This window comes from Kitasatospora cinereorecta, from assembly GCF_024172095.1.
GTDB classification, from domain to species: Bacteria; Actinomycetota; Actinomycetes; order Streptomycetales; family Streptomycetaceae; genus Kitasatospora; species Kitasatospora cinereorecta.
Genome location: NZ_JAMZDX010000004.1, coordinates 333,914 through 445,450 on the forward strand (window position 1 = coordinate 333,914; position 111,537 = coordinate 445,450).

Annotated in this window: 107 protein-coding genes, 1 pseudogene and 3 riboswitches (2 of these 111 only partly in view); of the genes and pseudogenes, 55 read left to right on the forward strand and 53 right to left on the reverse strand. The window is 74.3% G+C overall.

Annotated features, from left to right (window positions below):
• Positions 1–277 carry the start of a TIGR03617 family F420-dependent LLM class oxidoreductase gene (locus tag FHR36_RS21655; RefSeq protein WP_253799820.1) on the reverse strand. It extends 773 nt beyond the left edge of the window, so 277 of the gene's 1,050 nt are visible here — the first part of the coding sequence; its start codon is at positions 275–277; the stop codon falls past the left edge of the window.
• Between the two features lie 106 nt (positions 278–383).
• The gene (hemC, locus tag FHR36_RS21660; protein ID WP_253799821.1) at positions 384–1,316 is read right to left on the reverse strand and encodes a hydroxymethylbilane synthase; all 933 of its coding nucleotides are present in this window, start codon (positions 1,314–1,316) and stop codon (positions 384–386) included.
• Positions 1,317–1,415: 99 nt separating this feature from the next.
• Here hemC and FHR36_RS21665 point away from each other — a divergent pair, with 99 nt between their 5' ends.
• Both FHR36_RS21665 and FHR36_RS21670 read left to right on the forward strand, forming a co-directional pair.
• Positions 1,416–2,630 (forward strand): cytochrome P450 family protein, encoded by a 1,215-nt coding sequence (locus tag FHR36_RS21665; RefSeq protein WP_253799822.1) that lies wholly within the window; start codon positions 1,416–1,418, stop codon positions 2,628–2,630.
• Positions 2,631–2,690: 60 nt separating this feature from the next.
• Positions 2,691–3,128, forward strand: a complete 438-nt coding sequence (locus FHR36_RS21670; RefSeq protein ID WP_253799823.1) for a DUF4259 domain-containing protein — start codon at positions 2,691–2,693, stop codon at positions 3,126–3,128.
• Positions 3,129–3,158: 30 nt separating this feature from the next.
• On the opposite strand, the gene FHR36_RS21675 is transcribed toward FHR36_RS21670, so the two are convergent.
• Positions 3,159–3,950, reverse strand: coding sequence for an alpha/beta fold hydrolase (locus FHR36_RS21675; RefSeq protein WP_253799824.1), 792 nt, complete (start codon positions 3,948–3,950; stop codon positions 3,159–3,161).
• Between the two features lie 197 nt (positions 3,951–4,147).
• On the opposite strand from FHR36_RS21675, the gene FHR36_RS21680 reads away from it, so the two are divergent.
• Entirely contained in the window at positions 4,148–4,786 is a 639-nt protein-coding gene (locus FHR36_RS21680) for an SRPBCC domain-containing protein (RefSeq protein ID WP_253799825.1), read from the forward strand.
• A 105-nt stretch (positions 4,787–4,891) separates the two neighbouring features.
• Here the strand turns inward: FHR36_RS21680 and FHR36_RS21685 are convergent, their stop codons facing one another.
• The 4 genes from FHR36_RS21685 to FHR36_RS21700 form a co-directional block, all read right to left on the reverse strand.
• A complete protein-coding gene (locus FHR36_RS21685; protein WP_253799826.1) occupies positions 4,892–6,067 on the reverse strand; it encodes a copper resistance D family protein in 1,176 nt (391 codons plus the stop codon).
• 68 nt (positions 6,068–6,135) lie between these two features.
• Positions 6,136–6,642: a cupin domain-containing protein gene (locus FHR36_RS21690; protein ID WP_253799827.1), complete on the reverse strand. Its 507-nt coding sequence runs from the start codon at positions 6,640–6,642 to the stop codon at positions 6,136–6,138.
• A 95-nt stretch (positions 6,643–6,737) separates the two neighbouring features.
• Entirely contained in the window at positions 6,738–7,856 is a 1,119-nt protein-coding gene (locus FHR36_RS21695) for an aminopeptidase P family protein (RefSeq protein WP_253799828.1), read from the reverse strand.
• A 61-nt stretch (positions 7,857–7,917) separates the two neighbouring features.
• On the reverse strand, positions 7,918–8,232 hold the full coding sequence (locus FHR36_RS21700; RefSeq protein WP_253799829.1) for a hypothetical protein: 315 nt from the start codon (positions 8,230–8,232) through the stop codon (positions 7,918–7,920).
• Between the two features lie 222 nt (positions 8,233–8,454).
• Between FHR36_RS21700 and FHR36_RS21705 the strand changes: the two genes are divergently transcribed.
• The 3 genes from FHR36_RS21705 (at position 8,455) to FHR36_RS21715 (ending at position 14,021) form a co-directional block, all read left to right on the forward strand.
• Positions 8,455–10,176, forward strand: a complete 1,722-nt coding sequence (locus FHR36_RS21705; protein ID WP_253799830.1) for a SulP family inorganic anion transporter — start codon at positions 8,455–8,457, stop codon at positions 10,174–10,176.
• Positions 10,177–10,284: 108 nt separating this feature from the next.
• Positions 10,285–11,226, forward strand: coding sequence for a polyphosphate kinase 2 family protein (locus tag FHR36_RS21710; protein ID WP_253799831.1), 942 nt, complete (start codon positions 10,285–10,287; stop codon positions 11,224–11,226).
• A gap of 77 nt (positions 11,227–11,303) precedes the next feature.
• Positions 11,304–14,021: a cation-translocating P-type ATPase gene (locus FHR36_RS21715; protein WP_253799832.1), complete on the forward strand. Its 2,718-nt coding sequence runs from the start codon at positions 11,304–11,306 to the stop codon at positions 14,019–14,021.
• 31 nt (positions 14,022–14,052) lie between these two features.
• On the opposite strand, the gene FHR36_RS21720 is transcribed toward FHR36_RS21715, so the two are convergent.
• Entirely contained in the window at positions 14,053–15,675 is a 1,623-nt protein-coding gene (locus tag FHR36_RS21720) for an ATP-binding SpoIIE family protein phosphatase (protein ID WP_253799833.1), read from the reverse strand.
• A 219-nt stretch (positions 15,676–15,894) separates the two neighbouring features.
• Between FHR36_RS21720 and FHR36_RS21725 the strand changes: the two genes are divergently transcribed.
• The gene (locus FHR36_RS21725) at positions 15,895–17,235 is read left to right on the forward strand and encodes an NAD(P)/FAD-dependent oxidoreductase (RefSeq protein WP_253799834.1); all 1,341 of its coding nucleotides are present in this window, start codon (positions 15,895–15,897) and stop codon (positions 17,233–17,235) included.
• 28 nt (positions 17,236–17,263) lie between these two features.
• On the opposite strand, the gene FHR36_RS21730 is transcribed toward FHR36_RS21725, so the two are convergent.
• The gene (locus tag FHR36_RS21730; protein ID WP_253799835.1) at positions 17,264–18,013 is read right to left on the reverse strand and encodes a GntR family transcriptional regulator; all 750 of its coding nucleotides are present in this window, start codon (positions 18,011–18,013) and stop codon (positions 17,264–17,266) included.
• Between the two features lie 80 nt (positions 18,014–18,093).
• On the reverse strand, positions 18,094–18,600 hold the full coding sequence (locus FHR36_RS21735; RefSeq protein ID WP_253799836.1) for a hypothetical protein: 507 nt from the start codon (positions 18,598–18,600) through the stop codon (positions 18,094–18,096).
• Between the two features lie 213 nt (positions 18,601–18,813).
• On the opposite strand from FHR36_RS21735, the gene FHR36_RS21740 reads away from it, so the two are divergent.
• The 3 genes from FHR36_RS21740 (at position 18,814) to FHR36_RS21750 (ending at position 22,391) form a co-directional block, all read left to right on the forward strand.
• Entirely contained in the window at positions 18,814–20,358 is a 1,545-nt protein-coding gene (locus FHR36_RS21740; RefSeq protein ID WP_253799837.1) for a beta-N-acetylhexosaminidase, read from the forward strand.
• 126 nt (positions 20,359–20,484) lie between these two features.
• Positions 20,485–21,936: a cellulose binding domain-containing protein gene (locus tag FHR36_RS21745; RefSeq protein ID WP_253799838.1), complete on the forward strand. Its 1,452-nt coding sequence runs from the start codon at positions 20,485–20,487 to the stop codon at positions 21,934–21,936.
• 152 nt (positions 21,937–22,088) lie between these two features.
• Positions 22,089–22,391: a hypothetical protein gene (locus FHR36_RS21750; protein ID WP_253799839.1), complete on the forward strand. Its 303-nt coding sequence runs from the start codon at positions 22,089–22,091 to the stop codon at positions 22,389–22,391.
• Between the two features lie 116 nt (positions 22,392–22,507).
• On the opposite strand, the gene FHR36_RS21755 is transcribed toward FHR36_RS21750, so the two are convergent.
• Together FHR36_RS21755 and FHR36_RS21760 are read right to left on the reverse strand one after the other, a co-directional pair.
• The gene (locus FHR36_RS21755; RefSeq protein ID WP_253799840.1) at positions 22,508–22,822 is read right to left on the reverse strand and encodes a hypothetical protein; all 315 of its coding nucleotides are present in this window, start codon (positions 22,820–22,822) and stop codon (positions 22,508–22,510) included.
• Between the two features lie 419 nt (positions 22,823–23,241).
• Positions 23,242–23,478 carry a hypothetical protein gene (locus tag FHR36_RS21760; protein WP_253799841.1) on the reverse strand — a complete coding sequence of 79 codons (237 nt, stop codon included), beginning with the start codon at positions 23,476–23,478 and terminating at the stop codon, positions 23,242–23,244.
• Here FHR36_RS21760 and FHR36_RS21765 point away from each other — a divergent pair.
• Positions 23,468–23,932: a hypothetical protein gene (locus tag FHR36_RS21765; RefSeq protein ID WP_253799842.1), complete on the forward strand. Its 465-nt coding sequence runs from the start codon at positions 23,468–23,470 to the stop codon at positions 23,930–23,932. The two genes, FHR36_RS21760 and FHR36_RS21765, sit on opposite strands and share 11 nt — an antisense overlap.
• A gap of 35 nt (positions 23,933–23,967) precedes the next feature.
• Here the strand turns inward: FHR36_RS21765 and FHR36_RS21770 are convergent, their stop codons facing one another.
• Entirely contained in the window at positions 23,968–25,026 is a 1,059-nt protein-coding gene (locus tag FHR36_RS21770) for a hypothetical protein (RefSeq protein WP_253799843.1), read from the reverse strand.
• 109 nt (positions 25,027–25,135) lie between these two features.
• Complete coding sequence (locus tag FHR36_RS21775) at positions 25,136–26,521, reverse strand: S41 family peptidase (RefSeq protein WP_253799844.1); 1,386 nt, start codon at positions 26,519–26,521, stop codon at positions 25,136–25,138.
• A 473-nt stretch (positions 26,522–26,994) separates the two neighbouring features.
• Here FHR36_RS21775 and FHR36_RS21780 point away from each other — a divergent pair, with 473 nt between their 5' ends.
• On the forward strand, positions 26,995–27,693 hold the full coding sequence (locus FHR36_RS21780) for a thiaminase II/PqqC family protein (protein WP_253799845.1): 699 nt from the start codon (positions 26,995–26,997) through the stop codon (positions 27,691–27,693).
• 21 nt (positions 27,694–27,714) lie between these two features.
• Here FHR36_RS21780 and FHR36_RS21785 read toward each other — a convergent pair whose 3' ends face one another.
• Positions 27,715–28,605: an oxygenase MpaB family protein gene (locus FHR36_RS21785; RefSeq protein ID WP_253799846.1), complete on the reverse strand. Its 891-nt coding sequence runs from the start codon at positions 28,603–28,605 to the stop codon at positions 27,715–27,717.
• A 122-nt stretch (positions 28,606–28,727) separates the two neighbouring features.
• Positions 28,728–29,339 carry a TIGR03086 family metal-binding protein gene (locus tag FHR36_RS21790; protein ID WP_253799847.1) on the reverse strand — a complete coding sequence of 204 codons (612 nt, stop codon included), beginning with the start codon at positions 29,337–29,339 and terminating at the stop codon, positions 28,728–28,730.
• 281 nt (positions 29,340–29,620) lie between these two features.
• Between FHR36_RS21790 and FHR36_RS21795 the strand changes: the two genes are divergently transcribed.
• Positions 29,621–29,992 carry a DoxX family protein gene (locus FHR36_RS21795; protein WP_253799848.1) on the forward strand — a complete coding sequence of 124 codons (372 nt, stop codon included), beginning with the start codon at positions 29,621–29,623 and terminating at the stop codon, positions 29,990–29,992.
• Between the two features lie 243 nt (positions 29,993–30,235).
• On the opposite strand, the gene FHR36_RS21800 is transcribed toward FHR36_RS21795, so the two are convergent.
• Positions 30,236–32,185 carry a serine/threonine-protein kinase gene (locus FHR36_RS21800; RefSeq protein WP_253799849.1) on the reverse strand — a complete coding sequence of 650 codons (1,950 nt, stop codon included), beginning with the start codon at positions 32,183–32,185 and terminating at the stop codon, positions 30,236–30,238.
• Positions 32,186–32,282: 97 nt separating this feature from the next.
• Positions 32,283–33,758, reverse strand: coding sequence for an MFS transporter (locus FHR36_RS21805; protein WP_253799850.1), 1,476 nt, complete (start codon positions 33,756–33,758; stop codon positions 32,283–32,285).
• Between the two features lie 157 nt (positions 33,759–33,915).
• Here FHR36_RS21805 and FHR36_RS21810 point away from each other — a divergent pair, with 157 nt between their 5' ends.
• Both FHR36_RS21810 and FHR36_RS21815 read left to right on the forward strand, forming a co-directional pair.
• Entirely contained in the window at positions 33,916–34,635 is a 720-nt protein-coding gene (locus tag FHR36_RS21810) for a TetR/AcrR family transcriptional regulator (protein ID WP_253799851.1), read from the forward strand.
• Positions 34,636–34,777: 142 nt separating this feature from the next.
• Entirely contained in the window at positions 34,778–36,061 is a 1,284-nt protein-coding gene (locus tag FHR36_RS21815) for a carbohydrate-binding protein (RefSeq protein WP_253799852.1), read from the forward strand.
• 105 nt (positions 36,062–36,166) lie between these two features.
• Here FHR36_RS21815 and FHR36_RS21820 read toward each other — a convergent pair whose 3' ends face one another.
• Together FHR36_RS21820 and FHR36_RS21825 are read right to left on the reverse strand one after the other, a co-directional pair.
• Positions 36,167–37,537 carry a glycosyl hydrolase family 28-related protein gene (locus tag FHR36_RS21820; RefSeq protein ID WP_301330518.1) on the reverse strand — a complete coding sequence of 457 codons (1,371 nt, stop codon included), beginning with the start codon at positions 37,535–37,537 and terminating at the stop codon, positions 36,167–36,169.
• A 108-nt stretch (positions 37,538–37,645) separates the two neighbouring features.
• A pseudogene (locus FHR36_RS21825) lies at positions 37,646–37,795 on the reverse strand (mycothiol transferase); the annotation flags it as partial.
• A gap of 30 nt (positions 37,796–37,825) precedes the next feature.
• A riboswitch (ZMP/ZTP riboswitch) is annotated at positions 37,826–37,920 on the forward strand.
• 37 nt (positions 37,921–37,957) lie between these two features.
• Here FHR36_RS21825 and FHR36_RS21830 point away from each other — a divergent pair.
• A complete protein-coding gene (locus FHR36_RS21830) occupies positions 37,958–39,484 on the forward strand; it encodes a glycine hydroxymethyltransferase (protein WP_301330519.1) in 1,527 nt (508 codons plus the stop codon).
• Between the two features lie 48 nt (positions 39,485–39,532).
• Here the strand turns inward: FHR36_RS21830 and FHR36_RS39990 are convergent, their stop codons facing one another.
• Positions 39,533–40,987, reverse strand: coding sequence for an endonuclease/exonuclease/phosphatase family protein (locus FHR36_RS39990; protein ID WP_308199617.1), 1,455 nt, complete (start codon positions 40,985–40,987; stop codon positions 39,533–39,535).
• A 286-nt stretch (positions 40,988–41,273) separates the two neighbouring features.
• Positions 41,274–41,437, forward strand: a riboswitch (cyclic di-AMP (ydaO/yuaA leader).
• Positions 41,438–41,442: 5 nt separating this feature from the next.
• On the opposite strand from FHR36_RS39990, the gene FHR36_RS21845 reads away from it, so the two are divergent.
• Complete coding sequence (locus FHR36_RS21845; protein WP_253799854.1) at positions 41,443–42,636, forward strand: transglycosylase family protein; 1,194 nt, start codon at positions 41,443–41,445, stop codon at positions 42,634–42,636.
• Positions 42,637–42,703: 67 nt separating this feature from the next.
• Here the strand turns inward: FHR36_RS21845 and FHR36_RS21850 are convergent, their stop codons facing one another.
• Positions 42,704–43,597 (reverse strand): AurF N-oxygenase family protein, encoded by an 894-nt coding sequence (locus tag FHR36_RS21850; RefSeq protein WP_253799855.1) that lies wholly within the window; start codon positions 43,595–43,597, stop codon positions 42,704–42,706.
• Between the two features lie 109 nt (positions 43,598–43,706).
• Positions 43,707–44,639: a pseudouridine synthase gene (locus FHR36_RS21855; protein ID WP_253799856.1), complete on the reverse strand. Its 933-nt coding sequence runs from the start codon at positions 44,637–44,639 to the stop codon at positions 43,707–43,709.
• A 279-nt stretch (positions 44,640–44,918) separates the two neighbouring features.
• Between FHR36_RS21855 and FHR36_RS21860 the strand changes: the two genes are divergently transcribed.
• Entirely contained in the window at positions 44,919–48,707 is a 3,789-nt protein-coding gene (locus tag FHR36_RS21860; RefSeq protein ID WP_253799857.1) for a SpoIIE family protein phosphatase, read from the forward strand.
• Between the two features lie 137 nt (positions 48,708–48,844).
• On the forward strand, positions 48,845–49,150 hold the full coding sequence (locus tag FHR36_RS21865) for a hypothetical protein (RefSeq protein WP_253799858.1): 306 nt from the start codon (positions 48,845–48,847) through the stop codon (positions 49,148–49,150).
• A 103-nt stretch (positions 49,151–49,253) separates the two neighbouring features.
• On the opposite strand, the gene FHR36_RS21870 is transcribed toward FHR36_RS21865, so the two are convergent.
• The 5 genes from FHR36_RS21870 to FHR36_RS21890 are packed head-to-tail and all read right to left on the reverse strand — an operon-like array spanning position 49,254 to position 55,066.
• On the reverse strand, positions 49,254–50,030 hold the full coding sequence (locus tag FHR36_RS21870) for a 3-oxoacyl-ACP reductase (RefSeq protein WP_253799859.1): 777 nt from the start codon (positions 50,028–50,030) through the stop codon (positions 49,254–49,256).
• Positions 50,027–51,394 carry an aldehyde dehydrogenase family protein gene (locus FHR36_RS21875; protein ID WP_253799860.1) on the reverse strand — a complete coding sequence of 456 codons (1,368 nt, stop codon included), beginning with the start codon at positions 51,392–51,394 and terminating at the stop codon, positions 50,027–50,029. The genes FHR36_RS21870 and FHR36_RS21875 overlap by 4 nt, the downstream gene beginning before the upstream one ends.
• A complete protein-coding gene (locus FHR36_RS21880) occupies positions 51,391–52,125 on the reverse strand; it encodes a gamma-glutamyl-gamma-aminobutyrate hydrolase family protein (protein WP_253799861.1) in 735 nt (244 codons plus the stop codon). The genes FHR36_RS21875 and FHR36_RS21880 overlap by 4 nt, the downstream gene beginning before the upstream one ends.
• Positions 52,122–53,480 (reverse strand): glutamine synthetase family protein, encoded by a 1,359-nt coding sequence (locus tag FHR36_RS21885; RefSeq protein WP_253799862.1) that lies wholly within the window; start codon positions 53,478–53,480, stop codon positions 52,122–52,124. Before FHR36_RS21885 ends, FHR36_RS21880 begins: the two co-directional genes overlap by 4 nt.
• On the reverse strand, positions 53,477–55,066 hold the full coding sequence (locus tag FHR36_RS21890; protein ID WP_380232463.1) for an amino acid permease: 1,590 nt from the start codon (positions 55,064–55,066) through the stop codon (positions 53,477–53,479). The genes FHR36_RS21885 and FHR36_RS21890 overlap by 4 nt, the downstream gene beginning before the upstream one ends.
• A gap of 167 nt (positions 55,067–55,233) precedes the next feature.
• Between FHR36_RS21890 and FHR36_RS21895 the strand changes: the two genes are divergently transcribed.
• The 5 genes from FHR36_RS21895 (at position 55,234) to FHR36_RS21915 (ending at position 58,602) form a co-directional block, all read left to right on the forward strand.
• Positions 55,234–55,974, forward strand: a complete 741-nt coding sequence (locus FHR36_RS21895; RefSeq protein ID WP_253799864.1) for a FadR/GntR family transcriptional regulator — start codon at positions 55,234–55,236, stop codon at positions 55,972–55,974.
• 118 nt (positions 55,975–56,092) lie between these two features.
• Complete coding sequence (locus FHR36_RS21900; protein ID WP_253799865.1) at positions 56,093–56,974, forward strand: GNAT family N-acetyltransferase; 882 nt, start codon at positions 56,093–56,095, stop codon at positions 56,972–56,974.
• A gap of 28 nt (positions 56,975–57,002) precedes the next feature.
• A complete protein-coding gene (locus tag FHR36_RS21905) occupies positions 57,003–57,437 on the forward strand; it encodes a hypothetical protein (RefSeq protein ID WP_253799866.1) in 435 nt (144 codons plus the stop codon).
• Between the two features lie 301 nt (positions 57,438–57,738).
• Positions 57,739–58,116 (forward strand): hypothetical protein, encoded by a 378-nt coding sequence (locus tag FHR36_RS21910; RefSeq protein WP_253799867.1) that lies wholly within the window; start codon positions 57,739–57,741, stop codon positions 58,114–58,116.
• Between the two features lie 63 nt (positions 58,117–58,179).
• On the forward strand, positions 58,180–58,602 hold the full coding sequence (locus FHR36_RS21915; protein WP_253799868.1) for a hypothetical protein: 423 nt from the start codon (positions 58,180–58,182) through the stop codon (positions 58,600–58,602).
• A 27-nt stretch (positions 58,603–58,629) separates the two neighbouring features.
• Here FHR36_RS21915 and FHR36_RS21920 read toward each other — a convergent pair whose 3' ends face one another.
• The gene (locus tag FHR36_RS21920) at positions 58,630–59,997 is read right to left on the reverse strand and encodes an acyltransferase family protein (protein ID WP_253799869.1); all 1,368 of its coding nucleotides are present in this window, start codon (positions 59,995–59,997) and stop codon (positions 58,630–58,632) included.
• Between the two features lie 249 nt (positions 59,998–60,246).
• Here FHR36_RS21920 and FHR36_RS21925 point away from each other — a divergent pair, with 249 nt between their 5' ends.
• Both FHR36_RS21925 and FHR36_RS21930 read left to right on the forward strand, forming a co-directional pair.
• Complete coding sequence (locus tag FHR36_RS21925; RefSeq protein ID WP_253799870.1) at positions 60,247–60,438, forward strand: hypothetical protein; 192 nt, start codon at positions 60,247–60,249, stop codon at positions 60,436–60,438.
• Between the two features lie 44 nt (positions 60,439–60,482).
• A complete protein-coding gene (locus FHR36_RS21930) occupies positions 60,483–61,202 on the forward strand; it encodes a maleylpyruvate isomerase family mycothiol-dependent enzyme (RefSeq protein ID WP_253799871.1) in 720 nt (239 codons plus the stop codon).
• A gap of 28 nt (positions 61,203–61,230) precedes the next feature.
• Here the strand turns inward: FHR36_RS21930 and FHR36_RS21935 are convergent, their stop codons facing one another.
• From FHR36_RS21935 to FHR36_RS21945, 3 genes are all read right to left on the reverse strand, one after another.
• Positions 61,231–61,797 (reverse strand): CYTH domain-containing protein, encoded by a 567-nt coding sequence (locus FHR36_RS21935; RefSeq protein WP_253799872.1) that lies wholly within the window; start codon positions 61,795–61,797, stop codon positions 61,231–61,233.
• A complete protein-coding gene (locus FHR36_RS21940; protein ID WP_253799873.1) occupies positions 61,794–62,231 on the reverse strand; it encodes a GNAT family N-acetyltransferase in 438 nt (145 codons plus the stop codon). The genes FHR36_RS21935 and FHR36_RS21940 overlap by 4 nt, the downstream gene beginning before the upstream one ends.
• Positions 62,232–62,334: 103 nt before the next feature.
• Positions 62,335–63,393 carry a DUF6777 domain-containing protein gene (locus FHR36_RS21945; protein ID WP_253799874.1) on the reverse strand — a complete coding sequence of 353 codons (1,059 nt, stop codon included), beginning with the start codon at positions 63,391–63,393 and terminating at the stop codon, positions 62,335–62,337.
• 1,167 nt (positions 63,394–64,560) lie between these two features.
• On the opposite strand from FHR36_RS21945, the gene FHR36_RS21950 reads away from it, so the two are divergent.
• A complete protein-coding gene (locus FHR36_RS21950) occupies positions 64,561–65,823 on the forward strand; it encodes a streptophobe family protein (RefSeq protein ID WP_253799875.1) in 1,263 nt (420 codons plus the stop codon).
• A gap of 133 nt (positions 65,824–65,956) precedes the next feature.
• On the forward strand, positions 65,957–66,577 hold the full coding sequence (locus FHR36_RS39995) for a restriction endonuclease (RefSeq protein WP_253799876.1): 621 nt from the start codon (positions 65,957–65,959) through the stop codon (positions 66,575–66,577).
• A 14-nt stretch (positions 66,578–66,591) separates the two neighbouring features.
• Here the strand turns inward: FHR36_RS39995 and FHR36_RS21960 are convergent, their stop codons facing one another.
• The 4 genes from FHR36_RS21960 to FHR36_RS21975 form a co-directional block, all read right to left on the reverse strand.
• Positions 66,592–67,659, reverse strand: coding sequence for a beta-ketoacyl-[acyl-carrier-protein] synthase family protein (locus FHR36_RS21960; protein ID WP_253799877.1), 1,068 nt, complete (start codon positions 67,657–67,659; stop codon positions 66,592–66,594).
• 160 nt (positions 67,660–67,819) lie between these two features.
• A complete protein-coding gene (locus tag FHR36_RS21965; protein WP_253799878.1) occupies positions 67,820–68,899 on the reverse strand; it encodes a serine/threonine-protein kinase in 1,080 nt (359 codons plus the stop codon).
• Positions 68,896–69,393, reverse strand: coding sequence for a hypothetical protein (locus tag FHR36_RS21970; RefSeq protein ID WP_253799879.1), 498 nt, complete (start codon positions 69,391–69,393; stop codon positions 68,896–68,898). The genes FHR36_RS21965 and FHR36_RS21970 overlap by 4 nt, the downstream gene beginning before the upstream one ends.
• A gap of 17 nt (positions 69,394–69,410) precedes the next feature.
• Positions 69,411–71,756, reverse strand: coding sequence for an FHA domain-containing protein (locus tag FHR36_RS21975; RefSeq protein ID WP_253799880.1), 2,346 nt, complete (start codon positions 71,754–71,756; stop codon positions 69,411–69,413).
• A gap of 120 nt (positions 71,757–71,876) precedes the next feature.
• Here FHR36_RS21975 and FHR36_RS21980 point away from each other — a divergent pair, with 120 nt between their 5' ends.
• The 3 genes from FHR36_RS21980 (at position 71,877) to FHR36_RS21990 (ending at position 74,343) form a co-directional block, all read left to right on the forward strand.
• Positions 71,877–72,170 carry a hypothetical protein gene (locus FHR36_RS21980; RefSeq protein WP_253799881.1) on the forward strand — a complete coding sequence of 98 codons (294 nt, stop codon included), beginning with the start codon at positions 71,877–71,879 and terminating at the stop codon, positions 72,168–72,170.
• Complete coding sequence (locus tag FHR36_RS21985) at positions 72,145–73,536, forward strand: outer membrane protein assembly factor BamB family protein (RefSeq protein ID WP_253799882.1); 1,392 nt, start codon at positions 72,145–72,147, stop codon at positions 73,534–73,536. The genes FHR36_RS21980 and FHR36_RS21985 overlap by 26 nt, the downstream gene beginning before the upstream one ends.
• A 72-nt stretch (positions 73,537–73,608) precedes the next feature.
• On the forward strand, positions 73,609–74,343 hold the full coding sequence (locus FHR36_RS21990; RefSeq protein WP_253799883.1) for a CHAP domain-containing protein: 735 nt from the start codon (positions 73,609–73,611) through the stop codon (positions 74,341–74,343).
• 29 nt (positions 74,344–74,372) lie between these two features.
• Here FHR36_RS21990 and FHR36_RS21995 read toward each other — a convergent pair whose 3' ends face one another.
• Positions 74,373–75,467, reverse strand: coding sequence for a DUF5937 family protein (locus FHR36_RS21995; protein ID WP_253799884.1), 1,095 nt, complete (start codon positions 75,465–75,467; stop codon positions 74,373–74,375).
• A 101-nt stretch (positions 75,468–75,568) separates the two neighbouring features.
• On the opposite strand from FHR36_RS21995, the gene FHR36_RS22000 reads away from it, so the two are divergent.
• The 3 genes from FHR36_RS22000 (at position 75,569) to FHR36_RS22010 (ending at position 77,875) form a co-directional block, all read left to right on the forward strand.
• On the forward strand, positions 75,569–76,813 hold the full coding sequence (locus tag FHR36_RS22000; protein ID WP_253799885.1) for an MFS transporter: 1,245 nt from the start codon (positions 75,569–75,571) through the stop codon (positions 76,811–76,813).
• 82 nt (positions 76,814–76,895) lie between these two features.
• Entirely contained in the window at positions 76,896–77,435 is a 540-nt protein-coding gene (locus tag FHR36_RS22005; RefSeq protein WP_253799886.1) for a DUF6882 domain-containing protein, read from the forward strand.
• Complete coding sequence (locus FHR36_RS22010; protein ID WP_253799887.1) at positions 77,435–77,875, forward strand: DUF5958 family protein; 441 nt, start codon at positions 77,435–77,437, stop codon at positions 77,873–77,875. Before FHR36_RS22005 ends, FHR36_RS22010 begins: the two co-directional genes overlap by 1 nt.
• A gap of 79 nt (positions 77,876–77,954) precedes the next feature.
• Here the strand turns inward: FHR36_RS22010 and FHR36_RS22015 are convergent, their stop codons facing one another.
• From FHR36_RS22015 to FHR36_RS22035, 5 genes are all read right to left on the reverse strand, one after another.
• A complete protein-coding gene (locus FHR36_RS22015; RefSeq protein ID WP_253799888.1) occupies positions 77,955–79,349 on the reverse strand; it encodes a hypothetical protein in 1,395 nt (464 codons plus the stop codon).
• Between the two features lie 19 nt (positions 79,350–79,368).
• Positions 79,369–81,165 (reverse strand): serine/threonine-protein kinase, encoded by a 1,797-nt coding sequence (locus FHR36_RS22020; RefSeq protein WP_253799889.1) that lies wholly within the window; start codon positions 81,163–81,165, stop codon positions 79,369–79,371.
• A 194-nt stretch (positions 81,166–81,359) separates the two neighbouring features.
• Positions 81,360–81,647: a dsRBD fold-containing protein gene (locus FHR36_RS22025; RefSeq protein WP_253799890.1), complete on the reverse strand. Its 288-nt coding sequence runs from the start codon at positions 81,645–81,647 to the stop codon at positions 81,360–81,362.
• Positions 81,644–81,811: a hypothetical protein gene (locus FHR36_RS22030; protein WP_253799891.1), complete on the reverse strand. Its 168-nt coding sequence runs from the start codon at positions 81,809–81,811 to the stop codon at positions 81,644–81,646. Before FHR36_RS22030 ends, FHR36_RS22025 begins: the two co-directional genes overlap by 4 nt.
• A 203-nt stretch (positions 81,812–82,014) precedes the next feature.
• Complete coding sequence (locus tag FHR36_RS22035; RefSeq protein WP_253799892.1) at positions 82,015–82,548, reverse strand: HD domain-containing protein; 534 nt, start codon at positions 82,546–82,548, stop codon at positions 82,015–82,017.
• Between the two features lie 111 nt (positions 82,549–82,659).
• Between FHR36_RS22035 and FHR36_RS22040 the strand changes: the two genes are divergently transcribed.
• Complete coding sequence (locus tag FHR36_RS22040; protein ID WP_253799893.1) at positions 82,660–83,295, forward strand: nucleoside/nucleotide kinase family protein; 636 nt, start codon at positions 82,660–82,662, stop codon at positions 83,293–83,295.
• A gap of 10 nt (positions 83,296–83,305) precedes the next feature.
• On the opposite strand, the gene FHR36_RS22045 is transcribed toward FHR36_RS22040, so the two are convergent.
• Complete coding sequence (locus tag FHR36_RS22045; protein ID WP_253799894.1) at positions 83,306–84,094, reverse strand: DNA-formamidopyrimidine glycosylase family protein; 789 nt, start codon at positions 84,092–84,094, stop codon at positions 83,306–83,308.
• 100 nt (positions 84,095–84,194) lie between these two features.
• On the opposite strand from FHR36_RS22045, the gene FHR36_RS22050 reads away from it, so the two are divergent.
• Positions 84,195–84,962: an alpha/beta fold hydrolase gene (locus FHR36_RS22050; protein WP_253799895.1), complete on the forward strand. Its 768-nt coding sequence runs from the start codon at positions 84,195–84,197 to the stop codon at positions 84,960–84,962.
• Between the two features lie 15 nt (positions 84,963–84,977).
• Positions 84,978–85,065: riboswitch (ZMP/ZTP riboswitch) on the forward strand.
• Between the two features lie 21 nt (positions 85,066–85,086).
• On the forward strand, positions 85,087–85,953 hold the full coding sequence (locus FHR36_RS22055; RefSeq protein ID WP_253799896.1) for a bifunctional 5,10-methylenetetrahydrofolate dehydrogenase/5,10-methenyltetrahydrofolate cyclohydrolase: 867 nt from the start codon (positions 85,087–85,089) through the stop codon (positions 85,951–85,953).
• Positions 85,954–85,978: 25 nt separating this feature from the next.
• Here FHR36_RS22055 and FHR36_RS22060 read toward each other — a convergent pair whose 3' ends face one another.
• Positions 85,979–86,680 carry a DUF6193 family natural product biosynthesis protein gene (locus tag FHR36_RS22060; protein ID WP_253799897.1) on the reverse strand — a complete coding sequence of 234 codons (702 nt, stop codon included), beginning with the start codon at positions 86,678–86,680 and terminating at the stop codon, positions 85,979–85,981.
• 288 nt (positions 86,681–86,968) lie between these two features.
• Between FHR36_RS22060 and FHR36_RS22065 the strand changes: the two genes are divergently transcribed.
• The 7 genes from FHR36_RS22065 to FHR36_RS22095 all read left to right on the forward strand — a co-directional run bounded on the left by FHR36_RS22065 (position 86,969) and on the right by FHR36_RS22095 (position 92,864).
• Positions 86,969–87,133, forward strand: coding sequence for a hypothetical protein (locus FHR36_RS22065; RefSeq protein WP_253799898.1), 165 nt, complete (start codon positions 86,969–86,971; stop codon positions 87,131–87,133).
• Between the two features lie 69 nt (positions 87,134–87,202).
• The gene (locus FHR36_RS22070) at positions 87,203–87,643 is read left to right on the forward strand and encodes a VOC family protein (protein WP_253799899.1); all 441 of its coding nucleotides are present in this window, start codon (positions 87,203–87,205) and stop codon (positions 87,641–87,643) included.
• Positions 87,644–87,855: 212 nt separating this feature from the next.
• Positions 87,856–89,757: a M6 family metalloprotease domain-containing protein gene (locus tag FHR36_RS22075; RefSeq protein WP_253799900.1), complete on the forward strand. Its 1,902-nt coding sequence runs from the start codon at positions 87,856–87,858 to the stop codon at positions 89,755–89,757.
• Positions 89,754–90,734: a hypothetical protein gene (locus FHR36_RS22080; RefSeq protein ID WP_253799901.1), complete on the forward strand. Its 981-nt coding sequence runs from the start codon at positions 89,754–89,756 to the stop codon at positions 90,732–90,734. Before FHR36_RS22075 ends, FHR36_RS22080 begins: the two co-directional genes overlap by 4 nt.
• Complete coding sequence (locus FHR36_RS40000) at positions 90,731–91,657, forward strand: ATP-grasp domain-containing protein (protein WP_253799902.1); 927 nt, start codon at positions 90,731–90,733, stop codon at positions 91,655–91,657. The genes FHR36_RS22080 and FHR36_RS40000 overlap by 4 nt, the downstream gene beginning before the upstream one ends.
• 3 nt (positions 91,658–91,660) lie before the next feature.
• The gene (locus FHR36_RS22090; RefSeq protein ID WP_253799903.1) at positions 91,661–91,963 is read left to right on the forward strand and encodes a hypothetical protein; all 303 of its coding nucleotides are present in this window, start codon (positions 91,661–91,663) and stop codon (positions 91,961–91,963) included.
• 76 nt (positions 91,964–92,039) lie between these two features.
• Positions 92,040–92,864 (forward strand): GNAT family N-acetyltransferase, encoded by an 825-nt coding sequence (locus FHR36_RS22095; RefSeq protein ID WP_308199618.1) that lies wholly within the window; start codon positions 92,040–92,042, stop codon positions 92,862–92,864.
• Positions 92,865–92,900: 36 nt separating this feature from the next.
• Here the strand turns inward: FHR36_RS22095 and ligD are convergent, their stop codons facing one another.
• Complete coding sequence (gene ligD / locus FHR36_RS22100) at positions 92,901–93,794, reverse strand: non-homologous end-joining DNA ligase (RefSeq protein ID WP_253799904.1); 894 nt, start codon at positions 93,792–93,794, stop codon at positions 92,901–92,903.
• Positions 93,795–93,826: 32 nt separating this feature from the next.
• Between ligD and ku the strand changes: the two genes are divergently transcribed.
• Positions 93,827–94,789 carry a non-homologous end joining protein Ku gene (ku, locus tag FHR36_RS22105; RefSeq protein ID WP_253799905.1) on the forward strand — a complete coding sequence of 321 codons (963 nt, stop codon included), beginning with the start codon at positions 93,827–93,829 and terminating at the stop codon, positions 94,787–94,789.
• A gap of 169 nt (positions 94,790–94,958) precedes the next feature.
• Positions 94,959–95,270, forward strand: coding sequence for a hypothetical protein (locus FHR36_RS22110; RefSeq protein WP_253799906.1), 312 nt, complete (start codon positions 94,959–94,961; stop codon positions 95,268–95,270).
• 12 nt (positions 95,271–95,282) lie between these two features.
• Here FHR36_RS22110 and FHR36_RS22115 read toward each other — a convergent pair whose 3' ends face one another.
• The gene (locus FHR36_RS22115) at positions 95,283–96,131 is read right to left on the reverse strand and encodes an S-methyl-5'-thioadenosine phosphorylase (protein WP_253799907.1); all 849 of its coding nucleotides are present in this window, start codon (positions 96,129–96,131) and stop codon (positions 95,283–95,285) included.
• Between the two features lie 173 nt (positions 96,132–96,304).
• On the opposite strand from FHR36_RS22115, the gene FHR36_RS22120 reads away from it, so the two are divergent.
• From FHR36_RS22120 to FHR36_RS22135, 4 genes are all read left to right on the forward strand, one after another.
• Entirely contained in the window at positions 96,305–97,042 is a 738-nt protein-coding gene (locus FHR36_RS22120; RefSeq protein WP_253799908.1) for an alpha/beta fold hydrolase, read from the forward strand.
• 127 nt (positions 97,043–97,169) lie between these two features.
• Entirely contained in the window at positions 97,170–97,763 is a 594-nt protein-coding gene (locus FHR36_RS39455) for a hypothetical protein (RefSeq protein ID WP_301330521.1), read from the forward strand.
• A 183-nt stretch (positions 97,764–97,946) separates the two neighbouring features.
• Positions 97,947–98,507 (forward strand): sigma-70 family RNA polymerase sigma factor, encoded by a 561-nt coding sequence (locus FHR36_RS22130; RefSeq protein ID WP_253799909.1) that lies wholly within the window; start codon positions 97,947–97,949, stop codon positions 98,505–98,507.
• Positions 98,504–99,229 carry an anti-sigma factor family protein gene (locus FHR36_RS22135; protein ID WP_253799910.1) on the forward strand — a complete coding sequence of 242 codons (726 nt, stop codon included), beginning with the start codon at positions 98,504–98,506 and terminating at the stop codon, positions 99,227–99,229. Before FHR36_RS22130 ends, FHR36_RS22135 begins: the two co-directional genes overlap by 4 nt.
• Before the next feature lie 48 nt (positions 99,230–99,277).
• On the opposite strand, the gene FHR36_RS22140 is transcribed toward FHR36_RS22135, so the two are convergent.
• Both FHR36_RS22140 and FHR36_RS22145 read right to left on the reverse strand, forming a co-directional pair.
• Positions 99,278–99,946 (reverse strand): hypothetical protein, encoded by a 669-nt coding sequence (locus tag FHR36_RS22140; protein WP_253799911.1) that lies wholly within the window; start codon positions 99,944–99,946, stop codon positions 99,278–99,280.
• 103 nt (positions 99,947–100,049) lie between these two features.
• The gene (locus tag FHR36_RS22145) at positions 100,050–101,042 is read right to left on the reverse strand and encodes a GlxA family transcriptional regulator (protein ID WP_253799912.1); all 993 of its coding nucleotides are present in this window, start codon (positions 101,040–101,042) and stop codon (positions 100,050–100,052) included.
• Positions 101,043–101,178: 136 nt separating this feature from the next.
• Between FHR36_RS22145 and FHR36_RS22150 the strand changes: the two genes are divergently transcribed.
• On the forward strand, positions 101,179–101,757 hold the full coding sequence (locus FHR36_RS22150; RefSeq protein ID WP_253799913.1) for an isochorismatase family protein: 579 nt from the start codon (positions 101,179–101,181) through the stop codon (positions 101,755–101,757).
• 7 nt (positions 101,758–101,764) lie between these two features.
• Here the strand turns inward: FHR36_RS22150 and FHR36_RS22155 are convergent, their stop codons facing one another.
• A complete protein-coding gene (locus FHR36_RS22155) occupies positions 101,765–103,447 on the reverse strand; it encodes a PLP-dependent aminotransferase family protein (RefSeq protein ID WP_253799914.1) in 1,683 nt (560 codons plus the stop codon).
• A 153-nt stretch (positions 103,448–103,600) separates the two neighbouring features.
• On the opposite strand from FHR36_RS22155, the gene FHR36_RS22160 reads away from it, so the two are divergent.
• Complete coding sequence (locus FHR36_RS22160; protein WP_253799915.1) at positions 103,601–104,092, forward strand: Lrp/AsnC family transcriptional regulator; 492 nt, start codon at positions 103,601–103,603, stop codon at positions 104,090–104,092.
• Between the two features lie 30 nt (positions 104,093–104,122).
• Here FHR36_RS22160 and FHR36_RS22165 read toward each other — a convergent pair whose 3' ends face one another.
• A complete protein-coding gene (locus tag FHR36_RS22165; protein ID WP_253799916.1) occupies positions 104,123–104,881 on the reverse strand; it encodes a hypothetical protein in 759 nt (252 codons plus the stop codon).
• Positions 104,882–105,076: 195 nt separating this feature from the next.
• Here FHR36_RS22165 and FHR36_RS22170 point away from each other — a divergent pair, with 195 nt between their 5' ends.
• A complete protein-coding gene (locus FHR36_RS22170; RefSeq protein WP_253799917.1) occupies positions 105,077–106,876 on the forward strand; it encodes an alkaline phosphatase family protein in 1,800 nt (599 codons plus the stop codon).
• Positions 106,877–106,937: 61 nt separating this feature from the next.
• Here the strand turns inward: FHR36_RS22170 and FHR36_RS22175 are convergent, their stop codons facing one another.
• Positions 106,938–107,864, reverse strand: coding sequence for a hypothetical protein (locus tag FHR36_RS22175; RefSeq protein ID WP_253799918.1), 927 nt, complete (start codon positions 107,862–107,864; stop codon positions 106,938–106,940).
• 103 nt (positions 107,865–107,967) lie between these two features.
• Positions 107,968–108,387: a hypothetical protein gene (locus FHR36_RS22180; protein WP_253799919.1), complete on the reverse strand. Its 420-nt coding sequence runs from the start codon at positions 108,385–108,387 to the stop codon at positions 107,968–107,970.
• A gap of 379 nt (positions 108,388–108,766) precedes the next feature.
• Here FHR36_RS22180 and FHR36_RS22185 point away from each other — a divergent pair, with 379 nt between their 5' ends.
• The gene (locus FHR36_RS22185) at positions 108,767–110,014 is read left to right on the forward strand and encodes an alpha/beta hydrolase family protein (RefSeq protein WP_253799920.1); all 1,248 of its coding nucleotides are present in this window, start codon (positions 108,767–108,769) and stop codon (positions 110,012–110,014) included.
• Positions 110,015–110,070: 56 nt separating this feature from the next.
• On the opposite strand, the gene FHR36_RS22190 is transcribed toward FHR36_RS22185, so the two are convergent.
• Positions 110,071–110,538, reverse strand: a complete 468-nt coding sequence (locus FHR36_RS22190; RefSeq protein WP_253799921.1) for an ATP-binding protein — start codon at positions 110,536–110,538, stop codon at positions 110,071–110,073.
• Between the two features lie 526 nt (positions 110,539–111,064).
• On the opposite strand from FHR36_RS22190, the gene FHR36_RS22195 reads away from it, so the two are divergent.
• A protein-coding gene (locus tag FHR36_RS22195; RefSeq protein WP_253799922.1) for a ricin-type beta-trefoil lectin domain protein crosses the window boundary here: on the forward strand, positions 111,065–111,537 show its 5' end (the start). 1,891 nt of this gene lie beyond the right edge of the window; the window shows 473 of its 2,364 coding nt (coding positions 1–473); it begins with the start codon at positions 111,065–111,067; the stop codon falls past the right edge of the window.

Sequence of the window (111,537 nt, forward strand, 5' to 3'; positions counted from 1 at the left end):
CGACGGCCCGGCCGCCGGACACCTCGTGGACGCCCCACGCCTGGTAGGCCAGCGTCATCGGGGTCCGGGCGAACGCCACCGCGACGCCGGTCGCCAGTTCGATCCGGCTGGTCCGGTCGGCGGCGCGGGCCAGTTGGATGAACGGGTCGTGCGCCGTCTCGGCCACCACCAGCCGGTCCAGTCCGGCCCGCTCGGCCTGCTCGGCGGCCGCCAGGACCCCGGCCGGGTCCCCGGGCACCGACACGTCGTACCGCAGCGCATCGTCCTGACGGTCCACCGGTTCGTACCTCCCGCTACCCGCGGGCCCCGTCGCCCGCGGGTAGCGACCCTACCGCCCGGCCCGACGTGCACCGACAGCCGATCCGGGCGGTCCGACGGCGACGTCAGTGCGGGATGCCGGAGATCAGCTCCGCCGCGCCCTGCCGCTTGAGGGCCAGTGCGCAGGAGGTGCCGAGGTCCTCGGGGCTGAGCGAGCCGGCCCACTCGTGGGCGTCCATGATCCGCTTGCCGTCCGGGGAGAACACCCGTCCGCGCAGCGACAGCCGGCCGTCCCGCTCGGCCTTGGCGTACCCGGCGATCGGGGCGTTGCAGTGGCCCTGGAGGACGTGCAGGAACATCCGCTCGGCGGCGGCCTCCCGCCACGTCCCGGGGTGGCCGAGGCCGGAGACCGCGTCGATGGTGGCGGTGTCGTCCTCACGGCACTGCAGGGCGAGGATGCCGGCGCCGATCGGCGGGCACATCGCCTCCACGCTCAGCACCTCGGCGATCCGGTCCTGTTGGCCGATCCGCTCCAGGCCGGAGACGGCGAGCAGCAGGGCGTCCACCTCGCCCGCGTCGAGCTTGGCGAGCCGGCTGTTGGCGTTGCCGCGGATCGGTACGCACTCCAGCTCCGGGTGCGAGGCGGCGAGTTGGGCGATCCGGCGGACCGAGGAGGTGCCGATCCTGGTCCCGGCCGGGAGCAGGTCGAGCGTGAGTCCACCCGGGTGGACGAGCGCGTCGCGGATGTCGTCGCGCTCCAGGTACGCGGCGAAGACCGTGCCGGCGGGCAGCGGCCGGTCGGCGGGGACGTCCTTCAGGCAGTGCACGGCCAGGTCGGCCTCCCCGGCGAGCAGCGCGGCGTCGACCTCCTTGGTGAACGCGCCCTTCCCGCCGAGCGCCGCCAGGTCCCCCATCCACCGGTCGCCCGAGGTGGTCACGGGCACCACCTCGGTGCGGATTCCGGGATGGAGCGCCGCAAGTTCGACGCGGACGCGCTCCACCTGGGCGAGCGCCATCGGGGAGGAGCGGGAGACGATGCGAATCAGCTCAGCAGCCATGCCTGATGATAGACCGTCAGACACCCTCTCCCGGCCACGCCGTGCACGCGTCACGCCCGCCGTCCGGCCGTCTCCGGCGCCCTGGCAGACTGTCGCCCCGTGCCGATCACAGGTCCCCCGCCCTCCCTCCCGCCGGAACCGGTCCGCCTGGACGAGGCGTTCCTCGACGACCCGCACGCCGCGTACGCGGGCCTCCACCGGCGGGGCGGCGCGGTGCACCGGGCCGTGGCGCCGGACGAGTGCCCGGTCTGGCTGGTGACCGGCTACCGGGCGGTCCACGCCGCCGCGGCGGACGGCCGGTTGGCGCTCGACAAGCGGCATGCCCGGAGCCGCGGCACGGCCGGCGACTCGCTCCCGCCCGAGTTGGACGCGCACCTGCTCAACTCCGACGGTGCCGACCACGCCCGGCTGCGCCGCCTGACGGCCGCCGCGCTCGGCCCGCGCCGGATCGCGGGGCTCCGCCCCCGCCTCCGGGCGACCGTCGACGGTCTCCTCGACCCGATCGCGGCCCGGGGTTCGGGCGATCTGGTCGGTGAGTTCGCCGACCCGCTCGCGATCGCCGTGATCTGCGACCTGCTCGGTGTCCCGGAGGCCGACCGGGTCGACTTCCGGTCCTGGACGGACACCCTGCTCTCCCCGGATCCGGGTGCCCCGGCCCGCTCCCGGGAGGCGATGCGCGCGATGCTCGGCTTCCTCGCCGATCTGACGGCCCGCAAGCGCCGCACCCCGGCCGACGACCTCCTCTCCGACCTGATCGCGGCCGCGGGTGACGGCCGGCTGGCCGAGCACGAGCTGCTCGCGATGCTGTTCCTGCTGCTCTTCGCGGGCTACCACAACACGGCTGCCCTGGTGTCGAGTACGGTCCTGGCCCTGCTCGCCCACCCGCACCACCTCGCCGCCGTCCGCACCGGCCGCCTGGACCTGGCGGACGTCACCGAGGAGGTCCTGCGGTGGGACTCCCCGGCGGTGCTGGCGGTTCGCCGCTTCCCCACCAAGGACATGCGGCTGGCGGACCGGGGCCTCGGTGCGGGTGACCGGGTCTGGCTGTCCTGGGCCGCCGCCAACCGGGACCCGTCGGTCTTCCCCGACCCGGACGTCTTCGATCCCACCCGGGCCGGCCCCCGGCACCTGGCATTCGGTCGCGGTCCGCACCACTGCGTGGGCGCGGCGCTGGCCCGTCTCGAGAACGAGGTCGCGGTCGAGGCGCTGCTCCACCGCTTCCCGCGGCTCGCCCTGGCGGCGGAGCCGGGGGCGCTCGGCCGGCGGCGGTCGCTGCGCAGCGGCGCGCTGACGGCGCTGCCCGTCACCGTCTGACGCCTCGCGTTGTCAGTGGCCGGTGCGAGGATCCTCGAACACGTGGACGAGGAGGGTCTGATGGGTACGTGGGACACCGGGCCGTTCGACAATGACACGGCGGCCGACTTCGCCTTCACCTTCGACGAGTCGGCGCCGGAGGACCGTGAAGGCCTGGTCCGGGCGACGCTGAGCCGGGCCGCCCGGGCCCGGGGCGAGATCGAGGCCTCGGACGGCGAGGAGGCGGTGGCCGCGGCCGCACTGGTCGCCTCCCAGTGTCCGGGTGGTGAACCGGTCACCTCCAGCTTCGGCCCGGACAAGGTGCTGCCCGTCTTCCCGCCGGAGCTGCGGGCGATCGCGGTGGACGCCCTCGACCGGATTCTCGCCGAGGAGTCCGAGCTGGCCGAGTTGTGGGACGAGAGCGGCGACGGCCCGCGCTGGCGCCGCGGTGTCACCCGGCTCCGCGCGGTCCTCGCCCCTGTCCCGCCGCCGCAGCCAGACGTGCTCCTCGACCGGTAGCCGCCGGCTAGTGCCGCGTCAGGCACTAGCTCACCTCTCCGACCGCGCCGCCTCGACGATCACCTCGGCGACGGCGGCCGGCTGGTCGACCAGGACGGCGTGCCCGGCGTCGGGGACGGCGACCAGACGGACGCGCGGGCAGGCTTCGATGATCCGCCGCTCGTTCGGCTGGAAGCCGATCTCGTCGTGGTCGCCGCGCACCACCCAGGCCGGGACGCCGGCGTCGCACAGCCGCCCGGCCAGCGCCGGGTGCCGGTCGAGGTAGCGGTAGTACTCGTGGACGATGCGGCGGCCGGCCGCCGAGGAGTTGGCGGCGAGGTCGGCGGCGAGCGCGTCGGCCCGGGCGGGCGGGAGGTCCTTCTTCATGCTGCGCGGCATCACCTTGAGCAGGCCGGCCCAGGCGGCGGCGCCGAGGCCCGGCACCTGTCCGATCCGGTCCATCGCCCCCAGGAAGGACGGTTCGTCGGCCCGCGAGAAGGTGGGCGAGAGCAGCACCACCGGTCCGATGAACAGGCCCGAGGCCGCCATCTCCAACGCCACGTTGGCGCCCAGGCTGTGACCGACGAGCACATCGCACCGCCGCTCCGCCGCGAAGTCGGCCAGCATCCGGGCGTACGCGCCGAGCGTCACGTCGGCGGGGGCCTCGGTTCCACCGAAGCCGGGCAGGGTGACCGCCACGGTGGCGATACCGGCCCGGACCAGCGCGGGTTCGGCCATCACGTCCTCGTACCACACGGCGCTGCACAGGCCGCCGGGCAGCAGCAGCGCGCGGTGTTCGGCGTCGGCCGGCCCGGCCTCCCGGACGTCCCAGCTCGTGGTCATACCGGCAAGTCTGCGGGCAACGGCCGCCCCGGTGGCGGACCGTGCCCCATCGGGACCAGCGCACGCGTGTCGGATTGCGGCCGGGCCGCGGCGGCGGCACATAGTGGGACGCGGCACCGGCGGGCGCCGCACGCCGGCCCGCCCTCGCACGCCGCTCCGTCCCTGCGTGGACGGACGGCCCCGACGGGAGCGCAGCGATGGACACCACCGAGGAGATCGCGGCGATCCACCGCGAGGTCGGCACCCGGGAGGTCGGCGGCGAGCGGGCCCGGCGGGTGCTGCTGCGCCGCGCGTACGACGCCCCGGCCGAGCGGGTGTGGGCGGCCGTCACCGACCCCGAGCGGATCGGCCGGTGGTTCCTGCCGGTCGGCGGCGACCTCCGCCAGGGCGGGCACTACCAGTTGGAGGGCAACGCGGGCGGCGGGATCCTGCGCTGCGAGGCGCCGTCGCTGCTGCGGATCGGCTGGGTGATGGGTGACGCCGCGGCTTTCAGCGAGGTGGAGCTGCGGCTGACCCGGCAGGGCGCGGAGCGGACGGTCTTCGAACTGGACCACGTGGCGGTGGTACCGCCCGCGATGTGGGAGCAGTACGGTCCGGGCGCGGTCGGGGTCGGCTGGGACCTCACGCTGCTCGGCCTGGGGCTGTTCCTGGCCGGCCGGCCGGTCGCCCCGGCGGAGGCGGCGGCGTGGCAGGACACCGACGAGGCCCGCGACTTCATCACCCGCAGCAGCGCGGCGTGGGGTGCGGCGCACCTCGCCGCGGGCGCCGGGCCGGAGGCGGCGGCCGCCTCGGTCGCCGCCACCACCGCCTTCTACGCGCCGCCCCGCCCCGCGTGACCGTCCCCTCCGCAACCGGTCCCGGCCCCGCGACGACCGTCCTACGGAGACAGGCGCGTGGACCCTGCCGGGTTCGGCGGGGTCCACTCCTGGGGAACGGGGAGATCAGGCCGCCGGTACGGCCGCGCCGCGCCGCCGCCCGATCGCGTCGGAGGCCTTGGCGGTGAAGTACAGCGAGACGGCGAGCGCGAGGACGAGCGCCGCGCCGGCGGCGAACACACCCGCGGAGGACTCGGCCTGCGGGCTGCCGCCCTCCGTCCGGGCGGAGCCGCTGAGGAGCGGCAGGACGCCGAGCACGGCCAGTCCGAGGACGACCTCGCCCCAGACCACCGCCGGGAAGTGCCGCAGGGTCAGGTGTCGCAGCGTCGCCTCCTGGTCGGTGCGGCGCGCTTCGGCGATCCGCGGCATCAGCCAGAACTGGTTGAAGCCGCCGGCGGTGACCAGGCCGGCCACCAGGGCGACCTTGACCAGCAGGAACAGGCCGTAGCCGGTGGTCCAGAGCTGGTCGACGGCGCCGACGTGCTTCCAGCTCATCCACAGGCCGGAGAGGGTCACCGCGCCGACGCAGACCATGGCGACCAGGCTGAACCGCCGCCACAGGTCGGCCCAGAGCGCGCCAGCGCCGTCGCCGAGGCGGCCGCGGGTGGCGGCGAGGGCGACCAGGACGGCGAGGCCGCCGAGCCAGACCGTGCCGGCCACGATGTGGACCTGGTCGAGGGCCAGGTCGAGCACCTTCTCGGCGTTCTTGGGCGCGGTGGCGGGGACGGCGGCGATCAGGGTCACGGCGACCGAGAGCGGGAGGGCGGTGAGGGCGAGGGCGTCGAGCCGGCGGCGGGCCGCGGGCAGGAACAGGGCTATCAGCACCGCCGCGGTCAGGACCAGGACGGCGTTCTGCACCAGGTAGACGGTGCCCTGGGCGATCCAGGCACCCTTGGCGGCGGGCGCCCGGAGGTAGTCCCAGAGCCGGCCGGGGGCAAGGGCGTCCGCGAAGGGCATGCCCTTGCCGGCCCGGGCCAGTCTGGCGGCGAGCTGGAAGTAGCCGGCGACCAGCAGGACCACGCCGGCCCAGGCGAGGTAGCTTGCCGTGCGGCGCCGCAGCACCGCGGTGTCGTCGGCCTGGTCGTGGGAGGCGCGCAGCGTGGGGCGGACGGCCGTCGCATAGGTGACGGTGGCGCCGATCGCCCCGCACAGGCCGAGGAAGTAGCCGGACTTGGTCAGGACCCGCCACAACGGTGGCATGGTGTAGCCGGCCGTGGACACGGCCAGGTGAACGCTGCTCATGGAAGGTAAGGCTAACCTAAATAAAGCCGGGTCTGTCCACCCCCGCCCGCGGAACGGGCGGCTTCCCGTCAGCCGCGCTCCGCCAGCGCCTGCTTCCAGACCGGGCTGTCCACGTAGTGGTTGTCGTACAGCTCGGAGGAGTCGCGGATCTCCTGCGGGCTCGCCTCACCGCGCATCACCCGGCCGAGCAGCCGCAGGTAGTCGAAGCGCGGCATGCCCGGGGTGAAGACGAACAGCACGTCGGCCTCGGCGCCGGGCGCCGCCGCGAAGGCGTGCGGGGTGTGCGGCGGCACCAGGAGGAAGTCGCCGGCCTCCAGGACGGTCAGCTCCTCCCCCAGCAGCACCTGCAGCGAGCCGCCCAGGACGAAGAACATCTCGGCCGCCCGGGTGTGGAAGTGCGCCGGCGCACCGACCGCGCCCTCGGCGAAGGAGGACCGGTAGCTGGTGATCGGGCTGCCGGCGGTGCCGAAGTCGGCCAGCAGGGCCATGGTGCTGCTCGGGTCGCTGGTGGTCTCCGCGTCGGCGGCGCGGGTGAGGATCGGGGCGAAGGCGGGAAGGCTCGTCTGCTCGTTCATGATGATCATTCTATTAGCGCCGCCGACAACGGACTTGGTGCAATCCGGCGCCGACTTCGCGGGCCAATCCCTACCGGTCTCGCGGGCCGACCCTGTCACGCCACCACCGCGAGCTCGCGCGGCGTGTTGTTGAAGCGCCGGCCGCCGTCCTCGGTGACGGTGACGATGTCCTCGATCCGGACGCCGAACCGGCCGGGCAGGTAGATGCCGGGCTCGATCGAGAAGCACATCCCGGCCACCATCGGCTGCTGCTCGCCCTCGACCATGTACGGCGGCTCGTGGGTGGTCAGTCCGATCCCGTGGCCGGTGCGGTGGATGAAGTACTCGCCGTACCCGGCGTCGGTGATGACGGCCCGGGCGACCCGGTCGATCTCCTGGCAGGCGACGCCCGGCCGGACGGCCTCGAACGCGGCCTGCTGGGCGCGGCGGACCGTCTCGTGCACCCGCCGGACCTCGTCGGGGACGGCGGTGCCGACGTGGACGGTGCGGGTGGTGTCGGAGCCGTAGCCGTCCTTGAGCCCGCCGAAGTCGAGGACGACGGTGTCGCCAGCCCGGATCACCCGCTCCCCCGCCTCGTGGTGCGGGTCGGCGCCGTTGGGACCGGAGCCGACCACGGTGAAGTCGACCTGGCTGTGGCCGTGTTCGCGGAGCAACCGGGCGAGGTCGGCGGCCACGTCGGTCTCCCGCCGGCCGGCGAACGGCACCTGGAGGATGCCGTGGTACGCCAGGTCGGCGGCGGCTCCGGCGGCGGCCAGGCGCTCGATCTCGTCGGCGTCCTTGACCGCGCGCAGCATCGGCAGGCCCTCGGTGAGCGCGACATAGCGGCAGGCCGGGAGCGCCCGTTGCAGGCCGAGCAGGTGCAGCGCCCAGGCGGAGTCGGAGACCCCGTAGCGGCCGCCGGCATCGAGCAATGCCGCGGCCGCGGCGTACGGGTCGCCGCCGTCGGCCCAGTCGACGACGGAGAGGGCGGCGGCGCCGGTGGCGCCTTCGGCGTCGGGGCGCTCCAGCCGCGGGACGACGATGGTGGGCGGCCGTCCGGGGGCGAGGACCAGGACGGTGAGGCGCTCGGTAATGGCGACCGGCCGGTAGCCGGTCAGGTAGCTGAGGTCGGGGCCGGGTGTGACGACCAGTCCGGACAGGCCGGCCCGGGCGGCCGCCTCGGTGGCGCGTTCCATCCGCCGGGTGAAGTCCTGGACGGTGAAGGGTGTCGGCATGGCGCGGGTGTGCTCCCGGTTCGGTGGACGGCGGCGGGGACGGCTCGACGCGGGCGTACCGTCAGCCCGCCCGTGCCGCCTCGACTGCCGGGTGCAGCGTCACCTCGGCGTACTCCTCGTCCCCCGCGCGCCCGTCGAGCCGGTAGCTCAGCAGGCCCGCCGCGGCCAGTCGGCCCAGCGCCGCCGGCAGGTCCGCGGGCGCGGTGCGCAGCGCGGCGGCCGCGGACCCGAGCGGCAGCAGCAGCACGACGGTGCTGGAGCCGCGCGGTACGTCGTCGGCGAGGTCCGCGAGCAGATTGCCGACCAGTCCCCCGCCGGCGGCGCGGGCGTGCGCCGCCCACGGTCCGGCCCACTGGGTCTCCATGTCGGTGCGCACGGAACCTCCCCGGTGTCGCGCGGTGGGCACCATGGTGCGCGCACCGGCCCGGTCCGGCGCGGCGGCGCGGCCGTCCGGACGACGGCACTCCACCCGGACGGCCCGACGGCCCGCTGCGGGAGGGTGGCGGGATGACACGGCGTGGACGCGCCGGACGGATCTGCGCCGGTGGCGCCGGGACCGGCCGCATGATGGCCGGTGGGGGGTGACGGAAGGAGAGCCATGAGCGAGGCCGCCGGTGCGCCGGGCGGGTGGCGCCGCCGTCTCGTTCCCGGCCTCCCCGGGCTCGCGGTGCTGCGCCACTACCGGCGGGCCTGGCTGCGCGGTGACGTGGTGGCCGGCGGCACGGTGGCGGCGTACCTGGTGCCGCAGGTGATGGCGTACGCGAGCGTGGCGGGCCTGCAGCCGGTCGCGGGCCTGTGGGCGATCCTGCCGGCGATCGCGGTGTACGCGGTGCTCGGCTCCTCGCGGCTGCTGTCGGTGGGCCCGGAGTCGACCACGGCGCTGATGACCGCCACCGTGGTCGGCCCGATGGCCGCTGGCGACCCCGGCCGCTACGCGGTGCTGGCCGCCACCCTGGCGGTGGTGGTCGGCCTGCTGTTCGTGGCGGCCTGGCTGGCCCGGCTCGGCTTCGTCGCCGACCTGCTCTCCCGCCCGGTGCTGATCGGCTACCTGGCCGGGGTGGCCCTGATCATGATGGTGGACCAACTCTCCAAACTGACCGGCGTGGACGTGGAGGGCGAGGGGTTCGGTCCGCAGCTGAAGTACTTCGCGCAGCACCTCTCCGAGGCGAACACCGCCACCATCGTGTTCAGCGTGGCAGCGCTGCTCTTCCTCCTCGCGATGAACCGGTTCTTCCCCAGGCTGCCGGGGCCCCTGCTGGCCGTGGTGCTCGCCACCGCGGTGGTCGCGCTCTTCCACCTCGACCAGCACGGCATCGAGGTGATCGGCAAGATCCCGGCCGGCCTGCCGAGCGTGTCCGTGCCGGACTTCGGCGAGCTGCGCCACCTGGTGCTGCCCGCGGCCGGCGTGCTGCTGGTCGGCTACACCGACGTCATCATCACCGCCCGGGCCTTCGAGTCCCGTGCCGAGGGCGAGCAGTTGGACGCCAACCAGGAGCTGCTCGCGCTCGGCGGCGCCAACATCGGCGCCGGCTTCCTGCACGGCTTCCCGGTGAGCAGCAGCGCCAGCCGTACCGCGATCGGCCAGTCGGCCGGCGGCCGCACCCAGGCGTACATGCTGGCGGCGGGCGTGGCGGTGCTGGCGGTGCTGCTGTTCCTCAGCCCGCTGCTGACCTACACCCCGGACGCGGTGCTCGGCGCGCTGGTGGTCTTCGCCGCGCTGCGGATGATCGACGTGGCCGGGATGCGGCGGCTGCGGTCCTTCCGGCTCGGGGAGTTCCTGCTGGCGGTCGGCTGCCTGATCGGCGTGCTGGCCCTGGACATCCTGTACGGGGTGCTGGTCGCGGTCGGCCTGTCGGTGGCCGAGCTGCTGAGCCGGGTGGCCCGCCCGCACGACGCCGTCCAGGGCCTGGTGCCGGGGCTCGCCGGCATGCACGACATCGACGACTACCCGCTGGCCCGCACCGTGCCGGGCCTGGTGATCTACCGCTACGACTCACCGCTGTTCTTCGCCAACGCCGAGAACTTCCGCCTCCGCGCGCTGGCCGCGGTCGCCGAGGAGCCCGAACCGGTCCGCTGGTTCGTGCTCAACACCGAGGCCAACGTGGAGGTCGACATCACCGCGCTGGACTCCGTGGAGGCGCTGCGGGCCGAGCTGGTCGAGCGGGGCATCGTGTTCGCCCTCGCCCGGGTCAAGCAGGACCTCCGGGACGACCTGGACCGGTACGGGATGACCGCCTCGGTCGGCGAGGACCGGATCTTCCCCACCCTGCCCACCGCGGTGGCCGCCTACCGCGAGTGGAGCGGCGCCCCCGACAGCTGAGACCCGAATGGGCGAACCCTGGTTGCCGGGTGGTCCGGCCGGCCGGAGGGTGACAGGTACCCTTGCCCGCCGCGCGGCGGGCCGGGCCCGAGCGGAAGCGGGACGGCGATGACGGACAAACAGGCGCGGCGGATCGCGGAGTTCATCGCACCGCTGCGGGTGGAGCCGGGCTCGAAGGTCGACCTCGCCCGGGACTTCGACCCCCGCTACCGGGCCCGGCTGCGCAAGCGCGACAGCACCGAGCTGCTGCGCACCGGCGTCTCCCTGCTCGCCGAGTACCAGTCCCGGCTGGCCGCCCAGGACACCTACGGCGTGCTGCTCTGCCTCCAGGCGCTGGACGCGGGCGGCAAGGACGGGACGATCCGCCATGTGATGAGCGGGGTCAACCCGCAGGGCGTCCGGGTGAGCAGCTTCAAGGTGCCCTCCGCCGAGGAGCTCGACCACGACTACCTGTGGCGCTATGCCCGGCAGCTGCCCGCCCGGGGCGAGATCGGGATCTTCAACCGCTCGCACTACGAGGAGGTCCTGGTGGTACGGGTGCACCCGGAGAACCTCGAGCGCCAGCGGCTGCCCGAGGACGCCCGCGGCCGGGGCGTCTGGAAGCGCCGCTACCGGGAGATCAACGACTGGGAGCGGCACCTGTGCGACAACGGCTTCCCGGTGGTGAAGATCTTCCTCAACCTCTCCAAGGAGGAGCAGCGCACCCGCTTCCTGAAGCGGATCGACCTGCCGGAGAAGAACTGGAAGTTCTCCGCCGCGGACATCCGCGAGCGCGCGCACTGGGACGAGTACCAGCGGGCCTTCTCCGAGATGCTCTCGGCCACCAGCACCAGTTGGGCGCCCTGGTACGTGGTGCCGGCCGACCGCAAGTGGTTCGCCCGGATCTGCGCCGCGGCGGTGCTCGCGCACACCCTCATCGAGCTCGACCCCCGCTACCCGGAGGTCGGCAAGGCCGCCCGCAAGGAACTGCTCGCCGCCAAGCGGCAGCTGGAGGGGGAGGCACCCGAGGGCGCGGAGCGCGACCCGTACGCGGCCGAGCACGGCGACTGAGCGGGGCCGGCGGGGAACAGCCGCCGGGCGGCTCGCCCGGCGGTGCGGAGACGGACAAGGAAGCGGAGGTGCGGGCGATGGCGGCGCAGCCTGGCGGGCCGGGGGCTGACGGGGCGTCGGTCCAGTGGTACGCGACACCGCCGGAGGAGGTCGCGGCCCGGCACGGCGTCGACCCGGACACCGGCCTGTCCGCGACCCGGGCGGCGGAGCTGCTGACCGCGTACGGCCCGAACGCGCTGCCGGAGGAGCAGGCCCGGCCGGGCTGGCTGCGCTTCCTCGACCAGTACCGCAGCTACATGCAGATCATCCTGGTCGCGTCGGCGATCGTCGCCCTGGCCATCCAGGAGTGGAGCACCGCGATCCTGCTGATCGTGCTCACCCTGTTCAACGCGGTGGTGGGCCTGCGGCAGGAGGGCAAGGCGGAGAGCGCGATGAACGCGCTGCGCTCGATGATGAAGACGACCGCCCGGGTCCGCCGGGACGGCAGCGAGGCGGAGATCCCGGCCGAGCAGCTGGTCGTCGGCGACGTGGTGCTGATCGCGGCCGGCGACACCGTACCGGCCGACGGGCGGATCGTGCGGGCCAGCGCGCTGCAGATCGACGAGTCGGCGCTGACCGGCGAGAGCGTCCCGGCGGCCAAGGACGCCCGGACGCTGCCCGCCGGACCGCTCGGCCCCGGCGACCAGTCGAACATGGCCTTCATGAACACCCCGGTCACCCACGGCAGCGCCGTGCTGGTCATCACCGGGACCGGCAGCGGCACCGAGCTCGGCAAGATCTCCGGGATGCTGTCGGCGACCGAGAAGGAGGAGTCCCCGCTCACCCGGGAGCTCAACACCCTGACGCTGTGGATCGCCGCGGCGGCCGGTCTGACCATGGTGGTGATGTTCGCCCTCGGCCGCAGCCGCGGCCAGGCCTGGGACGCCCTGTTCGTCAGCGCCGTGTCGCTGGCCATCGCCGCCATCCCGGAGGCGCTGCCCACCGTCACCCAGGTGATCCTGTCGGTCGGCAGCCTCAACCTCGCCAAGCGCAACGCCATCGTCAAGGAGCTGCCCTCGGTGGAGACCCTGGGCTTCACCTCGGCCATCAACTCCGACAAGACCGGCACCCTGACGATGAACCAGATGACCGTCGTCGAGGTGCTCAGCCCCACCGACCGCTACACCGTCTCCGGCACCGGCTACGGCCTCGAGGGCCGGATCAAGCACGCCGCCGGCTCGGTCGACGGCCTCGAGGACGCCATCCTGCCGTACCTGGTCGCCAGCGACGCCACGCTGGTGGACGGCACGGTGGTCGGCGACCCGACCGAGGGCGCGCTGCTGGTGCTGGGCCACAAGGCCGGCCTCGACATCGAGGAGACCCGCGAGCGCTACCCCCGGCTCGCCACCCTGCCGTTCGACCCCGAGTACAAGCTGATGGCCACCTTCAACTCGGCCGTCGACGCGTCCGGACGGCCGGTGGTGCGCTGCTTCGTCAAGGGCGCCGCCCCCGCCGTCACCGCCCGTGCCACCACCGCCCTCGCCGCCGGGCGGGCCGTCCCCTGGGACGCCGACCTGGCCGGCCGGGCCGAGACGCAGAGCGCGCGGATCGCCGCCGAGGGCCGGCGGGTGATGGCCGCCGCCGTCCGCGACCTCGACCCGGCCGGGTTCGACCCGGAGGGCGACCTGCTCGCCCTGGTCACCGACCTCAGCATGACCAGCCTGGTCGGCATGGTCGACCCGCCGCGCGCCGAGTCCCGGGAGGCGGTGGCCAGCGCCCAGTCCGCGCACATCCGGGTTCGCATGGTGACCGGCGACGACGTCACCACCGGCGAGGCGATCGCCCGCCAGCTCGGCATCCCGGGCGAGGCGATCCTCGGCGCCGAGTTCGCCGCCCTGCCGGAGGCCGAACGCCTCGCCCGGATCGACCGGATCGGGGTGGTCGGCCGGGTCGCGCCCGAGCACAAGGTGCTGCTCGCCGACACCCTCAAGAAGAAGGGCGAGGTAGTCGCCATGACCGGCGACGGCGTCAACGACGCCCCCGCCATCAAGGCCGCCGACATCGGCATCGCCATGGGCAGCGGCACCGACGTGGCCAAGAACGCCGGCCGGATGATCCTCTCCGACGACAACTTCGCCACCATCGTGTACGCGGTCGAGGAGGGCCGGAAGCTCTACGACAACCTGACCAAGTACATCCGCTTCGTACTGATGCTGCTGGTCACCTTCGTCCTGACCTTCCTCGGCGCGACCGTCTTCAACATCGCGGCCGGCGAGCCGTTCACCCCGCCGCAGGTGCTGTGGATCCACTTCGTCGTCAACGCCCCGTTCGGCTTCGCGCTCGGCTTCGACCTGGCCAGCCCCGGTCTGATGCGCCGCACTCCGCGCCTGCGCGGCGAGTCGGTGCTCACCCGGACCGTGATGGTCACCGTCGGGCTGAGCGGACTGGTCGTCACCGTCTTCCTGCTGCTGCTCATCAAGCTGGGCGAGCACCGCTTCGGCAGTGTGGAGATCGGCAGCTCGATCGCCTTCACCGCCTTCGCGCTCTGCCTGATCGTGGCCGCCTACGAGTGCCGCTCCGAGCGGGAGACCGCGCTGACGCCGTCCACCTTCGACAGCAAGCAGATGAACGTGGCCGCGCTGGCCGAGTTCGTGCTGGCCGTCCTGGTCACCGGGATGGATGCGTTCCGCCGGATGCTGGGCACCCACCAGCTCACCGTCGGCCAGTTCGGCTGGGCGCTGCTCGCGCCGCTCGCGCTGCTGCTGCTCTGGGAGCTCGGCAAGTACGTCTTCCGGCGGGCGACCCCGGGCGGCTGAGCGGGCTCAGCCGGGTGCGTCGGCCTCGGGCTCAGCCGAGTGCGTCGGCCGGCCGGTGGTCGTGGGTCAGGTCGAAGCTGAACCAGGTCGCCTTGCCGGTGCCGGAGGGGCGGACGCCCCAGGTGTCGGCCAGCGACTCCACCAGGGCCAGGCCCCGGCCGGACTCCTCGTCGTCCGAGGCCAGCCGCGGGCGGGGCAGCCGCGGGCTGTCGTCCGCCACCTCCACGGTCAGCTCGCGGGCGGTGTAGCGGGCCTGGATGCGCACCCGGCCCTGGCCGTGCCGGACGGCGTTGGTCATCACCTCGGAGACCAGCAGCCGGGCGTCGTCGACCAGGTTCAGGAAGCCCCAGGAGAGCAGCGTCTTGGCGAGGAAGGAACGTCCCTCGGCGACCGAGGCGGCGGTGGCCGGGAAGTCGGCGGTGGTGGTGGCCAGCGGCGCGGCGGGCAACCGGGTCAGCAGCAGGGTGACGTCGTCGTGGCCGTCGCTGTCGGGGAGCAGCGAGGCGAGCAGGTCGTCGGCGATCGCCTCCAGGTCCGGGGCCGAGGCCGGGGTGGCGGTGCGGGCGGCGTAGTCCGCACCGGCGTACGCCCGGTCGAGGGCGGCGACCAGGTGGTCGAGGCGGTCCTCGATGTCGCTGCCGGGGGTCTCGATCAGGCCGTCGGTGTAGAGCAGCAGCAGGGCGCCGGGCTCGACCGCGGTGGTCTGCTGCTGGTGGAGCACGTCGCCGACGCCGAGCGGGACGCTGACCGGCGCGGGCAGCACCCGCACCCCGCCGTCCGGCCCGGCGATCAGCGCCGGCAGGTGCCCGGCCGAGCAGACCGTCACCTCGCCCGCGTCGGGGGCGATCACCAGGTAGCAGCAGGTGACCAGCTGGTCGGGGCCGGCCAGGTCGGCGACCACCGCGTCCAGCGCCCGGACCAGCTCGTTGGGCTCCATGCCGGTCTTGGCCAGGGCGTGCGCGGCGGACCGGATCTGCCCCATGATCGCGGCGGCCTCCAGGCCGCGGCCCATCACGTCGCCCATCAGCACGCCGACCCGGCCGGCGCCCAGCGGGATCAGGTCGAACCAGTCGCCGCCGACCCCGAGACCCTGGGTGGCCGGCAGGTAGCGGCTGGCGGTGGTCAGGCCGGGGACGTCCGGCGGGGTGCCCATCAGGCTGCGCTGGAGGGTCAGCGCGGCGTGCCGCTGCTGCTCGTACAGTGCGGTCAACTCGGCCTCGGCGGCCTTGCGTTCGGTGACGTCCCGGACAGCGGCGGAGATCAGCAGGCCGTCGGCGGTCTCCAGCGGGCTGAGGCTGATCTCGACCGGGAACTCGGTGCCGTCCTTGCGCAGCCCGTGCAGGTCGAGGCCGGCGCCCATCGGCCGGACCTGGCGGTTGGCGGTGTAGTCGCTGCGGTGCCGGGCGTGGTCCGCGTGGTAGCGGCCGGGGACCAGCACCTCGACCGGGCGGCCGAGCAGCTCCTCGCGGTCGTAGCCGAACAGCGCCTCGGTCTGCGCGTTCACCAGGCGGATGGTGCCGGTGTCGTCCACGATGACCATGGCGTCGGGTGCGGTCTCCAGCAGGCCCTCGAAGCGTTCGCGGGCCGCTCCCGGCGACCGCGATCCTGTGAGGAGGCCACAGTTCGGGCACGCCGGCCCGTCCACCACCGTCATCTCCACCTCGGGTGTCCGTTCTCGGAGGCGATCGAAAGCCCATTCCAGCGCACCGGGGGTGGACGGACCGGCGCATGTCGCACATTGGCTCACTTCGTCCGATCATGACTGTTTCGGGCGTGCGCGGGATCCGATCCGGCGTCAGAAGCGCTGCCGGTCGGGCCGATCGCGCGGGGACGGCGATCACTCCGGACCGCTCGTTCCACTACGGTACGTGCCATGACTTCCTCTCAGGGGGCCCCGGGGCGGGGCACGGCCGTGGTGATCGGCGGCGGACTGGCCGGAACACTCGCGGCCTGGGCGTTGCGCGGGCACGCGGAACGCATCGTGGTGGTGGAGCGGGACCGCTACCCGGCGGAGCGCACCTTCCGGGCCGGCCTGCCGCAGGGGCGGCACGCCCATCTGATCCTGGAGGCCGGGCACCGCGCGCTCGAGGAGCTGATGCCCGGCACCCGGCAGGAGCTGCTGGACGCGGGCGCGGTCCGGGTCGCGCTCTCCGGCGACCTGCGCTGGCTCAGCTCGGCCGGCTGGATGGCCGAGTACGTCTCCCGGCTGGCCTTCCTCTCCTGCACCCGGCCGGTGCTGGACGGCGTGGTGCTGGACCGGGTCCGCACCGAGCCGACCATCGAGTTCCTGGAGGGCACCGAGGTGGTCGGCCTGCTCGGCACGGCCGCCGCCCTGACCGGCGTCCAGGTCCGCGAGCGCGGCGCCGACCGCGGCGAGGCCCGGGACCTGCCGGCCGAGCTGGTGGTGGACGCCTCCGGCCGCTCCACCGCGCTGGCCGGCTGGCTGCAGGCGCTGGGCGCTCGGCCGGTCCCGGAGGAGCGGGTGGACGCCGGCGCCACCTACTCCTCCCGGCTGTTCCACCGGCCGGCCGGCGCCGACCTCGGCTGCGAGGCCATCTACCTGCAGACCAAGGCCCCCGACTCGCCGCGCCTGGGCGTGCTGCTGCCGGTGGAGGGCGACCGCTGGATCGTCAGCCTGGCCGGGATGCGCGGCGCCGAACCGGAGCCCGGCGAGGCCGGCTTCGCCAAGCACCTGGCGCAGCTGCGCGACCCCGCCATCCGCGAGGCACTGGCCGCCGCCGAACCGGCCGGCGACGTCCGCGGCTTCGTGCCGGGCCCCGGTGTGCGGCGGCACTACGAGCGCAGCTCCCCGGACGGGCTGGTGGTGGTCGGCGACGCCGCCTGCACCTTCAACCCGGTGTACGGGCAGGGTGTGACGGTCGCCGTCTTCGGCGCCCGCGAGCTGCGGCGCAGCGCCGAGCAGAACGGCGGGATCGGGCACGCCGCCGCGCGGTCCGCCCGGCGGGCGGTGGCGGCCGTCTCCAAGAACCCGTGGGTGATGTCCAGCACCGAGGACGTCCGCTTCAAGGCCACCACCGGCGGCCCGTCCGGCGCCCTGCTCCGCGCCCAGCACCGCTTCCTGGACCGGGTGCTGGTGGGCGCGGCGAAGGACCCGGCGGTGGCGAAGGCGTTCCACGAGGTGCTGTCGCTGGTGGCTCCGCCGACCGCGTTGTTCCGCCCGGCGGTGCTGGGGGCGATCCTGCGCAGCCGCTGACGCCGGGCTGCTGCTGGTTGCCGGCTGCCTATGGCGTAGGCGTCGACGCGTCGCCGAGGGCGAGGCGGGAGACGATCCGGTAGCGGTCGCCCCGGTAGAGCGAGTGCACGTACTCGACGGGGCGGCCGCCGCGGTCGGTGGTGAGCCGCTCGACGTGCAGGGCGGGCGAGAGCACCGGGACGTCCAGCAGCCGGGCCTCCTTCTCGCTGACCACGGTCGGCTCCATCGACTGCACGGCCTCGTGCACCCGTACGCCGTACCGGTCGCGCAGCAGCTCGTAGAAGTCGCCGGCCACCATGTCCTCCGCCTGCAGCCCCGCGACCAGGGCGGCGGGCAGGTGCAGGTACTCGATCGCCATCGGCTCGCCGTCCACCAGGCGCAGCCTGGCGATGTAGCAGACCTCCACCGCGGGCGAGAGCTTCAGCTTGCGGCCGACCCGGGCACCGGCCTGGACGGTGCCGAACTCCAGCACCCGGCTGGTCCACGTCCCGGCGGCCCGCGGCAGCACGAAGGCGTGGTCCTCGGTGGCCGCGGCCAGCTCCTGGGTGATCTTCGCCGGGGCGACGAACATCCCGCGGCCGTGCTCGCGCACGATCAGCCCGGTCGCCACCAGCTCGTCCACCGCCGACCTCAACGTCGGCCGGGAGACGCCGAGTTGCTCGCACAGGGCCCGCTCGGAGGGAATCGGGTCGCCCGGCGACCGGGACTCCACGAAGTCCCGCAGGTAGTCGCGGACCCGGGTGCGCTTGTACGCCGGACCGGAGGTGTCGCGCACCATGGGCACCGCCTTCCTGCTGCGTTCGGCCGACCGCCGCCCCGAGCCTAGTCCCGCGAGCGGGGATGGATCGTGGACCGGGGTCAGCTCTCGGACCGCTTCGCGAAGCGCTTGGCGAGCGCCGGGTCGGACTCCCACCACAGGCCCGCGCCGGGCTCCGCCGCCGCCGCGGCGGCGGGTCCGGTGGGCGCGACCGCCGGACCGGGCTCGGCGTCGCCCTCGGCGCGGACCCGGAACAGCAGGCCGGGGACGGCGTACAGCACCGCGCCGACCACCATGATGGTCACCACGGCGAAGATCGGCGGCACCGCGAAACCCGCCACCAGCGGGAGCAGGAGGGTGGCCCCGAGACCGGTCCCCCGGGCGGTGACCCGGCAGTCGCGGCCCTCGGCCACCTCCACCGGCACGGTGTTGGAGCCGGTGCGGTCCTTGGCCACGACACGCACGGCGCGGGTCCCGGCCGGGACCTCGAACCGCGCGGTGTCGCCCTGCCTGACCTCGCCGACCGCGACCCCGTCGACGACCACGGCGAGCGTACGCGCCCGGTTCATCCCCGGCGGTTCCGCGTGCACCACGATCGTCCCGGCCATCGGCTGTTCCCCCTCGCCCTGTCCTGACCACTTCCGGTGATCAGGTGTGAAATCGCGCCAAGGATAGAGCACTTCCGCGCGCCCGCGAACCGGGATTCCTTCCACCCCAGCCTTGACTCCCCCAGTGGTCCATGCCATTTTCCTTTACCAGTGAGCACAACTGGTAAGGCGATCGGTCTGACCAGCTGTCCCCTCTCGTAGAGACGGAAGCCCGTGATCCTCCCCACCCCCGTCCGCCTCGTCCGCACCCCGGGCCGGTTCACCCTCGACACCGCCACCGCCGTCCACGCCGATCCCGCCGCCGAACCGGCCGCCCGGCTGCTGCGCACCCTGCTCGCCCCCGCCACCGGACTTCCACTGCCGCCCGCCGCCGACGGGAGCGTCCGACTCGCCCTCGACCCGGCGGTGCGCGGCGCCGAGGGCTACCGGCTGAGCGTCACCCCGGAAGGGGTCCGGCTCGCCGCCTCCGCCCCGGCCGGACTGCTGGCCGGTGTCCAGGCGCTGCGTCAGCTGCTGCCGCCCGAGGCCCTGTCCGACCGACCGGTGGCGGGCGTGCCCTGGACACTGCCCGGCGTGGAGATCACCGACCGGCCCCGGCACCCCTGGCGCGGCCTGATGGTCGACGTCGCCCGGCACTTCCAGCCGCTGGACCTCCTGCTGCGCACCGTCGACCGGCTCGCCCTGCACCGGCTCAACGTCCTCCACCTGCACCTCACCGACGACCAGGGCTGGCGGCTGCCGGTCGACGCCTACCCACGGCTCACCGAGATCGGCTCCCGCCGCGCCCGCTCGATGATCGGCCGGGCCGGCTCCGGCCGGTTCGACGACCAGCCGCACGGCGGCGCCTACACCAAGGACGAACTGCGCACCCTGGTGGCGTACGCCGCCGAACGCGGCGTCACCGTGGTACCCGAGGTCGAGATGCCCGGGCACTCCCGCGCCGCCCTGGCCGCCTACCCGCACCTCGGCAACCGGCCCGAGCGCCGACTCGACGTGTGGACCGAGTGGGGCGTGTGCGACACCGTCCTCGGCGTCCACGACGAGGTCCTGGAGTTCTGCCGCACCATACTCGGCGAGACCCTCGACCTCTTCCCCTCCCCGTACATCCACGTCGGCGGCGACGAATGCCCGGTCACCGAGTGGGAGAACTCGGCGACCGCGCTCGCCCGGGCCGCCGAACTCGGGCTCGGCGCCCCCAAGGAGCTGCACGGCTGGTTCCTCGCGCAGATCGGCGCGTACCTGCTGGACGCCGGGCGCCGGCCGGTCTGCTGGGCCGAGGACAGCAACTCGGCGGCGCTGCCGACCGCGTTCGTGGTCATGCCCTGGCAGGACGGCGACCACGGCCTCGCCGCCGCCCGCCGCGGCCACGACGTGGTGATGACCCCGCACCGCTCCACCTACCTCGACTACCCGCAGAGCAGCCACCCCGACGAACCGCTCGGCCAGGCCGGGGCGGTGGTCGACCTGGTCACCGTCCACGCGCACGAGGCCGCCCCCGGGCACTGGACCGGCGCCGAGGCCGACCGGGTGCTCGGCACCCAGGCCCAGCTGTGGACCGAGTTCGTCCGCACCCCCGAACACTTCGACCACCTGGCGTTTCCGCGGCTGTGCGCCCTCGCCGACCGCGCCTGGAACCCGGCCTCCGACTGGGCCACCGACTTCCTGCCCGCCCTCGCCCACCACGCCCCGCGCCTGGCCGCCCTGGGCATCCAGCACCGCACGGGCGCCGAGGCCGGTGTCACGGCGGCGGTGCGGTAGGTCCGCGGCCCCGCCACCCAGAGCTGCACCACCAGTAGTCGCACCACCCGCACGTGCACCGTCCGCAGTTGCGCCGTCCGCACCACCGTCATCCCGCACCTCCACTCCCCACGGAAAGGGATCACCGTGCCCGTACGACTGCGCCTCCCCGCCGGCCTGCGCGCCGCGCTCGCCACCGCCACCGCGGCCGGCCTCGCCTGCACCGGCCTCGCCCTCGCCGGTCCCGCCTCGGCAGCCGGCGACGCGCTGAGCGTCCAGTACCGGACCAGTGCCGGCGGTGCCACCGCCGACCAGTCCGAGCCGTGGCTGCAGGTCACCAACACCGGCAGCACCACGGTGCCGTTGAACCGGGTCGTCCTGCGCTACTACTTCAAGGCCGACGGTCCCGCGGTCACCTACCGCTTCGCCTGCTCCTGGGCGGTGAAGGGCTGCGCCAACATCACCGGCACCTTCGGCACCCCGGCCCACCCGACCGCCACCGCCGACCGCTACCTGGAGATCGGCTTCACCGGCGGAGCCGGCTCGCTCGCCCCCGGACAGTCCACCGGTGACATGCAGCTGCGCTTCTACCGCTCCGACTGGCAGACCCTCACCCAGTCCGACGACTACTCCTTCGGCGCCGACCGGACCACGTACGCCGACTGGAACCGGGTCACCCTCCAGGAAGGCTCCACCCTGATCTGGGGAACCGCCCCGGCCGGCAACGACCCCTCCCCGTCGCCCAGCCCCTCGCCCTCCCCCACCGGCTCCACCCCACCGCCGGACCCGCACGCCGCCGCCCTCTTCGACGACTTCCGCTACACCTCGAGCTCGGACCCCGCCGTCCAGCAGCACGGCTGGACCGTCAAGTCCGGGCAGGGCGGCCCCGGCGTCCCCGGCGCCACCTGGTCGCCGCAGGACCTCACCTTCACCACCACCGGCGGCACCAGCACCATGAACCTGGCCCTGACCACCGACGGGACCGCGGCCGGCACCCGCGAGACCGAGATCCAGACCAGCGCCCGGAAGTTCCGCAACGGCACGTATGCGGCCCGGGTCCGATTCGACGACACGCCCACCGGCGGACCCGACGGCGACCACGTCAACCAGACCTTCTTCGCCTTCACCCCGCTCGCCGCCCCGATGGACCCGAACTACAGCGAGCAGGACTTCGAGTACCTGCCCAACGGCGGCTGGGGCGAGCCGAGCAACATCATGTACGAGACCACCTGGGAGACCTACAACCCGGACCCGTGGCAGGCCGTCAACACCCACGGCGAGCAGCGCCGCTCCTACGACGGCTGGCACGACCTCCAGCTCACCATCGACGCCACCAGCGCCACGTACTTCATCGACGGCCAGGTCGTCGCCGTCCACGGCGAGCCCTATCTGCCCGAGACGCCGCAGTTCATCGACTTCAACCACTGGCTGATCGACCTCGCCGGGCAGACCTCCACCACCCCGCGCACGTACACCGAGCAGGTCGACTACCTGTACTTCGTCAAGGACCAGGTGCTGACCCCCGCCCAGGTGGCCTCCGCCGTCTCCGGCTACCGGGCGGCCGGGACCGGCTTCACCGACACCGTCCCGGCGGGGTGACCGGTACGGCTCCGGGATCCGGCTCCGGGTTCCCTGCCGGGCGCGGGCCGGGAAGCCCGGATGGCCGACCGGCTTTGCGGGGTCCGCGCGGGTGGGTGACGCTGGAGTCGCCAACCGCCTGCCGAGCGCCGCTGAGCCGAGGAGGTCGAACCGTGAGGTTCATTCAGATCATCGAGTACAAGACCAGTCGCATCGACGAATTCAACGCCCTGCTCGACCGCTGGGTGGAGAAGAACGCGGGCCGGAGCCTGGCCACCCGGGCCGTGCACGCCCGTGATCGCGACAACGCGAACGTCTACCTGAACATCGTCGAGTTCCCGTCGTACGAACAGGCGATGGAGAACTCCAGCCGTCCCGAGACGGCGGAGTTCGCGGAGCAGGTCAAGGCCCTGTGCGACGGGCCGCCGACCTTCCGCAACCTCGACCTGGTGAAGGAGCACGACGTCCAGAGCTGAGCACCGGCCGAGCACCGGCCGGACCGCGGTGCCCCCGCCCCTCGGGCGGGGGCACCCGCGCGTTCCGGCAGTCGTCGCGGTCGGCCCCTGGGTCGGCCCCGGGGTCGGCCCCGGGGTCAGCCGAGGCGAGTGCGGGCGCCGCCGGGGCGCAACTGCCCGCGGGCGGTGCGGGCGGGCCGGGACGGACGGCGGTCCGGCCGCTCCGCCTGCTCGCGCTGGAGGCGTGCGGCGAGCGCCGCCTGGTAGGCGCGGACGGCCAGCATCATCGCCACCGCCGCAAGCTCGGCCGGCTCCTCGATGCCGCGCTCGGCCGCCTCCGTCCGGCACCCGGCGCACCACACCGCGCTCGCCCGGGCGCCGTCCGGCCACACGAGGCCCACCGGCGGGAAGTAGTGGCACCCGCAGCCCTGGCAGACGAACACGAGCCGCATCAGTGGTGCACCACCCGGGTGCCGCCGCAGGTCGAGCACTGCGCGGTGTACCGGTGGACCGTGGGGACCTGCTTCCCGTCGGCGTCCAGCTCCATGGTGTGATCGGTCCGTTCCGTCACACCGGTTCCGCCGCACGCGGGACACTGCTGCTCGGGCATTCTCCGCCACCTCCTGTGCACAGACCGTAGCGCGCCGCAGCCATGATCGGCAGACGGACCGTCAACGAGCAGGGAGCGGACGGGGAGTGGGCGAGGCTCACTGTAGTAATTTACGCAGCGCAACAGCGCCGAACGCCGGGCCCCAGCACGGCGATTCCTGCACTCATCGGGGGATCTGATGCAGCACCCGTCCTACGATCCGTCATCCCAGCCGACCCAGCCCGGGTTCACGTCGGCGTCCCCGCACCCGCCGACGGTCGGTCAGGGCTTCCACCAAGTCCCGGGCCGGCCCTCCGGACCCTCGTCCGGGGAGTCGTCCGGGCAGGCCTCCGGGGATTCGGCGGCCGAGTCGTCGGGGAAGCGCTCGCACGTCAAGATCTGGGGCGCGGTCGCCGCGGTGGTCAGCGCCGCCGCGGGTGTGGCGAGTGCGGTGGCGGCGTTCATGGGCGGTGGCGGCTCGCCGCCGACCTCGGCTCCCGCGCCCCAGGTGACCGTCACCGTGGGCACCCAGGGCTCACCCAACGCCGGCGGGGTCGCGGCTCCCTCGGCTCAGGGGACCGCCGCCGCTCCCGGCTCGGGAGCGAAGGTCCGCTGGTCGGGGGCGTTCCGCCTCGGCATGGAGGGCGTCGACCTCACGGCTGACCCGCCCGCCGCCGGGAACGGCACCTACCTCCGGCCAGGCGCCGCACGCAGTGGCAGCAGCGGGATGATGGTCAGGGGCACCGTCGCTCCCTGGTCCGGACCCGGCGAGCCGACGGCCGAGGGCTGCCGCCAGCTGTTGCTGACGCAGAAGCGCAACGAGCTCGACGTCTCCGTGGGCGACCAGGTCTGCGTGGTCGAGGGCAGCTCGCCGATCGGGGTCCTGAAGGTCACGGCCGCCCACTACGACGCCGGTTCGTACGGGGAGCTCGACACCACGCTGACGGTGTGGGACCTGCGCATGGGTCGCTGACGCCGGGCGCGGCGCCGAGGCCGAGCAGCTGGCGATCAGCTGCTGAAGCCCGCGTGGACGTGGTCGTGGTGGGTGTCGTCCGTGAAGAACTGATTGGACGTCGTGCCGCCGGACAGCTGCCGCGGCCCACCGACGTTGTACGAGCCGGCCGCGGCGGCGGCCCGCATGAAGCCGTCGACCAGGTCGTGCGGCGTGGCCGGGTCGACGACGGCGTGGCCGTCGATCTGCCAGGTGTCGAAGGCCCGGCCGAGCGGGTGGTCGCTGGGCCGGTCGGTACCGAACACATCCAACGGGTGCCCGGAGCGGACCACGCTGACCTGGAAGCTGTACGGACCGGCCAGGGTCAGCATGGCCTGCAGCACACTGTCGTGCACCATGCCGCTGCGCAGGTCGGCGACGGCTGCCGGGGGCAGCACGATCCGGGGCTGGGCGAGGACGCGGGCGGCGAGTGTCGGCAGTTTGGCCGCAGCCGGCCCGGGATCGGCGGGGTGGAGGGCGGTGACGTTCCAGCGGGGGCTCGCGGCGGTCAGCCGGACGTCCACCGTCGTACCGCCGGCGGTGACAGTGGAGCCGGCGGCGGACCACTGCCGGCACACCACCAGCACGCTCGCCGAGTCCGACAGGATGCCGCCGTACTGGGCGTCGATCACCTCCACCACCGCCTCGTCGGCTGCGGGCAGCAGCGGCCCGGCCTGGTCGGCCAGCTGCGGCGGCAGTCCGAGCGCGGCAACCCGTCCCCGGGCCGCCTCCAGCCCTTGGCCGCCCGGGCCCCAGGTGCCCAGTGCCTCGATCAGCTCGACCGCCCGCAGCTTCACGTCCGGCTGGACCTCGCCCGGCCCGGGGCGCCAGGGCGTGGCAGTTGGCAGGGTGGCCGTGCCCTGAGGTGCGGAGGCCGACGCGGATCCAGAGGTGGTCGCGGTGGGGCTGCCCGCGCCGGAGGCGGCCGGGGCGGTGGGCGAGCCGGGCGAGGCCGATGCCGCTCCCCCGCTGCGGGAACCACCGCCGCTGGAGCACCCGCAGGCGGCGCCGAGCACCAGGCCGAGTCCGCCGACCAGGACTGCCCGCCGGCTCACCAGGGGAGCTGGTTCTCGCACGCCTCCCACTATGCGCTCGGGGCCGCGGCCGTCCCGGTCCGACGCGCCCGCCGGGGCCGGACGTGTGGGCGGGTCGAGCACAGGTGCTGCCGACGGGGAGGGCATGCGGTCAGGGGAACAGGGCGCGGGCCGCGCGCAGGGCCGAGTCGTGGCCCGACGCGAACTCCTCCTCGGTGTAGACGGGGACGGCGATGTCCGGGGTGATGCCGGCGCCGTCGAAACTTCGGCCGTCGCTCGTGACGTAGCGCTCGTTGGGGAGCCCGAACGTCCAGCCGTTGGGGAGGGTGCGCTCCAGGACGTCCGAGAAGACGCCCTGGGTGGGCGCGCCGATCCGCACGGGGTGGGGGGAGCGCCCCATCAGCGCCATGGTGAGGCTCTCGGCCGCGCTCATCGTCCCGCTGCTGGTCAGGACGGCGATCGGGCCGCTGTACCGGGACCCGCCGGCCGGACGCACCTCGATCGGCTGCGGGCGGGTGAAGCGGTCGGCGTCGTGCGGATCGTCGCGTCCCTGCTTGGCGTAGGCGAGGTAGGGCCGGTCGGTGAGACGGGCGGCGAGTTGCAGGCCCAGCCGGTCCGAGCCGCCACCGTTCAGCCGGAGGTCGAGCACCAGGCCGCGCAGGGCGTGCGGTCCGCAGGTCCGCTCGGGGGTGAACACCGCATCCAGCACCCGGGACAGTTCTGCGCTGTCGTCGGTGTGGTCGTCGGCCTCGGTGTAGTGCTGGAAGGAGCCGATGCGCAGGTACCCGATCCGGTCGGACTCCGCGTACCCGATCCGCCCGCCGGCGAACTCCGTCTCGGCCGTGCCGAGCTCGTCGGCCGTGAGCCCGGCCGCCCGCGGTCCGAAGGCCGGATCGGTGACCGGCAGGGTGCCGGGCCTCGGCTGCCAGACGCCGCCCGCCGCACCCGCGACGACGCCGACGTGCGCGTCGCCGAGCGGGCGCAGCAGGTCGCCGAGGACGGCGAGCAGCTCGGAGTCGGTGGAGCGCTCGCTCAGCCGGGCGCGCTGGTGCTCGCCGGCCACCACCCAGTCGACGCCCTTGGCGGCGAAGAACGGGTAGTTCTCGGCGAAGGTCGTCCAGACGATGTCGAAGGCGGCGAGCGGGTCGTGGGGCGGGGTGGCCCGGTGACAGGCGGGCGGGAGTGCGGGGAGGCGGTGCAGGTGGATGTCGGTCACGTCCGCAGCGGCGTTCCACACCGCCTCGCCCGGTCGGCCGCCCGGTCGGATCGTCAGCTCCGGCCTGCCGTCGACCAGGAAGCGCACGGCGCCCGCGCCGTCCGGCCCGCCCTCCTGGTCGGCGGTGATCAGCCCGGGGAGGCAGCCCGCCGCCGAGAGGTCGTAGGTGAGGAGCCGGCCGTGGTCGACGGTGACGACCCGGCCGTAGCCGTCCGTCTGCCACACGCCCTCCCAGCGCGAACGCGGGGCCGCGCCCACGGCGTTCGTGGCGCCGGCGGCCGTGCAGCCGACTCCCATGAGGACGGCGAGCGCCGCCGTCACCGCCGCTCCACGGCGCGCAGTTGCCCGTCGCCCGTCGCTCCGTCGGCCTGCGCCCGGCCGCGCGACCGTCGACTGCCCTGCGCTCCGCTGTGCTGTCCTCCGCTGTGCTGCCATCGGATCGGCCTCCCTCGTGCGCGGCCCGCCCGTGATCGGGCCGACCTTCCGCACACCATGCTGGACGAGCACGAACCGCCGCACGATCCTGCAGGCCACCCAGTTCACCCTGGTGCTCACCCCACCCCGCTACCTGTACCCAGCACCCCACCCGGACAGCTCAGCTGACGCACCGTGGGCTCCACCGGAGCCCCCGGGCAGGACCCACACCCGCGTGCGCGCTACGCCGGTCGGGCCGAACCGTCGTCGCCCCGCGCGGTGATCGGCGCCGCGGGCCGATCGGCGGCCTAGGGTGGTCGGGTCGGCGGGGTCGGCGGGTCTCCGTACGGACTCCGGAGGGCTGGGAGAGGAGCGCCGCCATGAGCACCGGAATGCGCGAGGTGCTGGACGAGGTCCGGCGTGAGCTCGCGCTCGGCGACCGGGAGAACCGGCTGGTGGCGGCCGTGGCGGCCGGCGAAGCGCCGCGCGAGGTGCTGGGCGGGCTCGCGGTCCAGCAGTACCGGATCATCGCCAGCGACCGGCGGAGCATGCTGATCCTGGCGGCGCGCTGCGCCGACAACCCGGCCGGAGGGTACTTCGCCGGGCTCGCCGCCGGTGAGAGCACGGCACTGCGCGCGCTGGACGAGTTCAGCCGGCGCTGCGGGCTGACACCGGAGGAGGCGAAGGCGCGGGCTCCGCTGGCGGGCTGTCAGGCGTACCCGGCGTACCTGGCCTGGCTGGCGCTCAACGCCGACCCGGCGGGCGTGGTGCTGGCGCTGTCGGCGAACTTCGCCGCCTGGGGCGCCTACTGCGGGACGGTCGCGGAGGGGCTCCGACGCCACTACGGCTTCGACGACGCCGCCTGCGCCTTCTTCGACTTCTTCGCCGAGCCCGATCCCACCGCGGACGATGCGGCGGTGGCCGTTCTGGAGGCCCTGACGCCCGATGCCGCCGCGATCGAGCAGGCTCGCGAGTACGGGGGCATGCTCCAGTCCTACGAGCTGATGTTCTGGAACACGCTGGCCGACCACGACTCCGACCGAAATGCGGACCGGAGTCCGGACCGGCCGAACCCCTGAGCCGACGGCCTCCCGGTCCGGTCAGGCCGGGTCCAGCGCCGCCCAGCGGTCGCGGGCGGCCACCAGGTGCGGGCCCTCCCGCCAGCGGGGCGGGAGCCGGAGGGCGAGCCCGCGGAACCCGCGGGCCTGGACGGTGGCGAGCAGGTCGGTGGCGGGCCCGACCGGCAGGCCGTACATCCGGCGCGCCCAGGGCGGCAGCAGTCCGGCGGCGCAGCCGACCAGGCCGCCCCACAGCGGGCGGGCCGGGGTGGCGAGCAGCGCCCAGCCGTGCAGGGGCGGCACGAACGCGAAGTGGAAGGCGTCGCGGGCGGCGGGGGTGAGCAGCAGGCGGCCGCGCATCCACGCGGTGTAGGAGTCGAGTTCGGCGACACTCCGCGGCACCGGACGGCCGGCGGGAACGCCGACCAGACGGGCCACCCGTACCTGCTCGGCCACGTAGCGGTCGGCCTGCCGGTCGGTCAGGGCGAGTCCGCTGCGGCGGGCGACCTCGAGGAAGGAGCCGATCTCGCAGCAGTGCACCCAGGTCAGGAGTTCCGGGTCGTCGGCGCGGTACGGGCGGCCGGTGACCGGGTCGATGCCGCGGACCTGCCGGTGCACGGTGCGCACCCGGTCGACCACCGCGCGGACCTCCTCGCCGGTGCCGTACGTGGTGGCGCCGATGAAGGAGGCGGTGCGGTAGAGGCGGCCCCACGGGTCCTTGCGGAAGGCGGAGTGCTGGGCGACGCCGGCCATCGCGAGCGGGTGAAGGGCCTGGAGGAGGAGGGCGCGCAGGCCGCCGAGCAGCATGGACGGGTCGGCGTGGACGGTCCAGGACACCGCACCGGGCCCGAACAGCCCCTCCTCGGGGACGACGGGCGCGTCGTCGGGCGGGTCGTCGGGCGGCTCGGGAGTCGAGGTGTCGTGGCGGGTCATACCGCACCTCCGGCCTGGTCGGTCGGTCCGGTCTCCAGCGTGCACCGGCCGGCAGGCGGCGCGCCAGCTCGCAGCGTTCCTGCAGCGGACCACTGGATCACCGCACCGGCGGACCGGGCGGTCTACGGCACGCGCGGATGCCAGGCGGGGTCGCGTCCGGTGAGGGCGAGCAGGCGGGTACGGGTGTCGGCGGCGGCGTCGACCGGGATGCCGGGAGCGAATCGGCCGCTGGCGGCGAGTCCGCCGTAGCGCCGGAATTCGGTGAACGCGAATTCCACGGCGGCCGGGGATATTCGGCCGGGATCGTCGAGGGCACGGGCGAGGTCCCAGGCGTGGACGACGGTTTCGGCGATCAGCTCGGCGGCGAATCCGCCGGCGTCGCGCAGCCCGTACGGTGGGCGGATCTGGGCGTCGAGGGCGCCGGGTTCGGCGAGGGCGCGGGTGGCGCTGCGCACGGCCATCTCCCAGACGCCGACCGGGTTGACGCCGAGGACGTCCCCGTCGAAGCGGCGGCCGACCTGCTCGGGGGTGTAGCCCGCGAGCAGTTGGCACACCCACAGGTGCTGGGCGGTGACGTGGTTGACCAGGTCCCGGACGGTCCAGGCGTCGCAGGGGGTGGGCGCCCGCCAGCCGTCGGCGGGAACGTGGGAGAGCAGCCGCCCGAACTCCCGGACGGCAGCGCCGTACTCGATCCGGACCGCCGCATGGAAACCGGGTTCGTGTGGACACTCCATGGCGGGGTCCTCCGTTCACCTTGAGAATTCCCAGTGAACAGAACAGAAAGACAAAATGCCAGGCACGGACCGTGGCCGCCCGATTCCGCTGCGGCGGACGAACCCGAACGGGACGGCGGATTGCCGAGCCGGGCGGGCGAGTTCACCGGATCCGGCACCGGGCTGCTGACGGTCCGTCCGCCAACGGCGCACGGACATCGGCTCTTCCGTCCGACGAGCCGACCGGACTACTCTCCGGTAACAACCTTTCGCCCGACGTTCCGCACCGCCCGAGGAGCACCATGCCCGCCTCCGCCGACCGTTCCGCCCGCCTGCTCAGCGGACTGCTGCTCGGCGCCGGGGTGGCGCACTTCGCGGCGCCGCGCCCGTTCGACGCGATCGTCCCCCGCGCCCTCCCCGGCTCGCCGCGCGCCTGGACGTACCTGAGCGGTGCGGCCGAGCTGGCCGTGGGCGCGGCGATCGCCCTGCCGCGCACCCGCCGGGCCGGAGCCCTCGCCGCCGCGGGGCTATTCGCCGCGGTCTTCCCGGCCAACGTGAAGATGGCGTACGACTGGCGCCACCGGCCGGCCCCGCTTCGGGCCGCGGCGCTCGCCCGGCTGCCGCTGCAGGCCCCGCTGGTGGCGTGGGCCCTGCGGGTGCGCCGCAACGGCTGACCCGCAGGTCGGAGCACCTGGCGGGGGTGCTCCGGCGGTGGGCGCCCGGCGCGAGCCGGACGAGAGGGCCCAGGGTCCGTCTTCAAACCCCCGTCGTCCGCCCGAAGGGCGGGCCCGGCGGCGTCTGGGTGCGTGCATCGCAAGGCGGAGGAGGGAGTCCGTGCGGAGCATCGGCGACCGACGACAACGCGGCGAGGTGCGTGCCCAGGCGCCGCCGGGCAGGCGGGGGTTTGACGACGGACCCTAGCTTCCGCGCGGGTACGTCCGGATGATCTGGCCCTTCGGGTCCGCCATCAGGTAGCCGCTGCCGTGGTCGCTGTTCAGGTAGACCCGGATGGTCGGCTGACCGTCGGTGGAGAAGTCGCCGTCCACGATGACGTAGCGGCTCGTCGGGTTGGGGACGTTAAGGGTCTCCGCGGCCTTCTGGAGCAGCCCGGGCAGCACGTCCCAGTTGAAGAGCTGCAGGTCGAAGACCATGTCGCTGGAGCCGTACGTGCCGCCGAAGTGCTCCTCCTTGGTGGCCTTGCCGCCCCGGTAGTCCCAGGTGTCGTAGTCCTTCGGGTCGGCGGCGGTGGGCGCCTTCGCGCTGGCGTACTCGGGGTAGACGGTGAGGTCCGACGCCTTGGTGCTGCCGTTCGCGCTGCGCAGCGCCTCGACCACGGCCCGCATCCCGGCCGGGGTGAGCAGGTCGAGCTTGGCCGCCGAGTTTCCGGCCGCCTTGGGCGTGGCGCTCCCGGCTGCGGTCGGGTTCGCACCACCGGAGGCACCGCCAGCGGCACCGGAGCCGCCCGCCGCGCCGACGCCGCTGTCCGAACCGGGGCTGCGGGTGGTGCCCGCGTTGTAGCCGCCGCCGTTGCCGCTGCCCTGGTTGAGCTGCCAGGCGACGCCGCCCGAGGCGACGAGGACGGCCGCGGCCAGGACGATCAGCCCGGTCCGGCGCGGGTTGGCGGGCTTGTTGCCGGGAAGCGCGCCGGGCAGCGCGCCGTGCGGTGCGGTGGGCGCGCCCGGGGCACCCCAGGCTCCGCCCGCGGCGGGCGGGTAGGCGCCGCCGGGGTGCATCGGCCCGGCCGGGTTCATCGGCCCGGTCTGGGCGTACGGCGCAGCGCCGCCCCAGCCGCCGGTCGGTCCGGTGGCGGCGGTCGGCGGGGCGCCTCCCCACGGCGCGGGGGTGTGGCCGCCGGTCGGGACGGCGTCCTGCGGGGTGGGCCATCCCGGCCGGCTCCCCGGGAAGGGGGTGCCGGAGCCGCCCGCGTCCGGGAACGGCGTCCCCGCAGCGGCCACGGCTCCGGCAGCAGCGCTGCCGCCGCCGGGCCGCAGCGAGTCGCGCTCGGTCGCGGCGTACGACGTGGCCGCACCGGTCTCGGCGGCGGCCAGCAGCCGGTCGAGCTCGTCGGCGCCGGGTCGGGCGGCCGGGTCGCGCTGCAGCAGGCGGGCGAGCGCCATGCCGAGGAGGCCGGAGCGGATGGGCGGCGGCACCGGCTCGTCGAGGACGGCGGCCAGGGTCGCGAAGGTGGTGGCGCGGCGCAGCGGGTGGTGGCCCTCGACGGCGACGTAGAGCGTCATGCCCAGCGACCAGAAGTCGGAGGCGGGGTTGCCCTCCTGGCCGCGGATGCGCTCGGGGGCGATGTACTCGGGCGAGCCGATCAGCGAGCCTGTGGCGGTGAGGCTGGTGGCCTCCTGCATGGCGGCGATGCCGAAGTCGGTGAGGACGGGCGAGCCGTCGAGCCGCAGCAGGACGTTGCCGGGCTTGACGTCGCGGTGGTGGATGCCGGCGGCGTGCGCGGCGCGCAGGGCGGCGAGGACGCCGCGGCCGATCCTGGCCGCCTCGGTGACGGGGAGCGGGCCCTGGTCCAGGCGGTCGGCGAGCGAGCCGCCGGGGACGAGTTCCATCACCAGCCAGGGGTGCGGGAGTTCGGCGTTGTCCACGATGTGGTGGATGGTGGCGACGTTGGGGTGCTGGAGGCGGGCCAGGGCCCGGGCCTCGCGCAGCACGCGTTCGCGCAGCTCGTAGGCGGCGGCCGGGTCGGCGGCCAGCATGGCCGGGTCCGGCGGGCGGACCTCCTTGAGTGCGACCTCGCGGTGCAGTGCGGTGTCGCGGGCGCGCCAGACCACGCCCATGCCGCCGCCGCCGAGGCGCTGCAGGAGTTCGAACCGCCCGTCGATGAGCCGGTCAGTCGGCCCCCCAGATTCCATGGCGGTCATCGTAGGAGACGACGCGGACAGCACCGCGCCCCGCCCGGGGTGCGGGCGGGGCGGGGCGGGTGGTCGGTGGACGTACCGTCCGCGCCGGTCAGGCGGTCAGTTCGGGGGCGGACGGAGTGGCCGCGGCCGCGACGGGCTCGCCGTCCTGCGGGCCGGCTTCCGTCTCGCCCTGCGGGCGGGCGTGCCGGGGCAGCAGGAAGACCGCGGCGAAGACGACCACCAGCATGGCGATCTCGACGCCGAGGGTGAACTGTTCGGCCTTGATGAAGTCGGTGGTCTTGATCCGCTCGAAGAAGACCGTGCCGAGGATCGCGGTGCCGAGCGCGGCGCCCAGCTGCTGGACCGAGGTGAGGGTGCCGGAGGCGGAGCCGGTCTCGTGCGGCTCGACCGAGGCGAGCACGGTGTCGAAGAACGGCGCCATCACCAGGCCCATGCCGAAGCCGGTGACGGCCAGGGCCGGGATCAGCTCCCAGGGGGTGACCCCGGTGCCGGCGAGCTGGAGGGTGACGATCAGGCCGCCGACGCCGAGCAGCATCACGATCAGGCCGGCGTGCATCACCTTGCGGCCGAAGCGCTGCAGGCCCTGCGAGAGGACGAAGGCGACGACCATGCCGATCGAGGACGGGATGCCGGCCAGGCCCGCCTTGAACGGCGAGTAGTGCAGGCCGAGCTGGGTGTAGAGGCTGAAGGTCAGCCAGAAGCCGGTCATCGCGGAGAAGAACATCAGGCCGAGGACCATGCCGCCGCTGAAGCCGCGCTTGGCGAACAGGCTGGGCTCCACCAGCGGGTCGCCGCCGGTACGGCTGCGCCGGCTCTCGTACCAGCCGAAGAAGCCGAACACCGCGACCGACAGGGCGATCAGGCCGAAGGCCCAGGCCGGCCAGTCGTGCTCGCGGCCCTGCACCAGCGGGTAGATCATCAGCGCCGAGCCCACGGCGGCGAGCAGCGCGCCGACCAGGTCCAGACGGACGGCCCGGGCGCTCTTCCACTCGGGGAGGAAGGCCAGGCCGCCGGCGATGGCGAACAGGCCGAGCGGGATGTTGATCAGGAAGATCATCCGCCAGCCGGCGCCGAACAGGTCGGCGTCGACCAGCCAGCCGGCCAGGATCGGGCCGCCGACCGTGGACAGGCCCATCACCGGGCCGAACATGCCGAACGCGGTGGCCTGCTCCTTCTCGGAGAAGATCTCCTTGAGGATGCCGAGGCCCTGCGGCAGCATGACGGCGCCGAGCAGGCCCTGGAAGGCCCGGGCGGCGATCAGCTGGCCGGGCTCCTGGGCGAGGCCGCAGGCAATCGAGCCGAGGGTGAAGCCGACCGCACCGATCAGGTACATCCGGCGGCGGCCGAAGATGTCGCCGAGGCGGCCGCCGGTGATCAGGCCGATCGCCATGGCGAGGGTGTACGCCGCGCCCAGCCACTGGATGGTGGACTCACCGCCGCCGATGTCCGAGCGGATGGCGGGGGCGGCGATGTTGGTGACCAGGGAGTCGAGGAGGTCCATGACCTCCGCGGCGAGGATCACGAACAGCGCGACCCATCGCCACTTGTACGGGGTGTCGGACACCGGAATGCTCCTGAGATGCGAACGAACAGCGTTTACTGCGACGAACACTGTTCTACGCGACGAGCAGCGTTCTGTCAAACAGTGTTCGGCTGTCCGAACACTGTTCGCCGGAGGTACGATGTTCGCCGACGGATGATCACTGAAAGCAGGTGGGCCCATGTCCTCGGCGATGCCCGAGATCCCCTGGCACAAGGCGCGCAAGGCCGATCCCCGGCAGCCGCTCAGCCGGGACGTGATCGTCGAGACCGGCATCCGGATCCTCGACGCCGAGGGTCTCGGCGGCGTCACCATGAGACGGGTAGCCCAGGAGCTCGGTACCGGCCCGGCCTCCCTCTACGCGCACGTCTCCAACAAGGACGAGCTCTGCGAGCTGATGCTGGAGCGGATCACCGGCGAGGTCGTGCTGCCCGAGCGGGCCGAGCCCGAGCGCTGGAAGGAGCAGGTGACCGAGGTCTGCCTGGCCGCCCAGCGGGTCTTCACCGCCCACCGGGACATCACCCTGGTCTCGCTCGGCTCCGTCCCCATCGGCCCCAACCAGCTACGGGTGACCGAGTTCCTGTTCGACCTGCTGCTGCGCGCCGGGGTGCCGGCCCAGGTGGCCGCGTGGGCGCTCGACGCGCTCGGCCAGCTGATCGACACCGACGCCTACGAGGCCTCGCTCTACGTCAACCGGATCAGCGGCGGCACCGACATCGACGCGTACTTCGAGAGCATCAAGGACTACCTCTCCCGCCTGCCCGCCGACCGGTTCCCCCGCATGTCGAGCCTGGCCGAGACGCTCATCTCGGGCGACGGCGACCAGCGCTTCCTGTTCAAGGTGGACGTCCTGCTGCGCGGCCTGGAGACCTACATCCCCCAAGGCCCCACCAGAGAGTAGGGATTGACGGACGCTCGGGGCAGGTCTATACCAGTGGGCAGTCACGTCCACCCCGGCCTGGTCCCCGACCGCGGACCGCCCGCGCACCCCCATGTCCCGTGCGGGCGGACGCGTCCTCGCCGCTTCCTCGAGAGGTCCGTCGATGGAACGCGCACTGCCCCCACCGTCCGCCGTCACCCCGCCCGGCGCCGCCCCGGCGCCCACCCACCGGCGCCGGCGCCGCCGCTCCACGGCGGCCGCCGCGCTGGCCGCCCTCGGACTGCTGGCCGGCGCCGTGGCCGCCGTCGACGCCGGCCAGGCGTCCGCCGCGACCGATGCGCTCGGTTCGAACTGGTACGCCTCCGCCCCCTACCTCATGCCCGAGGACAACAACCCACCCGACCCCGCCGCCGTCATGGACGCCACCGGCCAGAAGGCCTTCCAACTCGCCTTCATCCTCGACCAGGGCGGCTGCACCCCCGCCTGGGGCGGCACCTCCCCCATCGACACCGACACCACCATGCCCGCCGTCATCCAGAAGATCCGCACCAAGGGCGGCGACGTCTCCGTCTCCGTCGGCGGCTACGGCGGCACCAAACTCGGCCAGACCTGCGGCACCCCCGAAGCCACCGCCGCCGGCTACCAGAAAGTCATCACCAAGTACAACCTCAAAGCCCTCGACTTCGACCTCGAAGAACCCGAATACGAGAACACCGCCGCCATCCACAACGAAATCGGCGCCGCCAAAATCCTCCAACACAACAACCCCGGCCTCTACATCTCCATCACCACCGCCGGCACCAACGCCGGCACCGGCTGGTTCGGCACCCAGATGCTCAACGAGGCCAAGACCCAGGGCTTCACCCCCGACAACTACTCCATCATGCCCTTCGACGGCGGCTTCAACAGCGCCACCGCCCAGACCGACGCCCTCACCAAGTTCAACCAGATCCTCCAGACCACCTTCGGCTGGAACGAGACCACCGCCTACGCCCACGAAGGCGTCTCCCTCATGAACGGCCGCACCGACGCCGCCGAGTACTTCCACCAGAACGACTTCCAGACCCTCCTCGACTACGCCACCACCCACAAACTCGCCCGCTACACCTACTGGTCCGTCAACCGCGACCGCCAATGCACCGGCACCGTCGACCCCGGACTCTCCGGCTCCTGCTCCAGCGTCACCCAGAACGACTGGGACTTCACCAAATACACCGTCAAATTCGCCGGAGCCACCCCACCCACCACACCCCCCACCACCCAACCGCCCACCAGCCAGCCGCCGGGCAGTTGCACCGACCCGGCGTGGAGCGCCACCACCACGTACGTGGCGGGCAACAAGGTCTCGTACAGCGGCCACAAGTACCACGCCAAGTGGTGGACGCTGAACGAGAACCCGGCGAGCAGCGGGCAGTGGGGCCCCTGGGCCGACGACGGCCCCTGCTGAGCACCCACGGCCCGACCACCCGACGGCGCCGGCCCGTCCCCGCAGCCACCGCGGGGACGGGCCGGTCCCGGTTCCGGAGCGGCCCCACCGCGTGGGGACGCCGGGTCAGGCGTTCAGCGCCGACCAGAGCCAGGCGCCGCCGACCCGGACGTACAGCCGCCGGTTGGCGGTGTCGACCGCCATGGTGCCGTCCAGCGGCGGGCGGGTGAAGGAGGCGTCGGTGACCGGTCCGGCCACCAGGCGCAACGGCGGGTTGGGCTCGTTCCTGGTGGGCACGGTGCCGCCGGCCTGGCTGCCGGTGCTGCCGTGGCAGTTCTCGATCAGGAAGTCGCCGGCGCTGGGCTCGAAGTAGAGGTGGCTGCCGGTGGGCCTGGTGCCGTAGATGCCGACCACGTCGCGCAGGACGGCGGTCGAGCCCGGGCCGGAGTAGAGGTCGACGCCCGAGTTGACGGTGGCGGAGCCGCCGTTGGCGATGAGCACGTTCTCCAGCGAACTGGCGGTGGCGGCCCAGGCGATGATGTTCTGCGCCTTCTGGTAGTTCTGGGCGAAGCCGCCGGCGAAGGCGTAGATGTTGGCGGCGTGGACGTGCTTGCAGTTGGCGTCGGTCTTCAGGTGCGGGCCGCCCTGCATCGCGGAGGTCTCGAACTTGCAGTCCGTGAGGTAGATGCCGTTGGGGTTGTTCCACTTGCCGGGGATCTGGGCGCCCTGGGTGATCCACAGCGCGCCGGTGCCGAAGTTCTCCCAGCGGCAACCGATGAAGTGGATCTGGTTGGTGTTGTCCTCGCTGTAGCCGTACGCCCCGCTGGTGGCGGTGGCGGAGTTGCGCAGCCAGACGTTGGGCTGGTCAGGGCTGTCCGGGGTGCCGGTGCACGACTCGACGACCAGGTTGTAGAACCGGGAGTCCCAGAACTCCACGCCGTCCACGCACAGGTCGCGGTTGCTGGTCAGGTAGACGTCGCGGACGTAGGTGTTGTCGTTGTAGTACAGCTCCAGCAGCAGACCGGTGCGGTTGTTGCCGTTGAGGCCGAGGTCCTGGACCGCGCAGTAGCGGCGGTGGGTGGCGCCGGTGCGGTCGGTGCCGGGGCCGGAGATCCGCAGCAGGATGCCGTCGCCGCGCTTGACCAGCGTGGACGCCTTGCTGCCGGCCCCGACCAGGCGCACCCCGTTGCCGCCGACGGTCAGCGCGGGCGCCCCGGCGGTCGGGCTGACCGGGTACGTCCCGGCGGGGAAGTAGACCGTCCCGCCGGCCTTGGCGGCGTCGTCGATGGCGCGCTGGACGGCGGCGGTGTCGTCCTGGACGCCGTCGCCGGCCGCGCCGTACAGCTTGACGTCGAACCAGTCCGGTCCGCCGGTGGCCGCCGCTGCCTGCTGTGCGCCCGCGACCGTCGCCGCGGCCGCCCCGGCCAGTCCGGCGACCGCTCCGGTGAACAGTGCCCGGCGGCGCGTGCCGTTCGCGGATCCCCCCGTGGTGGTCATGACGTGTACCTCTCCCCGTGTCGGACGGCGGCGCGGCTCTGACGCCGCGTCACTGCGGCCAAGATCGTAGCGCCGGGCGGCGGCTCCGGCCGGTTCCGGTGGTCCGGGTCAGCCGCCGGTGACCCCGTCGATGTGCTGGCGCAGCAGGTCGGCGTGGCCGTTGTGGCGGGCGTACTCGGTGATCATGTGCAGGTACAGCAGCCGCAGCGAGTACGCGTCACCGGCGTGGGTGAAGGTGTCCTGACCGGACCGCCGTGCCCGCCAGGTGATTCACCTGTTGCTACGATCACCGCGAGCCGTGACTGGCGCGCAGGGATGGATTCGACCATCGGGAAGCGGCTCCGTGACCTGTCACGCTGTCGCCGTGCGCCTGGGCCGTCCGTTCCGTCATGCACCGCCATGATCCGTGAGGAGACCGCCTTGGCCGCCCCGTCCGCCGTTCCCGGCCCCGTCCCGTCCGCCGTTCCCGGCCCCACCCCCTCCGCCGCGCCGTCGCCGGCGCCGCACACGGCCGCGAGCGCCGCCGCCGACACCGCCTTCCGTTCCGCGCTGGACGTGGTCCGCGCCGTCGAGCCGCGGGTCGCGGACGCGATCGGCGCCGAGATCGAGGACCAGCGGGCCTCGCTCAAGCTGATCGCCAGCGAGAACTACGCCTCCCCGGCCGTGCTGCTCGCCATGGGCAACTGGCTGAGCGACAAGTACGCCGAGGGCACGGTCGGCCGCCGCTTCTACGCGGGCTGCCGCAACGTGGACACCGTCGAGGCGCTGGCCGCCGAGCACGCCCGCGAACTGTTCGGCGCGGACCACGCGTACGTGCAGCCGCACTCGGGCATCGACGCCAACCTGACCGCGTTCTGGGCGGTGCTCTCGCAGCGGGTGGAGAGCCCGGCGCTGGCGCGGGCGGGCGTGCGCAACGTCAACGACCTGACCGAGCAGGACTGGGCCGAGCTGCGCCGCGACCTCGGCAACCAGCGGATGCTCGGCATGTCGCTCGACGCGGGCGGCCACCTCACCCACGGCTTCCGGCCCAACATCTCCGGCAAGATGTTCGAACAGCGCAGCTACGGCACCGACCCGGCGACCGGACTGCTGGACTACGACGCGATCCGGGCGGCGGCCCGGGAGTTCCGCCCGCTGATCCTGGTCGCCGGCTACTCCGCCTACCCGCGCCGGGTGAACTTCCGTCTGATGCGGGAGATCGCGGACGAGGTCGGCGCCACCCTCATGGTCGACATGGCGCACTTCGCGGGCCTGGTCGCGGGCAAGGTGCTCACCGGTGACTTCGACCCGGTGGCGCACGCCCAGATCGTCACCACCACCACGCACAAGTCGCTGCGCGGCCCGCGCGGCGGCATGGTGCTGTGCAACGAGGAGCTCGCCGAGCACGTCGACCGCGGCTGCCCGCTGGTCCTCGGCGGGCCGCCGTCGCACGTGATGGCCGCCAAGGCGGTCGCCTTCGCGGAGGCCCGCCGCCCCGAGTTCCGCCAGTACGCGCAGCAGGTGGTGGACAACGCGCAGGCGCTGGCCGAGGGCCTGCTGCGGCGTGGCACCCGGCTGGTCACCGGCGGCACGGACAACCACCTGGTGCTCGCCGACGTCTCCGGCCACGGCCTCACCGGGCGGCAGGCCGAGGCGGCGCTGCTGGACTCCGGGGTGGTCACCAACCGCAACGCCGTCCCGCAGGACCCGAACGGTGCCTGGTACACCTCCGGCGTGCGGATCGGCACCCCCGCGCTCACCACCCGCGGGCTCGGCACCGCCGAGATGGACGAGATCGCCGACCTGATCGACACCGTGCTGCGGGCCACCGCCCCCGCCACGACCGCCGACGGTCGCCCGTCCAAGGCCCAGTACCGCCTGGACGCGGGCGTCCGCGAGGCGGTCACCAAGCGGGCCGCCGAGCTGCTCGCCGGCTTCCCGCTGTACCCGGGCGTCGACCTGGTCTGATCTCCGCCTTCCGGCGGCCGTCCGCGATGGGCGGCCGTCGGGGTCGACTCAGCGGCCGACCACGGCCCGGACGGGGTTGTGGTCGGAGAGGCCGCGGACGTCCTCGACGAGGGCGCCGCGGCTGTCCAGGCCGCGCACGACCACGTGGTCGATCCACTGCGACTTGGCCGCGCCGATGTCCCGCGGCCGGGTCGGCCCGGCACCGGGCGGCAGTTCGGCGACGCGGTAGCCCTCCCCCAACTCGGCGGCGACGGTCGCCCGGTCGGCGTTGAAGTCGCCGAGCAGCACCGCCTGCTCGGCTCCGGCCTCGGCCACCACCTGGGCCAGCCGCGCCAGTTGACCGGGGCGCCGGTCGCCGGTGGCGACGTGGGTGGCCACCACCAGCACGTCGTCGACCCGTACCGCCAGCAGGCCCTTCCCCGGGGCGTCGGCGAACGCCTCGGCGGCGACCACCTCGGCCGTCCGGTCCAGGACCAGCACCAGGTGCTCGGTCCGGTCCGCGAGCCGGTTCGGGACGCGGCGCGGCTCGGGCACCCGCGGGTACCGCAGCGCGCGGATCGTCCGGCCTTCGGGCAATGCCTCGCGCAGTGAGGCGAGTTGGTCACCGCTGACCTCCTGCAGCGCCACCACCTGCTCGGTCGTCGCCGCCACCCGGGCCGACACCGCGGCGATCCGCTCCGGCTCCTGCGGCCACCGGTCGAGGACGTGGCTGCCCCAGTTCTCGGCGTGCACGCGGTGGAGGACGTTCCAGGTGGCGACGGTGAGCATGGCCGCGATCCTACGGCCGCCGCGGCCGGCGTCCGCCGGGGGGCGGGCGTCAGGTGCCGGGGGGTCGGAACGTGAGGCTGAGCTGGGTGCCGAGTTCGCGGAATCCCAGGGCGGCGGCCACGCCGCGGGAGGCGGCCGGGCGGGCGCGCCACTGCGGGAGGAGGGAGCGGTGAGGACCGACAGGTGGGCGGTGTCGCGCGGCCAGCGGCGGTAGCCCGCCGCCGCGACCACCCGGCCCGCGGGGTCGCGGACGGCGAAGGCCGGGGAGGTGATCCCGTCGAGACCGCACTCGTCGGCGTCTGCGGGGTCGACGGTGGCGAGCAGGGCGGTGACGCCGTCCCCGTCGACGGCGAGCTCCTCGACCGCGCGGCCGTCCGCCGCGGCCTGGGCCGGGGCCGGGGCCGGGCGGAAGTCGCTGGCGGCGACGTAGGCCAGGGCGGCCGGGCCGAGCGCGTCGCCGAGCGGCAGGTGGGCGGCGAGCCGGGCGGGGTCGGTCCAGTCGGTGGACGGCAGCTGCCCGAGGGCCTGCCGGAGGCAGCGCGCGGCAGCCTCGGTGGGCGCGGTGGCGAGGAGCTCGCCGCCGAGTACGACGACCCCGCTCCAGCCGGGCGGGCACAGCCCGGAGGCGGGCGCGACGACCACGCTCTCCGGTCCGGGCGGGCCGAACACCGCGGGGGCGCCGGCGAGGTGGCACCACAGGTCACGGGCCCGGTCGAGCAGCTGGTCGGTCTCCATGCGGGCGATCCTGGCAGCCGGGCGGCCGGCCCGGCACGCGGTTTTCGACGGCGGGGCGAACAACCGTGGAAGGAAGTTCGAACGACCGGCGCGGGAGGGGCGTCCGCGGACGGTGCGTGTGTGGCTGCTGTGGTTTGTGGACGACGCTCACGCGGAGAACGTGACATGTCCGTGATGCTCACGGTACGAGCTTGTGATCGGTCACCTCAACTGAATAGTGTTCGGTGTCAGCCCGCTGAAGCGGGCACCGAGCGCGGAACGCCTAGCCCTGTCCACCGTGCTGCGGGAGGGACGATCCGACTCTGGACAGGGGCGGGGGACCCACGTTCATCTGCCGTCCCCACGCGGCTTGGGGTGAAGCCGTCCGTCGCGGTCTCCGCGGCGCCGGCCGGGCCGACTCCTTCCGGTCCGAACCCGACAGCTCACCTCGCAGGCGTGCAGAGAGGGACTTGGTCATGCTCTTCACGGGTTCGGGCCGGCACCGCCGTCAGACCCAGGCCGAGAAGGCGATCGCTGCTGCGAGCGTCGCCGGAGTCGGTATCGCACTGCCCCTGATGGCCGTCGGCGCGGCGCACGCCGCCCCGGTGTCCACCTGGGAGAAGGTCGCCGAGTGCGAGAGCGGCGGCAACTGGAGCGCCGACGCCGGGGACGGGTACTACGGCGGCCTGCGGCTCACCTCGGCCACCTGGGCCGCCTACGGCGGCACCGAGTTCGCCCCGCGGGCGGACCAGGCGACCCGCAGCCAGCAGATCGCGGTCGCCGAGCGGGTGCTGGCGGCCGAGGGCACCGGCGCCTGGGCCTCCTGCGCCCAGCAGAGCGGTCTGAGCATCGCCTCGGCGCCCGGCCAGCTGGACACCAACGACTCGGCCGACGAGACCGGTTCGCTGCGCGGCAGCCGCGGCGCGGAGACCGTCGGCGCACAGCCGGACGGCAGCCACCCGACCACGAAGGCCGCCCCGGTCTTCCCGGGCTACGGGGGGTACGACCTCCACTCGGGCGTCTACTGGTACCAGAAGGACGGCAACTGGTACTGGACCAGCCACCGCGACGTGTACGAGCAGAACACCCTCTCGGCCGCCAGGACTCCCGCGGCGGGCGACACCGCCCAGGCCCCGGCCACCACCGCGCCGACCACCCCGGCCCAGCCGGACACCGCCACCCCGACCGACCCGACCTCCCCCACGGCCACCCCGACCCTTCCGGGCGACCAGGGCGACCAGGGGAACCAGGGCAACCACAACGGTCAGAACGGTCAGGGCGCGACCACCACCCCGTCGCCGACCGACCCGTCGACCGGGGCGCCGACGACCGCCCCGACCGGTACGCCCGCCCCGGGCAACCAGGGGAACCAGGGCGACCAGGGGAACCAGGGGAACCACAACGGCCAGGGCGCCACCACGGCGCCCGGTGCGACGCCGTCCACGGCGACCGCCACCACCCCGCCGGCCGCCCAGGCCGACGCCGCGGCCACGCCGGCCTCGCCGCCCGCTCCGCAGCCGTACACGGTGCACTCCGGTGACACGCTGTCCACCATCGCGGCGAACCAGAACGTCCAGGGCGGCTGGTCGCAGCTGTACCAGGCCAACCAGGGCGTGGTCGGCCAGAACCCCGACCTGATCCAGCCGGGCCAGGTCCTCCACCTCGGCTGAGCCCGCGCAACCCCGGGTCCGACGACCGTGACCGGCGGTGCGGTGCCTCCGCACCGCCGGTCCGGCGTCAGTGGACGACGCCCGCCGCCCGTAGCATCCACCGGTTGGCGCGTCCGACGAGGCCGGCCCGGTCGAGCACGCCGACGACCTTCGCGGCCAGCTCGACCTTGGCGGCTCGCCAGTGCGGGTTGCGGCGGGCCGCTGCACGGCCGGTCCTCGGGTCGATGCCGACCGCCGCGTACAGGCGCGGATTGATCAGGCTGGTCGTCGAGTAGTAGACGATCAGTCCGATGAACAGTTGCTCGTAGCGGCGGCGGATCGGTCCGAGCCGGCGGCGCATCAGTTCCTCGCGGGCGTAGCTGATGTGCCGCGCCTCCTCGATGACGTGGATCCGCGAGACCTGCCGGGTCAGCGGCTGCAGGCTCTCGTCGTTCATCAGCTCGCGCTGGAAGGCGTCGAGGATCTCCTCGACGTACATGGTGCCGCCGAAGGTCTGGCTGTGCGTGGAGATCGCCTTGAGCAGCCGCCCGAGGTTGTGCGCGACCCGCCCGGCGCCGTAGGCCGGGACCCCCATCCAGGAGATCATCCTCGCGAACATCACCGAGTGCCGGCACTCGTCGGCGATCTCGGTGAGCGCGTACTGCACGTGCGCGGTGGTGGGGTCGCGGTCGAAGGCGTGGCGCAGCAGCATCTGCATGAGGATCTCCTCGAACCAGATGCCGACGCTGGCGACGGAGGCGGTCTCGTGCTTGCTGAGTTCGATCCGCTGGTCCTCGGTCAGCGCGTCCCACAGCGCGGTGCCGTAGAGCGAGAGGTGACGGGGCGGGCAGTAGTAGCGGCCGGGGATCGGTTCGGCGGCCCAGTCCACGTCCTTGAGCGGGTCGAAGGAGAGCTTGGCGGACGAGGCGAGCAGGCGCTCGGCGGTGCGCTCGCGGTCGCGCAGGCTGTGGGGCGCGGACATGGCAGGCTCCTTCGCGGCGGTGGGTCTGTCCGCGAAGGTAGAAGCTATTAGACTGGCCGTCAATACACTGCGCCCGCACACCGGCCGCCGCGCACCGGCGGACAGGCCGTCAGGGGCCGGGCCAGGCGCTCAGGGTGCGGCGACTGGTGAAGCGGAACCGTTCGCCGCTCAGCGGGTCGGCGAACTCCAGTGCCCTGGCGAGCAGTTGCAGCGGCGCGTCGTAGTCCTCGGGCTCCGAATCGGGCCGCACCACGGGGTAGAGCGGGTCGCCGAGGATCGGCACGCCGAGCGCGTTCATGTGCACCCGCAGCTGGTGGGTCCGGCCGGTGTGCGGCAGCAGCCGGTAGCGGGCCAGGCCGTCGCGGTGCTCGACCAGCTCCACCAGGCTCTCCGCGTTGGGCTCGCCGGGCACCTCGCGGGCCGCCATCACCCCGCGTTCCTTGACGATCCGGCTGCGGACCAGCGCGGGCAGCTCGAGCGCGGCGTCGTACCGGGCGATCGCCTCGTACTCCTTGCCGACCAGCCGCCGTTCGAACAGGCCCTGGTAGGCGCCCCGGTGGCGCGGGTCCACGACGAACAGCACCACGCCGGCGGTCAGCCGGTCCAGCCGGTGGGCGGGGCTGAGCGCGGGCAGGTCGAGGTCGCGGCGCAGCCGGGCGAGCGCGGTGTCGGTGATGTGGCGCCCGCGCGGGGTGGTGGCCAGGAAGTGCGGCTTGTCGACCACCACCACGCGGTCGTCGCGGTGCAGCACCTCGATCCGGAACGGGACGGGCTCCTCGTACGGCGTCTCGTCCCGGTGGAACCACAGGTGGGCGCCCGGGGCGAAGGGCGCGTCGGGGCCGATCGGTCCGTCCACGGAGACGAACTCGCCGCGCGCCAGCATCGCGGCGATGCGCTCGGGACCGACGGCGCGGCCGTAACGCTCCAGCAGGTACGCCCGGACGGTCGGCCACTCCCCCTCCTGGGGCAGCCGCAAGTGCACCGGGTCGATCCCGTCCCGCTGCGGCAGCGGACTCGCCGGCACTCCGGACCTGCGCCTCACCGGCCCTCACTCCCCGTACTCATCCGGCCAGCCTACCGAGCCCCGTCGGCGGCCCCGCCGCCGCGCTGCGCGGACCGAGCCGTCACGGCTCTCCGCACCCGCCGATGCACCTGGCCGCGCGCCGCGCAAGCGCCCGTCCGGGCGACCCCCTCGACCCGGGCGCGGCACACGCGTGGGGCTGCCGGAACCGCTTGTGGTTGCCGTATGGGCCCGGGACGGGCGTCATGGGAGGATGGCAGGGCGGAGCGCCCGGTGAGCGCCTGAGCGGCAGGTGGTCCGATGGACACCGACAAGCACGGCAGGATCCCCCGAACGCGTCGGACTCCGGCCGAGGCCGAGGCCGACGAGTCGGTTTTCGACGGCCTGCTGACCATCCCCATCGCCACCGCGCTGATCTCCGAGGACGGCCGGATCCTGCACTGGAGCCCGGACGCGGAGGCGCTGCTCGGCTACCGGCCGGAACAGGCGGTGGGGCGGCCGGCCGCGCAGCTGCTGGTCACGGACGACCAGCGGCCCGAGGTGCTGGCGCTGTTCCGGGACATCCTGCACGGGCGGGCCTGGTCGGGCGTCTTTCCGGTCCGCCACCAGCAGGGACACCACGTCAACCTGGAGTTCCGCACCCACCCGATTGCCGGCGCGGACGGGCGGCCGCTGGTGCTGGCGGTCGCCTCCGACGTGACGGCGCTGCGCCGGCTGCAGTCGGACCTGGCGGTGCTGGACGGGTTCTTCACCCAGTCGCCGGTCGGCATGGCGGTGTACGACGCCCAGCTGCGCTTCGTCCGGCTGAACGAGGCCCTGGCCAGGATCAACGGCCTGCCGGTCGACCAGCACCTGCGGCGGCGGATCACCGAGGTGCTGCCGGGCATCAACGGCCAGGAGATCGAGGCGGTGATGCGGCGGGTGCTGACCGAGGGCGAGGCGGTGGTCGACACCCGCTCCCACGGCCGTACCCCGGGCGATCCGACGCACGATCACGCCTGGTCGGCCTCGTACTTCCGGCTGCAGCAGCCCGACGGCCGGATCCTCGGCGTCTCCTCGACCATCGTGGACATCACCGAGCGCTTCCAGGCCGAGATCACCGCCACCCGGGCCCAGCAGCGGCTGACCATGCTGGCGGAGGCCACCGCGAGCATCGGCACCACCCTGGACCTGCGGCAGACCGCGCGGGAGCTGGCCGACGCGGTGGTCCCGCAGCTGGCCGACGCGGTCGGGGTGTTCGCCCTGGAGCACCTGATCACCGGCCAGGAGGAGCAGCCGGGTGGCGCGCCGGCCCCGGACGGGGTCACCGCGGCCGGCGCGCCGCACCCCGACGGCCCGGCGGCGTCCGGCGGGCACCCGGTGGCGCACAAGGTGCGCCGGCTCGCCATGGCGACCGTCGACCCCGACCACCCGACCCGCCACCTGCCGACCGAGGCGGTGCTGGTGCTCCCCGACGACTCGGCGTACGCGCGGGCGATGGACACCGCCCGCACCGTCACGGCGCCCAACTGGGACCTGCCGCTGCTGGCCGAGGGCGTGCCCGCGGCCGAACTCAACGCCTACCTGGGCAAGCAGCCCCGGCCGGTGGCGATCACCCCGCTGGTGGCCCGCGGCACGGTGCTGGGCATGGTGGTCTGGTCGCGCCGCTCCGACCGGGAGCCGATCGCCCAGGCCGACATCACGCTGGGTGACGAGCTGGCGGGCCGGGCGGCGACCGCGATCGACAACGCCCGGCTGTACACCCGGGAGCGCAACGCGGCCGAGCAGCGGCGCCGGGCGCTGGCGGCGGCGGAGACCGCGCAGGAGCGGCTGGCGCTGCTGAACGAGGCGTCCGCCCGGATCGGCACCACCCTCGACCTGGCCACCACGGCCCGCGAGCTCGCCGAGACGGCGACGCCGCGGCTGGCCGACACGGTGATCGTGGAGGTGCTGGACGCCCTGGTGCGCGGCGAGCCGACGCCCTCCCCCGGCCAGGCGGACCGGTCGGCGGTGCTGCGCCGGCTGGCCTTCCACACCGTCCCGGGCAGCGGCATGCACCCGATCGCGCCGACCGGCTCGGTACACCGCTTCCACCCGACCACCCCGTACGCCTGGGCGCTGGCGCACCGGCGCCCGGTGCTGCTGCCGCGCACCGACGAGCGGGCGATGTCCTGGTTCGCCGACGACGCGGACCGGGCCCGGGCCGTCCGCGAGCAGGGGGTGCGCTCGCTGATGGTGATCCCGCTGATAGCCCGGGGCGCCGCGATCGGCACCGCGACCTTCTACCGGTCCACCACCGACCGGCCGTACGACCACGCCGACATGGCGCTCGCCTCCGAGCTGGCCGCCCGGGCGGCGGTCTCGATCGACAACGCGCTGCTGTACACCCGGGAGCGGGACGCCGCCGAGCAGCGCCAGCGGGCGCTGGAGGCGGCCGGCGCCGCGCAGGAGCGGCTGGCGCTGCTGAACGAGGCGTCCTCCCGGATCGGCACCACCCTCGACCTCTACCGCACCGCGGAGGAGCTGGTCGAGGTGGTGATCCCGCGGTTCGCCGACTTCGTCACGGTGGACCTGCTGGAGTCGGTGCTGGAGGGCGAGGAGCCCAACCTGGTGCCGTCCACGGGTTCGGTGCTGCTGCGGGCGGTCGCGGTCGGCGAGATCGACGACAACGGCACCATGACGCACGCCGCCGATCCGGTCGGCGGCGCGTCCCGCTCGGCGCAGCTGTACGCGCAGAGCCTGCGCACCCGGCGCTCCATCCTGGTGCCGCACGTGGACGAGGCGGCGCTGCGCCGCATCGTGGCGCACCCGAGCCGGATCGAGCCGAGCCTGGAGGCGGGCGTCCACTCGTACATCATGGTGCCGCTGCTGGCCCGCGGGACGGTGCTGGGCGGCGCGGAGTTCATCCGGACCCGCAATCAGGAGCCGTTCACCCCGGCGGACGTGGCGCTCGCGGAGGAGCTGGCGGCGCGGGCGGCGGTGTGCATCGACAACGCGCGGCTCTACCGGCGGGAGCGGGACACCGCGCTGACCCTGCAGCGCAGCCTGCTGCCGCAGGACGTGCACCGCACCCCGGGTCTGGAGATCGCCTACCGCTATCTGCCGTCCAGTGTGATCAGCGAGGTCGGCGGCGACTGGTTCGACGTGGTGCCGCTGACCGGCGGGCGGGTGGCGCTGATCGTCGGCGACGTGATGGGGCACGGCATCCGGGCCGCCGCCACGATGGGCCAACTGCGCACCGTGGCACGGACGCTGATCACCCTGGACATGGATCCGGCCCGGGTGCTGCGCCGGCTGGACGAGGCGACCGCGGCGCTCGGCGAGGGGCAGTTCGCCACCTGTGTCTGCGTGGTGTTCGACCCGGTCGACCGGATCTGCACGCTCTCCAGCGCGGGCCACCTGCCACCGGTGGTCTCCGAGCGGGACGGCAGCGCCCGGCTGCTGGACCCGCCGCCGGGCGCGCCGCTGGGTGTGGGCGGGGTGCCGTTCGAGTCGATGCACTTCGAACTGCCCGACGACGGGCTGCTGGTGCTCTACACCGACGGCCTGGTCGAGCGGCGCGGGCACGATCTGGACGAGGGCCTGGACCTGCTGCGCCGGACCGTCGCCGAGCGCCAGCCCACCCTGGAGGGCGCCTGCGACGTGGTGCTGACGGCGCTGGCCGCAGACGCGGGGCAGGACGACGTGGCCGTGATCATGGCGCACGCCGGTCCGGTCGGCGGGGACCAGCTGGCCACCCTGACCCTGGAGGGCGACCGGGCGATGGTCCGACACGCCCGGCGCTTCACCCGGCAGACGCTGCAGCGCTGGGGGCTGACCTCGCTCGGCGACCTGGCCGAGCTGCTCACCAGCGAGCTGATCACCAACGCCCTGGTGCACGCCGGTGCGCCGGTCCAACTGCGCTTGTTCCGCAACCAGTTGCTGACCGTCGAGGTGTCCGACGTGGACAGCCGGCTGCCCCGGCTGCGGCGGGCCCGCGAGGAGGACGAGGGCGGCCGCGGGATGCACCTGATCAACGAGCTGGCGCACCGCTGGGGCAGCCGCTCCACCCGCGACGGCAAGGTGGTCTGGTTCGAGCTGGAGCTCCCGATCGGCACGCCCCACGGGTGAGGGCAGGCCGGCCCCCGCCTGCGTCAATCGGACGTACACCCATCACCCTACGGGTGACGACACGCGCCGGCTGACCGGTGCGGGGGCGGGGGCGACGGATAGTCGGTGGCGACCACACCAATCCCCTGGAGGACTTGATGCGTCCCAGCATTGCCAAGGTCACCGCCGTCTCCTTCGCCGCGGGCATCGCGCTCTTCGCCGCCGCGGGCTCCGCGTCCGCGTACGGCGGCGGGCACCACATGAAGCCGCACATGGAGAAGCACTGTCCGCACCACCACTCGGCGGCGATCGTCACCGGCGGCGACGCGACGATCGACGACTCGGACGACGCCGGCTTCGCCGTGGTCACCGGCGGCGACGCGACGATCGACGGCGGCGGCCGGGCCATCGTCACCGGCGGCGACGCGACCATCACCGACTCGGACGACGACGACGACTGCTGACCCACGCGGCCGACGGAACGGGCCGGGCACCCCGCTGTGGGGGCGCCCGGCCCGTTCGCGTCCCGGCCCGTTCGCGTCCCGGTCCGCCGCGGTCCGGTGCGGACTACTGCGGGGTGACGTACGCCCCGGAGATGCCGCCGTCCACCAGGAAGGTGTTGGCGGTCATGAAGGAGGAGTCGTCGCTGGCCAGGAAGGCGACCGCAGCCGCGATCTCCTCCGGCTCGGCGAACCGGCCGAGCGGGATGTGCACCAGTCGGCGGGCGGCCCGCTCCGGGTCCTTGGCGAACAGCTCCTGCAGCAGCGGGGTGTTGACCGGCCCCGGGCACAGCGCGTTCACCCGGATGCCCTCGCGGGCGAACTGCACGCCCAGCTCCCGCGACATCGCCAGCACGCCGCCCTTGGAGGCGGAGTAGGAGATCTGCGAGGTGGCCGCGCCCATCACCGCCACGAACGAGGCGGTGTTGATGATCGAGCCCTTGCCCTGGCGCTGCATGTGCGGGATCGCGTACTTGCAGCACAGGTACACGCTGGTCAGGTTGACCTCCTGGACCCGCTTCCAGGCGTCCAGGCCGGTGACCAGGATGGAGTCGTCGTCCGGCGGGGAGATGCCGGCGTTGTTGAAGGTGATGTCCAGGCTGCCGTAGGTGTCCACCGCGGTCTGGTACATCGCGCGGACCGCGTCCTCGTCGGTGACGTCGGCCTGGATGAACAGGCCGCCCACCTCGGCGGCGGCCTTGCGGCCGCTCTCCTCGTCGAGGTCGACGCAGACCACCTTCGCCCCCTCGGCGGCGAAGCGCTTCGCGGTGGCCAGGCCGATGCCGCTGCCGGCGCCGGTGATGACCGCCACCCGGCCGTCAAGTCGCTTGGTCATGCTGCTCATTCCTCCGTGGAGATGAAGACGTTCTTGGTTTCGGTGAAGGCGTTGAGGGCGTCCGGGCCGAGCTCACGGCCGAGGCCGGACTGCTTGAACCCGCCGAAGGGGGTCCAGTAGCGCACCGAGGAGTGCGAGTTGACGGACAGGTTGCCCGCCTCCACGCCGCGGGCGACGCGCAGCGCCCGGCCCACGTCGCGGGTCCAGATCGAGCCGGACAGGCCGTACTCGGTGGCGTTGGCGATCCGCAGCGCGTCCTCCTCGCCGTGGAAGGGGATCACGCTGACCACCGGGCCGAAGATCTCCTCGGTGAAGGCGCGGTCGTCGTGCGAGGCGGGGGTGAGCACGGTGGGCGGGAACCAGAAGCCGGGGCCGTCCGGCGCCGCGCCCTGGAAGGCGGGGTCGCCGACGAAGGAGGCCACCCGCTCCCGGTGCGCGGCCGAGATCAGCGGACCCATCTCGGTCTTCTCGTCGTTCGGGTCGCCGACCCGCACGCCGCGCACCGCGGTCTCCAGCCGGGCCATGAAGTCCTCGTACACCGAGGCCTCGACCAGGATCCGGGAGCGCGCGCAGCAGTCCTGCCCGGCGTTGTCGAAGACCGCGTACGGCGCGGTGGCGGCGGCCTTGGCGAGGTCGGCGTCGGCGAACACGATGTTGGCGCTCTTGCCGCCGAGCTCCAGGGTGACCGGCTTCACCTGCTCGGCGCAGCCGGCCATGATCGCCTTGCCGACGGCGGTGGAGCCGGTGAACACCACCTTGCGCACGTCGGGGTGGGTGACGAAACGCTGTCCGACCACCGGACCGCGGCCCGGGAGGATCTGCAGCACGCCCTCCGGCAGGCCCGCCTGCAGGGCGAGTTCGCCGAGTCGCAGGGCGGTCAGCGGGGTGAGTTCGGCGGGCTTGACGATCACCGTGTTGCCGGCGGCCAGCGCCGGGGCGAAGCCCCAGGCGGCGATCGGCATCGGGAAGTTCCACGGCACGATCACGCCGACCACGCCGAGCGGTTCCTGGAAGGTGACGTTCAGGCCGCCGGCCACCGGGATCTGCCGGCCGAACAGCCGCTCGGGGGCGGCCGCGTAGTACTCGATGACGTCGCGGGCGTTGCCGGCCTCCCAGCGGGCGTTGCCGACGGTGTGGCCGGCGTTGGCGACCTCCAGGGCGGCCAGGTGCTCGCGGTCGGCGTCCACGGCGGCGGCGAAGGCGCGCAGCAGCCGGGCCCGGTCGGCGGGGGCGACCCGGCGCCAGCCCTCGAAGGCGGCCTTGGCGCGGGCGATCGCGGCGTCGGTCTCGGCGAGGCCGGCCAGGTCGACGGTGGTGATCACCTCCTCCGTCGCCGGGTTGACCACGTCGTAGCGGTCGGGCTGGTCGTTCATGCGGCTCCTTGCGCGTCGCGTGCGTTCTGATCAGCGGTGGTGGCTGCGGTCGCGGCGGTCGCCAGGGCGCGGAACAGCCGCAGGTCCTCGGGGTCGGTCTCCGGGTGCCACTGGACGCCCAGGACGAAGCGCCGGCCGGGCAGTTCGAGCGCCTCCACGGTGCCGTCCTCGCTCCACGCGGTGGGCAGCAGTCCGTCCCCGAGCCGGCCGACCGCCTGGTGGTGGTAGCAGTTGACCTTGGCGGAGCGGCCGAGGATCCCGGCCAGCCGGCTGCCGTCGGCCGCCCGTACCGCGGTGGCGACGAAGCGGGCCGGCACGTGCTGGTGGCTGTCGTCCGGCAGGTGCTGGACCAGGTCGCCGCCGAGCGCCACGTTGAGCAGCTGCATGCCGCGGCAGACGCCCAGCACCGGCAGGTCCGCCGCCAGGGCGGCGGTCAGCAGCGCCGACTCCCAGTCGTCGCGGGCCCGGTGGGGCGGGCCGGTGCGCGGGTGCGGCTCGGCGCCGTACCTGGCCGGGTCGAGGTCGGAGCCGCCGGCCAGCACCAGGCCGTCCAGGGTCGCGGCGAGGCGCTCGGCGCCGCCGGCCTGCGGCGGCAGCAGCACCGGGATGCCGCCGGCCCGGGCCACCGCGTCGACGTACGTCTGTGGGACGAGCGAGGCCGGCTGCTGCCACACCGACCACTGGGCGGGTTCCTGGTAGGTGGTGATGCCGATCAGTGGTGCGTTTGTCACAGCCGCTCGAATCCGCGGCGCCGCTCCCAGTCGGTCACCGCCGCGTCGTAGGCGGCCAGTTCGGTCCGGCCGGCGTGCGCGTAGTGGCGGACCATGTCCTTGCCGAAGGCCTCGGTGGCGGCCTCGCTGTTGTCGAAGGCGTCCACCGCGTCGCGCAGCGTGGACGGCACCCGGGGCGCGTCGGAGGCGTACGCGTTGCCGGTGAACTCGCCCTCCAGCTCCAGCTGGTGCTCCACACCGTGCAGTCCGGCGGCGATCAGCGCGGCCACTGCCAGGTACGGGTTGACGTCGCCGCCGGGCACCCGGTTCTCGAAGCGCAGCGAGGGGCCGTGGCCGACCACCCGCAGGGCGCAGGTGCGGTTGTCGCGGCCCCAGGCGATCGCGGTGGGGGCGAAGCTGCCCGCCACGTACCGCTTGTAGGAGTTGACGGTGGGGGCGAGCAGCAGGGCGAACTCGCCCAGGCAGGCGAGCTGTCCGGCGAGGAAGTGCTCCATGGTGCGGGAGAAGCCGTGCTGCCCCTCGCCCGCCATCACCGGCCGGCCCTCGCCGTCGCGCAGGCTGAGGTGGATGTGGCAGGAGTTGCCCTCGCGCTCGTTGTACTTGGCCATGAAGGTCAGGCTGTAGCCCTCCTGCGCGGCGATCTCCTTGGCGCCGGTCTTGTACACCGAGTGGTCGTCGCAGGTGGTGAGCGCCTCGGCGTACTTGAAGGCGATCTCGTGCTGGCCGAGGTTGCACTCGCCCTTGGCGGACTCCACCGTGAGGCCGGCCCCGGCCATGCCGTTGCGCAGGCGGCGCAGCAGCGGCTCGATCCTGGCGGTGCCGAGGATGGAGTAGTCGACGTTGTACTGGTTGACCGGGGTCAGGCCCTGGTAGTTCTTGTCCCAGGCCTGCTCGTAGCTGTCCTTGAAGACGATGAACTCCAGCTCGGTGCCGACGTACGCGTGCCAGCCGTAGGCGGCGAGCCGGTCCAGCTGGCGGCGCAGGATCTGCCGCGGCGAGACGGTGACCGGCCGCCCGTCGTGGTGGGTGACGTCGCACTGCACCATGGCGGTCGCCGGGTGCCAGGGCACCATCCGCAGGGTGTCCAGGTCGGGGACCATGACCAGGTCGCCGTAGCCGCTCTCCCAGGAGGAGATCTCGTAGCCGTCCACGGTGTTCATGTCGATGTCGACGGCCAGCAGGTAGCCGCAGCCCTCGGCGGCGTGCGGGACGACGTCGCTGAGGAAGTACTCGGCGGCGACCCGCTTGCCCTGGAGCCGGCCCTGCATGTCGGTGAGGGCGAGGACGACGGTGTCCACCGCGCCCTCGGCCACCAGATCGCGCAGCCGGTCGAGGGTGAGCCTCGGGGTACTCATCGGATCTCCAATTCTGCGGGCCGGTCGCCGGTCTCGTCCGTCGGGCCGTGGACGCGCGGGCCGGTGAACCACTTGCGGGCGGAGAGCAGCCACCACAGGCCGGCGAAGCCGAGCACCACGGTGACCGCGACGGGTGTGTAGTTGAAGCTGACGGCGGTGATCGGGCTGACGGTGGGGAGCATGAACAGGACCGTGATCACGGCCGTCCAGCCGACCGCGACGGTGCCGATCATCCTGCTCCAGCGGCCCAGATGCCACGGGCCACGCGGGAAGGCGTCGCCCTGCCGCAGCCGGAGCCAGACCGGGATCACGTACGAGATGTAGAGCCCGATCACCGAGATCGAGGTGACCGCGGTGTACGCGGTGGAGTTCCACAGCGCGGGCAGGCCCAGCAGCAGGGCGCCGCCGGTGGCCAGCCACACCGCGCTGGTGGGGGTCTGGGTGCGCGGGTTGATCCGGTGCCACAGCCGGGAGCCGGGCAGCGCGCCGTCCCGGGAGAAGGCGTAGATCATCCGGGAGTTGGCGGTGACCGAGGCCATGCCGCAGAAGAACTGGGCGCCGATCACGATCAGCAGCAGCAGCTTGGCGCCGCTCGGGCCGATCGCGTCGATGAAGATCTGCGCGGGCGGCACGCCGGTCGAGGAGCCGAGTTCGCCGTCGTAGTCCTGGATGGCGAAGGTGATGCCGAGCAGCAGCACCCAGCCGGCCACCAGCGAGACCACGATCGCGTTCACGATGCCGCGCGGGCCGGAGCGGGCGGCGTCGTGGGTCTCCTCGGTCATGTGGGCGGAGGCGTCGTAGCCGGTGAGCGTGTACTGGGCGAGCAGCAGGCCGAGCAGTCCGACGTAGAAGCCGTTGGAGAAGCCGGTCTTGTTCACGAACTCGGTGAACACGAAGGACGCCGAGGCGTGGTGGGACGGCACCAGGACGAGCGCGCCGACGATCACCGCGACGCCCGCCACGTGCCACCAGACGCTGACGTTGTTCAGCAGCGCGACCAGCCGCACCCCGCGGGTGTTCAGCAGGCCGTGCAGCAGCAGGATCACCGCGAAGATCTCGATGGTGTGCTGCGGGGTCGCCGACAGGCCGAACTGCAGGTCCAGGAAGGCGTTGGTGAAGAACGCCGCGCCGTAGTCGACGCCCGCGGTCACCGCGACCTGGCCCATGAAGTTGCACCAGCCGGTGAACCACGCCGCGGCCGGCCCCTTGGTGCGGGCCAGCTTCGCCGCCCAGTAGTACAGGCCGCCCGCGGTGGGGAAGCTGGAGCAGATCTCGGCCATCGCCAGGCCGACGCACAGCGTCAGCAGGCCGACCAGCGGCCAGCCCCAGGTGATCACGGCCGGGCCGCCGGTGTTCATGCCCATCCCGTACAGGGTCAGGCAGCCGGAGAGGATGGAGACGATGGAGAAGGAGACCGCGAAGTTGGAGAAGCCCGACATCGAGCGGGCCAGCTCCTGGGTGTAGCCGAGTTCGCGCAGGCGCAGTTCGTCGGCGTCGAGGGCTTCGGTGCCGGTGTCCGCGGCGGTGCTATCTGCCGGAAACACGGATGTGCCATGGTGCTCAAGCGAATGCTGCTCGGGAGTCATGCGCACCCCTGGGGGTCAGTGGGGGTTAATGGTCTGCTTTCGTTCCATTGGGTGGTTGGGCCGTATCGTTCACCCCGGCGGGGCACCACGTCAAGAGCTGACGATCAACCGACCGAAGCTCCCCTCCGCACCCCCGTCCCCGGCCCGCACGTGGGTACGATGCCCGCGTGGATCAGGCAGCGCAGACACCCATGAACGGCCAGGTCGACGCGGCCTTCCGGCCGGTCAGGACCGGCAACGCCTTCGAGGAGACCGTCGAACGCATCCTTCAGGCGATCAAGCTCGGCGTCCTCGCCCACGGCGACCGCCTGCCCGCCGAACGCGACCTCGCCACCCGCCTCGGCATCAGCCGCGAGACCCTCCGCGAAGCCCTCCGCTCCCTCCAGGAAGCCGGCTACGTCGAAGCCCGCCGCGGCCGGTACGGCGGCACCTTCGTCACCTACCGGCTCCCCGCCCCCGACGTCGACCAGCTCCGCCGCGCCGCCCAGGACCTCGGCGCCGAACTCGAGGACGCCCTCGCCTTCCGCCTCGTCCTGGAGACCGGCGCCGCCGACCTCGCCGCCAGACGCGAACTCTCCGACGACCAGCGCGCCTACCTGCTGCAACGCCTCGCCGACGCGGACGGCGCCAGCGTCGAGCAGTACCGCCAGTGCGACTCCCGCTTCCACCTCGCCATCGGCGAACTCACCGGCTCACCGTCCCTCGCCGCCGCCATCGCCGACGCCCGCATGCGCCTCAACGACCTCCTCAACGCCATCCCCATGCTCGGCCGCAACATCGACCACGCCTCCCACCAGCACCACGCCATCACCCACGCCATCCTCGGCGGCGACCCCACCACCGCCCGCCGCGCCACCGAGGAACACCTTCAGGCCACCGCCACCCTGCTCCGCGCCTTCCTCGCCTGAACCGGGGCGCCCGCAGGCCGGGGCGCCCGCAGGCGACGGCCGCAAATCCGCTTGCCCGCGCTCCCCCGCAGCTGGTTCCGTACCGGCGAGTCGATCACCGCCGCAGCCTGGAGCCCCCTTGACCGTCCGCATCACCGCCCCGCTCACCGACACCGAGGCCACCTCCGGCCGCCGCCTGGTCTGGCTGGCCTCCGCCGCAGCGGGGCATCCGCTCGGGAGCGCCTCACTGCGCCTGTTCACCGCGCCCGGCCAGCAGCACCTCGCCGAGCTCGACCTCCAGGTCCACCCCGCCGAGCGCCGCCGAGGCACCGGCAGCCGCCTCCTCGCCGCCGCCACCGACGCCGCCCGCGCCGACGGCCGCCGCAGCCTCCTCGCCCAGGCCGACGAGGGCTCCCCCGCCGACGCCTTCCTCGCCGCCCGCGGCTTCCGCCCCGTCCTCACCCTCCGCCACGCCCGCCTCCCCCTCGCGGACACCGACCCCGCCGCCCTCGCCGCCCTCGTGGCACGCCCCCACCCCGGCTACCGGCTGGTCTCCTGGGACGGCGCCGTCCCCGACGAGCTGCTGGCCACCTTCACCGCCTCCCGCCGGGCGATGGACGACATGCCGATGGACGAGACCGACTACGGCACCGTCACCTGGGACGCCGCACGCGTCCTCGACGCCGCCGCCGCGGTCGCCCGCCGCGGCGAACTGCTCCACACGGTGGCCGCCGTCGACGAGTCCGACGGCTCCGTCGTCGGCTTCACCGAACTGGTCGTCCCCGGCGACGGCACCGGCGACGCCCAGCACTACGGCACCGGCGTCCTGCCCGAGCACCGCGGCCGCGGCCTCAGCACCTGGATGAAGGCCGAGTCCGTCCTCGCCGCCCGCCGCCGCCACCCCCGCCTGGCCGGCCTGCTCACCGACACCGCCGACTCCAACGCCCCCATGCGCGCCGTCAACCACGTCCTCGGCTACCGCCCCACCCACACCGCGCTCACCTACCAGCTCGACCTCTGACCTCGCGGACCTCGGTAGGGTCGCCCGTATGGGAGCGAGCAGTTGGTCGTACGTCACGCCCTTGCAGCACAGCGAGCAGGCGGCACTCGACAGCCTCCGCGCGGCCGTCTTCGCGCGCGACGCCGAGTACTACCGCGAGGAGGGCATCGAGACGTTGGCCGCGCTCACGGAGAGCGGACGGCTCGACGAGGAGCCGGCGCACTCGGTGCTCGACGTCGACCGCGTGGTCCGCTGCGAGCCCGACACCGAGGAGCCCGGCGAGGTCCGAGTGGTCGAGGGCCCGGAGGTCGTCGAGCTGTTCGGGACGGCGAGCCCCACCAGGGAGACCGTCGAGCAGGCCGTCGAACGCGCCGGTGACGGCTGGTTCCCGCCGTTCGGTCGAGGTTCCGGCTGCTGCACCGTCGTCCACGACGCGGCAGGCCGTCCGACGGAGCTGTTCTTCTGGGGCACCACCGGTGACTGATCCGGTGGCCCACGCGCAGAGTTGACGCTCCGACGGGTCGCAGACCGCTCCGTCCCCGACCGGGCGTGCGGCGAGTGTCGAATCCATCATGCCCGGTCGGGGCCGTCCTGCGGTAGGACCGAGAGCACCCTTTGTCGATCTTGTCGGGCGCCGTGCCGCCGGGCAGACTCGTGCGCATTCCACTCCTCCCCCGTACCGGGATCCCGTCGCGCCGTCGACCGGGGTTCCGGTGCGTGCGTCGTCCTGCCCCGCCGGCCCGGCGGGGCGCGACCGGGAGGGGTGGTCGAACGAAGGGGGACCCATGGAGAACGACATCGTGACCAGCGCCCGGGTGCTGCTGCTCAGCTCCGGCAAGCTCACCGCGTCCGAACTGGTGTGGGCCTTCCGCCTGCTCGCCCCGATCAGCCCGGACGTCTACCGGCCCAAGCTCACCCGGGCGCTCCTCAAGCTCGCCCGGCAGACCGCCCACCTGCCCGAGGCCCGACTCGCCCTGCTCGCCGAAGCCGTCGCCTCCGCCGAGGCCATGGACCCGGCCGACCCGATCCGCCGCACCCCGCTGCTCGCCGCCCTCGACGCCTACCAGCACCACCTCGACACCCTCGGCCGCCCCGCCGAGGCCCACGCCGCCCGCACCCGCATGACTGCCATCGACCCCACCGTCGTTCCCACCACTGGCTGACCTTCGCCGGCCGGTGCGGGCCCCGCGCCCGCACCGGCCCGGCCGCTCCACGACAATGAGCACGTGCTGCTGACCTGGATCGCCGAGATCGCCGACGAACCCCTCGCCCTCAATCCCGCCGACCGCCGCGAGGAGTGGGGCACCAACACCTGGCTGATCCTGGCCGACCATGAGGACCGGGCCGCCGTCACCGCCCCCGCCGTGGTCGCCGCCTTCGAGCGCACGGCCGACACTCTCCGCACCCGCATCCGCGCCACGCACCACACGGGCCCGGCCACCTTCTACGTCTGGCACGATGTCCAGGCCGACCAACTCCGCTGCTGCACCGGCTCCGTCCCCGCCGACGACCTGCCCTTCGGCAGCGCCTACACCCCCACCGACGACCTCCACCCGATCGTCGAACGCTTCCTCACCGGCACCCGGCCCAACCTCACCCCGTTCCCCGTCTGGACCCGCGCCGTCGGAACGGACCCGACCGGCCGTTGACCCGCGCGCTGCACAAACGCGCGCAGGTCAGCCGCCTGCCTGCGCTTCCTCGGCGGCTCGGGCCGGCCGGTGTTGCGGGGGCGGCAGCAGGATCAGTCCCACGCCCGCGGCGAAGGCCACGACCGCCGCCGGGGACGGGGTGCCGTCGGGTGCGAAGCCCCGGGTGGCCCAGGTGGCGAGGGGGACGACGGTGCACACGACTCCGGCGAGCAGCGCGTACGGGCGGCGAACGGGTGCCTGCGGCCGGGCTGCCGCGGCGAGGGCGGTCAGCGCCCGGCCCAGGGGTCGGAGAGCGGCGAGCAGGCCGAGCAGGCCGACCACCAGCACGGCGAGCCACACCGGCCGCCAGGCCCACCACGCACCGGACCCGACGGCCGGTTCGGGCGCGAGGTCGGTGAGGTAGAAGGCCGCCGCCACCACCAGAACCGGCACCATGTGCCACAGGTACAGGGTCATGCTGGCCCGGCCGAGCGGCCGGACCGTCCGCCACAGCCGTTCCGAGCGCAGCAGTCGTTCGACCGGCCGCGCGGCGACCAGGCACAGGCCGCACTGCGCGAGCACCCAGGCGAGCATGGCGACCGAGGGCGGGTCGGTGTTGCTGACCTCCTCGCCGGTGACCAGGATCAGGCTGACCGGGAACGGCCCGTACCCGACCAGCAGCGCGAACCCCGCCGCGCCCCCGCCTGCGAGCGCCCACCCGAGCCACGGCCGCCCGGTGAACTCCCCTCCCTGCCAGGCGAATCCGAGCTCGTACGCGACCGCCCACACCAGCAGGTAGTTCAGCGTGCCGACCCAGCCGTGCCAACTACCGCGCCCGGCCAGGTCGATGACATCGGCAACCACCGCCGCTCCACCCAGCGCGGCGACGGACCCCAGCCCCCACCGCCGGTACGCCGCGTACAGCCACGGCGTCGCCGCACTGATCACCAGGTACACCGGCAGGAACCAGAACTGCATCGCCAGCGCCCACCCCACCATCCCGAGCAGCCCCGGATCCGCCCCCGCGGCGCGGGCCACGCCGAGCCCGGCGAGCGCGAGACCGGTGTACGTGGCGGCGGGAAGCAGCAGCCGGACGGCCCGAGCCCGCACCCAACCGGCCGCCGCACCGCCACCTGGATCGCATGCGCCGCCCGCGCCGCCCGCGAGGTGGCGGGACCAGGACGCGCCGGCCGCGTAGCCGCCGGCGAGGAAGAACATCGGCATGATCTGGAAGCCGAGGGTCAGCCACTGCGTCCACCGCACGGTGGCGAGGAGTTCGGGCGCGGTGATGGTGCCGTCGGGGTGGCGGACGAGAGCGGTGATCAGCCAGTGGCCGAGGACCACCAGCAGGATGGCGACCCCGCGGAGCAGGTCGACGTAGCGGGCGCGGTTCGCGTCGGGGCCTGGTGCGGGCATGGCCCCACTCTGGTCGTACGGGCACGGCCCCGTCCAGCGCGCCCCCGTTGCGGTTCGATCAAAATCGTTGGGCGCCCGTCGGCCCGGTCGCGATACTCCGCGCATGCACTTCCGCAGCGCAACCCACCACTTCGCGGGCCTGCCGTGCCGGGCCTCCGTCAAGAAGCGGGCGGGCTGGGCTAGTCGGGCGCACCGCTGCCCGTGCCGTGGCAGCCCGACCGGCGCGGGTCAGAACCGTGGCGGCGGCCGGTGAGCGGGCGGCGCCGCTACGTGGCCCGCGGGGTGCCGGGCGGCTACCGCATCCGGGACAACAAGGTCGGGCGCTGGTGGGGCGACCACTACGAGCTCTGCCCGGACGACCTGGTGCGTGAACTCAACGGCGCCGCCGACCCGGTGAGGCTCACGGCGCTGCTCAAGCGCTATCGCGCGCTGCGGCGGTGACCCACCTGGCAGGGTCGCCCGGCGCGCCTGGGACGATCACGCCCATGACTCCTCCCTCCGCCGCCGAGCGCGACGCGCTGATCGACGAACTCGCCCGTTCCGGCCGCCGGATCGGGGCCGCCGCGGACGCGCTCACCGCCGACGGTCTCCGCGAGCCGTCCGCCCTCCCCGGCTGGACCCGCGCGGACGTGCTGACCCATCTGGCCCGCGCCGCCGACGCCTACCGCCGCCTGATCACCCTGGCCCGTACCGGCGCCGAGCCGCAGCACCCCCAAATCGGCGCCGAGGACGCCGATGACGCCGATCCGGTCGCCGACTTCCGCGGGAGTCTCGCCGCCTTCCTGGTGGACGCCCGCCGCATGCCCGCCCCGGCCTGGGACGCCACGGTGACCGCACTGGCGGGCTGGCCGCACCCCGCCTGGTTCACCCTGTACCGCTGCCGGCGCGAACTGGAGACCCACCACACCGACCTGGCGACCGGACACACCACCGCCGACTGGCCGGCCGACTACGTGGCGTGGGCGCTGGACGACACCCTCGCCGCCTTGGCCGCCCGCGACTTCCCGCTCCACGCCGTCCACGCCGTCGACCTGGACCGTCGCTGGACGCTCGCCGCGACCGGCCCGGCCGTCGCCGCGCCCGCGCACCTCCTCCTCGGCTGGCTCAGCGGCCGGTCCCCCGCCGCCGTGCTCACCACCGACCGCCCGGGCGAGCTCCCCGCGCCGCCCACCTGGCCGCTCCCGCCGGTGCGGTCCTGGACCTGATGCGCTGACGCCCTGACGCCTCGACGGCTCAGGTCTGCTCTCCCACCGTCAGGCCGTACGCGGCGAGCCGCTCCCGGACGGGCTCCGGCCCGTCCCAGGCGAGCGCTCCGCCGCGGAAGACCGGGTCGTCCGTCACCTCGGCCAGCACCTCGGCCGCCACCTCCGCCGGCACCCGGAACGCCTCCGCCTGCTCCTCGTCGTCGAACTCGGCCTCGGCCAGCACCAGTCCGGCCAGCGGCGGGCCGAAGACGTCGACGCCGAACGGCGGTACGGCGAGCCGGGTCTTGCGCAGCTCGGCCGCCGGGAGCGCGGCCAGCACCCGGTACTCCTCGGGTGAGAGGTACAGGTTGGTGATCAGTCCCTGCACGTGCCCGTCCTGCCCGGACGGCAGCTTCTGGGTGAGCTTGTACACCACCTCCCCACCCTCTCCGATCTCCTCGACCCGGCGCAGCCGCAGCCGCGTCCCCGCCAGATACCGGTCGGTGATCCGCCGCTCGGCCACCACCCGCGCCGGGTCGGGCGGCGCGGCCAGCAGGAAGCGCCGCTCGCGCTCGATCCGGGCGTACTTCCCCTCTTTCGGCAGCTCGTGGCTCACGGCGCCGCCGGCCCGGGGATGATCATCAGATTCTGCGGCTCGGCGAAGGGGACGAACCCGGCCCGCGCGTACACCTCGTGGGCGTCCAGGGTGGAGAGCATCAGCCGCTTGAGCCGGTACGGCGCGAGGTGGTCGCGGACCGCCTCGGCGAGGCGGGTGCCGAGCCCCTGCCCGCGGTGCTCGCGGTCGACGTACACGTCGCACAGCCACCCGAAGGTGGCCAGGTCGGTGACCACCCGCGCGTACGCCACCTGGCGGCCCTCGCCGTCGTACGCGCCGAAGTTGATCGAGGCGCCGGCGGCCTTCTCGACGGTCTCGCGGCTGCGGCCGAGGGCCCAGAAGGCGTCGGTGGAGAGCCAGTGGTGGACGAGGTCGAGGTCGAGCAGGTCGGGATCGGTGGAGATGCGGTACGCGCCGGCGGTCGGTGTGATCATGCGTCGGATCGTACGAGCGGGCGGGCCCGCACGCACGTGTCATTTCCCGCGCCCGCGGCCGGCCGGGTCGGAGACGACCCGGCCGGCCCGGCGCCTGCGGACCTCACTGGGCGGGGGCGGAACCAGGTCCGGCCGGGCTGCCGTACGAGGACGCGCCGGCCGCCGACGACGGGCCCGCCACCCCGGCCGAGTACGACGACGCCGACGAGGCGCCGGACTGCCCACCGGACTTCGGCGACTGCGACCCGGGTAGCTTCGACGAGGGCCCGCCGGGCGATCCCGAACCGGAGCCCGAGGACGAACCCGAGGAGGGACCGTGCGAGGACGAGCCGCCGGAGGCAGGCGCGGACGGCGAGGCACTGGTGTCGTTCTGCCCGGTCCCGCCGACCGGACGGGTGAACGGCTTGCCGGTCTTCGGGTCGATCAGCACCATCGAGTCGACCTTCTTCGGCGCCGGAGTCACCGTCACCACGTGGTCCGGCGAGAACGAGGACCACGCCGAGCCCGAGTACGAGGTGCTCGCACCGGTGTCCGCCGGCGGCTTCAGCGGGTTCCCGCAGGCGCAGCGCACCCGCGGCACCCCGTACGAGTCGACCAGCACGGCGGTGCCGGACTGCAGCACCGCCTGGTACGGCGTCGCCTGGCCGTTGCTGTACCCGTGGTTGGTCACCCGGGTGTCGGCCCGCAGCACCACCGGGGTCAGGCCCTTCAGGTACGCGTCGATGGTGTTCGGCTGGATGCCCTCGACGCCCGCCCAGGCCTGCGCCTTGTCCGGGTTGGCGGCGAGGTACCCGGAGAGCTTCGGCACGTCGCAGCTCGCCACCTTCTGGCTGCCGCCGTACAACCCGGCGTCACCACCGCTGAGAGTGCCGCTCGGTGAGGCGTACGGGGTCGCCCCCGCCGGCGAGGCGTACGCGGAGGAGGCGGGCTGCTCGGCGGCGACCGAACCGGTGAACGGGTCCTGACCCGTCGCCGCGACCGGCTGGAGCGCCACCTGCTGCTGACCCGACGCCTGGTTGCTCGAGTTGGTGGACGACTGGCTGGTCAGCACCACGCCCAGGACCACCCCCGCCACGATCACGCCCGCCGCCACCGCCAGGATCCGCGGATTGCGCCACCAGGGCGGACGCCCGCCGCCACCCGCACCGGGCACCTCCCGCACCGGCGGCTCCGACGCCCCGCCACCGCCCGCCGCCCCGAGCGGTGTGGCACCGCCCGGCACCGCCCCGGTCCCCGCGGTCAGACCGGCGTCCGCCCCGCCGCCGGACGGCTGCGCCGCCCCCGGCCCGGACAGCGGCCCCGACGGCGGCCCGGCCGGAGGTCCGGACGGCGGCTGCGACGCCCCCGACGCCCCGGATGCCGCCGCTGCCCCGGCCGCCAGGCCGGCCACCGCCCCCGGCGTGCGCGGCCCGGTCCCGCCCCCGGACGGCGGCGGCTCCGACGGCCGCCCCGACGGCGGAGGTTCGGACGGCCGGGACGGCGGCGGCTGCGACGGCGGCGCGCCGGGGGCAGCCCCGGCCAGTTCGGTTGGCGGCCCCTCGTCCGAAGCGGCCCGCGCCGCGGCCCCGAGACCCGACGGCGGCGCCTCGGCAGCCACCTCGGTCGGCGCAGGCGGCGTACCGGCGAGTTCGGTCGGGGCAGGCGGGGCGGGCGGCGAATCGGCCACCTGGGTCGGCGGCGCCGGAGGCGTCGCCTTCTCGTCCACCGCCGGTACGACCCGCGTGGGCTCCGGCGGTTCCGCGCCCGAGGCCGCCGGGGCCACCGGAGTCTCCTCGCCCGCCACCGGAACGACCTGCGTCGGCGCGGGCGGCGCGACGCCCTTGCCGGCCTCGCCCACCCCCTCCGGCTCAGCTGCCACCGGCTCACCTGCCACCGGCGCGGCCCCACTCGGCGACGCCGGGGTCACCGCAGCCTTCTCGTCCCCGCCCTCCGCCGGAGGCGCCGGGTGGGCGACCTCCGTCGGCCGCGCCGGGGTCACCTCGGTCGGGGTCTCGTCGGGATCCGTCCCGTCCGCCGGGTCCGCCGAATCCGACGGCTCAGACGGCTCAGACGGATCCGGCGGCTCCGGCGGGCCGGGTGGCTCCGCGGGTGGCTGGGAGGCGGCGGGGACGGTCGGCTGCCGGTCCGGCGGTTCTGGCTGGGACGGCGGTTGGGAACTCACCGGATCTCCTCCCGGTCGGGACTCCCCCGCACTCCCCCGCGAGCGTGCGGGGACGCCTGCTCGTCTCATTCTCTGCGCGCGTCCGGGACCGCCCGCAACTCGCCGTCCGCCCGGCCGTGGACCAAGCTGGAAAGGTCCGGCCCACCCCCAACTCCCCGGGAGCCCGGCGTGCAGGTGAGTCAGAGTGCCCCGGTCGCCGTCCGCGGCTGGGCGTCCGCCCTGCTGGCGACGGTGGCGGCGTTCGCGGCGATGCTGGTGGTCGCGTCGCTGGGCCTGTGGCTGGCCGGGGCGGATTCGCTGCCGGGCGGCGGGTTCGGCTCCGTGGTGGCGGCGACCGTCCTGATGTCGTTCGGCACTCCGGCGCAGCTGGACGGCAGCGCCGTGTTCGTGGCGACGGCGCAGGGCGGTATCACCGCGCTGCCGCTGTCGGTGAGCGTGACGGGAGCGCTGGTGGCGGGGGTGCTGTTCCTGCGTCCGCTGCGCCGCCACGCCGTGGTCGGGGGCCGTGAGCTGCTGTTACGGCTGGTGCAGTTCGCGGTGGTCTGGACGGCCGTGACCCTGGTGCTGTCGGCGGCCGCGCGACACACGTTCACGGTGTCGACCGGTGAGCCGCTGCTGGACGAGATCGGCGGGGCGATCGGTGCCGAGCCGGTGGTGGGGTTCCGGGTGGATCCGGGTCCGGCGGTGGGCCATGCGCTGCTCTGGCTGCTCATCGCGGTGGTGCTGGCCGTGGCGGTGTCCAGCCGGACGCCGCTGCCGAGCCGGCTGGTGCGCTTCCACGCGTCGGTGCGTCCGGCGGCGCACGCGGTGCTGACGCTGGTGCTGGTGTACCTGGGGCTGGGCGTGGTCGGCGGTGTGGTGGCGCTGGTGGTGGGCAGTCAGCCGCGCGAGACGCTGGCGGTGATCGTGCTGGGGCTGCCGAACCTGGCGTGGCTGGCGCTCGGGGTGGGTCTCGGGGCGTCCTGGGACGGCCATGTGTCGGGCAGTCTGGGGTTGCCGTTCCCCGAGCCGCTCGCGGCGGTGCTCCGTTCGCGGCAGAACGTCACCCTGGACCTGTCCACCCTCGCCGACCAGGACGGCCGCATGTGGCTGCTGCTGCCGCTCGCCGCGGTGCTGGTGCTGCTCGCGGGCGTGGCGACGGCCTGGCGGGCGCCCGTCGCGCTGCCCGCCTGGCGGCACGCGCTGCACCTGGCCGTGGCGCTCGCGGTGGCGATGCTGCTGATCGGCCTGGCGACCCGGATCTCGGCGGTGTACGGGCTGTCGCTGCTGGGTCTGGGTGGCAACGGGTCGGTGTCCCTCCAGCCGAACCTGCTCACCGCCGTGCCGATCGCGGCCGGTTGGGGCGCGGTCGCCGGACTGCTCGGCGGCCTGGCCGCCCCGCACCTGCGGCGCCCCGGCCGGCAGCAGCCCGTACCGCCCGCCACCGGCTGAATCCGGTCAATCTCCCCGCACACCTGGGCGCCCCTCCCCGCCCCGGCCGTACGCTCGTACGCACACGACGGTCCGGAGGGGGAGCCAAGTGGCAGGACGACCCGTATCCCGCCGGACCGGACCGCGCAGGCCCGTGCGCCGCCGACCGGCCCGCCGTGCGCGGTCGTCCCGGGACAACGCGCTGCTGCTGATCGCGGGCGCCCTGGTGGCGATCGTCGTGGTGAGCGCGGTGGTCTCCTGGCTGGCCCGGCACCTGGTCGTGGTGGTGCTGCTGATCGTGGTCGGGGCGGTGGTGGCCGCCGTGCTGCACCGGCGCCGGGCGGCGGCGAGCCGGCAGCTGTTCCAGGCGCGGGCCGCGCAGTCCCGGCACATCGGCGGGTACCTCGCGATGACGCCGAAGCAGTTCGAGCACGCGCTCGCCTTCCTGTGCGAGCGTGACGGCTGCACCCGGGTGCGGGTGGTCGGCGGCGCGGGCGACCTGGCGGCCGATGTGCTGGCCGTGGCGCCGACCGGCCGGCGGATCCTGATCCAGGCGAAGCGGTACGGGCCGCGGACCATGGTGACGTCGGCGGACGTGCAGAAGGTCAACGGGACGTACCGGGATGTGCACGGCTGTGACCTGGCGGCGGTCGTCACCACCAGTGGTTTCACCCGGGCGGCGGCCGATTTCTGTCGCCTGGTCGGCATTCGGGCGTACGACCGGCGCTCGCTCGCCCGCTGGGCCGAGGGCACCGGCGCACCGCCCTGGGTGTGACGTCCGACCGGCCGTCACCCCACCCAGGTGGCCTTCAGCGCGGAGACGGCGAAGCCCGGGCCGAAGCCGATCAGCAGGCCGGTCGCGCCGGCCGGGGGCGGGGCGGCGTGGGTGCGGTCGAGGACGTCGAGGACGCTGGCTCCCCCGAGGTTGCCGGACCGGTCGAGCGAGTCCCAGGAGTGCCGCAGGGCTTCGTCGCCGAGGCCGAGCTGCTCGCCGAGGTCCCGGAGGATGGCCGGGCCGCCGGTGTGCGAGACGGTGAAGTCGAGCGGCCACGGCCCGCCGTCCGCGGCCGGTGCCCCGGGCAGGGGTCGGGCGAGCCAGCGGCGCAGGGCCGGGGAGATGCCCTTGATGCTCTGCGGGGCGCTGCGTTCGGAGTCGAAGTGGACGCCGGTCTCGTCGAGGCGTTTGCGGTAGCGGCGGTGGCTGTCGGGGAGCAGGTACTCCCAGGTGTCCTCGACCCGCAGGCCGGGGCCGAGCGGCCGGTCGGAGACCAGGACGGCGGTGCCGGAGTCGCCCCACAGCGCCTTGTACACCATCATCTCCACGCCGGTGTCGCCGTGGTGGTAGATGCTGGACAGCGATTCGGCGACCACCAGCAGGACCAGTGAGCCGGGGTTGGCGCGGACGGCTTCGACGGCCATCACCAGGCCGTGGGCGCCGCCGTTGCAGCCGAGCTGGGTGAGGGGGCGGCGCCGGACGTCGGGGCGCAGGCCGAGTTCGGCGGCCAGGTGGACGTCGAGTCCGGGGACGGCGTCGCCGGTGGAGTGGCTGGTGACCACGCAGTCCACCCGGTCCGGTGCCACGCCGTACCGGTCGAGCAGGTGCCGGGCCGCGGTGGTGCCCATCGCGGCCAGGTCGGCGAAGGCGGTGCGGTTGCGCTCGGCGAGGCCGCGCTCGGCCACCACGACCTCCCAGGGCTGGGAGAACCGCCGCTCGGCGGGCATCTGAGCGAGGATCCGCCGGACGGTGCCGAGCCGGGGGTGGTCGCCGTGGCGGTCCACCATGTCGTCGTGGATCCGCTGCCGCGGGATCAGGTGGGCGGGCAGGTGGACCGCCGGTCTGCTGATGTACACGCCCATCCGGATGCCCACCTCTCACCGCCGGGACGCCGAGTCCGACGATCACACAATGTGGCACACCACCCGTCCGACCAGGAATATGCGGCCCCCGAACCCCCACACACCCTCCCCACACCGCCCGGTGGCCGTACCACCGTGCAGTCGTACCGCCACGCACAGCTCAGGCGCCGGCCACCCCGCCGGGGTCGAGGACGCCGAACACCGGCCAGGCCCACGGCGGGGGCGGCACGGGCTCGGCCTCGACCTCGGCCTCCGCCGCGATGTCACCGGACCCGACCGCAGCCTCCGCCACGGCCGCCGCGGGCCGCGCGGGTGCGACCGGCTGCTCCGACACGGCGGTCGGTTCGGCCACCGGTACGGCCGCGCCGCCGCCCCCGCCGGCGGTGTGCTCGGCGAGCCGCAGCGCTCCGACGAATTCCAGGCAGCTGCCGTACCGTTCGTCGGGGGCCTTGGCGAGGGCCCGGGCGAGCACCCGGTCGAGCTCGGGCCCGAGCTCGGGGCGGCGCTCGGAGAGGGTCGGGGGCGGGTCGTTGAGGTGGGCCCAGAGCAGGGCGAGGTCGTCGTCGCGCTGGTAGGGCGGGCTCCCGGTGAGCATCTCCCAGACCACGCAGCCCAAGCTGTAGACGTCGCAGCGGCCGTCCACCGGCTTGCCGGAGATCTGCTCGGGGGCGACGTAGTCGAGCGTGCCGACGAACTGTCCGACGCTGGTGAGGCCGGTCAGCGAAAGGGACTTCTTGGTGAGGCCGAAGTCGGTGAGGTACGCGTGCTCGGGGTGCTCGCTGTCGGTGCCCTCGGCGATCAGGATGTTGCCGGGTTTGACGTCCCGGTGGACCAGTTCGCGGGCGTGGGCGGCGTCCAGCGCGCTGGCGACCTGGACGCCGATCCTGGCCGTCTTGCGGACCGAGAGCGGGCCCTCCCGGTCGAGCAGGGCGCGCAGGTCGCGGCCGCGGACGTAGCGCATCGCGATGTAGAGGATGCCCTCGGCCTCGCCCGCCTCGTAGACCGGGACGATGTTGGGGTGGTCGATGGCGGCGGCGATCCGGGACTCGCGGGCGAAGCGCTGGCGGAAGACGTCGTTGCGGGCGAGTTCGGGGGCGAGCAGTTTGACGGCCACGATCCGGCCGAGCCGGAGGTCCTCGGCGCGGTAGACGACCGCCATGCCGCCGCGTCCGATCAGCTTCTCCAGGCGGTAGCCGGCCAGTTGGTGGCCGGTGAGGTCGGCTCGCGCGGAGGTGGTCATCGCCGCTCACCCGGTTCCACGGTGGCGTAGGTCTGCAGGCGGGTGCCGTCGCAGTAGTACCAGCGGCCCTGGTCGAGGTCGAGCAGCCAGGCCGAGGAGCCGTCGACGACGGCGCCGAGCCGCAGGTCGCGGGTGCCGTCCCGGAAGGTCTCCAGGTCGATGGTGCCCTCGGCCAGGTCGTCGAGCAGGCGACGGTAGGAGGCGAGGGAGCGTTCCAGGGCGGCGAGCAGCGGGCGCGGGTCCTCCTCGGTGCCGAGCGGCTGTCCGGTGCCGGGCGGGCGCTGCGGGAGGGGCACCAGCAGCCGGCCGTCGACCCACGCGGACCAGCCGTTGGAGCAGACGATGCGGCCCCAGTTGCCGCTGGCGTCGACCAGTTGGACGGGCAGCAGCGGGTCGAGCCGGATCGAGGGGCTGGACGGGTCGGGTCCGGCCCAGGTCTGCATGCCGTCGCCGGGGGCGACGTGGGTCGGGCGGAAGTCGTAGGGCGCGTTCATCGGCTGCCGTCCGCCGTCTACCGCCGCATCACGGCCGGTTCGTGGCGGCGCAGCAGCCTGGCGACCACCAGACCGTAGACCACGGCGAGGACGACCAGCATGCCCATGTCGATCAGCCAGATGCCCGGCCGGTGGGCGAACAGCGGGTCGTCGGCCAGGTTGCCGGGGACGAGTTGGTGCAGGTCGACGGTGGAGGCCATGGCGGCGAACGCCCAGCGGGAGGGGATCAGCCAGGACAGCTGGTTGAGGCCGGGGATCTGGTCGAGCTGGAGCAGGGCGCCGCAGAACACCACCTGGACGATGGCGACCAGCACCAGCAGCGGCATGGTCACCTCTTCCTTCTTGACCAGGGCGGAGATCAGCAGGCCGAGCATCATCGCGGAGACCGACAGCAGGGCGACGGCGAGGGTGATCTCCAACAGGGGCGGCAGGTACACCCCGCCGCCCGGTATCTTGACGCCGGCCAGGGCGACCATGGTGAGCACCACCGACTGCACCACGGTGATGGTGCCGAGCACGATGACCTTCGAGCACAGGTACGCCGATCTGGACAGGCCGACGGCTCTCTCGCGCTGGTAGATGGTGCGTTCCTTGACCAGTTCGCGGACCGCGTTGGCGGCGCCGGTGAGCACGCCGCCGACGCACAGGATGAGCAGTGCGTTGAGCGCGGTGTCCGCGTTGAGGGTGGAGCCGGCCAGCGCGTGGGCCATCGCGCCCATGATGAACGGCAGGGCGATCATCACGGCGATGAAGGTGCGGTCGGCGGCGAGCGCGCTGGCGTAGCGCCGGCACAGCGTGCCGACCTGCTTGCGCCAGCGGCGGGGCTTGGGGCGCGGCGGCGCCGGGACGGCCGCCGCCGCACTCGGCTCGGGGCCGGGCGGGACGGGGCGTTCGGTGACGCCGGCGATGTAGCGGCGGAACGGTTGGGAGGCCCGGAACTGGCCCGCCCAGTCGCGGTCGCGCTCGTTCTCGAACGCCTCGAAGGCCTCCGGCCAGTTGTGGTAACTGAAGTGGTCGAGGGTCTCCTCGGGCGGCCCGTACCAGGCGATCCGTCCGCCGGGGGCGAGCAGCAGCAGCCGGTCGCACAGGTCGAGGCTGAGCACGCTGTGGGTGACCACGATGACGGTGCGTCCGTCGTCGGCGAGGCCGCGCAGCATCTGCATCACCGAGTGGTCCATGCCGGGGTCGAGCCCGCTGGTGGGTTCGTCGAGGAAGAGCAGGGACGGTTTGGTGAGCAGTTCCAGGGCGACGCTGACCCGCTTGCGCTGGCCGCCGGAGAGGCTGGAGATCACCTGGTCGGCGCGCTGGGTGAGGCCGAGTTCGGTGATCACCTCCTCGACCCGGGCGTCGCGTTCGGCGGCGGCGGTGTCGCCGGGGAAGCGCAGTTCGGCGGCGTAGGACAGGGCGCGGCGGACCTTCAGCTGGGTGTGCAGGATGTCGTCCTGCGGGACCAGCCCGATCCGGCTGCGCAGTTCGGCGTAGTCCCGGTAGAGGTCGCGGCCGTCGTAGCGGACCGTGCCCTGGTCGGCGGGGCGCAGCCCGGTGAGCGCGTTGAGCAGGGTGGACTTGCCGGCGCCGCTCGGTCCGGCGACCGCCAGCAGGCACTTCTGGCCGACCGGGAAGGTCACCTGGTCCAGCAGGACCTTGCCGCCCGCCACCTGGACGGTCAGCCCCTCGACGTCGAGGTCGATGTCGCCGGTGTCGGCGAACTCCTGCAGCTCGTCGCCGACCAGGCAGAACACCGAGTGGCCGATGCCGATCAGGTCGCCAGGGCCGACCAGTGCCTGCAGCACCGGCTGGCCGTTGAGGAAGGTGCCGTTGTGGCTCTCCAGGTCGGCGATCTCGTACCGGCCGTCGGCGCGGGCCCGCAGTTCGGCGTGGTGCCGGGAGACCGACAGGTCGCCGACCACCAGGTCGTTGTCGGGGGCGCGGCCGATCCGCACCACCTTGGCCGGGAGCGGCCGCACCGTGGTCGGTGGCCGGAACGAGCCGGTGATGGAGGTCAGTCCGGACGGCTGCCGGGCACTGACGGCGGTCGGTTCGGGCAGCGCGCTGAGCCGGCAGCAGGCGCCGTCGGCGGGGCTGCCGAACCAGATCACCGTCCCGGGGCCGACGTCCAGATGGGCGACGCGGTGGCCCTCGCAGAAGGTGCCGTTGGTGGAGCCGGTGTCGTCGAGCACCCAGTGTCCGTCGCCGACGTGCAGCACCGCGTGGTGCCAGGACACCCGCGGATCGCTGAGCACGATGTCGCTCGCTGGATCCCGCCCGACGGCGTACGTGCGACTCGGGCTCATCACCTGCGAGTCGCCGTCGGTCTCGAGTACGAGCTGCGGCGCGGTGAGCGCGAACTCTCGCTCTCCCATACGTCGATGCTAGACCCCACCCTGGGCACCCGCCCGAGGGGCGGTTTTCGGCCGACCGGGTGACAGTGGGAGGCGGTGCCCCGAGGCTGGGTACCTGATGGGGCAAAGCAGATCGGCGCGATGGGAGCGGTGCTGGTGAACACCTGGGCGACCTGGACGACGCAGGGCATCCAAGCCGGTACCGGCGGGGTGAAGACGGTGGAGATCGGGGTGATCACCGGTGACCTGACGCTGCACACCACCTGGATCGAGGGCGAGGCACGGGTGACCGTGCAGTACAGCGGGGCACTGGACTGGTTCACCGTCGAGGGCAGCCCGGTGCCGGCCGCCGACGAGAAGACCGCCCGGGAGATCCACCAGCGGATGGTCGAGGCGGTGAAGGCCGGCGGTGGTGCGACGGCTCCGCAGGTCTGAGCGGGCCGCGGCGCTGCTGTCGGCGGCGCTGCTGCTGGCCGGTTGCTCCTCCGGCGGCGCGGGCGGCGGCGCACCGGGTCCGTCCACCCTGACGGCCGGTCCCCGCTCCCCCACCCCGGCGGCGGCCGGCGACTGGCCCACCTACCACCGGGACGCGCTGCGCACCGGTACGGCGCCGGACGCCGCCCCGGTCGGGCCGCTCGCCCGGGCCTGGGCGGCGCGGCTGGACGGCGCGGTCTACGGGCAGCCGCTGGTGGTCGGCGGCCGGATCCTGGCGGCGACCGAGAACAACACGGTGTACCTGCTCGACCCCGGCAGCGGGGCGGTGGTGTGGAGCCGCAACCTGGGCGCACCGGCCCGCGCCGCCGAGCTGCCCTGCGGCAACATCGACCCGCTGGGCATCACCTCCACCCCGGTCTACGACCCGTCGACCGGGCTGGTCTTCGTGCTCGCCGAGCTGGCCGGCGGGCGGCACGTGCTGAACGGCCTGGACGCGGCCACCGGCGAGCCGGTGGTCCGGCGCGACGCCGAGCCGCCCACCGGCGACCGGCTCGCCCACCAGCAGCGCTCGGCGCTGGCCCTGTGGGACGGCCGGGTGGTGATCGCCTACGGCGGCCTGTTCGGCGACTGCGGCAACTACCGGGGCGCGGTGGTCTCGGTGCCGGTCTCCGGCGCGGGCGAGCTCCGCTCCTACGTGGTGCCGACCGGCCGCGAGGGCGGCATCTGGGCGAGCGCGGGCCCGGTGGTGGACGGCGACCGGCTGCTGGTGTCGGTCGGCAACGGCGAGTCCACCGGCGGCGCGTACGACGGCTCCGACTCGGTGCTCGCCCTCACCCCCGAGCTGACCCGGGCGGACCTGTTCGCCCCGGCGAGCTGGGCCGCGGACAACGCGGTCGACGCCGACCTCGGCTCGCTCTCCCCGGTCCGGGTGGACCGCTTCGTGCTGGCCCTCGGCAAGCGCGGCACCGCGTACCTGCTGGACGCCGCACATCTCGGCGGCGTGGGCGGTCAGCTGACCGAGGCCCAGGTCTGCCCGGCGTACGGCGGGGCCGCGGTTGACGGCTCGGCGGTGTACCTGCCCTGCGAGGACGGCCTGGTCCGGCTGGGCGTGGGCGCGGACGCCTCGCTCTCGGTCGCCTGGAAGCTGCCGCTGGGCCGGGCCGGTTCGCCGGTGGTCGGCGGCGGTGCGGTCTGGGTGCTCGACTGGCAGAACGGCGTCCTGGACGCGGTGGACCCGGCGAGCGGACATGTGCTGCAGCACGCCGAGGTCGGCGCCGAGCTCCCGCACTTCGCCTCACCGGTCCTGGCCGGCGGCCGGGTGCTGGTCGGCACCGCGGACGGGGTGACCGCCTTCACGTTCGGTTGATATCTCGTGACGCACGGTTATGTCGCTCGTTCGCAGGGAAACCAGCTGGCAGGCGAGCGGTGGGAGGACGAAATGGCGGGCGCGCGAGCGATGATCGACCGGGCCGAGGGCTGGGTCGGCTACCGGGAGGGGCCGAACAACGCCAACCGGTTCTCCAGCGAGATGGGCCGGCCGGCCGAGAGCTGGTGCGCGGACTTCGTCAGCGCGGTGGCCCGGGAGAGCGGCAACGGCGCGCTCTTCCCCAACACCGCCTCCTGCTCGGTCGGCCGGGCCTGGTTCCAGCGGCGCGGACGGCTCTCCGTCTACCCGGCGGTCGGCGCCCAGGTGTTCTTCGGCGAGCCCGGCAACCCGTCCGGCCCCGGCGGCGAGCACACCGGCATCTGCACCGCGTACACCGCCACCACCATCACCGTGGTCGCCGGCAACACCAACGACGACGGCTCCCCGCAGGGCGACGGCGTCTACCGCCGGGTGTACCGGCGCCGCTCCGACTACGTCGAGTCGTACGGCTACCCGGCCTACCCCGAGGGGCTGGTCTGCGCCGACCCCGGATGGCGCGGGCGGCCCGGCGTCACCTATTTCGGGCAGGAGGCGAGCGAGGACGACCTGCCGGCCGGGTCGGCGCCGCAGCGCGCGGCGTCGGCGTCAGCGGCGTCAGCGGCGGAGGAGGCGGCGGACGCACCGGACCTGGGCGGGGCACCCGCGCCGGAGGCCGCCGAACCGGCCGGGGCCGCCGCCCCCGACCCGTCCGAGCCCACCGACCTGCCCGGCCAGCGGCGCGACGGCAGCCGCGACCTCACCTCCTGACACCCCCGGACCCGTCCCGCCCGACCGGCTCAGCGCAGGACCGCCTCCAGCAGGTCCGCGCCGAGCCTGGCGCTGGCGCCCAGGTCCAGCTCGTACAGCACGTACCGGCCGCGCCGCCGGGTGGTGAGCAGGCCGGCCTTGCGCAGCACCGCAAGGTGCCGGGAGACCTCCGGGGCGGTCAGCTGCCAGGCGTCGGCGAGTTCACCGGTGGTGTGCGGCCCGCGGGCGATGGTGCGGGCGAGCCGCAGCCGGAGCGGGTGGGCCAGCGCCTCCAGCCGCTGCTGCACCAGCGCCAGCGACACCGGGTCGTCCGAGCCGCCCTCCGCCATCGGGTACTGCAGCACCGGCTGCCAGCCGCGGGCGTGCACCACCAGGAGGTGGGGGCGGCCGAAGGCGGTCGGCACGAAGGTCACCCCGCCGCGGTCGGTGGCGCTGGCCGTGTTGTCCTGCAGCTTGTCGACGACGATCCGGCGCCGGCCGCCGCCCTCCTCCAGCGTCACGGCCGGGGAGATCGCGGCCAGTGCCCCGGCGAGGCCGTGCCGGGCCAGCAGGTCCGCCTTGTGCCGGGCGTCCGCGGCGAGGTCCGGCAGCACCCGCCGCCACGCGTCGGCGAAGAACGCCTGCTCGCAGTCCTCCAGCAGCCGCCGCACCAGGGCCCGTACGGCCGGCGGGTCGGCCAGCAGCCGGTCCGCGAACGCCGCCTGGCGCGGGCCGCGGGCCAGCGCCAGCTCGCGGGCGCGCTCCCGGTCCTCCGGGTCGGTCAGCGGCGATCCGGAGCGGAAGTGCAGCCGGGACGAGCCGCAGGTGGTGACCAGCGCGGCTGCGACGTACAGCTCGTCGTCGATCCGGTCGACCGCGTCCAGCTCCTCCGTCAGGCTCGCCCCGGGCCGGGCCGGGACCAGGAAGTCGGCCCGCGAGGAGCGCCACAGGAAGTCCGCCTCCAGCAGCCGGTCCGCCAGCTCCGGCTTGATCGCGGTGGTCGTCGCGGCCGCCCAGCCGTGCAGGGTGGGGTGGTGCGCGGGCTCGGCGAGCACGTGCAGCATCGCGTTCAGCTCGCCGAGCGGGGAGGGCGCGAACAGCAGCCGCTCCGGCGGCAGCCCGGTGATGTCGATGCTCAGGCTCATGGCGCCGATCCTGCCAGGGCTCGCGGGCGGGCCCGCCACCGGTTGACGGGAGTCGTCAATCCGCGTGCCCGGCCAGGGCGCGGCGGCGCACCGTTGCCGCCATGACCACGACTCTCGCCCCCGCTCACCGGCCGGTCCGCCGGCCCACCGCCCGACCGGCCCTGCGCCCCTGGAGCCACCTGCCCCGCCGCTACGCCGTCGCCCTCGGCGTCGACGCGCTCGGCGCCGGCCTGCTGCGCCCCTTCCTCCTGCTGTACGGCGTGAGCGTGCTGCACCTGACCGCCGGGCGGACCGGACTCGCGCTCACCGTCGGACTGTTCGCCGGCCTGGCAGCCGTCCCGCTCACCGGCCGCTGGATCGACCGGGGCGCGCGCAGCTCCGCGGCCGCCCTCGCCCTGCTCCTTCGCGCCCTCGGTGTGGTGGTCCTGATGGCGGCCGACGGACCGGTCGGCTTCACCGCGGCCGTGGTGGTCCTCGGCGTCGGCAACCAGTCCTGGCCGACCGCCCACGCCGCCGTGGTCACCGCCGTGACGGAGGGTCGGGCGCGCGACGCGGCACTCGCCGCCGGCCGCTCGCTGCGCAACGCCGGCCTCGGCCTCGGCGCGCTGATCGCCACCGTCGTCCTGGCCGGCGGCGCCGGGGCGCTGCGCACCCTGGCCGCCGTCACCGGCATGGCCTTCCTCGCCGCCGCCGCGCTGACCTTCTCGCTCCGCCTCACCGGCACCCGCCGTCGGGCAGCCGGCCGGCCTGCGGAAACGCCGGACGCCCCCGCCGTCCCCGTCGCACCGGCGCGGCTCGGGGTGCTGGGCATCGCCAACCTGCCGTACGCCTTCTGCTTCGACGTGCTCGAAGTCGCGCTGCCCGCCCTGCTGGTGACCCGGCTGCACGCCTCCGCCGCCTGGGCGTCCGGCATCTTCGTCGGCAACACCGTGCTGGTCATCGCGGCCCAGGTGGCCGTGGTGGTGTGGCTCGGCCGCCGGGCCCGCCGCTCGGCCCTGGCCGGGGCCGGCCTGCTGCTCGCCGCCTCCTACCTGGGCTTCTGGGCCGCCGGTTCGCTGGGCGGCACGGCCGGTGCGATCGGCCTGGTGGCGGTCGCGGTGCCGTACACCCTCGGCGAGATCCTCTACACCGGCTCCGGGACGGCCCTGGTGGTGGCCTCCGCACCGCCGGAGCGCCTCGGCCGCACGCTGGCCCGCTGGGAGCTGTCCACCGGCCTCGGCAAGGCGCTCGCACCGGCCGCCCTCACCGCGTTGCTGGGCGTCGGTCCCGGCGCGCTGTGGGGCGCCCTGGCCGCCGCGACCGCGCTCGGCGCGGCCGCCGTCCGCCGCTGGGGCCCGGCGATCTGACCGCCCGTCCGCCCGGCGCTGCCCCTACCCCTGCCCCGCAACCCTGGGGCGGCGACCGACCGGACCTCTGAGAGACTGCAGCATGCGACTCTTCAAACGCCCCACCGGAGCGGCCCGTACCGGGCGCGGCCCGTCCGAACTCGCGGCCCTCCTGCGGGAGGGCGAGGAGATGGTCGCGCACCTGGCCGAGGCACACAGCGGCTGGGGCCTCGGTACGGCCGACCGGTGGGACCTCGACCAGGCCACCGGCCTGCTCACCTGGACCTTCCCCGACCGCACCGCCACCGCCCCGGCCCAGATCCTCGGCACCCACAACGCCGCCGCCGGCAGCTGGCTGTGGGCCTGGGCCAACCCCAGCATCCTCCCCGAACTCAGCCGGGACTCCCGCACCGTCCGCGACTGGGCCCAGCACCGCGGCCACACCGCGCTCACCGAGCCCAAGGTCGACGCCGACCAGGAACACGCCGCCACCCTCGCCGCCCTCGCCCTGCGGATCACCCGCGCCGGCGGCTTCTACCGCGGTACCGGCGCCGCCGCCGTGCCCTACCTGACCTTCGGCACCGTCACCCTCACCCGCCGCGACGAGCCCCCCACCACCTTCCGCGTCGCCACGGACGACTGATGTCCCGTCACCCCCTCCCGCGCATCCTCCCCGCGCTGGACGACCGGACGATCCTGCTCAACCGCCTGGCCCAGGAGCTGCACCCGCTCGACGACGGCATCACGTGGTTCACCGACCTGGCCGCCCCGGAGCGGACGGCGGTCCTGACCGTGCTCGCCGAGCTCTGCCTCCACGCCCGCGCCACCACCGAGGACGCCCCCGAGGCCACCGCCCGCTCCGGCATCAGGCCCACCCACACCCCCGCCGTCCTGCTCGCGCGCGGCCACCTCGCCCCGCAGCTGCACCGGATCGCCACCCTGCCCGGGAACGAGCAGCTCAAGTCCTTCCGGCTGCTGATCGCCCTCTTCACCGTCGCCGACCGCCGGCGCCGCGAGCGGTCCTGCACCCCGACCTGCCACCACCCCTGGCACCATCTCGGGCCAGCCGCACCCTCCGCCTGACCGGGCGGCGAACGAGACCGGCCCGGCCCGCCGGGACTCGGGAGTCCGCGGGGGCCGGGCCGGCGCCGGGCCACTGGGTTCAGCGGCAGGCGTACGTGAAGGACGTCGCCGCACTCTGCGTGGTCGGGCTGAGCACCTCGAGGGTGGCGGTCGCCGCCATCTCGCCCCGGCCCTGGAAGGTCCACCGGAGGACCACCTCGGTCCGGTTCCGACCGGCGGGCACGTGCTGGCTCAGCGTCCCCGAGTCGGTGCCGTCGCTGCGCAGCCAGTGGTACGTCACCACGCCCGCGCCGCCGTCCGTCTCCAGGGTGCCGGTGATCACCGCGGTGCCGTCGCACGCCGGACCCTCGGAGTCGCTGCGCACCTCCACACCGCTGACCGTGACCGGCTTCCCGTACCGCTCCCAGCCGAGGAAGCCCGCGACACCGAGCAGGAGGACCAGCGGCAGCACCAGCCAGCGGCCGCGCTTGCGCTTCTTCGGCTCGGTCGGCTCGGCCTGGGCCGCGCCGTGCCACACGGCCGCCGCCTGCGGGGGCACACCGGGGCCGAAGCGGCGCAGGGACTCGTCCCCGGCGGGCGGCGCCGGCGACGAGACGGGCGTGGGCCAGACCTCGGGGTCGAGATGGGTGGCACTCTCGAACCCGCCCGGCCGCAGCTTCACGGTGCCGTCGGCGTCGCCCTGCGGCGGTACGTGCAGTTGCACGGTGTCACCGGGCGCCCCGGCCGGACGCAGCCGGACGGTGCCCTCGCCGCCGTCCGTCACCGGCATTTCGACGGTGGAACCGACCGGGACACCGGGCGGCAGCCGGACAGTGCTCTCCAGGTCGGCCGCGGGCTTCGCCCCGAGGCGGACAGTGCCGTCCTCGGCCCCCGTGACGGCTGCGGGTACGGACAGTTGGACGGTGTCGCCGCCACGGACGGGCGGCTGCGGCGCGAGGCGCACGGTGCCGTCGGGGTCGGGCGCCGGCTTGGGCAGGCGCACGGTGCCGTCCGGGTCCGCCGCCGGGGCGGCCACCGGCTTCGCGCCGAGGCGGACGGTGCTGTCCAGGTCGGCCGCCGGGGCGGGCGCGGGCTTCGCGCCGAGGCGGACCGTGCCGTCGGGATCGGCGGGGGTGGCCCCGGGCTTGGGGCCGAGGCGCACCGTGCCGTCCAGGTCGGCCGCCGGGGCGGGCGCAGGCTTTGCACCGAGGCGGACCGTGCCGTCCTTGGGCATCACGAGCTGGACGGTTCCGCCGTCAGTGGGCGGCGGCGCAGGGGTGGGCGTGGCGGCAGGGGCCGCCTGCTCGGGCTGAGCGGCCTCGGTGGTCGTCGCCTCGGGCTCCTCGGCGGGAGCGGGCTCAGGCACGGACGCGGGCTCGGGCTCCGGCGCGGGTGCGGGCTCCGGCGCGGGTGCGGCGGGACGGCGGACCGGTCCGAGGACGAGCCCGGAGGCGGGGTCGGTGCCGGGCTGGGAGGGCGGCGGGTTGGTGGTCATGGTGGTGTGTCGTCCTTCCTCAGCCGATCACGACGCAGGTGCTCGCCTGCACGTCGGACCAGGAGTTCTGGCCCCGCAGGGCGGCGGGCACGGTGGCGACGCTCGCGCCCCAGTACGGCTTGGTGGAACTCGCGAACGAGAAGCTGAAGCTACCGCTGATCGCCGTCTGGCCCTTCGGCAGGGTGATGGTCTTGGTGCCGAGGACGGTCCGACGGCCGCCCTTGGTGGGTTCGTCGAACCAGGTGATGGTCAGCGAACCGTCGGCCGCTCCGTCGGTGGTGCCGGACAGGGTGACGAAGGCCCAGTTGTTGCGGCAGCTGAGGCTGAGGCCGACCGACACCACCCTGAGGGTGGGGGTCGGGGTGGGCGTCGGCGTGGGTGTCGGGGTGGGGGTGGAGCCGCCGCCGGTGGGCGGGGCGGCGGATGCGGTGGTCGGCTTGAGGGTCGGCTTCACCAGGCTCGGCGAGGCCGAGGGGCTGGTGCTCGCGCTCGCGGAGGGCGAGGCGCTCGCCGAGGCGGACGCGGAGGCCGTGGGTGACGGCGGGGCGTCGGTGCCGGCGATGGGCGGGAGGGCGAGGAAGCTGGTGGTGGCCTCCGGCACGGGGACGTCGGTCTGTCCCTCGGTCGCGTTGCCGCCCGCGGAGGCGACGCCGGCGAGTGCGCCGCCGGCGAGGACCAGGGCGCCGGCGGCGCTGGCGATCCGGGCCCGCGGCCCGAACCGGCGGGCGGCGCGTCCGGCCCCCGCACCTGCGGAGGCGCCGGCCCCGAGGACGGTGGTGGCGAACGAGGTGCCGCCGGCGGCGGGTGCGCCGCCGGCCATCGGGAGCAGCAGCGGCAGCAGCGCGACCAGGGCGGCGAGGCGGCGGCGGCCGCGCTCCTCCCAGTCCTCGCCGTACGCGGCGCCGGCGACCTCCTCCAGCTGGGCAACGAGCTCGGCGGCGCCGTCGGGCCGCTCGTCGGCGGTCTTGGCGAGTCCGGCGCGGATCAGCGGGCGCAGCGCCTCGGGCGCGTCGCTGTCGGGGATCTCGGCCTCGGAGTGCTGGACGGCGAGTTCCATCAGGGTGGCGCCGTCGAAGGGCTTGGCGCCGGTGAGGCACTCGAAGAAGGTGGCGGTGGCGGCGTACACGTCGGTGGCCGGGGAGGCGGGCGCGCCGGTCCACTGCTCGGGGGCCATGTAGGCGGGGGTGCCGGCGACGGTGCCGCTGTCGCCGCTGCGGACGGCGATGCCGAAGTCGACCAGCTTGGACTCGCCGTCGACGGTGACCAGGACGTTGCCCGGCTTGTAGTCGCGGTGCACGACGCCGGACCGGTGGGCGGCGGCGAGGCCGAGCAGGGAGCCCTTGAGGACGGTGAGGGCCGCCTCGGGTCCGGTGGCGCCCTCGGCGCGCAGCAGGTCGCGCAGCGAGATGCCGTCGACGAGTTCCATCACGATGGCGGCGCCGCGCGGGCCCTCGACGTACTCGTAGAGGCGGGTGACGTGCGGGGACTCCAGGGCCGCCAGCAGCTCCGCCTCGGTGCGGAAGGAGGCGTGGTCGGCGCTCTCTCCGGTGAGGTACTTGATCGCGACGGGGGTGCCGGTGGCCCGGTGGTGGGCGAGGACGACCCGTCCGGAGGCGCCGGCGCCGAGCTCGCGCTCGTGGCTGTAGTCGGGGAGCTCCCAGCGGGCGTCCACGGGCGTTCCGCCCACGGTGGTGGGGCCCACCGGGGCCGACGCTGCGGCGGGCGCCGTGCCGGGCGCGTCCGGGCCGGGCCCCGCGGCGGGGCCGGAGGGGTCCTTGGCCGGGCCGGCGGGCTCGTCCGCACGGCTGTCGGGCATGGGTCTGTCGTCGTTCACCTTGTCCACCCTTGGCGGCGTGGTCCGCACGGGTGCGCGGCCACCGAGAGTGACGCGCCCGCGGGTCGGCAGGTTCCGGCCCACGGGCGCTGAAAGGTCACGATTCAGCTGTTTCGCACACTACTTGTCGCCGTTCCGGGAACTTTCCTTGGAACGTCCGGGTCGGACGTACACAGTCACTGTCCGTCGCGACTGCGGGCCGTGTCGGCGGCCTCGGCGGCGACCGAGCCGGCTCGCAGCAGGCGGTGCCCGAGGTCCATCAGCGCCCGGCCGGCGGCGAGCTCGTCGCCGATCGCGGGGTCGGACGGGTCGAGCGGGCTGCGGCGGGCCTCGGCGTCGGTCTCGATCAGGCCGGTGCCGGTGTCCAGCGCGGCGTGGGCCCGGGTCAGGTCGCCGTCCTCGGTGACCCGCAGCCGGACCGCCCACTCGGTGACGTGCGGCCCGGGGGCGACGGCGCCGCTCACCGCGCGCCGTCTTCCGCCGAGTCGTCCCGGTCGCCCTCGGCGAGGGACTCCTCCTGCGCATGCAGGTTCTGGTAGGAGGTGATGCCTTCCTCGGGGTCGGCCGCGCGTACGTCGTCCTCGTCGCGCGCGGCCTTGTCGCTCAGCCTGTCGTTCATCTCGGACATCGCCGGCTCCAGGGTGCTCGGATGTTCCGGCGTCCCGCGCGGCCGGGGGTGCCGCCGCGGGACCGATGGGGCGGGCGCGGCATACGCGACCGGGCGGACGCGTTTCTCCCTACCAGCGTGCTCCCGCGCGGGCCGCGGGGCCACCGCCGACCGGGTACGGCCGCGCGGCGACACTGCATACGGCCGGACGGCGGCCCGGCCGGTCAGCCGAGCTCGGCCAGCAGGGCCGGGTTGACGACGGCGACCACGGCACGGACGTCCGCCGCGGCGACCGCCGGCCAGAGCACCGCGCGGGCCGCCCGGTACCGCTCGGCGAGCCGGAGCCGGTCGGCCTCGGGCAGCAGGGCGGCCCGGTCGGGCCGGGAGTTGTGGGCGTTGTCGGCGATCTTGAGGAGGGTGGCGGAGTGGTCGGTGACGACCTGGCGCAGCATCTCCTCGTACCCGGTGCCCGGCACCCGGGTCACCCGCCGCACGGTCGCCACCACGGCGGCGGGCACCCCGGCCCGCAACAGGTCGTCGGCGGTGAGCGGGGTGTCCTCCAGGACGTCGTGGAGCAGCCCGGCCATCTGCAGTCCGGCACCGAACGGCGCCAGCCCGGCGGCCACCGCGCGGACGTGCTCGACGTACGGGACGCCGATCCGGTCGGTCTGGCCGGCGTGCGCCGCGGCGGCGAGGGCGTCGACCTCGTCGAGGGTCAGCGCGCCGACGACAGGGGACTCAGAGGCGGGCTCGGGCATCGGTGCGGTTCCTCGGCAATCGTGGTGCGATCCGGTCGGTGCGATCCGGCCGGTGCGGTCCGGTCAGTTTCCGGGCAATATAGTCGACTTGGCGACAAGGAGTGGCTCAGCGTGCAGGTGACCCCGATCTCTCCGGACCGGTTGGCCGAACTGGTCGCCGACCGGATCGACACCCTCCCCGCCGAGGGCGACCGGCGGCTGCGGGTGGCGTTCGACGGCGCCCCGGCCGCCCGGCCCGGCGAGCTGGCGGACGCGGTGGAGGAGCGGCTGCGGCTGCGCGGGCGACCGGTGCTGCGGGTGTCCGCCGCCGACTTCCTGCGGCCCGCGTCGGTGCGGCTGGAGTACGGCCGGCACGACGCCGACGCCTTCCACGACCTCTGGCTCGACGAGGGCGCGCTGCTGCGCGAGGTGCTCGACCCGCTGGAGCCGGGCAGCAGCGGACGGGTCCTGCCGACCTTCTGGGACCCGGCGACCGACCGGGCGACCCGGGCCAGGTACGTGGAGCTGCCGCCGCGCGGGGTGCTGCTGCTGGACGGTCCGCTGCTGCTGGGCCGCTGGCTGCCGCTGGAGCTGACGGTCCATCTGGCGCTCTCCCCCGCCGCACTGGCCCGCCGCACCCCCGAGGAGGAGCGGTGGACGCTGCCCGCCTTCGCCCGGTACGAGACGGAGACCGCGCCGGGCGAACTCGCCGACCTCACCGTCCGCAGCGACGACCTGCGCCACCCCGCCCTGGTCGAGCACTCCTGAACCCGGGCCGTCACGGCGGGGTCGGGCCGCGCTGGCAGGACGGGCACCAGTAGGCGGGCCGGTCCTCGGCGTGCGCGGTGGTCCGGATCGGCGTGCCGCAGCGGTCACAGGTACGGCGGGACCGCCCGTACACCCAGTTCTGCCGCCCGGGGCGGGTGTCGCCGGTGGTGACGTGCCCGTTGCGCAGCTTGTTGGCGTCGAGGATCTGCCGGGCACGCGCCAGCAGCCGGTCGAGGACGGCGACCTCGCCGACCGGCGTCCACGGGGTGATGCCGGCCAGGAAGCACAGCTCGTTGGCGTACACGTTGCCGATGCCGGCCAGATTGCGCTGGTCGAGCAGCGCCTCCCCGATCGGACGCTCCGGAGCGGCCAGCAGTCGCCGCCGGGCCTCGTCGGCGTCCCAGTCGGCGCCGAGCAGGTCCGGGCCGAGGTGGCCGACCGCGCGCTCCTCCTCCGCGGTGCGCAGCAACTCGACCACCGGCAGCCGGTAGCCGACCGCGGTGCTGCGCTCGTTGCCGAGCACCGCCCTGATCTGGAACGCCGGACCGCCCGTCCACCGCTGCCCGGTCGGGAAGACCTGCCAGCGGCCGTCCATCCGCAGGTGGGTGTGGAGGGTGACCCCGCCCTCGAACCGGGTCAGCAGGTGCTTGCCGCGCGGCACCGTCTCCAGCACCAGCCGGCCGCGCAGGTCGGCCGTGGCATGCGCGGGCACCCGCAGGTCGGCGGCGGTCAGCACCTGTCCCGACAGGGCCTGGTGCAGTTGCGCGGCGGCGCGGTAGACGCTGTCTCCTTCGGGCACTCCCCCATCATGCAACGCCGGGTGCCCACGGCGGCATGCCGGCGGCTCCCCACCCGAAAACCGGACGACCGATCCGCCATGATCGTCTAGGGTCGGCCGGATGACGCTCTCTCATGACGTGGCCGGTGACGGCCCTGCCGTGGTCCTGCTCCACTCCGCCGTCTGCGACCGGCGGATGTGGGAGCCCCAATGGTCGGCGCTGCTGGCGGCCGGCTACCGGGTGGTCCGCTGCGACTTCCGCGGCTTCGGCGGGACCCCCGTCCCCGACGGCCCGTACAGCCCGCACGGGGACGTCGCCGCGCTGCTCGACACCCTGGGCATCGAGCGCGCCGCGCTGATCGGCGCCTCGTACGGCGGCCGGATCGCCCTGCGACTCGCCGCACTGCACCCGGACCGGGTGAGCGCGCTGGCGCTGCTGTGCGCCGGCCGGGACGGCCATCAGCCGACCGCCGAACTGGAGGCCCTCGACGAGCGGGAGAACGCCCTGGTCGAGGCGGGCGACATCGCGGCCGCCGTCGAGCTGAACGTCGACACCTGGCTCGGCCCCGAGGCCGACGAGGACGCCCGGGCCCTGGTGCGCACCATGCAGCGCCACGCCTTCGACGTGCAGCTGGCCGCCGAGCAGGAGTTCGCCTCCGACCGCCCGGAAGTCGACCCGACCGCCGTCCGGGCCCGCTGCCTCGCCGTCGCCAGCGCCCACGACTTCGCCGACTTCCGCACCATCGCCGCCGAGCTCGCCGACCTCGTCCCCGACGCCCGCCACCTCGAACTCCCCTGGGCCGGCCACCTGCCCAGCCTGGAGCGCCCCGCCGAGATCACCGACCTCCTGCTCGCCTTCCTCGACGAGACGGTGCCCACCGCGAAGTGACCGGCCGGTAGGGTTGGGGCGGGTCGTGACTGGCGCTGAGGTGGGCCACCACCGGGAAGCGGCCTGGCGGACCACGCCGTTGCCGCGCGCCTGGGCGATCCACCGCGACGTCCGGGAGACGCCGATGCCCCAGCCCACCGCCCGCCTGATGGACGGCACCGCCCTCGCCCGCCGGACGATCTCGGCCGCCGCCGACCGGGCCGCCGAGATCACCCGTCGCACCGGCACCGCCCCCTGCCTGGCCACCGTCCTGGTCGGCGAGGACCCGGCGTCCGTCACCTACGTGCGGATGAAGCGCAACCGCTGCGAGCAGGCAGGCATCCGCTCGCTGCACGTGGCGCTCCCCGCCACCGCCTCCACCGCCGAACTCGTCGACACCATCGGCGCGCTCTCCGCGGACCCGGCGGTCCACGGGATCCTGCTGCAGCACCCGGTCGGCCCGCACATCGACGAACGGGCCGCCTTCGAGGCCATCGCGCCGGAGAAGGACGTCGACGGCGTCACCATGCACTCCTTCGCCGCCATGGGCTTCGGCCTGCCCGGCTTCGTCTCCTGCACGCCCGGCGGCATCCTGCGCCTGCTCGACGCGTACGGCGTGGAACTGGCCGGCCGCCACGCCGTGGTGGTGGGCCGCAGCCCCATCCTCGGCAAGCCGACCGGCCTGCTGCTGCTCGGCCGCGACGCCACCGTCACCTACTGCCACTCCCGCACCGGCGACCTGCCCGCGCACCTCGCCCGGGCCGACGTGCTGGTCGCCGCCGTCGGCCGGCCGCGACTGATCCTCGGCGAGCACCTCAAGCCGGGCGCGGTCGTGGTCGACGCCGGCTACAACCCCGGCAACGTCGGCGACGTCGACTTCGACAGCGCCGCCGCCCGCGCCTCGCTGATCACCCCGGTGCCGGGCGGCGTCGGGCCGATGACCATCGCGGTCCTGCTGGAGCAGACCGTCCACGCCGCCGGCCGGCAGCTCGGCGTGCCCGCGACGGCCTGACGCCCGATCCGGGCGGCCGCACGGCTCAGCGCGCCGGACCGACCTCGTCCGGGAGATGGGCCACCACGACCGCCACCGACTCCTCGGCGGTCGCGGCCGTGGTGACGTGCTTCCCGCCTGCCCGGACGACGAAGCCGTCGGGCCGCGGATCGACCGAGTACCCGACCCTCTCGTAGGGCCACTCGACGGTCGCCGAGAACCAGAGCATGAAGTGGCTGGTGACCGGCATCAGCCGGCGCAGCCTCGGCTGCGCGTGGGCCGCCTCCAACAGCGCCCGCACGTAAGGGCGGTCGTTCCGCGCGGGCAGCCCGGCCAGGTCGATCTTCGCCCGCCACGCCACCTCGACCCGGTCGAACGGCTCCCGCTCGTGGTCCAGCGCCCACGCGTTGAAACCGACGAACGGGGCCGCCGCCCGCGTCCCTTCCAGGTCGGCGCCACCCGTCCACGCGGCCACCGCCCGGGCCGCCTCCCCGAGCTCACCGGTCACGCCGTACGCCAGCCAGGCCCCCTGCTTCCGGCAGCGCACCCGGTAGCGGAGGTCGCTCCGGTACTGGACCACGACCACCAACCGGTCGTCCATCACACCGAACTCGACCCGCCCCTCCCGGACCTCCGCCGGTTCGGGCAGCTCCAGCCCGAGCTCGGCGGCCGCCCGGGCCAACGCCACGGCAAGGGCGTCCTCGCCGCCCGGTTCGATCGGGTCGGGCTCGACTGCTGCAGAGATCATGCGCGCCAGTGTGCCCGGAAATCCGTTCGTACGTTCACCGATCCGAGTTCGCGGGCTTCACACAGGCTCCACCGCCCGGCTGGCCGCCGAGGAAAATCCCGCGCGGTGTCCCGCCCGACCGGGCACCATCAGTGGCATGACCGAGCGACACGAACCCGAGTGGGTGACCCTGTTCTCCTTCCCCAACGTCGCCGGCGCGCCGCGCCCCGGCCGTCTGATCACCCTTTGACTGCGTGACCGGGGATCGACTGGTTCCCGTTCTCGGGCGAGGACATCCGCATCGACCTGATGTGCGGCATCGGATCTGACGGGCACTGGCACGGCACCGTCGCGGTCAACATCGCCGCGCCCGCCCTCCGCGCGCTCGGCCTCCATCCCGACCAGCCGACCTCCGCGCCCGCGGACCCGCCGCCGCCCGCCTGGTGGGGGCCGTGGCTGCGCGGACGGGCGTGAGTCGGATGCCCGGGCTCGCCGGGTGGCGCGTACGGGACGGCGTCGGGCCCGGCCCCTATCCTCGGGGCCATGGCCATTCAGCGCATGGACAACGTCGGCATCGTCGTCGACGACCTCGACGCCGCCGTCGCCTTCTTCACCGAACTCGGCATGGAGCTGGAAGGCCGGATGCCGATCGAAGGACGCTGGGCGGAGACCGTCGTCGGGCTCGACGACATGCGCAGCGAGATCGCGATGATGCGGATCCCGAACGCCCCGGGCCGGCTCGAACTGGCGAAGTACCACACGCCGAAGGCGATCACCCCCGAACCGGAGATCACCCCGGCGAACACGCTGGGCCTGCACCGCGTCATGTTCGCCGTCGACGACATCGAGGACACCCTCGCCCGCCTCCGCCCGCACGGCGCCGAACTCGTCGGCGAAGTGACCCGCTTCGAGGACAGCTACCTGCTCTGCTATCTCCGCGGGCCGAGCGGCATCATCCTCGCGCTGGCCGAGCAGCTGAGCTGAGAGCACTCGCGCAGGGGTCGAACCGGACGCCGACGCCGGCGGCGGTTCGTCGTCGCACGGCCCGAAGGTGATCGGGCCCACCGCGGTTCGGCCGTGCGTCCACGAAAGCGTGATGCTCCGGCGCGCCGGGCGTTCCGCCAGTCGGCCGATCCCTACGATCCGTAGTGGATGCGTCACGATACGCCGCCCCCATCCGTTCCGAGGGAGCCGCCATGCCCGAACTCGTCCCGCCGCGCCACGGTGCGCGTGCCGTCTGGTCCGACTTCTGCGCCGTCGCCCCCAGTCCCGAACTCCGCCAGCGTCTGCAGGACCAGCTCACCAGGGCCCGTTCGGGCGCGGACGAGCTGGCCGGGCAGCTGGCGGTCTCCCGCGCGCCGCGCCACCTGGGGTTCGACGACGGCACGATCTTCCCGCCCGCCGAGTTCCCGCTGGGCACGCCGTACACCACGATCCAGGCGGCGGCGGCCGACCGGGCGCCGCTGCGCGGCCCGGTGCGGGTGATCGTGGTGCTGGCGGACTTCTCCGACCGGGAGATGACCGCGACGGCCCAGCACTTCGAGGACCTCTTCTTCTCGCTCGGGGTGCTGCCGAACGGCAGTGTCCGCGAGTACTACCGCGAGGTGACGCACGGCCTGGTCGACATCGTCGGCGAGGTGGTCGGTCCGCTGCGGCTGCCGCAGACGCTGGACTGGTACGCCAACGGCAACTTCGGCATCGGCCGGCCGAGCGGGGAGGCCAGGGCCAACATCATGGCGCGGGACGCCGCGCAGGCGGCCGACCCGGCGGTGGACTTCGGCCCGTACGACAACGACGCCAACGGGTACGTGGACGCGTTCATCGTGGTGCACGCCGGGTCGGGCGGCGAGGCGACCGGCAACTCGGGCGACATCTGGTCGCACAAGTGGACGCTGCCGGGCGAGCTGAACGCCGACGGCACCAAGATCTTCGCCTATCTGACCATTCCCGAGGACGCCAGGATCGGGGTCTGCGCCCACGAGTTGGGCCACCTGCTGTTCGGCTTCCCGGACCTGTACGACACCGACGGCACCTCGGAGGGGGTCGGCAACTGGTGCCTGATGGGCGCCGGTTCGTGGGGCGGCGGCGGTGACGTGCCGGTCCACCCGTCCGCCTGGTGCAAGGTGAACCAGGGGTGGGCGGCGTCGACCGTGGTCACCTCCGGCGGCACGCTGTCGTTCGAGGACGTGAAGTCCAGCCACACCGTGCACCGGCTGTGGAAGGACGGCGGCGGGGGCAGCGAGTACTTCCTGGTGGAGAACCGGCAGTTGACCGGTTACGACCGCTCGCTGCCGGGCCCGGGCCTGCTGGTGTGGCACATCGACGAGGCCAAGCCGGGCAACACCGACGAGAACCACTACAAGGTCGGGCTGCTGCAGGCCGACAACAAGCGCGACCTGGAGACCGCCCACAACCGCGGCGACGCCGGCGACCCGTTCCCCGGCAGCGCGGCCAACACCGCGCTCAGCGGCTCCACTTCGCCGAGCACGCAGTCGTACGCGGGCGCGGACACCTGCGTCACGCTGTCGGCCATCTCGGCGGCCGCGCTGACCATGACCGCCAGCGTCTCGGTCTCCTGCGGCAAGCCGCTGGCGAAGGAGTTGAAGGACGGCGGCAAGGAGCGCAAGGACGCGGGCAAGGAGACCAAGGAGCCGCTGAAGGAGCGGAAGGACGCCCGCAAGGAGACGAAGGAGCCGTTCAAGGAGCGCAAGGACGTCCGGAAGGAGTTCAAGGAGCCCTTCAAGGAGCGCAAGGACCTCAAGGACCGGATCGAGGTGAAGCAGTTCGACCTGCCGGTCCGCCCGCCGGAGGGCGGCACGGCCGACGATTCGGTGGCCGCGGTGCTGGCCGATCTGCAGGCCCGGCTGGAGGCGGTCGAGGAGGTCCTGGCGGGCGAGTACGGGCCGGAGGGCGGCCGCGAGGGCGGGTACGGGGACGTGGGCGGCGAGCCGGCGGGCGAGCCGTTCATCGGCTCGGCGCTGCGGCCCGACCTGCCCGGCGGTCCGGTGTTCGACGCGGGTTCGGAGGCGCTGCGGCAGGCCATGGGCGACGCCGACCCGCAGGCCAAGCGGGCCTTCGACACCCTGCCCTCGCAGTGACCGGCCCGGAACCAGGCCCCGGCCTCACCGGGACGGCCGCGGCGGCCGCGTCCACGGCCGTCCTGGTGCGGCCGGTGCCGGCCGTCGGCGCGGCGGTCGGGCTGCCGGCCAGCCGGCCGGCGGGCGATCCGGTCACCCTTCCTGGGCGCCGCAGGGCGGCGGCGCGGGCGCAGGCGGGTCGGCCGGTGGCGGTGCTGGCGGAGCGCGGGGACATCGGGGCGGCCGGGGTGGCGCGGGAGGTCGCGGCGCGCCTCGGCGGCGAGCGGGTCCTGCTGCTGACGCCGGGGATGCTGGCCCGCTCCCGGTGGAGCCACCGGGTCGGCCCGGACGGCCGGGCGAGCACCCGTATCGTGCTGCCGGACGGCCGGCTGCTCGACTCGGCCCAGACCGGCGCGGTGCTGCACCGCCTCGACCGGCTGCCGGCGGTCGGCCTGCGCCGCGCCGACGCCAAGGACCTGGCCTACGCCCGCACCGAACTCCTCGCCCTGCTGGCCAGTTGGCTGCTGGGGCTCGGCCCGCGGGTGCTGGGTCCGGTGAGCGCGTCCGGCGCCGCCCGGGGGTCGCTCTCGCCCACCGCGGCGCTCGCGCACGCCGCCCGCTGCGGCCTCCCGGTGGCCCGGCGCGGCGGGGCCACCCGGGTCGGCCTGCTGGACCGGCCGGCGCCGGGCGAGCGGCTGGTCCCGCACCTGGACTGGCCGGGCGGCCGCGGCGCGCCGGTCCCGGCGGACCTGCTCCCCGACCCCGGTGCCGGCCCGAGCGAGCGGCTGCTGCTGTGCGGCGAGCGCCTCGTCGGCGCGCTCGCCGGGCGGTACGCGGAGCCGTCCCGCCGGCTGGGCGCGCTGCTCGGCAGCGACCTGCTGGAACTGCGCTTCACCCGCGGCGTGCTGGCGGAGGTGGACGCGTGCCCGCCGCTCGCGGCGGCGGAGCAGCGGTCCGCGGTGGCCGAGCACCTGGTCGCCCTGGCGGAGGCCGCGTGATCCTCTTCTACGGCTGCCCGGACGACGATCCGCTCACCCGCGCCGTCGCGGCCGCCCGTGCGGCGGGCGTGGACCACCTGCTGCTGGACCAGACCCGGCTGGCCCGCTACGACCTGGTCTGCGGTCCGGGTCTGGCGGGCCGGGTCGGCGCCGAGGGCCGCACCGTGCCGCTGGACGCGGTGACCGCGGTGTACGCGCGCCCGCTCGACCCGCCGGCGGACCGCGCCGACCCGGCGGCCCGGGCCCGGACCGCGGCCTTCCACGGGTGGTTCACCGACTGGCTGGACACGGCGGACGCCCTGGTGGTCAACCGGCCGCGGGCGATGGAGTCCAACGGCTCCAAGCCGTACCAGGCGCAGCTGATCGCCCGCGCGGGCTTCGCCGTACCGGACACCCTGGTCAGCGACGACCCGGAGGAGATCCGGGCCTTCCACCGCGGCCACGGCCGGGTGGTGTACAAGTCGCTGAGCGGGATCCGGTCCATCGTCCGGGAGTTGACGGAGGCGGACGGTGCCCGGCTGCATCTGGTGCGGGCGCTGCCGACGCAGTTCCAGGCGTACGTGCCGGGGCGGGACGTGCGGGTGCACGTGGTCGGCGAGCGGGTGTTCGCGGCGGCGGTGGACTGCGCCGCGATCGACTACCGCTACGCCGGGCGCGACGGCCTGCACGCCGAGTTGAGCCGGTACGAGCTGCCGCCGGAGGTGGCGGAGCGCTCGGTGGCGCTGGCCGCCGGCCTCGGGCTGTCGCTGGCCGGGATCGACCTGCGGGTCCGCCCGGACGGGACGTGGGTGTGCTTCGAGGTCAACCCGATGCCCGCCTACAGTTACTACGAGTCGCACACCGGGCTGCCGATCGCGGCGGCCCTGGTCGAGTTGCTGGCCGCCGCCGACCTCGGTGCGGCGCCGGCCCGTGTGGAGGTGTGAGCCATGGTCGCTCCGGTCGAGAACCTCACCGCCCTGCGCATCCGGGTGGCCGCGATCGGCCCCCATCCGCGCCTGCCCGACTGGGACCTGGCCGCGGTGGACGTGCTGTCGGCCGCGCCCGTCCCGGGGCTGAGCGATCTGCTGTCCTCGCGGGTCGGGCAGCGGATCGACCTGGCCGTGCCGGCCAAGCAGGCCGACGGGCTGCACCCCGGGATCGTGGCCGACCTGCGCGCCCGCCTCGCGGTGGGCGAGGTGCTGGCCGAACGCGACCCGGCCGAGGGCGACTTCACCATCGAGAACCCCTGACCGGGCCGCCCTCGTCGGGGGCGGCACCAAGGCGCAAATCGGGTGCGGCGGGGACTTGCAACTGCTTGGATGCCCCGTGACCATTTCTGACGCCACCCTGCTCGACCGGATCGAGCGCTTCTACGACGCCGTCCCCCGCGCCGCCGCCCGCGCGGAGGACTTCGGCCCGCTCACCCTGTTCGTCCGCAAGGACCCGGGCTTCGCGTACTACGCCCGCCCGACGGTCGACGGCTGCGCCGAGGTGGGCGCGGCGGAGGTGGCCCGGGTGCGGGCCCGGCAGCGGGAACTCGGCGTGCCGGAGAGCTTCGAGTGGGTGGCCGAGACCGCCCCGGCGCTGCGGGCCGCCGTCGAGGCGGACGGCCTGCCGGTCAACGAGCACCCGCTGATGGTCCTCGACGGCGACGGTCCGGCGCCCGGCGGCGACCCGGACGGCATCGAGGTCCGGATCGTGCCGGCCGGCGACCCGCTGCTCGCCGCGGCGATCGCCGTTCCCCGCCTCGCCTTCGGGGAGCCCGGCACCGGGGTCGGCTCCGCCGGTCCGGCCGAACTGGCCGACGCCACGGCGGAGGCCGCCCGGGACGGCTCGGTGGCGCGGCTGACCGCGCGGATCGACGCCGGGCTGTCCGCGGTCGCGGTGGCCGTCGACGCGGACGGCACGGTGCTCTGCTCGGGCCAGCACCAGTGGGTGGACGAGGTCGCCGAACTGGTCGGCATCGGCACCCTGCCCGCCGCCCGCCGGCGCGGCCTGGCCCGGGCGGTCACCGCCTGCCTGGCCGCCGACGCCCGTGCGCGCGGCGTGCGGACGGTCTTCCTCAGCGCGAGCGACGACGCGGTGGCCCGGGTGTACGGCTCGGTGGGGTTCCGGCGGATCGCCACCGCCCTCATCGCCGAGCCGCACTGAGCCCGCCGCACCTGGCCCGGTGCACGGAACCCGCGGTCACTCCGGCGGGAGCGGGTCCGCCCGTTCCAGCAGCCCCGCCAGCAGGTCGCCGTGCTCGGCGACCCGGGCGAGCACCTGCTCGGGGCTGAACGCGAGGTCGTCCGGCGAGCCGCACTGCTCCACCTCGGTCCAGGCGAGCGGGGTGGAGACGCCGGGGACGGCGGTGGCCCGCAGGGTGTAGGGCGCGGCGGTGGTCTTGGCGGTGGCGTTCTGCGACCAGTCGACGAAGACCCGGCCGCTGCGCAGCGCCTTCGCCATCCGGGCGACCACCAGGGTCGGGTGCTCGCGGGCGAGCGTCTCGGCGAGCGCCCGCGCGTAGCCGCCGACCCGGGCGGCGGGGGTGGGCGGCAGCGCCGCGTACAGGTGCAGGCCCTTGCTGCCGGAGGTCTTGGGGTGGGCGGTGAGGCCGTCGGCGGCAAGCCGGTCGCGGATCAGCAGGGCGACCCGGCAGCAGTCGGTGAGGTCGGCGCCGGGTCCGGGGTCGAGGTCGACGACCAGGCGGTCGTGGTGGTCGGGTCCGGTGTCGGCCGTCCACTGGGGGACGTGCAGTTCCAGGGCGTAGCCGTTGGCGACGGTCATCAGGGTGGCGAGGTCGTCGACGGCGACGCGTTCCTTGGGGCCCTCGTGGCTGGGGGCGGTGACGGTGCGTACCCAGGCGGGCAGGCCGGGTGGCGGGTTCTTGGCGAAGAAGCCCTCCTCGCCGATGCCGGCGGGGAAGCGCAGGAAGGTCGCGGGCCGGCCGCGCAGGTGCGGCAGCAGGGCGGGCGCGACCTGGGCGTAGTAGTAGAGGGCCTCGCCCTTGGTCCATCCGGTGGCCGGCCACAGCACCTTGTCGAGGTGGGACAGGACCAGTCGGCGGCCTTCGACTTCCGTGACCTGGCGCTCGGGCATACCGTGGTAAATCCCCGCGAAAAGGACCGGTTATGCCGCAGGTCACCTGGAAAGGCGTCATCACGTTCGGGCTGGTCAGCGTGCCCGTCCAGCTGTACTCGGCGACCGAGGAGCACAGCGGTCCCACCCTGCACCAGGTGCACGCCGAGGACGGCTCCCGGATCCGGCTGAAGCGCTTCTGCGAGGCCGAGGGCGTCGAGGTGCCGTACGGCGAGATCGCCAAGGGCTACGAGAGCGAGGACGGCCGCCAGGTGGTGCTGGACGACGACGACCTCGCCCAGCTGCCGCTGCCCAGCAAGAAGGTGGTCGACGTGCTCGCCTTCGTGCCGGCCGAGACCATCGACCCGCTGATGTACTCCAAGGCGTACTACGTGGCCACCGCCGACAAGGCGCCCGCCAAGCCGTACGTGCTGCTGCGCGACGCGCTGCGCGAGTCGGGCCAGATCGCGGTGACCAAGGTGACCATGCGGACCCGCGAGTCGCTGGCGGTGCTGCGGGTGCACGGGGACGCGCTGGTGCTGCAGACCTGCCTGTGGCCGGACGAGGTGCGCTCGGCGGAGGGGATCGCGCCGGACGAGAAGGTCACCGTCCGCCCGCAGGAGCTGAAGATGGCCCGCTCGCTGATGGACACCCTCTCCGAGGACTTCGACCTCTCCGCCCTGCACGACGAGTACCAGGCGGCGCTGCAGCAGGTGATCGACGCCAAGCTGGCCGGGGTGGAGGCCCCGCACGGCGAGGAGCCCGCGCCGGCGGGCGGTGCCGATGTGATCGACCTGATGGCGGTGCTGCGCAGCAGCGTGCAGGCGGCCCGGAGCGAGCACGCGAAGGCGGCCGGCCGGGCCGAGCCGGCGCCCGCCGAGGAGGCGGAGCCGGCGCCGAGGAAACGGGCCGCGCCGCGCAAGAAGGCCGCCGCCGAGAAGCCGGCCCCGGCGAAGAAGACCGCCGCCGCCAAGAAGACGGCGGCCAAGAAGTCCGCCCCGCGCCGGGCCTCCTGACCGTCCGCCACCCACCGGCGGCGCCCGTGCGGCGGCACGGGCCGGTGCACGGGCGGATGCACGGGCGATTGCCGCGAACTCGTGCGGGCGGCCCGCTTTGGAACGAGGCCGCGGCGGGCACCACCAAGGGGCGCGGGCAACGATGCCCGCTGGCACCGGAGGTGAGCCGATGGACGGGCCCGCACTCTCCCACCGTGAACTGCTGATCCTCGGTCAGATCGAGGCCGCGCTGCGCACCGACCGCCTGCTGGAGCGCCGGCTGCGCACCATGCGGTTCTCCCGTTCCGGCCGGCTGCGCCGCGCGCTCCGCCGCCGCCCGCAGCTGCTGGTCGGCGTGCTGGCGGTGCTGCTCGTCCTCTCCTCCGCCCTGCTCGCCACCGGCGTGGTGCTCGGGCTGCCGCTGCTCATCGCGGCGGTGGCCTCCGCCTGGGCGGCCGGGTTCGCCGGCCTCCTGCTCTTCACCCGCCGCCACGCACCGTGACCGGAGGGGGCATCAGAGACCCGGGAGGCCGGTCCGGACGCCGTCGAGGGCGTGCGAGCAGACGCAGTCACGGGTGGCGGGGAGGCTCTCCAGGGCCTTGAAGAGCACGGTGCGCAGCCGGTCCACATTGCGGGCGAACACGGCGAGCACCTCGGCGTGGGTGACGCCCTCGCCGGTCTCCACGCCCGCGTCGAGGTCGGTGACCAGGGCGAGGGAGGTGTAGCAGACGCCGAGCTCGCGGGCGAGGGCCGCCTCGGGGTGGCCGGTCATGCCGACCACGGACCAGCCGTTGGCGGTGTACCAGCGGGACTCGGCGCGGGTGGAGAAGCGCGGCCCCTCGATCACCACCAGCGTCCCGCCGTCGACCGGCTCCCAGGCGTGGTCCCGGGCCGCGGCGACGACGGCGCGCCGGCCGTCCGGGCAGTACGGGTCGGCGAGCGACACGTGCACCACCTCGGGCACGGTGCCGTCGGGCAGCGGCAGTCCGTCGTAGAAGGTCTGGACGCGGCCGGAGGTGCGGTCGGCGAACTGGTCGGGGACGACCAGCGTGCCGGGGCCGTACTCGGGGCGCAGTCCGCCGACGGCGCACGGGCCGAGCACCTGGCGCACTCCGAGCGCGTGCAACGCCCAGAGGTTGGCGCGGTAGTTGATCCGGTGCGGGGGCAGCCGGTGGCCGCGGCCGTGCCGGGGCAGGAAGGCGACCGGGCGGCCGGCCACCGCGCCGAGGAAGACCGAGTCGCTGGGCGGGCCGTACGGGGTCTCGACGGCGACCTCGACCACGTCGTCGAGCAGGGCGTACAGGCCGGAGCCGCCGATCACGCCGATCTCGGCGGCGGGCGTGCCGGTGGTGACGTCGGCCATGGCTCTCCCTGGTTCACCGGGGTCCGGGTCGCGGGGGCGGCGCCGCCCCCGCCGTCCACCCTACGGTCCCGGGGCCCCGGCAGCGCCCGGTACGGGACGGACGACCCTGCGGTCCTTACCGCGGCGGGGCGGCGAAGCGTACAGTGACAGCCTCGGCGGACAGGAGTGACGGGATGGACATCCGGACGGCGGCGCACCACCCGACGGTGGGTGCGCACCGGGCGCTGGGCTGGCGGGTGCGGCCCGAGTCGCCGACGGCGGCGGTCCTGGTGCTGCACGGCGGCCAGGAGTACGGCGAGCACGCGCCGGGCCGGGTGAACCTGCCGGGTCTGCGGATGCGCGGCTTCGCCCGCTCGGTGGAGCGCGGGACGGCCGGGGCGGGGGTGGCGGTCGGCGTGGTGCGCTACCGCTGCCGCGGCTGGAACGGCGACCGGGCGGACGCGGCGCAGGACGCGCTGGCCGCGCTGTCGGACCTGGCGGAGGAGCTGGGCCCGGTGCCGACGGTGCTGATCGGGCACTCGATGGGCGGCCGGGCGGCGCTGCGGGCGGGCGGGCATCCGTGCGTGACCGGGGTGGTGGCGCTGGCGCCGTGGTGTCCGCGGGACGAGCCGACCGGGCACCTGGCGGGCCACCGGGTGCTGATGCTGCACGGCGACCGCGACCGGGTGACCTCGCCCGCCGACACCGACCTGTTCGCGGCCCGGGCGCGGGCGGCGGGCGCGCAGGTGGCCGGCTACCGGGTGACCGGCAGCGGGCACACCCTGCTGCGGCGGGCCGCCGACTGGCACCGGACCACCGCCGCGCTCACCCTCGGCCTGCTGGGCCTGGCCGAGCTGCCCGCCGACATCGCGGCGGCGCTGGCGGCCGACGACCCGGACGCATCGGGCGGTCTGGCGCTCCCGCTGGGCTGACCGCGGGCCGGTCCGAAAAAACTTTTCGCCGGCGTTGAACCCATCCGGGGCGGCAGCCGTGTGGAGGGTGCACGCGCCTTTACGGCGCATCCCACACCAACACACCTGTCACCAGGGGGAGTTCGCCATGCCCGTTACCGTTCGCAACCGCCGTCTGCTCGCCGTCTCCGGGCTCGCCGCCCTGCTGCTCACCGCGACCGCGTGCAGCAGCAGCGGCGACCAGGGCTACGGCAAGCCCGCCGCCGCCCCGGCGGCCGCGGCCCCCGCGTCCGCCGCGGCCGGCGCCGCCGCGGGAGCCGCCACCGAGGGCACCAAGCTGCTCGCCGCCACCTCGGCCGGCCTCGGACCGATCGTCACGGACGCGGCCGGCCGCACCCTGTACCGCTTCGACAAGGACACCGCCAAGCCCTCGGCCAGCATGTGCACCGACGCCTGCGCCGCGAAGTGGCCGCCGGTCCCGGCCCAGGACAAGGTCGACGTCACCGGCGTCGACTCGGCGCTGGTCGGCAGCATCATCCGGCCCGACGGGACCAAGCAGCTGACCCTGGGCGGCTGGCCGCTGTACCGGTACGCGGGCGACAGCTCGCCGGGCCAGACCAACGGGCAGGGCGTCGGCGGCACCTGGTTCGCCAGCACGCCCGCCGGCAAGAAGGCCCAGGCGCAGACGCAGTCCGCCCCGGCGCAGAGCCAGCCCACCGGCGGCACCTCGTACGGGTACTGACCGTCCCGGCCCGCCCCGGAACCGACCGGCCGCCGGACGGGAGGCCCACCCCGCAGCCTCCCGCGCCCGGCGGCCGGTCATCCGCCGTTCCGGGCACCGGGCATGATTTCCGCCGGAACGGTTGAACCGGTCGGCCGCGTCGTACGTGCTGCTCCCCGGTACCTGATGACGGAGGAATGGCGGATGGCGAGGACACGAGCCGGTGCCCGGCGTGACGCGGCCGACGAGGCGCTGATCCGGACGCTCTACGAGCAACACGGCGGGGCGCTGCTCGCGTACGCCGTCCGGCTGACCGGCGACCGCGCGGCGGCCGAGGACGTGGTGCAGGAGACGCTGATCCGCGCCTGGCGCAATCCCGAGGCGCTGACCGAGGCCCGGGGTTCGGTGCGCGGCTGGCTGCTGACCGTGGAGCGCAACCTGATCACCGACCGGTTCCGGGCCAGGGCGGCCCGCCCGGCCGAGGTGGCCGAGGTGTCGGAGGAGATCGCCACCGTGCCGGTGGAGCGCGACCACGCCGACGGCGTGGTGGAGACGCTGGTCATGACGCAGGCACTGGACCGGCTCTCGCCGGAGCACCGCGAGGTGCTCCGCTCGATCTACTTCCAGCGGCTGTCGGTCGCCGAGGCGGCGGCCCAGTTGGGCATACCGCCCGGCACGGTCAAGTCCCGGGCGCACTACGCGCTGCGGGCGTTGAAGAAGTCGTACGCCGGCGGTTCGGGCAGCCTGAAGGAGGTGGCGGTATGAGCGCCGAGCTGCACGATCCGGGCGCTGAGCTGGTCGGCGCCTACGTCCTTGGCCTGCTGGAGCCGGCGGAGGTGGCGGAGGTCGAGCGGCACCTGTCCGGGTGCGCGTCCTGCCGGCGGGAGGTGGCCGAGTTGCGCGAACTGGAGGGCGTTCTGGGCGAGGTCCCGCCCGAATTCCTGATCGACGGGCCGCCGGAGGGCGGCGACCTGCTGCTGCAGCGGACCCTGCGGCGGGCCCGCCGGGAGCGCGGCTCGGAGCAGGTGCGGCGCCGGGCGTGGCTCGGGGCGGGCGCGGTGGCCGCGGCCGCGGCGGTGCTCGCCGTCGGGCTGTCGGTGGGCCGGGGCACGGCGCCCGAAGCGCCCCCGGTGGCGGTCGGTCCCGTCCCGTCGGCGTCCACCGGGTCGCCGCCGCCGGCCGGGACCAGGACGGCCGCGCTGACCGATCCGACCACCGGCGCCCGGATGACCGTGACGGTCACCCCGGCGATGGGCTGGGTACGGGTGAACGCGGCGGTCGCCGGCCTCCCTCCGGGCGAGCGCTGCCATCTGGTGGTCAACGGCCGCAGCGGGGCGAAGGCGGACGCGGGCAGCTGGCTGGTCTCACCGGCCGGCGCCAAGGCCGGCACCACGCTGAACGGTTCGGCCCTGGTCGACCCGGCCGACGTGGCCTCGGTGTCGGTGGTGAACGAATCCGGCACGACGTTCGTCACCGTGCCGGTCTGACGGGTCGTGGTGGTCGGCGGGCCCGACGGCCCGTCGGCCACCGCGCCGTCACTGGAGGATGTTGATCGCCCGGGCGATCACCAGGCCCGCCACCGCCAGCGAGGTGGCCGCCTCGATCATCATCAGGAACTTGGCCCAGCGCCGGATCGCCGAGACGTCGGTCGGGCTGAACGCGGTGGCGGTCCAGAACGACAGCGACAGGTAGTCGGCGAAGTTCGGCAACCAGTCGGCCGGCGCGTATGCGCTGTGCTGCATCTCGGGGAAGACGAAGGCGATCTTGACGGCCGGCCGGTGGGCGCGGGCGGCAGCCCCGCCGCGGTCCAGGTCCCAGTACCAGAGCGCGAAGGCGATCACATTGGTGGCCCAGGCCACTCCCCCGGTGGCCAGCAGGCCGGTGGCGTTGTTGGCGAACAGCTTGTTGTTGGTCAGGATGTCGGTCACCAGGTGGACCCCGGCGTACAGGTTGGCCGCGGTGACGAAGGCGATCATGGCCTCGATGACCACCCGCAGCCAGGTCCGCTGCCGGTCGATCCGCCCGGGGTCGCCGATCACCAGCACCGCCAGCAGGACGCCCAGCACCGCCAACACCGTCCAGGCCGGCTCCAGCCGGTAGGCCGGGGGCAGCGCCACGTGCAGCAGCCCGGCCGTCACGATCGCGGTCGCCACCGGCCACCAGTGCTCGCCGCGCTCCGCGGCCGGGTCCTCAGTCGCTGCCATGCCTCATTGTCGCCTCGCCCGCGCCGCGGGCCGCGGATGTCGCCCGACGGAACCGGTCCCGTGTGTTGCGGCCCCGCTCGCCGGGGTGGCGCGGGACGCCGGCTCAGCCGGGGACGGTCCGGAAGCGGCGCCGGTACTCGCCCGGGGTGGTGTCCAGGGTCCGGCGGAAGGCCCGGACCAGCGTGTCGGTGGTGCCGAACCCGCAGACGGCGGCGAGCCGTTCGAGGGTCATGTCGCCGGATTCGAGGTGGTGGCGGGCCCGTTCCACCCGGGCCGACTCGACGTAGGCGCTCGGGGTCAGGCCCAGTTCGGACTTGAAGATCCGGGTGAGCTGCCGCTCGCCGATGTGGGCGTGGGCGGCCAGGTCGGCGACGGTGAGCGGGCGGTCGAGGTGGCGGGCGATGTACAGGCGCAGGTCCTCGATCCGCCGGGTGGTGGAGACGGGCTCCAGCGGCACGCTGAACTGGCTCTGCCCGCCGGGCCGCTTCAGGTACATCACCAGCTGGCGGGCGACCCGCAGCGCCACCGTCTCGCCGAAGTCCTCGGCGACCAGGGCGAGCGAGAGGTCGAGGCAGGCGCTGATGCCGGCGCCGGTCCACACCGAGCCGTCGCGGATGAAGATCGGGTCGGCGTCGACCTCGATCTGCGGGTGTTCGTCGGCCAGTTGGCGCGCGGTCGACCAGTGGGTGGTGGCGCGCCGGCCGTCCAGCAGTCCGGCGGCGGCCAGCAGGTGCGCGCCGACGCAGACCGAGGCCAGGCGGCGGGAACGGGCGGCAAGCACCCGGACCTGCTCGACCACGGCCGGGTCGGCGAGGGCGTGCACCCGGCGGTGCTCGTCGACCTCGACCGCGCCGGGCACCAGCAGGGTGTCGATGCGCTGTTCGGCGGCCTGCGCAACGGTGAGGTCGGGCAGGATCCGCACCCCGGCGGCGGTGGTGACCGGATCCGTGGTCCGCGCGGCGAGCACGACCCGGTAGCCGGTCTCCTCGCCGGTCTCCCGGCGCACCAGCGAGAACACCTCGGGCGGCCCGGTCACGTCGAGCAGGTCGACGCCCTCGAACAGCAGGATGACGACCAGTCGGTCCACCGCGCCCATGAATCCTCCGCCCCGGCGATGTCGGTTTCTGCATGCTAGACGACATTGCCGACATGACGGGGCCGGTCATAGCGTTCCTGGTGCGGGCTCACCACGGGCGAGCCGCACCCACCGACATCATCTAGGGGGAACTCCCATGTCCTCGACGACCCTGCGCGAGCTCACCGGCCTCGACCCGGCTCCCGCCGCGCTCTCCGCGGCGACCCTGGTCCTGATCGACTACCAGAACACCTACACCACCGGCGTGCTGGAGCTGACCGGGTGGCGGGAGGCGCTGGACTGCGCCGCCGACCTGCTGGCCCGGGCCCGGGCGGCCGGCACCCCGGTGGTCCACGTGGTCAACGACGCCGGCCCGGGCACCCCGTACGACATCACCGCCGGGATCGGCGCGATCCACCCGGCGGTGGCCCCGGTCGACGGCGAGGAGGTGGTGGTCAAGCGGGTGCCCGACGCCTTTGTCGACACCGGGCTGGCCGAGCTGCTCGACGCCGCCGGCCACCGGGACGTGGTGGTGGCCGGCTTCATGACCCACATGTGCGTGGCGTTCACCGCGGCCGGCGCCTTCCTGCGCGGCCACCGGCCGACCGTGGTCGCCGACGCCTGCGCGACCCGGCCGCTCGGCGCGACGGGGGCCGAGCAGCTGCACCGGGCCGCGCTCGCCACCGTCGCCGACCTGTACGGCGTGGTGGTCCGGTCGCCGGCCGACCTGGGCTGACCGGGGTTCAGCCGCGGGCGGCGGCCGTGCCCAGGATCGCCGGGTCCTCGGCGAGTTCGGCCAGCAGGGCGTCCAGCTTGGCCCGGTCGACCGAGGGCATCAGGAAGACGTGCACGTAGCTGCGGCGGGTGGACTCGTCGCCCGGCACCATCAGCACGTCCTGGGAGGAGAGCGACCACTTGGCCACCAGCTCGGCGCTGGGCTTGCGGAAGCGCACCGTGACCGCGCCCGGGGTACGGGCCGGCCAGAGCTCGACGCCCGCCGCCCGCTCGATCTCCCGCAGACGCCGCTCCAGGTAGCCGGCCAGCTCCTGGGCGCCGCGGATCCGGTCCACCTGGTCCTGGTAGGAGTGCCGGGACAGGTGGTCCCAGATCACCAGCGGGGAGAAGCCGTTGCGCGAGCCGGCGAAGGTGGTGTCGGGCGCGCCGATGTACTCCGGCTGGGTCGGCGGCGATATCTGGTACTTGACCTTGGTCATGTAGATGCCGCACGGCCACGGCGCGCCCGCCCACTTGTGGCCGCTCATCGCGATCGAGGAGACCATGTCGACCTCGCCGTGCTCCCGGGTGGGCAGGGTCAGCCCGAAGTCGTACTCGGGCAGCTCCGCCTCGGGGGTCCAGCCGTACGCCGGGTCCTGGGCGGCCATCCGCAGGAACGGGGCGTAGCCCGCGCCGAGCGCGCCGTCGACGTGGATCCAGAAGCCGCGGCGCAGGTCGGTCAGCGGCTCGCCGGTGGCGGGGTCGGTGCCGTAGACCACCTCGCGCTCGATCAGGCCGTACCGCTCGAAGATCGGCAGCAGCCGCTCGCAGACCCGGCGGACGTCGTCGTGGGCGCCCTTGAAGGTGGAGCCGAGGTTGAGGTTGACGAAGATCGGGTGGCCGTGGGCGGCGAAGAAGTCGACCAGCACCGCCAGCGCGTCGATGTCGATCTCGCCCGGGCCGTCCCAGGAGCGGCCGGACGGGCCGGCGGCGGACGGCACCTCGACCGGCCACTCGCGCCGCCCGGTGGCGGGGTCGACCAGCGGGCACTCGTCCGGGTACAGCTCGGTGCCGACCGCGTGGAAGGTCTCCACGTTCAGCACCCGGACCGCCTTGGCGAAGGAGTAGTGGGTGTCCTCGGAGTAGAAGGCGACCGGCCGGTGGGCGTTCGGGTTACTCCGGTCGGGGCGGGCCTTGACGTAGCGCAGCGCGTCGTACGGGGCCTGCGGCGGCAGGATCAGCGCCTTGCCGCTCAGGTAGTCGCGGGCGTTCCAGAGGGCGTACATGTTGCCCTCGGTCGAGCCCATGGACAGCATGTAGCCCCAGTACGACTCGGGGTCGGCCGGGTCGTGCGGGCCCTTGGCGTTCCACAGCCGCGCGTAGTAGTCGAGCACCGCCCGCTCGACCACCTTGGTGTTCGGCTTGTAGCCGCCGCTCTGGAACGGGTCGCCGAGGTTGTTGATGTTGTTCGGCATGAACCGGGCCAGGTCGAGCGCGCAGTGCTGCATCTCCTGGGTGGCCTGGTAGCCGACCAGGTGCCGCCGCTTGCGGGTGAGGTACTCGTCGACCGTGTCCAGGGCGCGCTGGCGCTCGTACTCACTGAGGCCGGCGGCCGGGAGGGCGAAGCCGCGGGCGTCCGGCTCGGGCCCCGGGTCCACGGCGGGCGCGGCGTCGATGTCGGGCGCGGCGTCGAACGTGGCGGTGGGGCTCATGGGCAGGGGGCTCCCGGGATCGCTGGGCGGCAGGGTGGGGTCGCCGGCCATCATGGAACTTTCCGCCACCGAACGGAAGACCGTTCGAACATCCTTCGGCCGATTGGCCACGCGCCTTGCGAATCATCGGCACGACCGTGGATCCTGGGGTCCGTGCCGAACAATCCGCAGGCCCGCCGCGCGCCCATCGACGACGTGGACCGGGCGATCATCCGCGCCCTCGCCGAGAACGCCCGGCTGCCCAACAACGCCCTCGCCGAGGCGGTGGGCATCGCCCCCTCGACCTGCCTGGGCCGGGTCAGGGCGCTGCAGGAGCGCGGCATCATCCGCGGCTTCCGGGCCGAGGTGGACCCGGCCGCGATCGGGCTGCCCCTGCAGGCGATGATCTCGGTCCGGCTGCGGGCGCACACCCGCGAGCAGAACGAGAGCTTCCGCACCACCGCCCCCGACCTGCCGGGCGTGCTGGCGGTGTTCCACATGGCCGGGTCCGACGACTATCTGCTGCACGTCGGCGTGGCCGGGCCCGAGGCGCTGCGCGACTTCGTGGTCGACCACCTCACCACCCACCCGGCGGTCGCCCAGACCCGGACCAACCTGATCTTCGAGCAGATAGCGGGCCGCCGGTACCTGGGCTCGGGGGGCTGAGCCGGCGGCGCCGCTCGGCCCCGGCGCCGCTCAGCCGATCTCGAAGCGGGTGCCTGCCAGTGCGGCGATCAGCCGGCCCGCGGCGCCCAGGTCGGCCGGCGGGCACGGCACGGCGACCTCCTCGGCCCGCTCCCCCACGGCCACCACCAGCCGCTGGGCGGGGGCGGTCCGGGGATCGCCCAGGTCCAGGCGCACCCGCGCGATCCGCTGAACCGGGATCCGCACCTCGGCGGCGCCGCCCGGCGCCTGCGCGACGAGCTCCGCCCGGGTGATCCGCAGCGGACCGAGGACCAGTTCGCCGCCCTCGTCCAGCCGGCGCAGCCCGCCCGCGAGCACCCCCTCCATCAGCGCGGCGGCCAGTTCGCTGCCGCCGCCCACGATCTGGCGCTCGGCGAAGCCGAACGCCTCGCGGCCGCCGATGCCCACGCCGTACGCGTACAGCGGCGGGCCGACCCGCTGCGGTACCGCCCGCTTGACCCGTACGTGCACCTCGGACCAGTCCGCCACGGCCTTCACCCGGCCGAGCAACCCGGTGAGCACGATCCCGTGCGCGAAGGTGTGGACGGCCCGGTTCCGGCGGGTGAGCACGCCCAGGGCGATCATGGGACCGGCCAGGACGGCGAAAACCGCGACCGTGCCCCAGCCGAAGCCGGCCGCCGACTCCCACCCGGCGGCGGGCAGCGCCACCAGCGACATCAGCAGCCAGAACAGCCCGTTGTACCGGTACCGCTCCCGGAACCCGCCGAGGCCGGCCGCCTGCGCGGCGCTCGCCACCCGGTCCGAACGCATCGCGCCTCCACCCCATTTCGCCGCAGCGCCATCCCCCGTTCGCCGGAACGATAGCGTGACGCACCGTCAGGCGGCAGTGGTCCGCGCACTGATTGCCAGACCTTGGTGCACCGTTCTTCCCTTCGACACTCGCAACCGCTACCTATGTGGGTTGTCCGTACAACTTCTTCGACCTCCCACGGGATGAGGTACCCCATGCGACTGCTGTGGAGATCCCTCGGCAGCGTTCTCACCGTTCTCGGCGCCCTGCTCGCCACCGTTCCCGCCCCGTCCGCCGCCGCGGCGACCACCAGCGGGAACCTGATCGTCAACGGTGACGCCGAGGCCGGATTCTGCACCAAGGACTGGACCGCCGCGTCCACTGTGCCCGGCTGGACGGTGGAGTCCGGCAGCCCGGACGTCGTGTGCCACTCGGCCGGCGGCTTCGGCTACCCGTCCTCCCCCGCGCCCGGCACGGCCTTCTTCGCCCCCGGCAACATGGGCGACGGCGCCATGACCCAGACCGTCGACGTCTCCTCGGCCGCAGCCGCGCTCGACGGCGGCGGCGTGACGTACAACCTCTCCGGCTGGCTCGGCGGGTGGACCGTCTACGGCGGCTACGTCGCCGTCTCGCTGCAGTTCCGCGGCACCGGCGGCCAGCAGCTCGGCGTGGCCAAGCTACCCACCGTCTCCGCCACCGACCGCGGGCTGGCCACCAAGTTCCTCGCCCGCAGCGCCACCGGCGCCGTCCCGGCCGGCACCCGCTCCGTCCAGGTCCAGGTGCAGTTCCTCGGCACCACCAACGAGACCGGCTACCTGGACAACCTCTCGCTCACCCTCAGCACCCCGGTCACCCCGCCCGCCCCGCTCGCGCCGCCGGCCTCCGCCGTACCGGGGTACGACCACGTCTTCGTGATCATGATGGAGAACACGGACTACTCCCAGATCATGAACGACCCGGCGGACACGCCGTACATCCACTCGCTGATGGCCCGCGGCGCCTCGATGGCCGACTTCCACGCCGTCTACCACCCCAGCGACGAGAACTACCTCGCCGTCGCCGGCGGCGACACCTACACCACCGGCGCCACCTACTGGCCCAACATCAACTCCCCGCAGCGCAACCTCGGTGACACCCTGGAGGCCGCCGGCAAGAGCTGGAAGGCCTACGAGCAGGGCATGGGCACCCCCTGCAACACCACCAAGGCGTACGACAGCGAGTACATGCCGGACGACGCGCCGTTCATCAACTACACCGACATCAGCGGCAATCCGGCCCGCTGCGCGGCGCACCTGTTCGACACCACCCAGCTGACCACCGACCTGCAGAGCGCCGCGACCACGCCGAACTTCTCCTGGATCGCCGCCGACGACTACTACGACGGCGAGGGCTCCGGCAACGGCAGCGCCACCAGCCTGCGGACCCAGGACGGCTGGCTCAAGCAGACCCTCGACCCGGTCCTCGCCTCCCCCGCCTGGACCCAGCAGAAGTCGCTGCTGCTGCTCACCTGGGACGAGTCGCAGTCCGAGGCCGCCAACCACATCGCCACCGTCGTGGTCGGCTCGCAGGGCACCGTCCCCGCCGGCACCGTCTCCACCCAGCGCTACGACCACTACAGCACCGCCCGCACCATCGAGGCGGCGCTCGGCCTGCCCGGACTCACCGCCAACGACACCTACGCGACGCCGATCAACTCGGCCTTCGCGCCCACCGGTTCCTCCGTCCCCACGCTCACCGGCAACACGCCGGCGGTCGCCGCGGGCGGCAACGTCACCGTCCGCTACGCGGTGCCGTCGGCGGCTCAGGCCAGCTCGACCAACTGGGTCGGGATCTACCCGGCGGGCGTCACCCCCGGCCAGCAGTCCTCGCTCAGCTGGCAGTACGCGCCGAACTCGGCCGGCGCCCTGACCTTCTCCACCGGCAAGCTGTCGGGCGCCGGCAGCTACTCGGTGTACTACCTGGCGAACGACGGCTACTCCGTCCTCGCCGGACCGCTGCGCCTCACCGTGGACTGACCCTCCCGGAAGGCTTCCGATCGCCCGGGCACTCCCCACGCGGTGCCCGGGCGATCGGGCGTCAGGCCGCCGGGCCGGTGACGGCGGCGACCGTGCCGAGGGCGGCCTGCTCGCCGGCCCTGACCGTCTCCAGCTCCGCGCGGTGCTGCTCGATCGCCGCGTTCTGCAGTTCCTGCTCGACCCCGAGCCAGAGCGGCACCAGCCCCGTGCGGCGCTTGCAGTCCAGGTCCGCGCGGGCGGTGGCCAGCTCGGCGTCGCTCGGCGCAGCGGTGTTCCAGCGCCGGTCCGAGGCGGCGGCCAGCGGATCCGGGTACGGATGGCCCCGCTCCGCCATGCAGGCCGACCAGCGGGCCACCGCCGCCCGCACCCGCGGGTCCGCCGCCGAGCGGTCGAAGCTGTCCGCGTCGATCCGGCCGGGCAGCTCCGGGGTCCCGTAGTAGCCGCCCCCGGCGGTCAGCCGGCGCTTCGCCTCACCGTCGCACCCGCCCTCGGGCACCGCCGACCCGCCGTACGTCCGCACGCTGCCGGTCAGCACCGACTCCTGCTCCGCGGACGGCGCCCCACCCGCCGCGGACCGGTCCCCGGCCGCCCAGCTCGGCGGCGCGTCCGTCGCCCGGCCCGAGATGTAGTAGCGCTTGTAGTGGTAGCCGCTGACGGCGTAGCCGTCCGCGTCGGCGCCGTAGCGGCCGATCATCACGTCGAAGTCCCGGATGTCGGTGGACGGCTGCGGCAGCCCGCCGAAGCCGAAGCGGGTCAGGCAGCCGTTGAGCAGCAGCGTGTACGCGATCCCCTGCCGCTTGACCTGTCCCGGCGTGAATTCGTAGGCCAGGACGGGCAGCGTGCCGCCGGCGGCCAGCGCCCCGGTGGCCGGGCCGACCACGGCGGCCGCCGGTCGGACCGCCTGCGGGGCCCCGGTGTGCGGCGCGCAGGCCGCCAGCAGGCCTGCGAGCGCGCCCAGGGACACCGCGGCGGTGGCAGTCCTCCTCATGACCCCTCCCTCTCGTCGATTCGCTCGCCGATTCGCTCGCCGGGCGGAGCGGTCCGGACCGACCCGCCGCCGGTGCGCGGCGGGTCGGTCCGGACCTGCGGGCTCAGCCCCACCAGGCGAAGGACTCCTGGACGTTGTACGTGTTGCCGCCGAGGTTGTTCGAGGTGTTCGGCGGCACCGAGGTGGTGCGCCCGCCGGCGCCGTAGATCGTCGCGCCGTGCACGGTGTTGTAGTTGGCGTCCGAGCCCGCGTTGTGCCAGACGCCCTGGTACTGGCCGTTGCCCGAGGTCAGGAAGGTGTACGACCCCAGGTTGGCGTCGGCGCCCCAGAAGCCGATGTTGGAGCCGCCGTAGTTGGAGTTGTAGAAGAAGCACAGGTCGCCCGCGTTGCTGTGGCTGGTGTCGCAGGCCTCGTGGATCGCGGGGCCCCAGGAGGTGGCGCTCGCCGGGGAGGCCAGCGCGAAGCCGGCGACGACGAGTCCCGCCGTCGCGGCCAGCGCGGCCGCCTTCTTCAGGTTGGTCACGGTCGTGTCCTCTTTCCCGTGCACGGCACACAGCAGTAGCCAAGTCCTGTGGTGTGCCGTGGAGTTGGTGTCCGGATCCGGCCGGTGCCCGCGGTGCCTCCGGCCATGGATCCATCAAATCCGTCGCCCGTCGCGGGGTCGAATGATTCGATGCGATTCGAAAGTCCGGCCGATCGACCGGGCCTGGAGAGGGGACCGCGCAGCCGCGTTCCGAATCGACATGAGTCCACAGGCGATGGCGAACCCACGGCGCCACCCCGGTCGAACGGGTTCCGGCCCGCCGGGGGTGTCGGGGGCGGGGATCCGGCGGGCGACACGTAGTCTCGCCCTTGCCGCGCACCGATGGTGCGCAGACCAACCGGCTTGAGGGGCGGACGACATGACGAGACTTCAAAGCCGGCTCGGGGGGCGCCTCGCGCTGTCGGCCGCCACCTGCGCGGTGGCGGTACTCAGCGCCGCTGTCCCGGCCGCCGCCTCGCCCGCGCCGCCCGGCCGCGGCGGGCTGCGGCTCACCCTTCCGGAGCCCTCGGGCCCGTACCGGGTGGGCGAGGTGGCCCTGCACCTGGCCGACGCCTCACGCCCCGATCCGTGGCAACCCGGACAGGCCCGCCGCGAGCTGATGGTCAGCGTGTTCTATCCGGCGGGCCCCGCGGACCGGCCCGCACAGCCACGGGACGCCGCCCCGTACATGCTGCCCACCGCGGCCGCGCACTTCGACGCGGTGACCGTCGACGACTACCTGCACCTGGGCGTCCCCGCCGGCCGGGCCGACTGGGCGCGCACCGCCACGCACGTCCGGCGCGCCCCCGGCGCCACCGGGCGCCACCCCGTGGTGCTCTACTCCCCCGGCCTCGGTGAGCCCCGGACGTGGGGGACCACCCTGGTCGCCGACCTCGCGAGCCGCGGGTACGCGGTGGTGACGATCGACCACACCTACGAGTCGCCCGAGGTCCAGTTCCCGGACGGCAGGCTCGCCACCCTGTCCCTGCCGGACGACCCCGGCGCCTTCATCGACAAGGCGCTGGCCGTCCGGGTGGCCGACACCGCCTTCGTCCTCGACCAGCTGGCTGGGATCGACGCCGGCGCCGATCCCGACGTGGACGGGCAGCCGCTCCCGGACGGCCTGGCCGGGGCGCTGGACCTCGCCCGGGTGGGCATGTTCGGCCACTCGATGGGCGGCACCGCCGCCGCCCTCGCGATGGACGCCGACCGCCGCATCGCCGCCGGCGTCGACCTGGACGGCAACCTCACCGACTACGCCGGCACGCCGCTGCCGGTCGCCCGGCACGGCCTGGACCGGCCGTTCCTGCTGCTCGGCAAGGACGGCCCGACCGACACCGGGCCCGGGTGGCAGGCGTTCCTGGCCAACACCCCGGGGTGGAAGCGGCAGTTGACGCTCCGCGGCAGCGAGCACGCCTCGTTCACGGACGCCGAGGCACTGATCCCGCAGCTCGGCCTGGACCGGGCCACCCGGGTCGGGGACATCGGCACCATCGAACCGGTGGACGCGGTGCGCACCACCGAGGCGTACCTGGCGGCGTACTTCGACCGCTGGCTGCGCGACGGGTGCGGCCGCCTGCTGGACGGCCCGTCGCCGCGCTACCCCGCCATGGAGTTCGTCGGCTGAACCGCCGGCCTCGACCCGCACACCGAGGGCGAACCCTGCCGGCGTACGAGCGCGGGTCACCGGTACGGCAGCTCGGCGACCACCCGGGTGCCGGCGGCCGTGGCGTGCACGGCGCACCGCGTGGAGTAGGCCTCGACGAGTCCGAGGCCGCGCCCGCCGCAGGCCGGCTCGCCACCGTCGGACGCCGGTCGCGGCGGGGGCTGCCGCCACCGGCCGCCGTCCCTGACCTCGACGGTCAGCGTGGCGCCGGCGGCCCGGACCAGTACGGCGACGTCCGGGCCGCCGCTGTGCCGCACCGCGTTGCCCGCCAGCTCGCTGACCACCAGCTCCAGGGTGTGGCCGTCCGCGGCCGGCAGGCCCCAGGAGGTGGCCAGGCCGCGGACGAAGCGCCGCAGGGCGGGCACCGACGCGGCGGTCGCGACCGCGATGCAGGCGGCCGTGCGCACCGGGGCCGGCCCGACCGGCAGCTGGTCCGGCCGGGCGCCGGCGAGGTCGATCGGGCCGGCGGGGTCTGTGGTGAGCATCGGGTCTCCCGGGTGGTGCGGGCGGCCCCCCGTCCTCCACGGTCCGGGGCGGCGGCCGGGCGAACAATAGGGATCCGCCGCTTTGGGGGTACTCCGACCCGGATGTACGTAGCTCTGGGTACCGGGCGCCGGCCGCCGGATCCCGGCCGCCGCGGCCCGCCCGTACCACGCGTCGTGGACCGTCCGCACCCCGCCGGCCTCGCGGTTCCCGGCCGTCCGCGCGGCGCGGCGGAGCGCCCGCCGCCGCCGCGGCGGCCGGGGCGGCGGACGCCAGCGCGGCGACAGCGGGTCACCGCAACGGCTGAGCGGGTGTGCGGCCGGACGGGTGAGTCGGTCACGCCTCGGGCCGTACGGGGACGGCGGCCCGAAGGCGACTCACTGCGTGCGAATCTGTTCAGAGATGTTGACTGGTGTTCAGTTGGGTCCCATATTTGGCATGCTCGGTCACCGCCCCCGCTCCAGCCCCCACCGTCAAGGAGCCCTCGTGCGCCGGTCCTTAACACGCCCTCGTCCGTTCACCGCAGCCGTGGTCAGCCTGCTGCTGAGCACCCTCACCGGCCTGGCCGTCCCCGCCCAGGCCGCCCCCGCCCCGGCCGCACCATCCACCGCCATCACCGTCGACGGCACCAAGCCGGGCCTGACCTTCGACGGCGTCGGCGCCATCTCGGGCGGCGGCGGCAACTCCCGCCTGCTCGCCGACTACCCCGAGCCGCAGCGCGGCCAGCTGCTCGACTACCTCTTCAAGCCCGGCTACGGCGCCGATCTGCAGCTGCTGAAGCTGGAGATCGGCGGCGACACCAACTCCACCGACGGCGCCGAGCCGAGCATCGAGCACTCCGCCGGCACCGTGGACTGCAACCAGGGCTACGAGTGGTGGCTCGCCGAGCAGGCCAAGGCCCGCAACCCCGACCTGAGGATCGCCGCCCTCTCCTGGGGCGCCCCCGGCTGGATCGACGGCGGCTCCGGGACGTTCTGGTCCCAGGACACCATCGACTACCT

Bases quoted from the DNA above. Each gene is read 5' to 3' on its own strand.
- FHR36_RS21680 (WP_253799825.1), top strand. From the start codon at position 4,148: ATGGACACCACCGAGGAGATCGCGGCGATCCACCGCGAGGTCGGCACC.
- FHR36_RS22165 (WP_253799916.1), bottom strand. From the start codon at position 104,881: ATGCGTTCGGACCGGGTGGCGAGCGCCGCGCAGGCGGCCGGCCTCGGC.
- FHR36_RS22185 (WP_253799920.1), top strand. From the start codon at position 108,767: ATGACGAGACTTCAAAGCCGGCTCGGGGGGCGCCTCGCGCTGTCGGCC.
- FHR36_RS21785 (WP_253799846.1), bottom strand. From the start codon at position 28,605: ATGACCCGCCACGACACCTCGACTCCCGAGCCGCCCGACGACCCGCCC.
- FHR36_RS22150 (WP_253799913.1), top strand. From the start codon at position 101,179: ATGTCCTCGACGACCCTGCGCGAGCTCACCGGCCTCGACCCGGCTCCC.
- FHR36_RS21980 (WP_253799881.1), top strand. From the start codon at position 71,877: ATGGGAGCGGTGCTGGTGAACACCTGGGCGACCTGGACGACGCAGGGC.
- FHR36_RS21780 (WP_253799845.1), top strand. From the start codon at position 26,995: ATGAGCACCGGAATGCGCGAGGTGCTGGACGAGGTCCGGCGTGAGCTC.
- FHR36_RS21695 (WP_253799828.1), bottom strand. From the start codon at position 7,856: ATGCCGACACCCTTCACCGTCCAGGACTTCACCCGGCGGATGGAACGC.
- FHR36_RS22030 (WP_253799891.1), bottom strand. From the start codon at position 81,811: ATGTCCGAGATGAACGACAGGCTGAGCGACAAGGCCGCGCGCGACGAG.
- FHR36_RS21670 (WP_253799823.1), top strand. From the start codon at position 2,691: ATGGGTACGTGGGACACCGGGCCGTTCGACAATGACACGGCGGCCGAC.
- FHR36_RS22110 (WP_253799906.1), top strand. From the start codon at position 94,959: ATGGACGGGCCCGCACTCTCCCACCGTGAACTGCTGATCCTCGGTCAG.
- FHR36_RS22075 (WP_253799900.1), top strand. From the start codon at position 87,856: ATGCCCGAACTCGTCCCGCCGCGCCACGGTGCGCGTGCCGTCTGGTCC.
- FHR36_RS21735 (WP_253799836.1), bottom strand. From the start codon at position 18,600: ATGGCCGGGACGATCGTGGTGCACGCGGAACCGCCGGGGATGAACCGG.
- FHR36_RS21720 (WP_253799833.1), bottom strand. From the start codon at position 15,675: ATGACGGTGGTGGACGGGCCGGCGTGCCCGAACTGTGGCCTCCTCACA.
- FHR36_RS21685 (WP_253799826.1), bottom strand. From the start codon at position 6,067: ATGAGCAGCGTTCACCTGGCCGTGTCCACGGCCGGCTACACCATGCCA.
- FHR36_RS21995 (WP_253799884.1), bottom strand. From the start codon at position 75,467: ATGAGCCTGAGCATCGACATCACCGGGCTGCCGCCGGAGCGGCTGCTG.
- FHR36_RS21860 (WP_253799857.1), top strand. From the start codon at position 44,919: ATGGACACCGACAAGCACGGCAGGATCCCCCGAACGCGTCGGACTCCG.
- FHR36_RS21930 (WP_253799871.1), top strand. From the start codon at position 60,483: ATGACTCCTCCCTCCGCCGCCGAGCGCGACGCGCTGATCGACGAACTC.
- FHR36_RS21845 (WP_253799854.1), top strand. From the start codon at position 41,443: ATGCTCTTCACGGGTTCGGGCCGGCACCGCCGTCAGACCCAGGCCGAG.
- FHR36_RS21940 (WP_253799873.1), bottom strand. From the start codon at position 62,231: ATGATCACACCGACCGCCGGCGCGTACCGCATCTCCACCGATCCCGAC.
- FHR36_RS22055 (WP_253799896.1), top strand. From the start codon at position 85,087: ATGCCCCAGCCCACCGCCCGCCTGATGGACGGCACCGCCCTCGCCCGC.
- FHR36_RS21910 (WP_253799867.1), top strand. From the start codon at position 57,739: ATGGAGAACGACATCGTGACCAGCGCCCGGGTGCTGCTGCTCAGCTCC.
- FHR36_RS21730 (WP_253799835.1), bottom strand. From the start codon at position 18,013: ATGGTGCGCGACACCTCCGGTCCGGCGTACAAGCGCACCCGGGTCCGC.
- FHR36_RS21710 (WP_253799831.1), top strand. From the start codon at position 10,285: ATGACGGACAAACAGGCGCGGCGGATCGCGGAGTTCATCGCACCGCTG.
- FHR36_RS22130 (WP_253799909.1), top strand. From the start codon at position 97,947: ATGGCGAGGACACGAGCCGGTGCCCGGCGTGACGCGGCCGACGAGGCG.
- FHR36_RS21870 (WP_253799859.1), bottom strand. From the start codon at position 50,030: ATGAGCAGCATGACCAAGCGACTTGACGGCCGGGTGGCGGTCATCACC.
- FHR36_RS22005 (WP_253799886.1), top strand. From the start codon at position 76,896: ATGCGACTCTTCAAACGCCCCACCGGAGCGGCCCGTACCGGGCGCGGC.
- FHR36_RS39990 (WP_308199617.1), bottom strand. From the start codon at position 40,987: ATGGAGACCGACCAGCTGCTCGACCGGGCCCGTGACCTGTGGTGCCAC.
- FHR36_RS22135 (WP_253799910.1), top strand. From the start codon at position 98,504: ATGAGCGCCGAGCTGCACGATCCGGGCGCTGAGCTGGTCGGCGCCTAC.
- FHR36_RS22175 (WP_253799918.1), bottom strand. From the start codon at position 107,864: ATGAGGAGGACTGCCACCGCCGCGGTGTCCCTGGGCGCGCTCGCAGGC.
- FHR36_RS22155 (WP_253799914.1), bottom strand. From the start codon at position 103,447: ATGAGCCCCACCGCCACGTTCGACGCCGCGCCCGACATCGACGCCGCG.
- FHR36_RS21865 (WP_253799858.1), top strand. From the start codon at position 48,845: ATGCGTCCCAGCATTGCCAAGGTCACCGCCGTCTCCTTCGCCGCGGGC.
- ligD (WP_253799904.1), bottom strand. From the start codon at position 93,794: ATGCCCGAGCGCCAGGTCACGGAAGTCGAAGGCCGCCGACTGGTCCTG.
- FHR36_RS21795 (WP_253799848.1), top strand. From the start codon at position 29,621: ATGCCCGCCTCCGCCGACCGTTCCGCCCGCCTGCTCAGCGGACTGCTG.
- FHR36_RS22060 (WP_253799897.1), bottom strand. From the start codon at position 86,680: ATGATCTCTGCAGCAGTCGAGCCCGACCCGATCGAACCGGGCGGCGAG.
- FHR36_RS22145 (WP_253799912.1), bottom strand. From the start codon at position 101,042: ATGGGCGCGGTGGACCGACTGGTCGTCATCCTGCTGTTCGAGGGCGTC.
- FHR36_RS21850 (WP_253799855.1), bottom strand. From the start codon at position 43,597: ATGTCCGCGCCCCACAGCCTGCGCGACCGCGAGCGCACCGCCGAGCGC.
- FHR36_RS21675 (WP_253799824.1), bottom strand. From the start codon at position 3,950: ATGACCACGAGCTGGGACGTCCGGGAGGCCGGGCCGGCCGACGCCGAA.
- FHR36_RS22065 (WP_253799898.1), top strand. From the start codon at position 86,969: ATGTGCGGCATCGGATCTGACGGGCACTGGCACGGCACCGTCGCGGTC.
- FHR36_RS22015 (WP_253799888.1), bottom strand. From the start codon at position 79,349: ATGACCACCAACCCGCCGCCCTCCCAGCCCGGCACCGACCCCGCCTCC.
- FHR36_RS21875 (WP_253799860.1), bottom strand. From the start codon at position 51,394: ATGAACGACCAGCCCGACCGCTACGACGTGGTCAACCCGGCGACGGAG.
- FHR36_RS21815 (WP_253799852.1), top strand. From the start codon at position 34,778: ATGGAACGCGCACTGCCCCCACCGTCCGCCGTCACCCCGCCCGGCGCC.
- FHR36_RS21800 (WP_253799849.1), bottom strand. From the start codon at position 32,185: ATGGAATCTGGGGGGCCGACTGACCGGCTCATCGACGGGCGGTTCGAA.
- FHR36_RS21965 (WP_253799878.1), bottom strand. From the start codon at position 68,899: ATGACCACCTCCGCGCGAGCCGACCTCACCGGCCACCAACTGGCCGGC.
- FHR36_RS21975 (WP_253799880.1), bottom strand. From the start codon at position 71,756: ATGGGAGAGCGAGAGTTCGCGCTCACCGCGCCGCAGCTCGTACTCGAG.
- ku (WP_253799905.1), top strand. From the start codon at position 93,827: ATGCCGCAGGTCACCTGGAAAGGCGTCATCACGTTCGGGCTGGTCAGC.
- FHR36_RS21820 (WP_301330518.1), bottom strand. From the start codon at position 37,537: ATGACCACCACGGGGGGATCCGCGAACGGCACGCGCCGCCGGGCACTG.
- FHR36_RS21905 (WP_253799866.1), top strand. From the start codon at position 57,003: ATGGGAGCGAGCAGTTGGTCGTACGTCACGCCCTTGCAGCACAGCGAG.
- FHR36_RS21960 (WP_253799877.1), bottom strand. From the start codon at position 67,659: ATGGGCGTGTACATCAGCAGACCGGCGGTCCACCTGCCCGCCCACCTG.
- FHR36_RS21970 (WP_253799879.1), bottom strand. From the start codon at position 69,393: ATGAACGCGCCCTACGACTTCCGCCCGACCCACGTCGCCCCCGGCGAC.
- FHR36_RS22115 (WP_253799907.1), bottom strand. From the start codon at position 96,131: ATGGCCGACGTCACCACCGGCACGCCCGCCGCCGAGATCGGCGTGATC.
- FHR36_RS22120 (WP_253799908.1), top strand. From the start codon at position 96,305: ATGGACATCCGGACGGCGGCGCACCACCCGACGGTGGGTGCGCACCGG.
- FHR36_RS21705 (WP_253799830.1), top strand. From the start codon at position 8,455: ATGAGCGAGGCCGCCGGTGCGCCGGGCGGGTGGCGCCGCCGTCTCGTT.
- FHR36_RS21990 (WP_253799883.1), top strand. From the start codon at position 73,609: ATGGCGGGCGCGCGAGCGATGATCGACCGGGCCGAGGGCTGGGTCGGC.
- FHR36_RS21810 (WP_253799851.1), top strand. From the start codon at position 33,916: ATGTCCTCGGCGATGCCCGAGATCCCCTGGCACAAGGCGCGCAAGGCC.
- FHR36_RS39455 (WP_301330521.1), top strand. From the start codon at position 97,170: ATGCCCGTTACCGTTCGCAACCGCCGTCTGCTCGCCGTCTCCGGGCTC.
- FHR36_RS21725 (WP_253799834.1), top strand. From the start codon at position 15,895: ATGACTTCCTCTCAGGGGGCCCCGGGGCGGGGCACGGCCGTGGTGATC.
- FHR36_RS21890 (WP_380232463.1), bottom strand. From the start codon at position 55,066: ATGACTCCCGAGCAGCATTCGCTTGAGCACCATGGCACATCCGTGTTT.
- FHR36_RS21755 (WP_253799840.1), bottom strand. From the start codon at position 22,822: ATGCGGCTCGTGTTCGTCTGCCAGGGCTGCGGGTGCCACTACTTCCCG.
- FHR36_RS22070 (WP_253799899.1), top strand. From the start codon at position 87,203: ATGGCCATTCAGCGCATGGACAACGTCGGCATCGTCGTCGACGACCTC.
- FHR36_RS22090 (WP_253799903.1), top strand. From the start codon at position 91,661: ATGGTCGCTCCGGTCGAGAACCTCACCGCCCTGCGCATCCGGGTGGCC.
- FHR36_RS21715 (WP_253799832.1), top strand. From the start codon at position 11,304: ATGGCGGCGCAGCCTGGCGGGCCGGGGGCTGACGGGGCGTCGGTCCAG.
- FHR36_RS21920 (WP_253799869.1), bottom strand. From the start codon at position 59,997: ATGCCCGCACCAGGCCCCGACGCGAACCGCGCCCGCTACGTCGACCTG.
- hemC (WP_253799821.1), bottom strand. From the start codon at position 1,316: ATGGCTGCTGAGCTGATTCGCATCGTCTCCCGCTCCTCCCCGATGGCG.
- FHR36_RS22140 (WP_253799911.1), bottom strand. From the start codon at position 99,946: ATGGCAGCGACTGAGGACCCGGCCGCGGAGCGCGGCGAGCACTGGTGG.
- FHR36_RS22035 (WP_253799892.1), bottom strand. From the start codon at position 82,548: ATGCCCGAGCCCGCCTCTGAGTCCCCTGTCGTCGGCGCGCTGACCCTC.
- FHR36_RS22010 (WP_253799887.1), top strand. From the start codon at position 77,435: ATGTCCCGTCACCCCCTCCCGCGCATCCTCCCCGCGCTGGACGACCGG.
- FHR36_RS22000 (WP_253799885.1), top strand. From the start codon at position 75,569: ATGACCACGACTCTCGCCCCCGCTCACCGGCCGGTCCGCCGGCCCACC.
- FHR36_RS21885 (WP_253799862.1), bottom strand. From the start codon at position 53,480: ATGAGTACCCCGAGGCTCACCCTCGACCGGCTGCGCGATCTGGTGGCC.
- FHR36_RS22190 (WP_253799921.1), bottom strand. From the start codon at position 110,538: ATGCTCACCACAGACCCCGCCGGCCCGATCGACCTCGCCGGCGCCCGG.
- FHR36_RS21790 (WP_253799847.1), bottom strand. From the start codon at position 29,339: ATGGAGTGTCCACACGAACCCGGTTTCCATGCGGCGGTCCGGATCGAG.
- FHR36_RS22170 (WP_253799917.1), top strand. From the start codon at position 105,077: ATGCGACTGCTGTGGAGATCCCTCGGCAGCGTTCTCACCGTTCTCGGC.
- FHR36_RS22020 (WP_253799889.1), bottom strand. From the start codon at position 81,165: ATGCCCGACAGCCGTGCGGACGAGCCCGCCGGCCCGGCCAAGGACCCC.
- FHR36_RS21690 (WP_253799827.1), bottom strand. From the start codon at position 6,642: ATGAACGAGCAGACGAGCCTTCCCGCCTTCGCCCCGATCCTCACCCGC.
- FHR36_RS22050 (WP_253799895.1), top strand. From the start codon at position 84,195: ATGACGCTCTCTCATGACGTGGCCGGTGACGGCCCTGCCGTGGTCCTG.